Genomic DNA, 113,088 nt, shown 5'->3' on the forward strand with positions numbered 1-113,088 from the left:
GATCTTCTACGGCAAATTCGTGGGGGTCGACGTGGCGTTCTTCTACAATCACAGTGTCCAGCCGAACGAGATGTACCTCGACTACGAGTTCACCTCCGAGAACGCGATCAGCAACTTGCTCGAGCAGGTACCGGCGGACTTCACGAGCACCGTGAGCGCGCTGAATGTCCAGGTGGCGTCATACCTCCTTGTGAAGAGGCCCGAGGACGCCAAGCGGTTGGTCGAGTACATCGCCACCCACGATAGCCGGGACGTCCAGGCGTTTCTCAATGCGTTCCTTAACACCCCCGACGTCCCGGGGGATCTTCTCATCCGGCAACTGACGTTGCATCCCTGGCGTGACGTGTTCGAGTACGTCGCAGGTCATCCCGGAATCCCGGATGAAGAGACGCGGGTGAGGCTGTTGGACGCAGTTCTCCTGAACGCGCTTGAGGTCGACGCCTATGACTTCGGCAGGTCTTCGCGGGCGCTGATTGAGTCTACCTATCCGCGGCTCACCGCCGTCCGTAAGAACCTGACGGCGTCTCAGACTGAGCGGGTCTTTGCGATACTCGAGGACCTTGGACTGTGCTTCGCTGACCTCGGCGATTTGAGTGACTTGCTCCGGGACCGCGTGGTGGCCGCGCACATGTACCGGATCACCGTGCCGAATCTGCAGTTGGCTCTTGGGATCGACGTCGCTCCGACGCTTGACGAGGTACGAAAGAAGCCGAGTGTGTGGGAGTTCTGCAGTAACCACATCGAGGACTACATCGTCGCGATGCAGGTTGGCGAGTCGCCGCAGCGGATCGTGCTCACGGAGTCCGCACTGGTCGAGGTCATCAACGAGCAGCACGAAGCATGGACGGCTGACCAGCTGCGCGACGTCATCTTCGGTAGCGCCGCTTCCGCCGCGATCGAGGATATCGAGGACGTCCCCCCGTCGACCTGGCCCAGGATCGTCGAAGCGGGTCTCATGAGTCCAACGGTCTCCAACGTGTGGGTTTACGTGCAGGCTCATGGGGTGGACGAACATCTGTCCGGTCTTCTGACCGCGGACGGGGCAGGTGCGGTCGAGCTGCGCGAGGTTGAGAAGGTCGCGGATGAGGACAGGGACGTCCTCGCGGTCCGCCTGCTGAACGCTTCGACGCATCTCACGGCGCAGGCCCGGGTCCAGCTCGTCAAGCAGTTGGATCTCGTGTCTGAGATCGAGCTGGCCAAGGTGACGCCGAGCCCCGACCAGCTCTTCGCCCGAGCGCTGGAGGAGAAAATCCTGCCAGATGACTACGAGACGTTCGCCCATTTCGCGAAGGGCGGTTGGAAAGCCGTCTCGGAGGCTTTCGCGGTGTCCGAGAAGGTCTTGGAGTTCATGGCACCAGCTCTCGTGGCGGGTTTCGTCGGCGAGTTCGTGGAGAGTCAGCGGACTCCCGATGCGCTGCGTCGGATCGTGGTCGAGTGCATCGGAGACTACGTGCCCGCTGACGACGCGAGAGCCCTTCGTGCTGCAGGACGTTACGCGAGCGCCAACCGGATCTGGTTACCCCTCGAGGAGGTCCGGCGCATCGCTCGTGTCACGCGGGCCCCGGAGGCAGTCTTGCCCCAACTGGTGCAGGCGAGAGACACCAGTCCAAGGGACCTGGCAGAGATCCTCGCATCGCTCGGCCAGCCATACGACATGCTTGTGGCAGGTCCCGGGACAGAGTTCGACCTGCCCAGAGGATCGTCGAACGAGACGCTGTTCGGGCGGCTTGAAGCCGGCGGGAGGATCGAGATCGTGCAAAAGATGATCGGGCGCGGACGAAAGGTCCGGAACCTTGTGTGACACCTCGCCGAAGAGAACCGCCGCGGGCCGTTCTCTTCGGCGAGACCTCTCTCGGACAGAGATATATGAATTTGAAAGTAGAAAGAGTGAGCTGTGGCGCTGAAGAAATCTGATCTGTATTCCTCACTGTGGAGCAGCGCCGACGAACTGCGCGGGTCAATGGATGCCAGCCAGTACAAGGATTACGTGCTCACCCTGCTGTTCGTGAAGTACGTTTCGGACAAGGCAAAGGCCGACAAGTCGGCCCTCATCTACGTCCCCGACGACGGCTCCTTCGACTACCTGATCTCGCTCAAAGGCAAGCCCGACGTCGGGGAAAAGGTCAACATCGCGATCAGGCGTCTCGCCGAGGAGAACGACCTGCTGGGTGTCATCAACAACGCAAACTTCGACGACCCTGCCAAGCTGGGCTCCGGCAAAGAGTTGCAGGACAAGGTCTCGAACCTGATCGGCATCTTCCAGGACATGGACTTCACCGGCTCCAAAGCCGAGGGCGACGACCTCCTGGGTGACGCCTACGAGTACCTTATGCGGCACTTCGCCACCCAGTCAGGTAAGAGCAAGGGCCAGTTCTATACCCCAGCCGAAGTCTCCCGCGTGATGGCACAGTTGCTCGAGATCCCGGCAGATACTCCGAAGTCCACTACCGTGTACGACCCGACCTGCGGCTCCGGATCACTGCTGATCAAGGTCGCCGACGCCGCACCGAACGGGCTGACCATCTACGGCCAGGAGAACGACAACGCCACTTGGGCGCTCGCGCGGATGAACATGATCCTGCACGGCAACGAGACCCACGACCTGCGCCAGGGCAACACGCTGGCCAGCCCGAAGTTTACTTACAACGGCAACCTCCAGACGTTTGACTATCTCGTGGCCAACCCGCCATTTTCGGTCAAAACCTGGCGCAATGGATTCGACTTCTCCTTTGGTCGTTTCGATGGCTTCGACACGCCACCTGACAAGAATGGCGACTACGCGTTCCTCCTGCACATGGTCAAGTCGTTGCGGCCACGAGGCAAGGGCGCCGTCGTCCTCCCGCACGGTGTGCTGTTCCGTGGGAACTCAGAGGCGAGGATCCGCACCGAGCTCATCAAGCGTGGCTACATCAAGGCGATCATCGGTCTGCCCGCGAACCTCTTCTACGGCACCGGCATCCCTGCCTGCCTGATCGTGCTCGACAAGGAAGACGCCCAGGCACGCACCGGCATCTTCATGATCGATGCGAGCAAGGGCTTCGCCAAGGACGGCCCGAAGAACCGACTGCGTCCGCGTGACATGCACAAGATTGTCGACGCCTACACCAGCGGCAAAGAAATCTCCCGCTACTCCCGAATGGTGCCGATCAGCGAGATCGCGGATCCGAAGAACGACTACAACCTCAACATCCCGCGCTACATCGACTCCGCCGAACCTGAAGACATCCAGGACCTCCGTGCCCACATGCACGGCGGCATCCCGAACCGTGACCTCGACGCACTCCAGCCCTACTGGGATGCGTTTCCGAGCCTCCGCAGCGAACTCTTCGGGCCGCTGCGTGACAGCTACTCGGAGTTGAATGTCGAGCCGGGCGAGATCGGGCCGCTAGTCACCTGCTCCGTTGAGTACAAAGCTTTCGATCACGACACCGCGAATACGGCGAGGCAGTGGTGGGTGAACAAGCGCGATCTGCTCGAAAAGATCGAACCGGACACCAAACCCGCTGACCTTATCCACGACATCTCCGAGGCACTTTTGGATGCGTTTCGGTCACGACCGCTGATCGACGAGTATGGCGTCTACGAGCAGTTGATGAGCTACTGGAACCACGTCATGCACGACGACTTGTCGCTGATCGTCAGTGAAGGGTGGACCCAGGCCGTGCAGCCGCGTGCCGCACGTACTTGGAAGGACAAGAACAACAAGCCCAAGTACGAAGACGCCCAAATCATCTTCGGCACCGGTGCGAAGGCGCAGCGCTGGGTCATGGACCTCCTGCCGCCAGAGCATGTGATTGCCCGCTACTTCGCTGCCGAGCAGGCCGAACTGGACCGCCTCACCGAGGCACGCGACGCCGCCACCCTTGCGGTTGCTGACTACATCGAGGAGAACACCGTCGAAGGCGGGCTGTTGTTCGATGCCGCAGACGACGAAGGTAAGCTCCCGAAGAAGGCTGCGGCCGACTATCTCAAGGAACTCAAGGGTTTAGGCGGAGACCCTGACGAGATCGAGGCGCTCACGAAAATCGGGGCACTGTATCGAGTCGAAGACAAGGCCAAGAACGCCGCCAAAGAGGCGTCAGTTGCGCTCAACGAGAAGGCCCTCGCCAAGTACAGGCTGCTCACCGACGCTGAGGTGCAAGACCTCGTCATCGAGGCCAAATGGGGCACGACCCTCCAGCAGCAGATCAATGGCGAGGTGACCGCACTCGGACAGATTCTGATCGCACGTCTTGAGGTGCTCGCTAACCGATACGAGAAGACGATCGATGCGCTGGATGCCTCCGTCGAACGCCTGAGTGCGAACGTCGTTTCGCACCTTGCGTCCATGGGGATCGAGGCATGACCGTGGTGCCCGGTGGCTGGACTACCCGGCGTCTTCTCGATCTGGTGGCAATACGTAGTGGCCAAGTTGATCCAAAGCAGCCGCAGTACCGTGACATGCCACTCATCGCGCCGGATCACATTGAAGTCGGGACCGGACGTCTCCTTGCGGTCCGTTCTGCGCATGAGCAGGGAGCAATCAGTGGGAAGTACGTCGTTGACCCTGGAGACGTGATTTACAGCAAGATTCGTCCGTATCTGATGAAGGCGCATCGCGCCCAATTTCCAGCGCTGTGCAGTGCGGACATGTACCCACTGAAGCCTCGCGATGGGGTTGACGGACGGTACGTCGTCAACGTGTTGCTTGATCGACGCTTCACCAACTTTGCAGTCGGTGAGTCGATGCGCAGCGGGATCCCCAAGGTCAACCGCGAAGCATTGGCTGGATATGAACTGCCCGTGCCGGCTCACTCTGAACAACGCGCGATTGGTGAAGTACTCAGCGATGCGGATGGCCTCATCATGGCGTTGGAAAAACTGATCGCGAAGAAGCGTGATGTAAAGCAGGGCATGACGCAGGAGCTCCTCACCGGCCGCACCCGCCTTCCCGGCTTCACTGGCGATTGGGATCCGGTCCGATTGCGAGATGTTGGGTCCACATATGGGGGTCTAATTGGCAAAGGCAAGGCTGACTTTGGGACCGGTTCAGCGCTGTTCGTGACCTTCGTGGAAGTCATATCGGGGCCGCGTCTTCGAGGCACTCACCTTGAAAGAGTTCGAGTGAGGAAGGGCGAGCGTCAAAATCGCATCGAACGCGGGGATATTATCTTCAATGGATCCTCCGAAACTCCTGACGAAGTAGCCTTGGCTGCGGCTGTTGACTTCGAAACTTCTGGCGATGTTTTTCTGAATAGCTTTTGCTTCGGGTTTCGGTTGAACCATCGACAACGAATCGACCCTATGTATCTGGCGCACTACTTCCGCTCGAGCGAGGGTCGCGCGGCGGTGTCTGCACTGGCGCAAGGTGCGACACGCTACAACATCGCGAAGTCGAAGCTCGTCGACCTTGCACCCGAACTTCCGCCGCTGGCTGAGCAGCATGCTATTGCTGATGTCTTGCAGCATGCAGATGCTGAGATTGAAGCTCTGGAGCGTCGGCTTGAGTCTGCGCGTGCTGTAAAGGTCGGGATGATGCAGGAGCTGTTGACGGGTCGGACCCGCCTGCCAGTGACGGAGGAAGCATGAGCGCGGTCGGTCAGAAAGAACGCGAGACACAACGGCGGGTCGTCGAGCTCTTCCAGGACAAGCTCGAGTACGCCTACGGCGGGAACCTTAAGGATCAGGACAACCGCAACGTCGATGAAGCCAAGCTCCGCGCTTACCTGCTCGGTCGTGGGTACGACGATGCTCTGGTCTCTCGAGCGATACATCAGCTCCTGACCGCTGCAGCGTTCGGCGGAGGCTCTTCGTTGTACGACCAGAACCGCAAGGTCTATGAGCTGCTCCGATACGGCGCGAAGGTCAAGACCGACGTCGACCAGACCACCCAGTCAGTACACCTGATCGACTGGACCAATCCGGCGATGAACGATTTCGTCGTGGCCGAAGAAGTCACGGTCAAGGGGGAGCACACGAAGCGACCCGACCTCGTGCTCTACGTCAACGGCATCGCGCTGGGTGTGATCGAGCTGAAGCGCTCAACGGTAAGCGTCGCCAGCGGCATCCGTCAGAACATCGGCAACCAGCGCCACGATTTCGTCCGCTCGTTCTTCACGACCATCCAGATGCTGTTCGCGGGCAACGATGTCGAGGGGCTGCATTACGGGGTGATCGAGACCCCGGAGAAGTACTGGCTGCGGTGGAAGGAGGAAGGCGAGAACGCCGACCTCGACCTCGCGATCACCCAGATGTGCTCCAAGGAGCGCTTCCTGGAGATCATCCACGACTTCATCGTCTACGATACGGGCGTCAAGAAGTCTCCGCGCCACAACCAGTATTTCGGCGTCCGGGCCGTGCAGGACCGGATCGCGAAGCGCGAAGGCGGCATCGTCTGGCACACCCAAGGGTCGGGCAAGAGCCTGACGATGGTGTGGCTGGCGAAATGGATCCTGGAGACCCAGCATGATGCCCGCGTCCTGGTGATCACCGACCGCACTGAGCTGGACGAGCAGATCGAGGGCGGCTTCTCCGGGGTCGGGGAGAAGATCGTCCGCACCCAGTCAGGCGCGGACTTGCTCGCGATGCTCAACACGTCCAACCCACGGCTCATGTGCTCCCTTGTGCACAAGTTCCGCGGCACCGATGACGGAGCTCGAGACAATGACGCCGAGGACTTCGCGAAGGAACTCAAGACCAAGGTCCCGGCCGGGTTCAGCGCCAAGGGCAACGTCTTTGTATTCGTCGACGAGGCTCACCGCACCCAGAGCGGCAAGATGCACCGCGTCATGAAGGACCTGCTGCCCGGGGCGATGTTCATCGGCTTCACTGGGACGCCGTTGCTGAAGAGTGACAAGAAGACCAGCATCGAGACCTTCGGGTCGTTCATCCACACCTACAAGTTCGACGAGGCCGTTCGCGACGGCGTCGTGCTCGACTTGAAGTACGAGGCCCGCAAGGTCGAGCAGGAGCTTCAGGGGGCTGCGGCGGTCGACAAGTGGTTTAACGCCAAGACCCGAAATCTTACCGACTTGTCGAAGGCGCGGTTGAAGAAGAAGTGGGGCACGATGCAGAAGGTCTTCTCCTCTGCACCCCGCTCGGCGCAGATCGTCCAAGACATCCTCATGGACATGGAGACCCAGCCGCGGTTGCTCAGCGGGCGGGGCAACGCCATGTTGGTGAGCGATTCGGTCTACCAGGCGTGCACGTTCTACGAGGCCTTCGTGAAGAGCGGCTTCAAGGGCAAGGTCGCGATCGTCACCAGCTACAAGCCCAACCCGACCGCGATCTCCAAGGAAGACGCGGGCGAGGGGGACACGGAGGAGCTCCGCAAGTACGAGATTTACCGGCAGATGCTTGCCGACCATTTCGGCGAGCACCCCGACAAGGCCATCGGCCGAGTTGAAGAGTTCGAGACTGACGTCAAGGAGAAGTTCATCAAGGAGCCCGGCCAGATGCGGCTCCTCATTGTGGTCGACAAACTCCTGACCGGCTTCGATGCGCCGAGCGCGACGTACCTGTACATCGACAAGAAGATGCGAGACCATGGCCTCTTCCAAGCGATCTGCCGCGTCAATCGTCTCGACGGCGATGACAAGACCTACGGGTACATCGTTGACTATCGTGACCTCTTCAAGTCACTCGACAAGACCGTCACCGACTACACCTCCGAGGCCTTCGGCGAGTACGAGACCGATGATGTCGACGGGCTGATCAGCGACCGCAATGAGCAAGACCGAAAGGATCTCGAGGAGGCTCTCGACGCCGTCCGTGCTTTGTGCGAGCCGGTCGTACCGCCCAAGGGCACGCTCGAGTACCAGCACTACTTTGTAGCGTCCACGCCCGGTGATGCCGGCCAGATCAAGGACAACGAACCCAAACGCGTCCTGCTCTACAAGTCTGTTGCTACCCTCGTGCGCGCCTTCGGAGCCGTCGCCAGCGACATGGAAGCCGTCGGCTACATGGCGGATGAGATCGCGTCGATCAAGGACGAGGTCGCTCACTACGCCGCCGTCAAGAGCGAGGTCGAGGCAGGAGCCGGTGAGAACATCGACATGAAGCAGTACGAGGCCGGGATGCGCCAACTGCTCGACACCTACATCAACGCCAAACCCGTTGAACAGGTCGCCGACTTGGAGAAGACCTTGGTCGAACTGATTGTTGAGCGCGGGCCGGACGCGGTCGACACGCTGCCAGCTGGAATCAAGGGCAGCAGCGCGGCCACCGCGGAGACGATCATCAACAACGTCCGCAAGACCATCGTGGACGAGCACGCGATGAATCCGCGCTACTACGACCATATGTCCGAACTCCTCGACGCACTCATCGAGAAGCAGAAGGAAGACGCCGAGGACTATGCGGACTACCTTCGCAAACTCATCGAGCTGACGAAGAAGGTCGGTACCCGAGAAGCAGCAGACGGCAAGACCTACCCGGGATGGGCGAGCACACCCGCGCGTCGGGCGATCGTGGACTTCACGTGGCGACCGGTCGATCTGGTCTTCGACTACGAGGCGTTGCATCATCGGATCCAGTCGAGCAAGGAACACGGATGGGCCGACGCCGGTGCCGGCAAGATGAAGGAACGCGCGCTCGCTCGTGAGCTGCGCCAGGAACTCCCCGGCATCGAAGAGGACTGCCTGGCGGAGTTCATCGAACTGTTGAAGAACAACGATGAGTACCGCTAGCGGCTACCTGACCGTCGCGGGACTTGGTGTCGATGTCGTCTACAAGGACATCAAGAACATGCACATCTCGGTCTACCCACCGGTGGGTCGTGTGCGGGTCGCTGCACCGCAGCGGACGACTGAGGATGCGATCCGGCTTGCGGTCGTGCAGCGGCTGTCGTGGATCAAGCGTCAGCAGGAGCAGCTTCGGAACGCTGATAGGCAGACAGAACGCAAGATGCTTTCGGGGGAGACCCACTACGTGTGGGGGCAGCGGTATCTCCTCGACGTCTCCAAGTCGAGCGGTGCGTACGGTGTCGAGACCAAGGGCAATACGCTCTGGGTCATCACCCCACCAGGAACCAACGCCGCCGGGCGGCTCGGGGCACTCGATCGTTGGTACCGGCGTGAGCTGAAGGCCGCCGTGCCCGCGCTGCTGGAGAAGTGGCAGCCGATCCTCGGGGTCGAGGCCGACAGGTTCGTTGTGCGCCGGATGAAGACCAAGTGGGGCACCTGCGTCACCACGTCACGGGCGATCTGGCTCAACCCCGAGTTGGCGAAGAAGGACCCGCGATGCCTGGAGTACATCGTCGTCCATGAACTCGCACACCTGCTCGAACGCGGACACGGTGAGAAGTTCGTGGCCTTGATGGACCAGGTCCTTCCCGACTGGCTAGCACGTCGAGACGAGCTGAACGAAGCGCCGCTCGGGCACGAGGAGTGGGGCGAAGACGAGCGGGCGTAAGGTGGCGAGGCAGCGGCACGGTCAGTGGCCCCCTGTCCTCCACGACGCAGCGCGCCTGCCGGCGCCGGCCCTTCGGGGGTCAGGACGGCGTTGCCATGGCATGCCGGGCGTACCTAACGCCCGTGGTCAAAACATCTAGACGGGTCCCCATTGGCCCTCTCGACGGTCAATTTGGCTCTGAGGACTAGATGAGGCCAGTTCCCTAGAAGGGAAATTCGGGAGGCGTGGTATGTACTCGGGCACCGCCGGCCTCTCCGGATGCACTTGTCAGGTCGAGAGGTTCCTCATCTTTCTGCCATTCCGTCCGCACCGCGATGATCAGTTCGCGATCCTTTGATCGCAGAACCTTCTTGAATGCCTTGGATCGTGCACCCGCGGTGCCGACAAATCCCCTGGAGACTAGCTGCGTGAATGCCGTTCGCCCGATGTACTTGGCATTGTTGTACGTGACACGAAATCCCTTCTTTGGACCAGATTTGAATGTGTCTTCTTCCATCGCAAGCCGCAACCAGTCAGCGGGGACGTGCATCCCTTTGAGGGTCTTGCCGTCGAGCACGCTTCCAGCATCGCCGCGAACAAACTTAAACCAGAACGGTGTTCCGAAAGCGCGCCAATCAGCAGCCGCCGCTGGTGAACCTTTTCCAATCGGCATCAGTTTGAGCTGCTTTTCGATCTCTCGTTTCCTCAGGTAGGCCCATTCCGGGCCGCCGGACGATTTCTGCGAGGTGACCTTCTCAAGCCGCTTGTACTGAATGAAGGTGAATGAATCGTGGATTTGGTCCCAGTAGAGAAGGTCGACCCCGAGCTCCAGCTCAATCGGCTTCTTGTTGACGGACATGATGATCAGCTTTTTCTGATCCCACTTATCCGTGAACACGGTGACGCTCGCGGCGCGCTGCTCGCCAACCAGCTTCCCATCGAAGCGCTGAAGGTCGAGCGGGAGGAGCTCCTCTTCGAGGTCCGATTCGTACCCCGCGTTTAGCAGCGTTTGGAGCAGTGTCTCGTTCTCGGTCTCTGCCGGCGGCACCACGAAGGCATCTGCTGGAAGTTCGATCTTCGCGAGCTGAGCAGCGAGTTGCACGGCGTCCTTCGCCTCCACCCGGGACTGTTCGACCTTCGACGGGAACGTACGCGGTTCGCCGAACACCTGCTCCAGCCAGATTGCGACAGAGGGATCGAGGCTATTGAGGTGGGCGATCAGAGCTGAGGCAATTCTGGGTTCGAGTTTTCGCGAATGGAAGTCGGCCGGAACGTCACCGAGTTCGACGGACTCATCTTGCGAAGGGTGGAGCGGGACAGGAGCAAGCAGGCGGTGAATAGGAGTGAGTGTCGCTCGCACCGTACCGCTTGCCACTCCCGCGATCCCGCGGACAGCCGCGAGGGCAATGATGGAGTCGCCCTCAACCAGACCCTCATCATCTAGATCATCGAAGGAGCCGTGGCCAGCCTGTACGGCTACGCAGATAGCTCCCACGGTCGGAGCGGCGTTCTTATCGAACGCCTCTGAGATGCGAGACGCGTACGTATGGCTGATCCGGTTCGCCCCCTTGGCGCGAAAGAGGTAGAGCGGCGCGGGCGGAGTCGCGTCGGTTGTATCGGGCATGGCTACATTCAAGCAGAGCACCAGGTATGTGCGTGGAATAGTTGCCCGGTGGAGTTTGTCTTGGTCGAACTGAAGCCCGGTCAGTCAGCGGACGTCCGTAAAGACGATCTCTCAGCGGCCATTTTGAGCCAGTTCAGCGCTGAAGTGGGGAGCGCCCTTGTCTCGAAAAACATCAGTACAGTCTTCTGGCATGCGCAAGAGCGAGCAGCTCAAGATGAGAGCCACGAAGCGTTCTTGAGTCCTTGAGCTCGGAATCCTTCGACGTGAGCTTCGCGCCGCTGAGGCACGGCGACGCCCCGGAGGTCCTTGCCGCGTTCGTGTCCAGTCCGGACATGGAGCGTCAGGGGAGTGTCGCGACGCCGGGCGACGCCGAGCGCTACGTGGCACACCTGCTCTCACGTGATCAGTCGCATCGGCCGTGGGTGGTCGTGGACCGGGGCAGCCTCGTTGGACTCGTGTGCGAGAGTCTTGACGCGGGCCATCGCAGCGGCTGGTTCTGGTACTGGATGCACGCCGGCGTCGGGAGCAGTTGCCCGGGCTGCCGGGTTCGTCAAGGAAGGGACTGAGCGGGGCAAGTTCCTCGTGCGCGGACCGGGGTCAGCGCTGGTGAACGTCAGCCGGGCCGTGGCCGAACGCCGGCGGGCGCGCGTCAGTCCAGTCCCGGCCTCCTGCGGTTGCGCTTGACCTCCGAGCGCCGGCGTTGCTGTTCCGCGCGCCGGCGCAGCGATCCGAGGGTCGGCTTGGTCGGGCGCCGGATGGCCGGCGGGGCGATCGCTTCCCGGAGGACGACGGCGAGGCGCTGCCGGGCCGCGCTCCTGTTCCGGCGCTGCGAGCGGTGCTCGGAGGCGCTGATCGTCAGCACGGTGCCGGTCAGGCGCGCGGCCAGCCTTTCGAGGGCGCGTCGGCGCTGGGTCTCGTTCAGGGCGGTCGTCGTGGCGAGGTCGAGGCTCAGCTGGACCCGCGAGTCGGTGGTGTTCACGCCCTGGCCGCCGGGTCCGGAGGCATGGGAGAACTGCTCGATGAGCTCTCCAGCCGGGATCCTGAGACCGCCGGGCGCTCCGGGGCCCGCGGGTACGTTGACGTCTTCCACCCCACGAGTCTGCCGTACGCGGCGGCGGCTTGCGAGGCCGGGCGGGTCTCAGCCCTCCGTGGTCTCCTCGCGCAGCCGGGGTTCCACGCGGTGCTCCGGGCGGAAGCCCGCCTTGTCGCCGTAGAAGGCGCGGACGCGGTCCATGTCGTGGGCGACGTCGCCGGTCAGCTCGAGCGTGGGTCCGAGCCCCGTGGTCATCGTCGTGCGGTCGACGTAGCCGAGCGTGACCGGCATTCCCGTCTCGCGGGCGATCCGGTAGAAGCCCGACTTCCAGTGGGTGTGCCCCTTGCGCGTGCCGTCGGGGGTGACGACGAGCCCGAAGACCTCGCCCGCCCGCACCCGCTCGACGACCTCCGCGACCACGTCGCCCGGGTTGGAACGGTCGACGGCGATGCCTCCGAGCGCGCGCATGACCGGTCCCCGCCAGCCGTGGAAGAGGCTCTTCTTGCCGAGCCAGCGCACGTCGAGGCCGAGGCTCCAGGCGATGGCGAGCATGAGGACGAAGTCCCAGTTGGAGGTGTGCGGCGCGCCGATGAGGACGGTGGGGCGCGTGGGCCCCGGGCTGGATTCGAGCCGCCACGGGCTCAGTGACCAGAATGCGCGGGCTGCGAGGCGACGGAACATGCTCCCCACCGTAGGGCACCGGGGGAGTCGGGGGCGCAGCCCCGCCCGCTGCCTCCGCGGCGACACGCCGGGAGCGACACGCCGAGTCATGTGGGGCAATTTGAATGGACCGCTGTCAACCGCTCGTTGAACTCCGGGTGGCCGGTTGGGTTTTCCCAATGTGAAAGAAACCCTTGAGTTTCTTGGGATCCGCGCGAGGGCGGGGAATCCGTGCGGGAAATGTGACCTATGCCGCACAAAGTTGCGACTCGGTAACAACGCATTCTGAAGCGAGATTTTTATATCCAAGACCCCTGTCAACGGTCTAAGGTTTTGCCATGTGAGACACGCCACGCAGAGGGCGGCGTCCGGGTCAAGTGCAGAGCTTGGCTTGCTACACACCAATCATCAAGGAGGCGGAATGCGTTTCACGCGTATTTCCCAGGCTGTCGCCGTAGGCGCCGCTGCAGCACTCGCGCTCAGCGCTTGCGCCGCCGGCACAGGAACCGAAAACACCGGAAGTGCCGACGGTACCGAGGCTCCCTCGGGTGGCGAGGTGCGCGTGGTCGAGGTGAACGCATTCAGCTCGTTCAACTCGAACACCGCCAAGGGCAATGTGGATATCAACTCCAAGATCGCCTACACCACGAACGCGAACTTCAACTACATCAGCAACGAGCTCGAGATCGTCAAGAACGAGCAGTTCGGCTCCTACGAGCTGCTCAGCGAGGATCCGCTGACGGTCAAGTACACCATCAACGAAGGTGTCACCTGGTCCGACGGCGAGCAGATCGACGCCGACGACATGCTGTTCGCGTGGGCCATCACGTCCGGTCGTTTCGATGACGCGAAGACCGACGACGAGGGCAACGTCACCGGCGGCACGCGCTACTTCGACTACGCGGGCACCACCGAGGGCCTCGCGCTCACGGACACCCCGGAGGTCGGCGACGACAACCGCTCGATCACCCTGACCTACTCGAAGCCGTTCGCCGACTGGGAGATCTCCTTCGGCGTCCTGACCCCGGCGCACGTCGCCGCGGAGAAGGCCGGCATCGACCAGGAGGCGCTCTCGAAGCTCATCCTCGAGACGGAGAAGGGCGATCCCGAAAACCCCAAGGCCGAGCCCGTTGCCGAGCTCAAGGCCGTGGCCGACTTCTGGAACACGGGCTACGACACGAAGTCCATGCCGAGCGACGAGTCCCTGTACCTGTCCTCCGGCCCGTTCATCGTGGACAGCATCGTTCCGGACCAGTCCATGACCCTCGTGCGCAACGAGGCCTACAACTGGGGCCCGATCCCGAACGTCGACTCGATCGTCGTCCGCTACATCGGCGAGGCCCCGGCCCAGGTCGCGGCGCTGAAGAACGGCGAGGTCGACATCATCGCCCCGCAGGCTTCCGCCGACACGCTGGAGCAGCTCGAGGCCCTCGGTGACCAGGTCGTCGTCGAGAAGGGCGAGCAGCTCTCCTACGACCACCTTGACCTGAACTTCACCGGCGTCTTCGCCGAGGAGAACGTGCGCAAGGCGTTTATGAAGTCCGTCCCGCGCAAGCAGATCGTGGAGACGATCCTGTCCAAGATGGATCCCGAGGCGACCCCGCTGGATTCGCAGCTGTTCGTCCCGGCGAACGCGGCCTACGCCGAGTCCGTGGCCAACAACGGCTCCTCCGAGTACCAGGACGTCGACATCGATGCGGCCAAGGAGCTCCTCGACGGAGCCACGCCGGAAGTCCGCATCATGTACAACAAGGACAACCCCAACCGCGTCGACGCCTACACGCTGATCGCGGAGTCCGCCACCCAGGCCGGCTTCAAGATCGTCGACGGCGGCCTCGGTGGCTCCGAGTGGGGCGCATCGCTCGGCTCGGGCAACTACGACGCCTCGATCTTCGGCTGGATCTCCTCCGGCGTCGGCGTGACCGGCGTGCCGCAGATCTTCGGCAGCGGAAGCTCCTCCAACTTCAACGGATTCTCCAGCCCGGAGGCCGATGAACTGATGGGCGAGCTCCTCGTCACCCCGGATGCGGACGAGCAGGACCGGCTGCAGATCCAGATCGACAAGCTGATCTGGGACTCCGGCTACGGCCTGCCCCTCTTCCAGCCGGTCGGCCTGGACGCCTACGCCTCGCACGTTGACGGAGTGAAGTACATGCCCAACCAGACGGGCGTGTGGTGGAACTTCTGGGAGTGGTCGGTCGACAACTAACCCCTCCTGAGCACCTGGGGTAACCCACGAAGGAAGCGCCGGGACCGGAACCTGGGTCCCGGCGCTTCCTAGTGCCCCCGTTACAGCTGCTCGAAACGACTTAACCCATTGGGGAACCCGGTCAAGGCGTCATCTGTTCCTTGACTTCGCGGGCGGAAGTGATTGGGATATCTCAGCTTCCGGCGTGTGGTGAGGTGAACTACACTTCTGCCAAAGCAAGCCCGGGCGATCCCCGGAACTCCTAACCTGAGGCTATTCACATGGTGACCTACATCGTCCGGCGGCTTGTGACCGCCGTACTCATCTTGTTTGGGGCATCCTTCCTCGTCTACCAGCTCACGGCCCTCTCGGGCGACCCGCTGGCCGACCTGAGGGAGAGCAACCTCCCCAACAAGGATGCCCTGATGCAGCAGCGGATCGAGAACCTCGATCTGACGACCCCAGCACCGATCCGCTTCTTCAAGTGGCTCGGCGGCGCCGCGCAGTGCATCGTGCCGTTCGTCGGCCGCTGCGACCTGGGGCTCATGCTCAACGGCGAGCCCGTGACCCAGGCGCTGGCCCGCGCGGCCGGGCAGACGATCCTGCTGATCACCGCGGCCACCGTGCTCGCGATCATCATCGGCATCTCGCTTGGCATCATCACGGCGCTGAAGCAGTACAGCACCCTGGACTACTCGGTCACCTTCATGGCCTTCCTCTTCTTCTCGCTCCCGATCTTCTGGATCGCGGTGCTCCTGAAGGAGTTCGGCGCGATCGGCTTCAACAACTTCCTGCGGGACCCGCAGTTCTCGCCGACCTCGATCGTCATCGGCTCCGCGTTCGTCGGCGTCATGGTGGTCCTGTTCATGAGCGGCACTTGGCTCAAGCGCATCATCGGCTTCGCCATCGGCGCGGCCGTCACCGCTGGCCTCATGGTCCTGCTGTCCGTGACCGGCTGGTTCACCAACCCGGGCCTCGGACCGATCCTGATCGCCCTGACCGGCGCCGGCGCCGCGTACCTCGTGACGCAGCTGACCGCTGGCGTGCAGAACCGCAAGGCCCTCTACTCGGCGCTCATCATGGTGCCGATCGGGCTCGTCGGCTACTACGTGCTCAACCCGATGTTCGGCGGCATCACGACCCTCGGGATCGTCCTGCTGGCCGTCGGGGCCATCCTCGTCGGCTGCGCCGTCGGCTGGCTCATGGGCGGGTTCGACCGAGGGCAGTCGATGCGCGCCGCCGCCCTCGCCGGCTTCCTGATCGCCGGCATCGTGGTGCTCGACCGCTTTATGGTCGAGTGGCCGAACTACTTCAACAACGGGCGCATCCGCGGCCGGCCGATCGCCACGATCGGCGCCTCGACGCCGAACCTCGAGGGCAACTGGTGGATCCAGAGCCTGGACACGTTCACGCACCTGCTGCTGCCGACGATCGCCCTGGTCCTGCTCTCGCTGGCGTCCTACTCCCGCTACTCGCGGGCGTCGATGCTGGAGATCATGCAGATGGACTACATCCGCACGGCCCGGGCCAAGGGCCTGCCCGAGCGGACGGTCGTCATGCGCCACGCGTTCCGCAACGCGCTCATCCCGCTCGCCACGCTCGTGGCCTTCGACATCGGCGGACTCATCGGCGGCGCGGTGATCACCGAGCGGGTGTTCGCCTTCACGGGCATGGGCAACCTCTTCGTCGCCTCGCTCGCGCCGATTCCCGATCCGAACCCCGTGATGGGCGTCTTCCTGATCGTCGGCATCGTGGCCCTGGTCTTCAACCTGATCGCCGACCTCGTCTACTCCGTCCTCGATCCACGCGTAAGGGTGAAAGCATGACAACCGCGAATCCCGTGACCCCCTCCGGCCAGGCGCCGGAAGAGCCCTCGGCCGTGGTCCTGAAGGAAGAGACCAAGGGCCTGTCCCAGGGCGCCATCATCCGCAAGCGCTTCTTCGGGAACACCCCCGCGATCGTGTCCATGGTGGTGTTCGTCGGCATCGTGCTCCTCGCGTTCACCTCGATCGGCTTCGCCGGCATCCCCGGCTGGTGGAAGTACAACCACACCGGCTTCACGGGCCAGGTCAACGGCGGCGCACCGACGTTCGTGCACCTGTTCAACTGGGGCGACCACCCCTTCGGCCAGGACCGGATCGGCCGCGACTACTTCGCCATGACGATGCGCGGCACGCAGCAGTCGATCATGATCATGTTCGTGATCGGCGCCGTCGGCGGCTTCATCGGCGTCGTCGTGGGCGCGGTCTCCGGCTACTTCCGCGGCTGGATCGAGGCCGTGCTGATGCGCCTCGTCGACGTCATCATCATCATCCCGCTGCTGCTCCTGGCCGCCGTCCTGGGCCGCATCGCCGGCCAGCAGGTCCAGGGCAACGCGGCGACGATCGCGCTCGGCGTGTTCGTCGGCCTCATCATCTGGACGGGCCTGTCCCGTCTGGTCCGCGGCGAGTTCCTGACCCTGCGCGAGCGCGAGTTCGTGGACGCAGCCCGGATCGCGGGCGCCTCCAACACGCGGATCATCTTCAAGCACATCCTGCCCAACGCGGTCGGCGTGATCATCGTCAACGTGACGCTGCTGATGGCCTCGGCCATCCTGCTCGAGACGGGCCTGTCCTACCTGGGCCTCGGAGTGAAGGCGCCGGACGTCTCGCTGGGCTCGCTGATCTCCAACAACCAGGAGGCGTTCACGACGCGTCCGTGGCTGTTCTGGTTCCCGGGCCTGTTCATCGTGGCCATCTGCCTCAGCATCAACTTCATCGGCGACGGCCTGCGCGACGCGTTCGACCCGCGGCAGAAGAAGTTCAACGCCAAGAAGGCCAAGGACCGCGGCGTCCACGGCTCCGCGACGGCGGCCAACGACAAGCCCTCGGGTACGACGCCGGTGCAGGGCTCCGGCGGGACCGCCCAGCCGGGTACGGGGCAGCCGTAGGCGGCGCCGGGGGCGCGGGGGCCGCGCCCCCGGACCGCCCCCGAGGCCGCTAGAGGACCGAAGGCAGCAGGAAGCTCGCGACGAGAAGGACCAGGAGGACCGCCAGATGCAGCACATGAACCCGCCGTACGGGCCGTGCCTGGTCCGTCTTGTCGACGTCGAGCAGGCCGGCCTCTGCGAGCCGGTCGAGGCGGCGGCGGACCGCTGCGGCCGCCACGCCCGAGTCGCTGGTCGGCAGGTCGCCGGGGCGCACGCTGGAGTAACGCGCGCCGGAGCCGTCCCGCTCCTCGGCCTTCGCCGAGCGGCGCATTTGGCGGAAGCTGGACGTCGCACCGGGGGCCGGTGCCGCCCAGGCGGTGTAGCGGGCGCGTGGCGTGACGAGCGTCAGGGCGTACTTCGTGTCCACCGCGATGATCGCGTCCCACGGGACGGTGAGCGATTGCAGGGGATTGACGAGCGTCACGCCCGGTCCGCCCACCACGACCTTGGGGAACCAGAACAGCAGCCACACCACGTAGGCCACCACGACGAGCGGCAGCGCGGCCGGCCAGGACCGCAGCCCGCCGCCGATGAGGACCGCCACGGCGCCGACGGCGCAACCGGCCATCAGGACCACGGACAGGATCCTGGACAGGTGGGGGCGGAACTCGGCGTCTGGGGCATCCAGCGGGGCATTCATAACACCTATAGTTTCAGCATTCCCGACGCGGTAGTAATCGGCGCCACAAGCGCCGGGCGGCGGGGACGAACCGGACCACGGCCGGAAGGAAATGAGTAACACATGAGCGAGAACACCCTGGGCACCACGGGAGCCGGCCACGGCACCGCGTCGTCACGCCAGCCGGTGCTGGAGGTCAAGGACCTCTGCGTCGACTTCGGCGTCGACAAGGAGTGGGTGCCGGCCGCGATCGACCTGAACTACCACGTCAACGCGGGCGAGGTCCTGGCGATCGTGGGCGAGTCCGGTTCGGGCAAGTCGGCGAGCTCCATGGCCCTGCTGGGACTGCTGCCGAGCAACAGCCGCGTCCGCGGCGAGGTCAAGCTCAACGGCAAGTCGCTGCTGGGCATGAACACGGCCAACCTGCGCTCGGTGCGGGGCAACGACGTCGCAGTGATCTTCCAGGAGCCGATGACGGCGCTGAACCCCGTGTACACCGTGGGCTTCCAGATCATGGAGACCCTGCGGCTGCACAACCCGATCTCGCCCTCGCAGGCGGAGAAGCGCGCCCTGGAAATGCTCGAGCTCGTCGAGCTCCCGGACCCCGCCAAGGCGTTCCGCTCCTACCCGCACCAGCTCTCCGGCGGCCAGCGCCAGCGCGCGATGATCGCCCAGTCACTGTCCTGCGACCCCAAGCTGCTCATCGCGGACGAGCCGACCACGGCCCTCGACGTCACCGTCCAGGCGGAGATCCTGGACCTGATGCGCAACCTGCGCACCAAGCTCAACTCGGCGATCGTGCTCATCACGCACGACATGGGCGTGGTCGCCGACCTGTCCGACCGCATCGCCGTCATGCGCCATGGGCGCATCGTCGAGACGGGCTCGTCGCGGGACATCTTCAACGCGCCGCAGCACCCCTACACGCAGCAGCTCCTGGCCGCCGTGCCGAAGCTCGGCGCGGGCAGCGACCAGGACGAGGCGGTGGACATCAGCGCCTCCGTCGCGGCGGCGACGCACATCGAGCTCGACGTCGTGGACCACGAGAAGCTGGAGATCCGCGAGCGAGAGGTCCTCGCCGGCCTCGAGATCGCCGAGCAGCAGGCCGCGGAGGCGGACGCCCGTCCCGTCGTGCTGGAGCTGAAGAACGTCGCCATCGAGTACCCGAAGCAGGGCCGCGTTCCGGCGTTCCGCGCCGTCGAGGGGGCCGACCTGACGGTCCACCAGGGCCAGGTCGTCGGGCTCGTGGGCGAGTCCGGTTCGGGCAAGACGACGATCGGCCGTGCCGCCGTCGGGCTCCTGCCCGTCGCGGAGGGCCAGCTGATCGTCAACGGCCGCGACATCTCCAACCTCAAGCCGACCTCCAAGGAGCTGTACGAGGTCCGCCGCCAGATCGGCATGGTCTTCCAGGACCCGTCGAGCTCGCTCAACCCCCGCCTGCCGATCGGCGAGTCGATCGGCGAGCCCATGTACCTCGCGGGCGTGGCCAAGGGCGCGGCCCTGCAGAAGCGCATCGAGGTCCTGCTCGACCAGGTGGAGCTGCCGCGCAACTACCGCAACCGCTACCCGCACGAGCTCTCCGGCGGCCAGAAGCAGCGCGTCGGCATCGCCCGCGCCCTGTCGTTGGAGCCCAAGCTCATGGTCGCCGACGAGCCGACCTCGGCGCTCGACGTGTCCGTGCAGGCCAAGGTGCTCGAGCTCTTCCAGCAGCTGCAGCGCGAGATGGGCTTTGCGAGCCTGTTCGTCACGCACGACCTCGCCGTGATCGACGTGCTCGCGGACCACATCGTCGTGATGCGCCACGGCGCGATCGTGGAGCAGGGGCCGCGCGACGAGGTCCTGCGCCGCCCGAAGGACCTCTACACTCAGCGCCTCATGGCCGCCGTCCCGGTCCCGGACCCGGACGAGCAGCGGGAGCGCCGCGAGCTGCGGGCCAAGCTCCTGGCGGACGCCGAGGCGTCCTAGCTGGCCGGGGCCTCCGCGCCGCCGGCCAGGAGCCGCTCGCTGCGCATCAGGCCCCGCAGGCGCAGCTCCTCCAGGAAGCGCTCCGCGGCGATCCGGTGCCCGGCCTCGTCGAGGTGCGCCCGGTCGAGCAGGTGCCCGCCGAGGTCCTCGGTGGTGATCCAGTCGCCGGCGGAGATGAAGGCCAGTCCGGCGTCGCGCGCGGCGGTGCCCACGGCGGCGTCGACCGCGTGGCGCCGGCCTCCGCCGTCCTCGAGCGAGCGTGCGAGCGTGCCGACCACCAGGATCGTGCTGGTGGGGTAGCTGCGCCGCACCTCCTCGACGAGCCCGGTCACGCCCGCGTGGACCTCGGCGTCCGATGCCCCGGCGCGGGCGTCGTTGCCGCCGCCCTGCAGGACCACGAGCCCCACGTCGCCGTGGGGGAGGAGCCACTGCTGGGCGCGCAGGGCGTCGGCGTAGTCGAGGTACGGGGGACGCGCCGCCGTGAAGCCCGTGCCGCCGCGGCCGCGGAAGACGACGTCGTACCCGGCCGCCGTGAGCGCGAGCCGGGGCCACGTGGCCTCGCCGGGCACGCCCGCCGCTCCGTCCGACTGCGAATCGCCGATCAGGACGGCGAGCCGGCGCGGCTCCGGGTATTCGAGCTCCTGGCGTCCGCTCGCGGCGTTGAAGACCGTGCCCGTGCTCCCGGCGTCCGACCAGCCGAGGGCGGCCGGTTGCACGGCTCCCCGCGCCACGGCCGGTCCCTGCTCGGCACCCTGCGCCAGGACCCCGGCGCCTGCCGCGACGGCCAGCAGCGCGCCCGCGGCCACGGCCGCCCAGACCACGCGCGGCCGACGGTGTGCACTCCCCATGTGGGCACCCTTTCCCCCTCTACGGCCGCGACGCGGCAGTGAGAACAGTCTGCGGCCCGACGACCCCGCCGCGGTAGGGGCACACGGGCCTGTTTGGGTCAATTTTTGGCAACGGTTTAGAATGGTGGATTGGGTCAGCCGTGGCCCCGACACACTGACCCTTTCCCCCATTCAGAAGCGAGCGCAAGAACGCATGTCAGATTTCACCTCGGCGGCCAACACCGCACGTCGCGAAGACCTCCGGAACGTCGCCATCGTCGCGCACGTCGACCATGGCAAGACCACGCTCGTGGACGCCATGCTGGGCCAGACCGGCGCCTTCTCCTCCCACGGGGAGACCGAAGAGCGCGTCATGGACTCGGGTGAGCTCGAGCGCGAGAAGGGCATCACGATCCTGGCGAAGAACACCACCGTGTTCTACTCCGGCCCCTCCGCCCAGGGCAAGAACGTCCTCATCAACGTCATCGACACCCCCGGCCACGCCGACTTCGGCGGTGAGGTCGAGCGCGGGCTGTCCATGGTGGACGGCGTCGTGCTCCTCGTCGACGCCTCCGAGGGCCCGCTGCCGCAGACCCGGTTCGTGCTCCGCAAGGCGCTGACCGCCAAGCTGCCCGTGGTCCTCGTCGTCAACAAGACCGACCGCCCCGACGCCCGCATCGACGGCGTCGTCTCCGACTCCATGGACCTGCTGCTGGGCCTGGCCTCCGACCTCGCCGACGAGGTCCCGGACCTCGACCTGGACTCCGTGCTGAACGTCCCCGTCGTGTACGCCTCCGGCAAGGCCGGCCGCGCCTCGCTGACGCAGCCCGCCGACGGCACGCTCCCGGACTCCGAGGACCTCGAGCCGCTGTTCGCGACCATCATGGAGCACGTCCCCGCCCCGTCCTACAATCCGGACGAGGTCCTGCAGGCGCACGTGACCAACCTGGACGCCTCCCCGTTCCTGGGCCGCCTTGCGCTGCTGCGCATCTTCAACGGCACCCTGCGCAAGGGCCAGCAGGTCGCCTGGGCCCGCCAGGACGGCCAGCTCAAGACCGTCAAGATCACCGAGCTGCTCGCCACCAAGGGCCTCGCCCGCGTCCCGGCCGAGGAGGCCGGGCCCGGTGAGATCGTCGCCGTCGCCGGCATCGAGGACATCATGATCGGCGAGACCCTCACCGACCTCGAGAACCCCAAGCCGCTGCCGCTGATCACCGTCGACGATCCCGCGATCTCCATGACGATCGGCATCAACACCTCGCCGCTGGCCGGCAAGGTCAAGGGCGCCAAGGTCACGGCCCGCCAGGTCAAGGACCGCCTCGACAAGGAGCTCATCGGCAACGTCTCGCTCAAGGTCCTCCCGACCGAGCGCCCGGACGCCTGGGAGGTCCAGGGCCGCGGCGAGCTCGCCCTGGCGATCCTCGTCGAGCAGATGCGCCGCGAGGGCTTCGAGCTCACCGTCGGCAAGCCGCAGGTCGTCACCCGGATCGTCGACGGCAAGGTCCACGAGCCCATGGAACACATGACGATCGACGTGCCGGAGGAGTACCTCGGCAACGTCACGCAGCTGCTCGCCGCCCGCAAGGGCCGCATGACCAACATGTCCAACCACGGCACCGGCTGGGTCCGGATGGAGTTCAGCGTCCCCGCCCGCGGCCTGATCGGCTTCCGCACCCAGTTCCTCACGGACACGCGCGGCGCCGGCATCGCGGCGTCGATCGCCGAGGGCTACGAGCCCTGGGCCGGCGAGATCGAGTACCGCACCAACGGCTCCATGGTCGCGGACCGCGCCGGCGTCGTGACGCCGTTTGCGATGATCAACCTCCAGGAACGCGGCAGCTTCTTCGTCCAGCCGACCTCGGAGGTCTACGAGGGCATGATCGTGGGCGAGAACTCGCGCGCCGACGACATGGACGTGAACATCACCAAGGAGAAGAAGCTCACCAACATGCGTGCGGCCTCCTCCGACTCGTTCGAGAACCTGACCCCGCCGCGCACCCTCACGCTCGAGGAGTCCCTCGAGTTCGCCCGCGAGGACGAGTGCGTCGAGGTGACCCCGGAGTCCATCCGCATCCGCAAGGTCATCCTCAACGCGAGCGAGCGGGCCAAGGCCGCCCGGGCCCGTGCCCGCGCCTAGCAGGTCCCTGCTTCCGGCGGCCACCGCGGTCATCGCCGCGCTGGTCGCCGGAGGCCTGTCCTCCGTCGTGGGAACCATGCTGCACGCGCAGCTCTCCTACGCGGGGGACGTCCCCGTGCCCTGGGGCGCCGTCCTGGCGCTCGTCTTCACGGGAAGCATGCTGGTCCTGGCCGCCGCCTACTCCGAGCGGCTCTGGGCCGCCGCGCTCGGCGGCGTCACGGCCTACGTCCTGACGGCCTGGACGGCGCTGGACACCCGCAACCGGCTCATCGTCTCGTGGGCCAACGCCGAGCAGCTGCCCGGGCCCGCGCTGGCCGGGGCCCTGTGGATGTACGGGATCGTGGCGGCGACCGTCGTCGCGCTCTTCATCGCCGCACGCGTGCTGCGCCGACGCTAGGAGCCCGGCCGGCGCGCCGAGGCGTCGTGGCCGCCCATGCTGCGCCGGGGCCCGCCCCGTTGCGCGCCCGGCAGGCGCGGTCCAGCTCAGTTGGCCGTCTGGTCCAGGTGGTGGGCCACGAAGAGGGACGTCGCCACGCCGTTCTCGTCCGAGGGGCGCAGGGCGTAGTCGGAGAGCACGCCCTTGATCCGCTCCAGCAGCTCCCGCTGGTCGTCCTCGGTGAGCTTGAGCCCCACGCGCAGGACCTGGATCTCGTTCGGCGCGAGCCCATCGATCTCCTGCAGGAACGTCTCGACGAGCACGGGTGCCGCGTCCGGAAGCTTGGTGCCCCACGACATGCGCGTGCTCCGGTAGGGGACCTCCTTGGCGCCGCGGTTGCCGCGGCGGGCCGGCTCGGCCTCGAGGTAGCCCGTCGACAACAGGGTGCGTACGTGGTGCAGCGACGTGGCCGGATTGATGTCCAGGAGGTCGGCGATCTCCTTGTTGGTGCGGGCCTTGTGCAGGCACAGCCGGAGGATGCGCAGCCGGATCGGCGAGCTCAGGGCCCGTGCGCGTGCTTGCAGCTCCTCGTCTGTTGCCATATGTTCAGCATACGGTAAAAAACATCACTGATTGACATCATCAAATCGCATAGCTAGGTTTTTATGACCTCCTCAGGGCTTCAGTCTCAACCGGCCCCGGATGGAAACGGAGGCTCCGAGATGGGCGGGGACTCCAGTGGCTACGACGAGGTGGCCGACACCGGACGTCCCCTGCACCGGGACGCTAATTTCATGGTCTTCTGGGCGGGGCAGGCGCTCAGTCAGTTCGGCGCGCAGCTCGGTCTGCTCGCCATGCCCGTACTCGCCGTGGCGCTGCTGCACGCGAGCGAGTGGGAGGTCGGCGTCCTGAACGCGGCCAACACCGCGGCCTTCCTGGCCGTAGGGCTCCCCGTCGGCGCGTGGGTCGACCGGTGGTGCAAGCGACCCGTGATGATCCGGGCCGACCTGGCCCGGGCACTGCTCCTGGCCGTCATCCCGCTGGCCTGGTACCTCGGCGTTCTCGAGGTCTGGCACTTGTGGGTGGTGGCGCTGCTGCTGGGCGTGGCGACCGTGTTCTTCGACGTGTCCTACCAGTCCTACATCCCGTGGATCGTGCACCGGGGGCGGATCTCGGAGGCCAACGCCCGCCTCGAGACCACGGGTCAGGTCTCGCGGCTCGCGGGGCCCGCCGCGGCGGGCACCCTGCTCGGGATCGTCGCCGCGCCCGTGTTGTTCATCGGCCAGGCGGTCGGCTACGTCCTCTCGGCGCTGTGCCTGTGGCGCGTGCGGGACCGGGAGGAGCCGGCCGATGCGCGTCCGCCGGACCTGCGGGCGGAGATCGCGGAGGGACTCGGCTACGTGCTCCGCCACCCGCTCATCGGGCGCATCGCGGCGGCGACCGCCATCACCAACTTCTTCAGCACGATCCTCTTCACGCTCGCCCCGATCCTGGTCCTGCGCACGCTCGGCCTGGACCCGGTGCAGCTCGGGCTCGTCTACTCGATCGGTGCGGCGGGCGGCCTCCTGGCGGCGGCCATCACCCCGTGGGTCGCGGCCCGGCTGGGGGAGGGGACCTCGCTGCCGGTGGCCACGCTCGTCACCTCGGTGGGGATGGCCGGCTTCCCCCTGTCCGTGCTCGTGCCCGGGGCGTGGGCCTTCCCGTTGCTCGCGGCCTCGATGTTCGTCCTGACCATGGGCGTGCTCGTCTACAACATCATCCAGGTCAGCATGCGGCAGAAGATCTGCCCGCCGCGCCTCCTGGGCCGCATGAACGCCTCGATCCGCTTCCTCGTCTGGGGCGTCCTTCCCGTCGCCGCGCTCCTGGCCGGCGTCCTCGGCGAGGCGTGGGGGCCCGTCGCGGCGATGTGGGTCGGCGTCGCCGGCAGCGCGCTCGCGGCCGTTCCCCTGCTCTTGTCGCCGATCGCCCGCATGCGCACCCTCCCGGACGCGCCGGAGGACGACGCCGCGTAGGGCGTGGGCCGCGGATCGCCCGTTCAGGTCCGGGACAGGACGACGCCGGGGCCGCGCCGGCCGCGGTCCGGGTGCGGCGGGCGCGGGCTCACGGGGCGCGGCACCCGGCGGGCGTGTACCTCAGGCGCGGCGGGCGCGGCGCACGGGGGCGGGCGGCACCCGCTTGGCATGCGTCACGAGCCGCCGCTCGATCCGCACCTCGCCGTGGCGCGAGTCGACCGCGACGGTCGCCCCGTCGTCGTACAGCCCCGCGAAGCCGCCCAGCACGTCGGTCAGTCCCGGGCCTGGGCCGCCGGCGGGGGCGACACGGTACCGGACGACGATCCGCTCGCCGGGCCGCAGCGACTCAAAGAAGTCATATGACATGGAAAGCATCGTAATGTGCGGCAAGGCACGCCTCATCAGCGCGCCGGCCACGCGGGGACTAAGCTGGATGCAGGCGCCAGACGGATCCGTCCGGCGCGGCAACAGGTTCCAGCGAAGGAAGGCCCCGGGTCCCGTGACGTACATCATCGCCCAGCCGTGCGTAGACGTGAAAGACAAGGCCTGCGTCGACGAATGCCCCGTCGACTGCATCTACGAGGGCGAGCGCTCGCTGTACATCCACCCGGACGAATGCGTGGACTGCGGCGCCTGCGAGCCCGTGTGCCCCGTCGAGGCCATCTACTACGAGGACGACGTCCCCGACGAGTGGGCGGACTACTACAAGGCCAACGTCGAGTTCTTCGACGAGCTCGGCTCGCCCGGCGGCGCCGCGAAGCTCGGCAACACGGGTACCGACCACCCGTTCGTCGCCGCGCTGCCCCCGCAGAACGCCTAGCCGATGCTCACGCTCCCGGACTACCCGTGGGACACCCTGCTCCCGTACCGTGACCGCGCCGCGGCGCACCCCGGCGGGACCGTGGACCTCTCGATCGGCACGCCCGTCGATCCGACGCCGGAGCCCATCCGCGAGGCGCTGCGCGCCGCCGCCGACGCCCCCGGCTACCCGACGACCCACGGCACGCCGGCCCTCCGCGATGCGATCGCCGCCTGGTACGGCCGCCGCCGCCGCACCCCGGGGCTCGATCCCGCGCACGTCATGCCGACGGTCGGTTCCAAGGAGCTCGTGGCGTGGCTGCCGCTCCTGCTCGGGCTGGGTCCGGGCGACGTCGTCGTCCGACCCGAGACCGCCTACCCGACCTACGACATCGGCGCCCGGCTCGCCGGGGCCGAGGCCGTCGCCGCCGACCGGCTCGAGGAGCTGCCCGAGGACGTCCGCCGGCGCGTGCGGCTCGTCTGGACCAATTCTCCGGGCAACCCCACCGGGATCGTCCGCACGGCCGCCGAGCTGCGCGCGACCGTGGAGCAGGCACGGGCCCTCGGCGCCGTCGTCGCCTCCGACGAGTGCTACGCCGAGCTCGGTTGGGACGCATGGGAGGACGGCGTCCCGGGGCTGCTCGAGCCCGAGGTCTCCGGCGGCGACCTGACCTCGCTGCTCTCGGTGTACTCGCTGTCCAAGCAGTCCAACCTCGCGGGATACCGCGCCGCGTTCGTCGCCGGCGCTCCCGATCTGATGCCCGCGCTCGTGAACAACCGCAAGCACGCCGGCATGATCGTGCCGCGCCCCGTGCAGGAGGCCATGCGGGCCGCGCTCGGCGACGACGCCCACGTGCAGGCCCAGAAGGACCTCTACCGCGCCCGCCGCGCGCGGCTGCTGCCCGCCCTGCGCGGCTTCGGCCTGGACATCCGGCACTCGGAGGCCGGGCTCTACCTGTGGGCGAGCGCCGGAGAGGACACCTGGGCCACCGTCGGCCGCTTCGCGGACCTCGGGATCGTCGTCGGCCCCGGCAGCTTCTACGGGGCCGCGGGCGAAGGGCACGTGCGCGTCGCCCTGACCGCGACGGACGAGAGGATCGACGCCGCCGTCGAGCGGCTCACGGCCGCCGCCGGGGGCCTGTGAGGCCGTCCGGAGGCGCTCAACAGGGCGCCACGGATTAGTGAACCACGGCACTTCGACGGTACCGTGGCACCTGATTACTGCATTGTAGGAACTATCTGTACTCCGGTGAGGAGATGCCATGACGGACCAGAACCCTGCCCGGCTAGCGTTTGACGGAAGCGAGATCGACCTCCCGGTGGTCCCGGCGGTCGAGGGCAACAACGGCTTCGACGTCGCCACGCTGCTCAAGTCCACGGGAAACGTCACCTACGACCCCGGCTTCATGAACACCGCGGCCACGAAGTCCGCGATCACCTACATCGACGGCGATGCGGGCATCCTGCGCTACCGCGGCTACCCGATCGAGCAGCTGGCCGAGCACTCGAGCTTCCTCGAGACGTCCTACCTGCTCATCTACGGCGAGCTGCCCTCGCCGAGCGAGCTCGAGGCCTTCGACCAGAAGATCCGCCGCCACACCCTGCTCCACGAGGAGCTCAAGGGCTTCTTCGGCGGCTTCCCGCGCGACGCCCACCCGATGCCGGTGCTGTCCTCGGCCGTGTCCGCGTTGTCGACCTGGTATCAGGACTCGCTGGACCCGTTCGATCCCGAGCAGGTCGAGCTCTCCACGATCCGCCTCCTGGCCAAGGTCCCGGTCATCGCGGCCTACGCCCACAAGAAGTCGATCGGCCAGGCCCTGCTCTACCCGGACAACTCCATGAACCTCGTGGAGAACTTCATGCGCCTGAGCTTCGGCCTTGCCGCCGAGCCCTACGAGCTGGACCCGGAGCTGGTCAAGGCCCTGGATCTGCTGCTGGTGCTGCACGCCGACCACGAGCAGAACTGCTCCACCTCCACCGTGCGCCTCGTGGGCTCCTCCAACGCCAACATGTTCGCCTCGGTCTCCGCCGGCGTGAACGCGCTCTTCGGCCCCGCCCACGGCGGCGCCAACGAGGCCGTGCTGAAGATGCTGCGCAACATCCAGGCCGAGGGCATCAAGCCCGAGGACTACATGGAGAAGGTCAAGAACAAGGAGGACGGCGTCCGGCTCATGGGCTTCGGGCACCGCGTCTACAAGAACTACGACCCGCGCGCGAAGATCATCAAGAAGACGGCCCACGACATCCTCTCCAAGCTCGGCGGCAACGACGAGCTCCTGGACATCGCGATGCGCCTCGAGGAGAAGGCCCTCGCGGACGACTACTTCATCCAGCGCAAGCTGTACCCGAACGTCGATTTCTACACCGGCCTGATCTACAAGGCCATGGGCTTCCCGGAGAAGATGTTCACGGTGCTCTTCGCGATCGGCCGACTGCCCGGATGGATCGCCCAGTGGCGCGAGATGATCCAGGACCCGGCCCTGAAGATCGGCCGCCCTCGCCAGCTCTACGTGGGCGAGGGCGAGCGCAACTACCCGGTCCGCTAGGACCAGCGGGATCCCACGGGGTCCGCGCGGCGACGGCCGGCACCGGACGGTGCCGGCCGTTTCCGTACCCGATTCCGGCCGGGCGGGGCTAACCTTGGAACCGGGGGCCGACGGGCGAAGGAAGGTAGCCGATGTACGAACGCTCGGGGAACGGCTGGCGGGTGTCCGCCGGCACGCACGGGCAGATGCTCGTCGCCCTGTACCTGCGCGACCTGGCCGGCATCGACCACCCGGGGCTCCCGGTCCTCTCCCGGCTGGCACCCGTCGTCAAGCCCAGCGCCGCGGCGGAGCTCGCGCCGCACGCGGCCGGGGAGCTCAAGCAGGAGTGGCAGGGCTGGTGGCTGCGGATCCTGCAGGACGACGCCGGGACGGAGCAGCTCGTCGCCCCGCCCCATTTCCCGGCCTTCGCCGATTCCCCGACGCTGCAGCGGCTCCTGCGCGCCCACTACGGAACCGCCCTGACGTGGGCCCGGGCCAGGATGGACGAATACCGGGGCCTCAGCCGCGAGCACACGGTCTCGGGCCGCCGCCGCGTCATCGAGCAGCTCGTGGAGGAACGCTCACTCGAGCTGGACGGGGCGGAACAGGTCGTGGAGCTGCGCCTCGTGGAGCTCCCGCTCGCCGAGCGGCGCGCGTGGTTCGTGGAGCCCGGGACCGTGCTCATGAGCCAGGAGCTCCCGCTCGACGAGACCCTCTTCCGCAGCTACCTCGAGCCCATCGTCGAGCTCCTGCCGTAGCGCGGCCGCGCGTTGCCGCGAGACGAGCGGCACACCGGGTGCGCCGCGGCGCGTCGGCCGGGCCCCGGCGTCGTGCTCAGCCCTCGTCGGCGCCCTCGGCGACCGTGATGAGCACCTTGCCGTCCGTCGTCGGGGCGGGCACCCAGCGGTCCTCCGCGCGGTTCCACACCAGACCCGAGTGGGCGACCGAGACGCCCTGCTGCGCCGAGGCGTGGGCGACAGCCCATTGCGCCACGGCCCAGCCGAGGGGCTGGCCCGCGGTGACCTCGATGGTGCGGCCCGACGCCTCCACCTGGAGCCCGTCGCCGAAGTGCGCGAGCAGCTCCTCGCGCACGGCGGAGGCGTCCCCGGCCGCCGTCGTCCGCCGCAGGACGCAGTTCAGGGCGGCGGGGGAGTGCCCCGTCAGGGCCGAGGCGTACGCGCGGCCCTCCGGCTCGTGGTCGGCGTAGGCGAGCGGGTAGGCGCTGCGCTGGACCTTCTGCGCGGCGTCGGTGACCTCCATGGAGGCGAAGTCGAACGTCTCGAGCTCCTGGTAGAAGCGGTTCGCCGCGTAGACGGGGTCCATGACCTGGGCCTGCGTCCCCCAGCCCTGGGAGGGCCGCTGCTGGAACAGGCCGCGCGAATCGGGGCCGGCCGTGTCGCCGTAGTCGATGTTGCGCAGCTTCGATTCCTGCACGGCCGTCGCGATGCCGATCGTCGCGGCGCGCGCGGGCAGCCCCCGGTCGATCGACACCGCCGTGATGAGGGCCGCGTTCGCGGCCTGGTCCGGGGCGAGCTCGTGTTCGGAGGAGCCGACGACGGCGGTGCACCGCTCGCGCACGAGCGTCTGGCTCGCGTCGAAGTACCGTTCGGCGAAGTACACGCCGCCCGCGACGACCCCCGCGCCGAGGAGGAGCGCCGTGAAGGCGCGCAGCCTCCGGACGCGGCGGTGCCGCGCCCGGTGGTGGCCGTCGCGTCCCGCGCCGAGCCCGAAGACCGTGGCGTGTGGGTCAGTTGGCATGCAGGGCGGAGTTCAGCTCCACCGTCTGCCCCTGCCGGGGGAGGGCCTCGACGGCACCCGTCGTGGAGTTGCGGCGGAAGAGCAGGTTCGCCACGCCGGAGAGCTCGGCGGCCTTGACGGTGCGCTCCTGCAGCTGCACGCGCGTCCCGGCCGTGACGTAGAGCCCGGCCTCGACGACGCAGTCGTCTCCGACGGAGATTCCGACGCCCGAGTTCGCGCCGAGGAGCACACGCTCGCCGATCGTGATCCGCTCCTTGCCGCCGCCGGAGAGGGTGCCCATGATGGACGCGCCGCCGCCGACGTCGGATCCGTCGCCGACCACGACGGAGGCCGAGATCCGGCCTTCGACCATCGACGTGCCGAGCGTGCCCGCGTTGAAGTTCACGAAGCCCTCGTGCATGACCGTGGTGCCGGGGGCCAGGTGCGCCCCGAGCCGCACGCGGTCCGCGTCGGCGATCCGCACGCCGGAGGGCAGGACGTAGTCGACCATGCGCGGGAACTTGTCCACCCCGTAGACGCTGACCGCGCCGCGGCGGCGCAGCCTGAGCCGGGTGGCCTCGAAGCCGTCGACGGCGCACGGACCGAAGTTGGTCCAGACGACGTTGGTCAGCAGGCCGAAGACCCCGTCGAGGTTCAGGGAGTTCGGCGCGGCGAGGCGGTGGGAGAGCAGGTGCAGGCGCAGCCAGGCGTCGGCCGCGTCGGCCGGGGCCACATCGAGGTCGATCTCGAGGGAGACGACGCCCTGCGTGGTGCCGCGGTCGGCGTCGTCGGCGCGGACGGCCTCGAGCTCGCCGGCGATCTGCGCCGCTTCCGTCAGCGGTCCTGCGGAGGGGGCCGGGAACCAGACGTCGAGGACGGTGCCGTCGGCGGCGTAGGTCGCGAGACCGTGGCCGGAGGCGACGCGGACGGCGTCGCCGGAGTCGTTCTGGGCATGGCTGGGCTGGGCGGCTGCGGAAGTCATGCACCCATCGTAGCCGGGCGCCACCCCGTTAGGCTGGTGGCGTGAACTCCATGAACCCCTCCGCGGCCCCCGTACCTCCGGCGACCGGGGCGGACCACCCGCCGCTGGACCTCGCGGGCGATGTCGCGCTGCTCACCGCGGCGCTGCTCGACGTCGAATCGGTCTCCGGGAACGAGCGCGCCGTCGCCGACCTCGTCGAGGACGCGCTGCGCGGGCTCGGCCACCTGAGCGTGCACCGCGACGGAGACGCGGTCGTGGCCCGCACCCTGCTGGGCCGTCCCGAGCGGGTCGTGCTCGCCGGGCATCTGGACACCGTCCCGCTGCCGAGCGTTCCGGGGTCCCGCGGCACCGTGCCGTCGGCGTGGGACGGCGATGTCCTCTACGGGCGCGGCGCGACGGACATGAAGGGCGGCGTGGCCGTGCAGCTCGCGCTCGCGGCCGCCGTCCGCGAGCCCGTGCGGGACGTGACGTACGTCTTCTACGACCACGAGGAGGTCGAAGGCGCCAAGTCGGGCCTCGGCCGCCTGTTCCGCAACAGCCCGGAGCTGCTCGCCGGGGACTTCGCGATCCTTCTCGAGCCGACCGACGGAACGGTCGAGGGCGGCTGCAACGGGACCTCCCGCTTCCGGGTGTCCACGCGCGGACGTGCCGCGCACTCGGCCCGTGCCTGGATGGGCTCCAACGCCGTGCACGCGATGGGGGAGGCCCTCGCGCGCCTCGCGGCCTACGAGCCCGCGACCGTCGACGTCGACGGGCTCGCCTACCGCGAGTCCCTCAACGCCGTGTGGATCTCGGGGGGCATCGCCGGCAACGTCATTCCGGACGCGTGCGAGCTCGACGTCAACTACCGCTTCGCCCCGGACAAGACGGTGGACGAGGCGGAGGCGCACGTGCGGGAGGTCCTCGAGGGCTTCGAGCTCGTCCGGACCGACGGCGCACCCGGAGCCCGGCCCGGGCTCAACCATCCCGCGGCCGCCTCCTTCGTGGCGGCCGTCGGCGCCGAGCCGAAGCCCAAGTACGGCTGGACGGACGTGGCGCGGTTCTCCGAGCTGGGGATCCCGGCCGTGAACTTCGGTCCGGGGGACGCCCTTCTGGCCCATTCCGACGACGAGCACGTCACCGCGCAGGCGGTGCGCGACTGCTTCGACGCCTTGCGCCGCTGGCTCGAGCCGACGGCCTCGGTGTAGCTTTCGGGCGCCGCGGGCCGCCCGGGACGTCGGGGACGGCCGGCGACGCGGACAGGGCCCGGTTCCCACCCTTCGGGGTGGGAACCGGGCCCTGTCCGCGTAGTGGCTCCGCCGGAGCGGGGCCTACTTCTTCTCGGGCGGGGCCTCCGGTCCCTGGCCCGCCTGCGCGGGCAGCCCGGCCGGGAGTCCGACGGCGGGCTCGGCGTTGGCGACGTCGGCCTTGGTCCGGCGCGGACCGCGCGCGCTGAGCCGGCGGGAGACGAACTCCGCGAGCTTGGACAGCGAGTAGTTGATGACGATGAAGATCGCGGCGACCACGAGCAGCGCCTGCAGCACGTTGGCGTTCGGCGAGGAGTAGGTCCGGCCGTAGAACAGCAACTCGTTGAAGCTGATGATGTAGCCGAGGGCCGAGTCCTTCAGGATCACCACGAACTGGCCGATGAGGGCCGGCAGCATGGCGATCAGGGCCTGCGGGACCTCGACGAGGCGCAGCGACTGCTGCCGCGTCAGGCCGATCGCGATGCCGGCCTCCCGCTGTCCCTTGGGCAGGTTGTGGACGCCGGAGCGGATGAGCTCGGCGACGACGGAGCCGTTGTAGAACACGAGCGCCGCGACGACGGCCCACATCGCCGAGTTCTGGCTGATCTGCAGCGTACGGGCGATGAACACGTTGAAGAACACGATCATCAGCAGGACGGGAACGGCGCGGAAGAACTCGACGATGATCGAGCTGATCCAGTTGAAGACCTTGTTCTCGGAGAGCCGCCCGAGGCCGAAGACCAGGCCGAAGACGAGGGAGCCGACGATGGCGAGCCCCGCGGCCGTGAGCGTGTTGGCCAGGCCGGGAAGCAGGTAGTTGGTCCAGGTGGACCCCTCGAGGAAGCCGGTCCACTTGGCGGCCGTCATCTGGCCCTTGCCGGCGAGCCCGGCGATGATCCACCACAGCAACGCGGCGCTGCCGGCGATGCCGATGATGTTGATGATCATCGTGTTGCGCCGGGACTTGGGGCCCGGGGCGTCGAAGAGTACTGATGCGCTCATCGGGACACCGCCAGTTTCTTGGAGAGCCAGGTGGTCAACAGGCCGACCGGGATGACCAGGATCACGAACCCGATGGCGAAGGTGAGGAAGATCGGCAGGACGATGTCGCCGCGCGCCTCGATCATGCCGCGCATGACGGAGGACGTCTCGGTCGCCACGGAGCCGGCCGCGGCGACCGTGGAGTTCTTGATCAGGGCGATCAGGACGTTGCCGAGGGGGACGATCGCCCCACGGAAGGCCTGCGGCAGGATCACGAGCCGCGCGGCCGGGAGGAACGCGAGCCCGATCGCACGGGCGGCCTCGGCCTGTCCGAGCGGGACCGTGTTCACGCCGGAGCGGATGGCCTCGCAGACGAACGCCGCGTGGTAGATCGCCAGGCCCATGACGGCCAGGCGGAAGAAGTTCTCCTGGAATCCGCCGCCCAGGTTCAGCCCGAGCTGGCCGTTGAGGGCCAGGACGCCGAACAGGATGATGATGGTCAGCGGCGTGTTCCGGATGAGGTTCACGTACGCCGTGCCGATCGCCTCGAAGCTGGGCACGGGGGAGATGCGCATGAGCGCGAGGAGGGTTCCGAGGACGAGGGCCCCGATGGCGGCCCAGAAGGTCAGCTGGATGTTGACCCAGAAGGCGCCCGGGATGTCGTAGTCGGTGAAGATGGAAAGGTAGTTCTCCACGGTCTTCCTCTGTCTAAGGGGCCGTCGGCGACGGGCCAGAACGGGAAGCGGGGGCCGGCGCCCCTGCCGCCCCGGGCGGCTGCCCGGGGCGGCAGGGACGGGGCCCGTGGTCCGCGGCGCCCGTCGTGGACGGGGCGCCGCGGACCGGCGGAATCAGGAGCAGGCGGCCGGGGTCGGCGGGTTGGTGTCCGCGTTCGGCTCGTAGCCGGTGCCTTCGGTGTTGGCCTGGAGGGCAGTCTCCCACGCACCGTCCTCGATCATCTTGGTGATGGCCTCGTTGATCGCCTCGCAGCGGTCCGAGCCCTTGGGCAGGCCCACGCCGTAGTTCTCCTCGGAGAACGGGGCGCCGACGACCTTGAACTGGCCCTGGTAGGCCGGCTGCGCGGCCAGGCCGGCCAGGATGATGTCGTCGGTGGTGACGGCGTCGATCGTGCCGCCGGACATCTGGGTCACGCACTCGGCGTAGCCCGGGAGCTCCTGCAGGTTGGTGCCCTCGGCGTAGGTGTCCTTGACCTTCTGGGCCGACGTCGAACCGGTCACGGAGCAGAGGTTGCGCTCGTTGAGGTCCTCGGGTCCGGTGATGTCGCTGTCGTTGGCCACCAGGAGGTCCTGGCCGGCGACGAAGTACGGTCCCGCGAAGTCGACGACCTCCTTGCGGGAATCGGTGATGGAGTAGGTCGCGAAGATCATGTCGACCTGGTTGTTCTGCAGCATGGTCTCGCGGTTGGCGGACGGGGCGGAGACCCATTCGATCTGGTTCTCCGAGTAGCCCAGCTCCTGGGCCACGAACTTGGCGACGTCGACGTCGAAGCCCGTGTAGTTCTCGCCGTCCTTGAAGCCGAGGCCCGGCTGGTCGAACTTGATGCCGATCCGGATGGTGTCGCCGTCGCCGTCCCCACCGCCGGTTCCGCCGCCTCCACAGGCGGACAGGGTGAGTGCGGTGGCTGCCGCGGCGGCAGCGAGCGCGATGCGGGTCTTGCGCATGGTGTTCTCCTTGTTGTCTGGCCGGCGTGCTTGTGGGGCCGGCCGCGAGTGGAAGTGGTGTCCTAGTGGGTGATCAGCTTGCCGAGGAAGTCCTTCGCCCGGTCGCTCTGCGGGTTGGTGAAGAACTCGTGCGGCGCGGCCTGCTCGACGATCTGGCCGTCGGCCATGAAGACGACGCGGTCCGCCGCCTTGCGGGCGAAGCCCATCTCGTGGGTCACGACGATCATGGTCATGCCCTCCTTGGCGAGCTGCACCATGGTGTCGAGGACCTCCTGGATCATCTCGGGGTCCAGTGCCGAGGTGGGCTCGTCGAAGAGCATCACCTTGGGCTTCATGGCGAGGGCCCGGGCGATCGCGACGCGCTGCTGCTGGCCGCCCGAGAGCTGCGCCGGCAGCTTGTCCTTCTGGTTGGCGACGCCGACGCGCTCCAGGAGCGACAGGGCGAGCTTGTCGGCCTCGGCCTTCTTCATGCCCTTGACCTTGAGGGGGCCGAGCGTGACGTTCTCGAGGATCGACTTGTGCGCGAAGAGGTTGAAGGACTGGAAGACCATTCCGACGTCGGCACGCAGCTTGGCGAGGGCCTTGCCCTCCTCGGGCAGCTTCTCGCCGTCGATGTAGATGGCGCCGTCGTCGATCGTCTCCAACCGGTTGATGGCGCGGCACAGAGTCGACTTGCCCGAGCCCGAGGGGCCGAGGACGACGACGACCTCGCCCTTGGTGACCTCCAGGTTGATGTCCTGGAGGACGTGCAGGGGTCCGTAGTGCTTGTTGACCTTGTCCAGCCGGACGATCGGGGATCCGGCGCTTGCGGCGGAGGCCGCCTGGGGATCAGTGCTCATGGAAAGACCCTAGCGGACGTTGCCCACGTCACAAGGCCATGGGGGAGTGATCTTTCAGGAATCTTTATGATGTTGAAACCGCGCGCCCGCGCGGGCGGGTTCCGGCCACACCCGCGGACGCTAGGCTGGGGGGATGCCGAGCAGCGACGCCCCGGGGCGCCCCTTCGAACAGTTGCCAGATCCCGCCCGCAGGAAGGGATCCGTCGTCCTGCGGCGGAAACAGGCGCTGATTCCGCAGGCCGACCAGTACCTGCTGGACTCCAACGAGGGCATCGACTTCACGCACACCGACCCGTGGCGCGTCCTGCGCATCCAGAGCGAGTTCGTCGAGGGCTTCGGGACGCTGTCCGAGCTCGGCCGGGCCGTGAGCGTCTTCGGTTCCGCCCGCACGCCGCGCGGCTCGGACCGGTACACGCAGGCCGAGCTGATCGGCCGGCGCCTCGCCGAGGCCGGCTACGCCGTCATCACCGGGGGAGGCCCGGGGGCCATGGAGGCCGCGAACAAGGGCGCCGTCGAGGCCGAGGGCACCTCGGTCGGGCTCGGAATCGAGCTGCCGTTCGAGACGGGCCTGAACGAGTGGGTCGACCTCGGGATCAACTTCCGCTACTTCTTCGCCCGCAAGACGATGTTCGTCAAGTACTCCCAGGGGTTCATCGTGCTCCCCGGCGGATTCGGGACCATGGACGAGCTCTTCGAGGCCCTCACGCTCGTGCAGACCGAGAAGGTCACGAGCTTCCCGATCGTCCTCGTGGGCACCGCCTACTGGGGTCCGCTCATCGACTGGCTCCGCGGCACCGTCGCGGCCGAGGGCGCCATCTCGCCCGGCGACCTGGACCTGATCCAGCTCACCGACGACCCGGAGGAGGCCGTGCGGATCGCGGTCTCCCACGTCGGCCGGAAGCCGCGCTAGGGGCGGGGATGGTCTACGCGCTCCTGCTCTTCATCGCGATCGCGCTCCTCGGCACGGCCGCCCTCTTCGCCTCGGGCCGCTTCCGCCGCTCCGTCGAGGGCACGCACGCGGCCGCGTCGAACGACGACGGCCTACTGGGCCTCGTCGAACCGGTGGCCACGCTGCCGCCCGTCCTGCTGCCCGCCCGGCCCGGACCGGACGAGGTCGAGCGCCTGCGCCTCGCCGTCGGGCTGCGCGGCTACCGCTGCGACCAGGTGGACGAGGTCCTGGGGGAGCTCGGGGCGGAGATCGGGCGCCTGAACGACGAGCTCGACGCGCTCCGGAAGGGCCTGTGATTAGCGCCACGCGCCAAACTGGAGAATAATATGAAATGCAGGTTGAAAAGACATGCCCCGTCCGGGGGCCGTCGGTTCGACGTTCGATCCGCGGGGCCAGGGGGGTTCCGCGACATCTAGGAAGGAAGACAGCGCCAATGGCTGCGATGAAACCGCGTACCGGGGATGGACCCATGGAGGTCACCAAGGAGGGCCGTAGCCTCATCATGCGTGTTCCGATCGACGGCGGCGGACGCCTGGTCGTCGAGCTCAATGCCGACGAGGCCGCCGAGCTGAAGGAATGCCTGGTCGGCGTGACCAACTAGACCCCTGGGGGACGCGACGTCCCGCAGGCACCGATGCCACGGGCCCGGCGGCAGCAGCCGCCGGGCCCTTTCGCGTCCTCTGCTCAGCGGTCCTTGACCGCGATCAGCAGGCCCGTCCCCGTCGGGACCGTCGCGGTGGAGAGGTCCTCGCGCTCGCGCAGCAGGCGGGCGGCCTGGCGGGCCGCGACCGTGCCGGCCTGGCGGACGGCCGGCTGCGGGACGCGGTCCTCGTCGAGGGCGTCATTGACGAGCAGCATCCCGCCGCGGCGCAGGAGCCGCACGCCGTGCTCCACGTAGTCGACGAGGTGCGTCTTGTCCGCGTCGATGAACACCAGGTCGTAGGCGCCGTCCGTCAGGCGCGGGAGGACGTCGCGGGCCCGTCCGCAGATCGTGCGCGTCCGGTTGGCGGCGATGCCGGCCTCCTGGAACGCCTCCCGTGCGGCGTTGAGGTGGTCCACGTCGATGTCGATCGTGGTGAAGACGGACTGGGTGGACAGGCCGCGCAACAGGCTCACGCCGGAGACTCCGACTCCCGAGCCGATCTCGACGGCCGTCCGGGCGCCCGAGGCCGCCGCGAGGACGCGCAGGAGCGCGGCGGTGCCGGAGCCGACGGGGGAGACGCCCAGCTCGTGGCCCCGGTCGCGGGCGCGCATGAGGACCTCGTCCTCCACGGACAGGGCCTCCGTGTAGGACCAGCTGCTCTGCTTGTCGGCGCTCATGCTGTGGTGTTCCTTTGCTCTGTCGGGGGTGCCCGGTCCGTCCTTCACGACCGGTACACCATCCTAGCCGGGGCGCCGGAACACCGGCCCGGGTCCGGTCGGTTCCCGGGCGGTCCGGCAGCCCGGTGGGGACCGCCGTGAACAGCCGACAGCGGACGCCCCGCGTGCGCCCAGCTTGCTCACAGGCTCGTCCTGAACAATGACTACGTGACCATTCAAGCTTCAGCTGCCGCCCACGATTCCGCCCCGGAGGCCCCCGCGGAGGGGGTGCCCGGCTGGGAGGAGATCGTCCAGGAGCACTCCGCCAAGGTCTACCGGCTCGCCTACCGCCTGACCGGGAACATGCACGACGCCGAGGACCTCACCCAGGAGACGTTCGTGAGGGTCTTCCGCTCCCTGCACAATTTCACGCCGGGGACCGTCGGCGGCTGGCTGCACCGGATCACCACCAACCTCTTCCTGGACCAGGCGCGGCGGCGCAGCCGCATCCGCTTCGATGCCCTCGGCGAGGACGCCGAGACCCGGCTGCCGGGCCGCGACCCGGGACCGGAGCGCAGCTTCGAGTTCAACAACCTCGACCTCGACGTCCAGGCGGCGCTCGACGCCCTGCCCGCGGATTTCCGCGCCGCCGTCGTCCTCTGTGACCTCGAGGGGCTCTCCTACGAGGAGGTGGCCTCCGTGCTCGGCGTGAAGCTGGGCACCGTGCGTTCGCGGATCCACCGCGGCCGCTCGCAGTTGCGGGAGAAGCTGGCCCACCGCGATCCGGCGCGCGGCGGTGCCCCCGGCCTGCAGCTTCCGACGATGGGGCGGGCCGTTTCGGAGGCACGCTGACCATGCATCGGCACGAACGCTGGATCGACTCCTACGTCGACGGTGAACTCGCCGGACGCCGGCTGGAGGACTTCGAGGCCCACGTGCGCGGCTGCGCAGACTGCCGGGTGCTCGTGGATGACCGGCGCCGCCTCAAGCGCCGGCTCGGCCTGCTCGCCGCGTCCGGGAGGGCCGCACCCGCGCCGGACCCGGCCCTCATGGCCCGCCTCATGGCCGGGCCCACGGAGTCCGCGCCCACGGGTTCCGCGCCGGCCTGGCCGCTCGAGGCGGCCCCCCGGAGCGGTCCCCGGCGGATCGCCCTGCCCGCTCTCGCGTCCGTCGCGGCGCTGGCCCTCCTCGCGGGCGTCCTCGGTGCGGCGTGGCTCATCGGCGCACCCGGGGCCGCAAGCACCGCATCGGCAGCCGGTTCCCTCGCCTGGAGCTGGGACGGCGAGGAGGAAGTCCTGGACCGCGAGGAGATCGGCGCGCTGCGGGCCGCGGGATGGAACTGCCCGCACCTGGGCGGCACCACGTGGTCCCTGGCGCGGGCGAGCGGCTCGCGGAGCGCGGGAACGCCCCACATCACGCTCGAGTACGCGGGCCCCGGCGGGACGCTCACGGTGACGGAGCGCCGCAAGGCCGTCGCGCCGAGCGGAGCGGACGCCCTGCGCTTCGGCGCCGGGGTCGCCGCCCATGCCGGCAGCGCCGTCCCCGGGCCCGCCGACCCGTTCGGCTTCGCGGTGGAGGACACGACGGCACCCGCTGCCCCGACCGCGGCAGCGCAGGACCCCTCCGAAGCGCCCGCGGGCGGCGGGGACTCCGCGACCGCGACGGCGTGGACCGTCGTCGACTCCGGGGACGGATACGTCGTCTACCGAAGGGCCCCGGGGGAGACGGTGGTCGACATGGAGTCGGCCGTCTACTCCGTCCGGACGGAGGCCGCGGAGGGCGCCCGGGTCGGGGAGGTCGTGGACCGGATCGTGGTCACCGAGCATTCGCGCGTCGCCGCCCAGGCGGCCGCCGTGTCCGGGATGTGGGAGCGGATCGGCCGGGGCCTGGCGCGGCTCGTCGTGCTGGAGCCGCGCCAGTGACCGGACCCGCGCGACGCCGTGCGGCCCACGCCCGGGTGGCGAATACCGTGGCCGCCCCGGGAACGGGTAACCTCTAAGCGTGTTTGGAATCAATGGCGGCGAGTTCCTGGTGCTCGCGATCCTGGCCGTACTGGTCCTGGGTCCCGACAAGCTGCCGGTCTACGCCCAGCAGCTGGCGCGCCTCGTCAAGGAAGTCCGGCGCATGGCCACCGGCGCCAAGGAGCAGCTGCGCGAGGAAGTCGGCGACGACATCGCGGACATCGACTGGCGCAAGCTGGACCCCCGCCAATACGATCCGCGCAAGATCATCAAGGAAGCCCTGCTCGACGACTTCGACGACGCCCTGAGCGCCGCGAAGGACGAACCGGCCAAGGCGATCGAGGCGGCGCCCGCCCGTCCGGCCGCGCCGCAGCGCCCCGCGCAGATCCCGCTCGCCGCCGGCGAGGCCGCCCCGTTCGATTCCGAGGCGACCTAGCTCCGGGCGGCCTCCTCCGGCGCGTCCCCGCCGCGACCCTGCCCCGGTTCCGCGGTTCCGTGGCGCCGTGTGGCGCCCGGTCAGCGCGGCGTGACGCCGAGCGGCCGGCCGGCCAGGCCGCGGGGGCTCCGGGCCAGGGAGCGCGCGATCCGCCGCAGCTCCACCGCCGCCTCCGACTCCGGCTCGCCGAGCACGACGGGCAGGCCCGCGTCCCCGCCCTCGCGCAGCCGGGGATCGAGGGGCACCGAACCCAGCAATCCGACGTCGGTCCCCAGCCGCTCCGCGAGGCGCGCCGCCACGGCCGCCCCGCCGCCGCTGCCGAAGGGCTCCATCCGCGTGCCGTCGGGCAGGGTCAGCCAGGACATGTTCTCGACGACGCCGAGGACCTTCTGGCCCGTGGTCTCCGCGACGGCCCCCGCCCGCTCGGCGACCTCCGCGGCGGCCGATTGCGGCGTGGTCACCACGACGATCCCCGAGCCCGGCAGGAGCTGGGAGACGGAGATCGCGACGTCGCCCGTCCCCGGCGGCAGGTCCAGCAGCAGGACGTCGAGGTCGCCGAAGTGGACGTCCGTCAGGAACTGTTCGAGGGCCCGGTGCAGCATCGGACCCCGCCACACGACGGGCCGGTTGCCGTCCACGAACATGCCGATCGAGATGACCTTCACGGCGTGGGCGACGGGCGGCAGGATCAGCTCGTCGACGCGCGTGGGCTGGGTGTCGATCCCCATGAGGCCGGGGACGGAGAAGCCGTGCACGTCGGCGTCGACGACGCCCACGCGCAGCCCGTCGGCCGCCAGGGCGCAGGCCAGGTTCACGGTCACGCTCGACTTGCCGACCCCGCCCTTGCCGCTCGCGACGGCGATGATCCTCGTCAACGAGTCCGGGGCCGTGAACGGGATGGTGCGGGCCGCGAGGGAGGACTTCAGCTCGGCCCGCTGCTCCGGGGTCATCACCCCGAGCTCGATCTCGACCGAGGAGACACCGGGGACAGCGGAGGCCGCAGCCGTGACGTCCTGCTCGATCGTGCCGCGCAGGGGACAGCCGGCGATCGTCAGCAGCACGGCCACGCGCGCCGTTCCGTCGGAGCCGACCGTGGCCGAGGGGACCATGCCGAGCTCCGTGATGGGGCGGCGCAGCTCCGGGTCCTGGACGGCACCGAGCGCCTTCCACAGGGCCTCGTCGGCGGCGGGCGTCCCCTCGCGCGTCACGGCTCCTGGCCGCCCTCGGTGCGCTGCACCTTGGGCAGCTGCGTCGTCGCGTCGGAGACCTTCTTCTTCTTGGGCGCCTTGCCGCGCAGGCGGATGTCCTCGCCGTCGTTCGCCTCGAGGAGGTCCTCCAACGCCGAGCGGAGCTCGCTGCGGACGTAGTCGCGCGTGGCGACGTCGCGCAGGGCGATCCGCAGGGCGGCCAGCTCGCGCGTCAGGTACTCCGTGTCGTGCAGGTTGCGCTCGGAGCGGTTGCGGTCCTCCGAGAGCGAGACCTTGTCGCGGTCGTCCTGGCGGTTCTGGGCCAGGAGCAGGAGCGGGGCGGCGTAGGAGGCCTGCAGGGAGAGCATGAGCGTCAGCGCGGTGAAACCCAACGCGGCGGAGTCGAAGCGCCAGTCCTGGGGCGCCCACGTGTTCCAGACGAGCCAGAACACGCAGAAGATCGTCATGTAGAGCAGGAACTGCGGCGTTCCCATAAAGCGGGCGAAGCCCTCCGTGGCCTTGCCGAACGCGTCGGGGTTCGGCGAGAGCCGCGGGAAGAAGCGGGCGCGCGCCGCCAGCGGGGTGTCCAGCCCGGTGCCCGGGGGCGTGTTCTTCTCAGCCATGCGTCGCGGCTCCCTTCACGTCGGTGGAATCGTCGTCCCGGGTGCGCCAGTCCTCCGGCAGCAGGTGGTCCAGCACGTCGTCGACCGTCGCCGCGCCGACGAGCCGGCCGTCCGCGTTGACGACGGGCATCGAGGTCAGGTTGTAGGTGGCCAGGGTCCGGGCGACCTCGGAGACGTCGGCGAGGTCCAGGACCGGCTCGAGGTCCGTGTCGACGATGCTGCCGAGCTGCTCCGGCGGCGGGCAGCGCAGGAGGGCCTGGATGTGCACGACGCCGAGGTAGCGCCCCGTGGGTGTCTCGAGCGGCGGGCGGCACACGTAGACCGCCGAGGCGAGCGAGGGGCTGAGCTCCTCGCGGCGCACGTACGCGAGCGCCTCCGCGACCGTCGCCTCGGGCGGGAGGATCACGGGCACGGGCGTCATGAGCGAACCCGCCGTGTTCTCCTCGTACTCCAGGAGGCGGCGCACGTCCTTGGCCTCCTCGGGCTCCATGAGCTGCAGGAGGGCCTCCTTCTGCTCCTCGGCGAGCTCGTTGAGCAGGTCGGCCGCGTCGTCCGGGTCCATCTCCTCGAGGACGTCGGCGGCGCGCTCCATGTCGAGGGCCGAGAGGATCTGCACCTGTTCGTCGTCGGGGAGCTCCTGCAGGACGTCGGCCAGGCGGTCGTCCTGCAGCTCCGAGGCGACCTCGAGGCGGCGCTTGTCGCTCATCTCGTGCAGCGCCTCGGCGAAGTCGGCGGGCTTGAGCTCGTCGTGCGCGGCCACGAACTGGGTCGCGGCCTGCGGCTCCTCGAGGTCGCCATGGACGACCTCCGCGCACGGCACCAGGAGGCGCTCGCCCCGGGAGAGCCGGCGCAGCGCCCGGAAGCCCGTGCCGGCATCGCCGCGGCGGACATAGTAGTCGGAGACGAGCCAGTCGCCGTTGCGCTGGCGCTCCAGACCGATGTCCTCGACCACCGCGTTGCCGCTGCCGTCCTTGAAGACGACCTTGCGGTCGAACAGCTCCGCGGCGGCGAGCCGCTCGGCGCCGCGCTGCTGGAAGCGGCGCAGGTTCACGAGCCCCGAGCAGATGATCTGGCTCGATTCAATGGCCTGGACACGCGTCATCGGCACGAAGACCCGGCGTTTGCCGGGCACCTCGATGACGAGGCCCACGCATTGGGCGGGCTTGGCGGCGCCGCGGTCGAACACGACGACGTCCCGCAGCCGGCCCAGGCGGTCGCCGAGGGGGTCGAAGACGTCGAGGCCGAGCAGGCGGGCGATGAAGACCTTGTTCATGGAGCTGCTCACCCTCCAAGGCTACTGCCTGCCCGACGGGGCGGCGTTCCGCGTCGCCGGGCGGTTCACCCGCAGCGATATGGCGGGCGCGCGGGGCCCGGGCAGGGCAGAATGGGGACATGCCTTCCGCTTTTGGTGCCACAGGATCCGACCCCGCCGGACTCGGCCTGCCCCGGGGCGAGGTCCTGGGCCGCTACGAGTCCTACCTCGACGCGCAGAAGGTGGTGGACTACCTCGCCGACAACGACTTCCCCGTCGCGAACGTCAGCATCGTCGGCAACGACCTGAAGATGGTCGAGCGTGTCACGGGCAAGCTCAGCTACCCCCGCGTGGCGCTCGCCGGGGCGGCGCAGGGCGCCATGTTCGGCATGTTCGTCGGCCTGCTCCTGAGCCTCTTCACCCCGGCGGGCGGGATCGTGCAGATCCTTTCCTCCGTGGGCCTCGGCATGGCGATCTGGATGGTCGTCGGCGTGCTCAGCTACTCCTTCCGCCGCGGCAAGCGGGACTTCGCCTCGAGCAACCAGGTGCTCGCCGGCTACTACGACGTCGTCGTCGCGTTCGAGCACGCCGCCGCCGCGCGCCGGCTGGCCGAGAAGCTTCCCATGAGCCGCGGCAGCGTCCCGCGCTCCGCCCCGGCGTGGGCGCCTGCGCAGCAGCCCGCTCCGCCGGCCCCTGCCGCGCCCGGCGCCGAACCGGCCCCGGGAGCCCCCCAGCCGGCACCGGCCCCGCGCAGCGGCTACGCCGACCTGCCCGACGGCCGCCCGCAGTTCGGTGTCCGGATCGACCCGGCCGCGGGCCCGGTCGATGCCGGCCGCTCGGATGCGGGCGGGTCCGCCGAGGACGGCAACGGGCCCGACGCCGGACCCGCCGCGGACAACGCCCCGGCCGGGTCCGGGCACGAGCCCGGGAGCCGGTCCCGCGGCGACGGCTGACCTGGACCATGGCGGACGACGCCGGTGCCTCCCGAAGGAGGCACCGGCGTCGTCCTGCGTGGAACGGGAGGCTAGATCCCGCGGGCCGCGTAGATCCCGGCCATCCAGGACTCGACCTCCTCGGGCGTGCGCGGCAACGCGGCGCTGAGGTTCTCGCAGCCGTCGGCCGTGACGAGGACGTCGTCCTCGAGCCGCACGCCGATGCCCCGGTACTCCTCGGGCACGGAGAGGTCCTCGGCCTTGAAGTACAGGCCCGGCTCGATCGTGAAGACCATGCCCTCCTCGAGGATGCCGTTGAGGTAGAGCTCGCGCTTGGCCTGCGCGCAGTCGTGCACATCCAGGCCCAGGTGGTGGCTCGTCCCGTGCGGCATCCAGCGGCGGTGGTGCTGGCCCTCGGGGGAGAGCGCGACCTCGAGCGGCACGGGCAGCAGCCCCCACGCGTCGAGGCGCTCCGCCAGGACCGCGACGGCGGCCTCGTGGAGCTCGCGGAAGCGGCGCCCCGGGCGGGCGACGGCGAAGGCGGCGTCCGCGGCGTCGACGACCGCCTGGTAGACCTTCCGCTGCACGTCCGAGTAGCGGCCGTTGACCGGCAGGGTGCGCGTGATGTCGGCGGTGTAGAGGGAATCGGCCTCCACGCCGGCGTCGAGCAGCAGGAGCTCGCCCGTGTTGACCTGGCCGTTGTTGCGGATCCAGTGCAGCACGGTGGCGTTGTTCCCGGACGCCGCGATCGTGTCGTAGCCGAGGTCGTTGCCCTCCTCGCGGGCCCGGGCGAAGAACGCGCCCTCGACGACGCGCTCGCCGCGCTTGTGCTCGATGGCGCGCGGGAGCGCCTCCACGACGTCGTGGAAGCCGTTGATGGTCGCCTCGACGGCGGCCCGCATCTGCTCCACCTCCCACTCGTCCTTGACGAGGCGCAGCTCGGAGAGGGCCTCGCTCAGCCCGGCGTCGAGCGCGTCGGAGGCCTCGAGGTCGATCCCCGTGTTGATGCGGGAGGTGTCCACGAGCGCGTCGACCGTCTGGTCGACTTCGCGGAGCAGGCGGATCCGGATGCCGTTGAGCTCGACGGGGCCCGCGTCCACCGTGATGGCGTCCTCGAGCTCGGCGTCCATGTGGGCCGTGGGCAGGGCGAGACGGGCGGAGAGCTCCTCGAGCGTCGGCCGCGGGCCGATCCAGAACTCCCCGGAACGGGCGTTGGAGTAGAACTCCTCGGAGTCGCGTCCGGCCATGGGACGGAAGTACAGGGTGGCGCGGTGGTTCCCGCCGTCGTCGCCCGTGCCCTCGGCGACGGGTTCGAACACGAGCACGGCGTCGGGCTCGTGGTCCAGGCCCAGGCCGGTCAGGTGCGCGAAGCCCGAGTGCGGGCGGAAACGGTAGTCGGTGTCGTTCGAGCGCACCTTGAGCGGCCCTGCGGGCACCACGAGGCGCTCGCCGGGAAAGCGCAGGGAGAGCGCGTGGCGGCGGCACGCCGCGTAGGGGGCGACGGCATCGGGGCCCGTGGGAGCGGGCGCGGCGGGCGCCCACTGCCCGGCCATGAACTTCTTGAACGCTTCGGAGCTCGGGCGCTGGGAACGGTTGTTCACGCGGTCCTCGAGGGGCTGGTCGCTGCCGGGGGTGTCGTTGGCTTCAGTCATCACCGGACCATCGTCTCAAAGGCCCGCCCATCCACCAAGGCGGCAGAGAGGGGCCGCGGGCGCCGCGGTGCGGGGAGGACGACGCCGGGGCCGCGCCGGCCCGCCCCGGCCCGCCGGGGACGGGACTAGGCTTGATCCATGCTCATCGACCTGCACGCCCACTCGACGGTCTCCGACGGGACCGAGCGGCCCGCCGACGTCGTCGCGGCCGCGGCGGCGGCCGGTCTCGGGGCCGTGGCGCTCACGGACCACGACCAGACGAGCGGCTGGGCGGAGGCCGCCGAGGCGGCCCGGCGGCACGGAATCGGCCTGGTTCCCGGCATGGAGGTCTCCTGCAAGACGAGGCGGGGGATCAGCGTGCACCTGCTCAGCTACCTCCACGACCCCGCGCACCCGGGCCTGCTCGAGGAGATCAACAAGGCCCGCGAGGCGCGCGTGCACCGCGCCCGGAGGATGGTCGAGCTGCTCAGCGAGGACTTCCCGATCGACTGGGACATGGTCAACAGCCACTCGGCCCCGGGGGCGACGATCGGCCGGCCGCACATCGCCGACGCCCTTGTCGCGGCGGGGGTGGCCGGGGACCGCAGCGAGGCGTTCTCGACCGTGCTGACCTCGCACTCCCGCTACTACGTGGGCCACTACGCCGTCGACCCCGTCGACGCCGTGCGGCTCGTCCGCGAGGCCGGGGGAGTGCCCGTCTTCGCCCACCCCGTGGCCTCCGGCCGGGGCCGCGTCGTGGGGGAGGACGTCTTCGCCGCGATGATCGACGCCGGGCTGCTCGGCCTCGAGGTCGAGCACCGGGACAATCCCGCCGAGGGGCGCGCCTTCCTGCGGGCCCTCGCCGCCGAACACGGGCTCATCACGACCGGATCGAGCGACTACCACGGCACCGGCAAGCCGAACCGCCTCGGCGAGAACACGACCGATCCGGCCATGCTGGAACGGATCATGGCCGCGGGAACCGGCACGTCCGCCGTCGGGCTGGGGTAGGACACCGGACGAAAGGTGCTACCATCAAGGAATCCGGTGGTTGCCTGACGCAATGATTCGTCGAGCGGATCGCTCCGAACCGCGGCAGGCCGCACCGGCGTCCACAGCGGGCTGCCAGCAGCCCCTGCCCGACGCGGAGAAGCCCCACCGCCAGTGGGTGCGCCGCGGTGTGCCGCGCCCTGCGCGGCCCGGATGGCCCGGCACCCGTGCCGGGTGGACGGCGCGCCAGGTAATCGTCCCGCACCGGACAGTGCCGCCCCGACGGGCGGCGAGCCAATGGAGCCGAATCCCGGCCGGCGCGCGCCGAGGGGAGCCGCGTCCGGTGGCCGTTCCCCGGACAAGGAGGAACATGGCTCCGGACGGAACCGGGCAGGCGGCGCTGATGCCCGCCTGGATCATCATCGCGCTCATGGTGGCTTTCTACGGCGGCACCTTCGCGATGTCGCTGTTCATCGGCAAGAAGAAGGAGAACGCCGACGGCTACATGACCGCCGGCAACAAGATCGGCTTCGGGATCTCCGCGGCATCGATGACGGCCACGTGGATCTGGGCCGCGTCGATGTACGCCTCGGCGACCTCGGGCTACACCTACGGCATCTCCGGCCCCATCCACTACGGGCTCTGGGGCGCCCTGATGATCCTGTTCATCTACCCCTTCGGCAAGCGCATCCGCCAGGTCGCGCCGAAGGCCCACACCCTCGCCGAGGTGATGTACGCCCGGCACGGCCGCTCCTCGCAGCTGATGCTCGCCGGGTCCAACATCCTCGGCAGCGTCATCAGCCTGACGTCCAACCTCATCGCCGGCGGCGCGCTCGTGGCGATGCTCTCCCCGTTCACCTTCCAGCAGGGCATCCTCGCGATCGCCGCCGGCGTGCTGCTCTACACGCTCTGGTCCGGCTTCCGCGCGTCCGTGCTGACGGACTTCGCGCAGGTCATGGCCATGCTCGGCGCCGTCGTCGTCATCATCCCCACGGTGTTCTTCGCCGCCGGGGGCACCGGGATGTTCACCCGGGGCGCCGCGAACCTGACCCCCGAGCAGGGTGACTTCTTCTCCTCCGAGGCGTTCATGAACCAGGGTGCCCCCTACATCGCGGCCGTACTGGCCTACGCGATCGGCAACCAGACCATCGCCCAGCGGCTCTTCGCCGTCCGCGAGGACCTCATCCGTCCCACGTTCGTCACCGCGACCGTCGGCTACGGGGCCACGATCATCGGGATCGGCATGCTCGGCGTCATGGCCCTGTACCTGGGGATCGAGCCGATGGGCGGGGACACCAACAACCTCATTCCGCAGATGGCCGCCACCTACCTCGGCCCCGTCATGCTGTGCCTCTTCTTCGTCATGGTCATCGGCGCGCTGTCCTCGACCGCCGACTCCGACCTCGCGGCGCTGTCCTCGATCGCCATGGCCGACTTCTACGGCCAGTCCAAGGGCAAGGGCAAGGCCGATCCGAAGACCATGCTGCTCGTGGGCCGGGCCACCATGGTCCTCGCCACGGGCGCTGCGCTGTACTTCGCGTCAGGGCAGCTGAACATCCTCGACCTGCTCGTCTTCGTGGGCGCGCTGTGGGGATGCCTCGTGTTCCCGGTCATCGCGAGCTTCTACTGGAAGAAGGTCACCAACGCGGCGTTCACCGTGGCCGTTCTCGCCGCGCTTGCCGCGTTCCTGCCCGTGCGCTTCTCCTGGCTGCCGCTCGACGGCGTGGCCGGCCTCGTCGTCGACGTCCTGGCGGTCATCGGCATCGGCGTGGTCATCGGCCTCATGTCCTTCGGCTTCTTCGGAGCCCGCGTGGCCCGCATCGCGGGGACGGCCGCCGCGCTGGCGGCCGCACCGTTCGCCGTCGGCGTCCTGCACGAGTACGCCGTGCTCAGCGCCTCCCTGCTCGCCTACGCCGTGTCCACGCTCGTCTGCTGGCTCATGTCCCGGCGGTCCTCGATGGAGTTCGACTTCGCCTCGATCCGCCGCACCGTCGGCGACTTCGACCCGGGGCCCCACGAGGCCGTCCCGTCCGCCACCGGCACCGCGAAGTAGGAAGGAGACCCCATGGAAGCGTTCTGGCTCACCGTCTACGTCCTGGTCTGGCCCGTCGTCGTGGCCGGCACCCTCGCCGTGATCGCGCGCGCGTTCTTCCGCGAATGGGCCGAGGCCCGGCGCAACGGCCGGGACCTCATCTAGGTCCGGCCCGCCCGCCGCGACGGCCGCCCGCGTCCCCGACGCGGGCGGCCGTCGTCGTCTGCCCCGTGGGGCCGGCCGTGCCTGGGCGGTGGAACGTCCGGTGCCACGGAGCGCCGGGCTACTGCGAGAACACTGTTCCGGCGGGCAGCCTGCGGCGCATGACCTCGAGGGCCTCCGCGTTGGCGTCCACGCACACGAACCGCCGGCCGAGCGCGTGGGCCGCGGCCGCCGTCGTCCCGGAACCCGCGAAGAAGTCCAGCACCCAGTCGCCCTCGCGGCTGCTCGCGGAGATGATCCGGCGCAGGATGCCCTCGGGCTTCTGCGTGGGGTAGCCCGTCTTCTCCCGGCCCGTTGGCGAGACGATCGTGTGCCACCAGACGTCGGTCGGCAGCTTGCCGCGGGCCGCCTTCTCGGCCGTGACGAGCCCGGGCGCCATGTAGGGCTCGCGGTCCACCGCCGCCGCGTCGAAGTGGTAGCGGTCCGGGTCCTTGACGTAGACGAGGATGTTGTCGTGCTTGGCCGGCCAGCGGCTCTTGGCGCGCGCTCCGTAGTCGTACGCCCAGATGATCTCGTTCAGGAAGCACTCGCGGCCGAAGACCGCGTCCAGCATGACCTTGGCGTAGTGCACCTCGCGGTAGTCCAGGTGCACGTAGAGCGTTCCGTCGTCGGCGAGGAGCCGCCAGGCCTCGCGCAACCGGGGCTCGAGGAACGCCCAGTAGTCATCAAACGCGTCGTCGTAGCTGCGCAGCTCGCCGCGCACGGTCGTGTAGCTGGCTCCCTTGAAGCCCACGCGGTCCCCGGCGCCGTCGGCCGCGCGGACCATCGTGGTGCGCTGGCGCGCCTGGCGGCGGCCCGTGTTGAACGGCGGGTCGACGTAGACCAGCGTGAACGCGCCGTCCGGCAGGGCCGGCAGGACCCCGGCGTTGTCGCCGTGGACCACGAGGTCCGGACCGTCGGGGCGCCATGCGCCGGCCCCGGCGACCCGCGGGCGGGACGCGGCCTCCGCGGGGAGCGGCGCCAGCGAGGCGTCAGCCGTCGTCGCCTCCCCTTCCCCCACGGGGGCGGCCCCGGTCCCCTCGAGGGAACCGGGGCCGCCGGCCGGGCGTGGTGCGCCCACGCGCTACTGTCCGTCCGTGCGCTCGACGACCTCGCCGTTGCGGCGGCGGGTCCGGGAGCGGCGCCGGCGCGGGGCCGTCGACGCGGCCTCGGTGCCCGCGTCCTCGGCGCGTTGGCCCCGGCCCTCGCCGGTGGATTCCTTGTTGGGGCGGTCGGCCCGGCCGTGCGAATGGCCGTGGCGGCCCTCGCCGTCGGCGCCACCGCGCCCGCCGCGTCCGCGGCCCCGGGCACCGTCGCGCCCTCCGTCGCGGCCGGACTCCCGTCCGCCCCGTCCGCCGTCGCGTCCACCGCGGCCCGCGGGCTTCTTTCCGGTCTCGCCGAGGTCCTCGAGCCTCTCGCCCGACAGGCCCTCGAGCACGCGCTTGTTCCGCGGCAGGCGGCCCTTGGTCCCGGCCGGGATGTCCAGGTCGGTGAACAGGTGCGGCGAGGAGGAGTAGGTCTCCACGGGCTCGGCCTGGTCCAGTCCCAGGGCCTTGTTGATCAGGCCCCAGCGCGGGACGTCCTCCCAGTCCACGAACGTGATCGCGGTGCCCTTGTTGCCCGCGCGGCCCGTGCGGCCCACGCGGTGCAGGTACGTCTTCTCGTCCTCGGGGCACTGCAGGTTGATGACGTGCGTGACGTCGTCGACGTCGATGCCGCGGGCGGCGACGTCCGTGGCGACGAGGACGTCGACCTTGTTGTTGCGGAAGGCGCGCAGCGCCTGCTCGCGGGCCCCCTGGCCGAGGTCGCCGTGGATGGAGCCGGCGGCGAAGCCGCGGTCGACGAGCTCCTCGCTCAGCTTCGCGGCGGAGCGCTTGGTCTTGGTGAAGATGATCGTGCGTCCGCGGCCCTCGGCCTGCAGGACGCGGGCGACGATCTCGTCCTTGTCCAGCTGGTGGGCGCGGTAGATGACCTGGCGGATGTCCTTCTTGGTGATGCCCTCGTCCTCCGGATCCGCGGCGCGGATGTGCGTGGGCTGGGACATGTAGCGGCGGGCCATCGAGATGACGGGGCCGGGCATCGTCGCCGAGAAGAGCATGGTCTGGCGGATCGCCGGGGTGGCGCCCAGGAGGGTCTCGACATCCGGGAGGAAGCCCAGGTCGAGCATCTCGTCGGCCTCGTCGAGGACCACGATCCGCACGTTCTTGAGGTTCAGGTGCTTCTGCCGGTACAGGTCGATGAGTCGGCCCGGCGTCCCGACGACGATTTCGACGCCGGCGGCGAGCTGCTCGATCTGCGGCTCGTAGGCGCGGCCGCCGTAGATCACGGCGATCCGCGCGTCACGCTGCGTCGACGCCTTCTCGAGGTCCGCGGCGACCTGCACGGCGAGCTCGCGGGTCGGGGCGACGATCAGGGCCTGCGGGGCGCCCGGCACGGGAAGCTGCGCGTAGCCGTCGTCCGTGGGGCCGACGACGCGCTGCAGGGCCGGGATGCCGAAGCCGAACGTCTTGCCCGTTCCCGTCTTGGCCTGCCCGATGATGTCGTGGCCGCCGAGGGCCACCGGCAGCGTCATCGCCTGGATGGGGAAGGGATGCAGGATCCCCGCGGAGGCCAGCGAGTCGACGATGTCCTGGCGGACGCCGAAGTCGGCGAAGGTCTGCTCGGGCAGCTCGTGCGGGGTCTCGTCGGTGGCGAGGCTGGTTTCGACGGTGATTTCCTCGGTGCCGGAATCGGCCGTCAGGTGCTGTTCAGGTGTCAATGACTTCTCATTCTTCTCGGCGCCGGTCCGGGCGTGCTCGACGCTCCTGCCTTGTCAGGCGGAACGGAGACCACCGCGTGCGCGGCGCATCCAGCGGAGCCGATCGCGGGCTATCAGGCGCGCATGTGGCGTGCCATGGTGCAGGTTCGCCGGGAAACACTGCTGAAATTCGTGCGGTTCAAAAACGACCGGGCATCCTTGTCTACCCGGCCAGTCTAACGTGCGACGCCCACCGTGACGCGCATAGACTGTCCGGGAACCACGGGAGCCCGCCAACGGGCTGAGAGGGCAGGCCGGCGTCGACGCCGGACGGGATGCCGACCGTTGAACCTGATCCGGGTCATGCCGGCGGAGGGAAGGACACCTGTCGATGCGCTGCGTCGTCGTCGGGGCCGGGATCGTCGGCCTCTCGATCGCCTGGGATCTCGTGCGCGCCGGCGCACATGTCGCCGTCGTCGATCCCTCGCCCGCCGCGGGGGCGACCCGCGCGGCCGCGGGCATGCTCGCCGCCGTCACCGAGTTCCATTACCAGGAGGGGGCGCTGACCGCGCTGTCCGTCCCGGCGCTGCGGGGGTGGCCCGCGTGGGCCCGCGAGCTCGAGGCTGCGTCGGGCCGCGCGTGCGGCTTCCGGTCCGAGGGCACGCTCGTCGTGGCGGCCGATGCCGCCGACCGCGAGGCGCTGGCCCGGCTGAGGGCCGCGCAGGAGGGTGCGGGCCTGTCCGTCGAGGAGGTCGGCGTGCGCGCCGCGCGGCGCCTCCAGCCGCTCCTGTCGCCGCGGCTCGCCGGGGCCTTCCTCGCCGCCGACGACGCGCAGGCCGACCCCCGGTGCATCGCGGCCGCGCTGCGCGCCGCGCTCGACGCCTCCGGGCGGGTCGAGTGGGTGGCCGGCCGGGTCCTGCGCGTCGCGGCGGGCGCGCCCGCCCGGGTGGAGTACGACGGCGGGTCCCTCGCCGCGGACGAGGTGGTCCTGGCCGGCGGAACGGGGCCCGCCGACGGGCCGGCTGGCCGCACCCGGGACGGATTTCCGGCAGGGGTCGATCCCGTGGCAGGGCGGACCGCCACGACGCGGCCGACCGGCGGGATCGTCGTCGACGGGCTGGGCGCGGCGCCCGCCCTGACCGTCCGGCCCGTGTACGGCGAGGTCCTGCGCCTGCGCGCCGCCCCGGGAGGGCCCGGGCTGGAAGGCACCGTGGTCCGCGGGCTCGTCGAGGGCCGCGGGGTGTACATCGTCCCGCGCGCCGACGGCGAGGTCGTGCTCGGTGCCACGGAGCGCGAGGACGACCGCACCGGGGTCAGCGCGGGAGGCGTCTACCGCCTGCTGCGCGACGGGATCCGCCTGCTGCCCGCCCTCGCCGAACTCGACCTGGTCGAGGCGACGGCCCGCGCCCGTCCCGCCACGCCCGACAACCTCCCGCTGCTCGGCCGGCTCGGCCCCGGGCTGATCACCGCCAACGGCTTCTACCGCCACGGGGTCCTGCTCAGCGTCGCAGCGGCCGGCGCCGTCCGGTCCCTCGTCGACGGCCGGGCCCCGTCCGGCCTCGAGGCCTTCGACCCCTGGCGCTTCACGCCGGACGCCCGGCGGGACCACGACGCCCCCATCCTCCCCGCCGTCACCACGACGGCGCCGCACACTACCCAGGAGACACCGTGACACCTCGAGACGCCACCGCCCACGCCGCAACCTCCGTCGCCGCCCCGGGGGCGGCGCTGCTCGTCAACGGGGAACCCCTCGCTCCCGTGCCGGCCACCGTCCTCGACCTCGTCGCCCGCCGCACCGGGCGCAGGCTGCGCCCCGACGGCCGTCCCGTCGACGGGGCCCCGCTTGGCGTCGCGGTCGCCGTCAACCAGGAGGTCGTGGCCCGGTCCCGCTGGGCGGAGGCCGCGCTGGCCCCGGGCGACACGGTCGAGCTGCTCACCGCGGTCCAGGGAGGCTGAGCCCGTGGCACAGGAGGACTCCTGGACCGTCGACGGCGTGGAGCTGGGGTCCCGGCTCATCACCGGGACCGGCGGCGCGCCGAGCCAGCACGTGCTCGAGCAGGCGCTCGAGGCCTCGGGAACCGAACTGACCACGGTCGCGATGCGCCGCCACCGCCCGGGAGGCGGCGAATCCATCTACGAGATGCTCGTGCGCCGCGGCATCCGCGTCCTGCCGAACACGGCCGGCTGCCACACCGCGCGGGAAGCCGTGCTGACGGCCGAGCTGGCGCGGGAGGCCCTCGAGACCCACTGGATCAAGCTCGAGGTCGTCGCCGACGAGCACACCCTGCTGCCCGACGCCGTGGAGCTGCTCGACGCGGCCGAGCAGCTCGCGGGGCGGGGCTTCGCCGTCTTCGCGTACACGAACGACGACCCCGTCACCGCCTTGCGCCTCGAGGACGCCGGGTGCGCCGCCGTCATGCCGCTCGGGGCCCCGATCGGGACCGGGCTCGGCATCCTGAACCCGCACAACATCGGGCTCATCGCCGCCCGCGCGTCCGTCCCCGTGGTCCTCGACGCCGGCATCGGCACGCCGTCCGACGCCGCGCTGGCCATGGAGCTCGGCTGCGACGCCGTGCTGCTGGCCACCGCCGTGACGCGGGCCGAGGACCCGGCGCGGATGGCCACGGCCTTCCGGCACGCCGTCGTCGCGGGCCGGCTCGGGCACACGGCCGGCAGGATCCCGCGGCGGAACCTCGCGCTCGCCTCCTCGCCCCTCGGCGGCCGCGGGGACTTCGACTAGGAGGCCCGGCCGTCCGCGGCGGCGATCCGGAAGAGGACCTCGCGCCGCGCGATGTCGGCCGTGACGAGCTCCACCTCGACCTCCGTGCCGAGCTCGGCACGGCCCTCGTAGCGGGCCGTGATCGGCGGGTCGAGTAGCTGGATCGTCCCCGTCGGCAGCCGTCCGTCCTCCGCGGCCTTCGCCGCCTGCGCCTCGCTCGGCCCGTCGATGGTGGTCCCCGTGAAGCGCTCGCCGACGCGCCCGTGCAGCAGGGCGGCCTCGACGGCGTCGATCGACGCGCGCTCGACCGTCCCGGCCACCCGGTTCGAGGACTGCATGAGGTCCGGCAGCAGCGGCAGCGCTGCACGGACCTCCTCGGGGACCCCGCTCTCCTGGGACAGGGAGAGGCACACCATCAGGACGAATCGGTCCACGAGGCGGCGCAGCGGAGCCGTCGCATGCGCGTACGGCGCGGCGATCGCGGACTGGACGGCGTCCGCCTCCGGCGGGGCCCCGCCGTCGAACGCCGTGTAGGACGCGCCCCGGAACAGGGACGTCGCCGCGTGCATGAGCGCGAGGTGCTTGGGCTGCTCCAGCTCGAGCGAGCGCAGGAAATCGCCGTACGCCGTCTCCCGCGGCCACGGGCAGCCCAGCGCCGCTGCCTGGCGACGGAACTGGGCCACGCTGCGCTCGTCCGGCGCCGGCATGGTGCGCAGGATGCCGACCCGGCCCTCGAGCATGATCCGGGCGGCCTCCATGCCCGTCATGAGGGAGATCTGCGCGTTCCAGTCCTCGACCGGCAGCGGCGCCCGGGCGGTGAGCCGGTAGTGGCCGGCGTCGTCGAGCTCGACCTCCTGCTCCGGCAGGCGCAGGCTCGCCCCGCCGCGCTCGTGCTCGAGCCGGATGCGCTTGAGCCCGACCTCGCGCAGCAGCTGCAGGCACTCGTCGGCCGTCCCGGCGTCGAGCTCCGCCTGCACCCCCTCGTAACTGAGCTTCGCCCGGCTGCGGATCCCCGCCCGCTCCAGCGCAGAGGAAAGCACCGAGCCGTCGGGGCCGAGGCGGAACGTCCAGAGGTACGCGCTGCGGACCTGCTCCGGCAGCAGGCTCCCGGCCTGCTCGCCGATGACGTCCGGGTGCAACGGGATGCGGCCCTGCGGCAGGTACAGCGTCTGGCCGCGCAGCCGCGTCTCCGCGTCCAACGCCCCGCCGACGGCGACGAACGAGGGGACGTCGGCGATCGCGTAGCGCACGGTATAGCCGTCGCCCGCGCGCTCCAGGTGCACGGCCTGGTCGAGATCGGTCGACGTGGGCGGGTCGATCGTCACGAACGCGACGTCCGTCGCGTCGGCGACGGGAAGCTCCTGCGCCGCCACGGCCGCCTCGGCCTCCGCGAGGACGGCGGGTGGGAAGGACTCCGGCAGCTCGAGCTCGACCGCGAGGGAACCGAGCGCCTCGGCCAGGAGGGTCTGCCGCGTGCTGCCGGAAAGTCCAATCTGCTTCATCGCCATGGGGACAGGCTACAGAACGGCCCAAGGAGTAGGGTGGCAGGCATGACCGAGCAGAACGTCCCCGCCCTCGACGAGGCCACCCGCTCGCACTACGAGGCCGCCCTCTACGGGCTCATGGCCTACCGGGAGCTCACCGCGTTCGAACGGCTCTCCTCCGATGCCCGCTTCTCTCCGGCGCTCGCCGACCGGGAGGCCCTCGCCCGTCTCGCCGTGGCGGAGTTCGCGCACTTCGAGCTCGTGAGGGCCCGCATCGAGGAGGACGGCGGCGACGTCCAGGAGGCCATGCGCCCCTTCGCCGCCGAGATCGACGCCCTCCACGAGCGCACGCGGCCGGGGGACTGGTACGAGTCGCTCATGAAGGCCTATGTCATCGACTCCGTCGCCGGGGACTTCTACCAGGCCGTGGCCCTGGCGCTGGACCCGCGGGCCCGGCAGCTCGTGGCCGAGGTGCAGTCCATGGACGCCCAGACCGGCTGGCTCCGCGACCGGCTGCGCGGCGCCCTCGCCGACGATCCACGGCTGGCCTCGCGCCTCGCCCTCTGGGGCCGGCGGCTCCTCGGCGAGGCCCTCACGGGTGCCCGGCGGATCGGGGACCGCCACGACTTCTGGAACGGCCTCGTGGAGCTGGCCGACGCCGAGGCCCGGGCGGAACACGTCGCGCGGCTCTTCGCGACGCTCGTGGAGAACCACTCGCGGCGCATGAGCGAGCTCGGCCTGACGGCCTGAGGCGGCCGCCCGAGGTCGGGGCCGGAAGGGCACGGGGCCCGGCAGCCGTCAGGCCGCCGGGCCCCGTGGTCCGCTAGTGTGCGAAGCCCACCCGGCGCGGCTCCTCGGCGCCGATCTCGACGAAGCCGATGGTCGCCGTCGGGATGATCACGGTGCGCCCCTTGGCGTCGGTCAGCTGCAGCTCCTGGCCGGAGTGCAGGGCCTTCGTCACGATCTCGGCGACGCGGTCCGCCGATTCGCTCGATTCGATGACCACTTCGCGGGCAACGTTCTGGATTCCGATGCGTACGTCCAAGCTGGGCTCCTTCGTCGGTTGGACTACTGGGTACGGGCACCGGCCGCGCTGACCGGCCGCACGGTGTCCCGCAGTGAATCTATGTCAGGACTCCTTGGGGAATCGACCGATTCCGCGCCAAGCTAAACGGGAGACGAGCTCGCTCGCCGCGTCGAGGTCGACCTCGTCCTGCGCCTCGAGCCACGCCCGCGCGGCGACCTGCGCCATGCCGGCCAGTCCGCGGCCGAGCAGGACGGCCTGCGCGCGCGGCAGCTTGGTGTCGTCCGCGATGACGTCGGCGACGGAACCGGCGAAGCGTCCGTTGAACTCCTCGAGCCGCGAGGCCACGTCGGGATCGTTGATGAGGTCGGATTCGAAGACGAGCCGGTAGGCCTGGCTGTCCTCGGCGATGAACTCGAAATACGCGCGGATGGTGGCCTGGACCCGCAGCTTGTTGTCCGACGTGGAGGCGATCGCCGCGAGCAGCAGCTCGGACAGCGAGGCCAGATGGGCGTCGAGCAACGCCAGGTACAGCTCGCGCTTGCCCGGGAAGTGCTGGTAGAGCACGGGCTTGCTCACCATCGCGACCTCGGCGATCTCGTCCATCGCGGCCCCGTGGTAGCCGTTGGCCACGAACACGCTGTGGGCGGCACGCAGCAACTGGGCCCGTCGCTCCTCGCGGGGCATCCGTTGGGTGCGCTGGTGGCGCTGCTGCCGCTCTGGGGTCGTGTGCACGAACTGCCTTTCCTCCATCCGCCGGGTCGTGGTGGGCCCCGGCGCCTGCCGTCATTCTACGGCGCGGTAGGCGTTTGGGACCCCTCGGCGCGCCCCGCGACGGGACTACAGTGGGGGCATGGATACCGCGACACCCCAGCACCCCGGACCGCTCGTGGAACCGGGCCCCGAGCTGACGGCCGAGGAGCTGCGGAGGTATTCGAGGCACCTGATCATCCCGGAGGTCGGCCTCGCCGGACAGCGCCGGCTCAAGAACGCCCGGGTCCTCGTGATCGGCGCGGGCGGCCTGGGCTCGCCGGCCCTGCTGTACCTCGCCGCGGCGGGCGTGGGCACGCTGGGCATCATCGACGACGACGTCGTGGACGAGTCGAACCTGCAGCGCCAAGTCGTCCACGGGGTCTCCGACGTCGGGCGGCCCAAGGCGGCTTCCGCGCGCGATTCCGTCCTCGAGCTGAACCCCCTCGTCGACGTCGTGCTGCACGAGGAGCGGCTCGACTCCTCCAACGCGCTGGAGGTCTTCTCCGGCTACGACCTGATCCTGGACGGGACGGACAACTTCGCCACCCGCTACCTCGTCAACGACGCCGCGGCGATCCTGGCCAAGCCCTACGTCTGGGGTTCCATCCTGCGCTTCGACGGCCAGGTCTCCGTGTTCTGGAACGGCCACGGCCCCACCTACCGCGACCTCTACCCGGAGGCCCCGCCCGCGGGCACGGTGCCGTCGTGCGCGGAGGGCGGCGTGTTCGGCGTGCTGTGCGCGCAGATCGGCTCGGTCATGGTGGCCGAGGCGGTCAAGCTCATCACGGGCATCGGCGATCCGCTGCTGGGCCGGGTCCTGATCCTTGACTCGCTCGCCATGTCCTGGCGCGAGATCCGGCTCCGCCCGGATCCGGAGACGGTGCAGCCGGAGCGGCTGCTCGAGGACTACCCGGCCTTCTGCGGCCTTCCGGCGGACGACGCCGGTCGCGTCCTCCCGTCCGTGGGTCCCCGCGAGCTCGAGGTGCTGCTGCGGGAGCGGTCGGCCGGGGTGGGGGACTTCCACCTCGTGGACGTCCGCGAGCCGGGGGAGGCGGAGATCGTCTCGATCGACGGCGCCGAGCTCGTGCCGCGCGGGCGGGTGCTCGGCGGCGACGTCGAGCTGCCCCGGGACAAGCCGATCATCCTGCATTGCAAATCGGGCGGGCGTTCCTCAGAGGTGCTGGCCCACCTGCTCGAGCGCGGTTACGCGGACGCGAGGCATCTGGAGGGCGGGATCCTGGCCTGGATCGACGAGGTGGAGCCGCACAAGAACGGCTACTGACGCACCGACCCCGTGGCGGCCTGACCGGAGGCCGGGCAGGCGGCGGGCGGGACCGTTCCGTCGGCGGCCGGAAGGGCCTGCGGCGCCTGCGGGGTGCCGGGCTGCGGCGTGCCGTGCCGCGGGGCGGCGGTGCGTCCCGTGGCGGGGGCCTGCTGCGTGAGCGTGATGCCGAACAGGGTCGCGAGGGCGGCTTCGACTTCCTCCTGGCGGCCCTCGGCGGCGAGCTCGCGCGCGCGGACGGTCGGGGTGTGGATGAGCTGGCGCATCATGCGCCGCATCGCGAACTCGACCTCTTCCGAGGCGGCGGTGCAGCCGTGCTGCGCGCGGACGCGCTCCAGTTCCGTCTCCAGGACCGTCTGGGTGTGCCGCCGCAGCGCCACGATCGCGGCGTCGGCGGTGCGCTGGCGCTGCTCGTGGGCGAACTCCGCGGCCGCGCCCTCCACGATGCCGCGGGCCTGGTGCAGGGCCTCGGCCTGCTCCGCCGGGGCGGCCATGCGGACGGATTCCAGGGTGATGAGGTCCACGCCCTCCACGTCCTCGAGCGAGGGGTCGAAGTCGCGGGTCAGGGCCAGGTCGATCGCGACGAGCGGGCGGGCCCCGCGGCCGGACTCGGCCAGTTCCTCCGGGCCGAGCCGCCGGTCGCCGCCGCTGCAGCCGATGAGGACGTCGGCGTCGGCGAGGGCGGCAGCGAGCGAGTCGTCGTCGAGGGCGTGGCCGCCGCGGCTCGCGACGAAGCCCTCGGCGCGGCCCGAGGCGGAGAAGACGGACACGCGGCCCGCACCCCGTTCCCTGAGCAGGGACATCGTCGCGCCCGCGTAGGCGCCCGTGCCGAAGACGACGACGTGGCGTCCCGACCAGTCGTCGTCGCTCAGGTCCTCGGCGAGGTCGAGCGCGACGGAGACGATCGAGAGCCCGCGGCCGCCCAAGCGGGTGCGCGAGCCGACGTCCTTGGCGGTGCGGGAGGCCGATTGGAAGAGGCGCACGAGCGGGCCGGAGGCGGTGCCGTCCTGCTGGGCCTCGATGAGGGCCCGGCGGACCTGTCCGGCGATCTCCCGTTCCCCGATGACGGCCGAGTCCAAGCCGGCCCCGACGGCGAAGAGGTGCTGGACGGCGTCGTCGCCCGTCTTGGTGGCAAGGGCCCCGGAGACGCGGTGCTCCTCGATCCCCGACGCCGCGCTGATCCGGGAGATGACCGCGGAACGGGCGGCCTCGACGTCGTCCTCCGAGGGGGCCTCGCAGTAGACCTCGTAGCGGTTGCACGTGGCCAGGACCACGGCGCCGGTGACCGGGGCCGTCCCGTCGAGCACGTCGACAGCGACCCCGGAGGCGCCGGCACTGAGCCGTGCGACGGTTTCGAGGTCCAGATCCGAGTGCGAGGCGACGAGCGATAGGTAAACCACAGTGTCTCCATGGTAGCCCGGCGTCCCCTCCCGACGCATCGAAGGCGAGCCTTCGCGACGTGGGATTGGCCACGATGCGCCGCCTCGCGGGCGCCGCAATTCGCGGTTCCGCAGCGGCATTGGCAGAATCAAGGCATGACGTTGAGCGCAAGCCACCCGCTGATGGATGGCCGTACATCCGGTTCCCCCCTGATCACCGCCTACCGCGGGGGGACGCCGGAGCGGCGCCCCGTCTGGTTCATGCGCCAGGCCGGCCGCTCGCTGCCGGAGTACCGGGAGCTGCGCGAGGGCATCGCGATGCTCGATTCGTGCCTGCGCCCCGAGCTCGCCTCCGAGATCACGCTCCAGCCGGTGCGCCGCCACGACGTCGACGCCGGGATCTTCTTCTCCGACATCGTCATCCCGCTCAAGCTCGCCGGCATCGACGTCGACATCGTCCCCGGCGTCGGTCCCGTCCTCGGCACCCCGGTCCGCAGCGCCGCCGACGTCGCGGCCCTGCCGCGGCTCGAGCCCGGAGCCCTCGACCCGATCCGCGAGGCCGTCGCGCTCACGGTCGAGCAGCTCGGATCCACCCCGCTCATCGGCTTCGCCGGCGCGCCGTTCACCCTCGCCGCCTACATGGTCGAGGGCCGCCCCTCCCGCGACCACCTGGGTCCGCGGACCATGATGCACGCCGACCCGGAGGCCTGGGAGGCCCTGGCGGCGTGGGCGGCCGACGCCTCCGGGCAGTTCCTCCGCGCGCAGCTCGAGGCCGGCGCGAGCGCCGGACAGCTCTTCGACTCCTGGGCCGGCAGCCTGGGCCTGGCGGACTACGAGCGCCACGTCGCCCCGGCCTCCGCGCGCGCCCTGGACCACGTCCGTGACCTCGGCGCCCCGCTCGTGCACTTCGGCACCGGCACGTCCGAGCTGCTGGCCGCGATGCACGGCGTCGGGGTCGACGTCATGGGCGTGGACTACCGGCTCCCGCTCGCCGAGGCCAACCGCCGCCTCGGCGGCACCGTGCCGCTGCAGGGCAACATCGACCCGGCCCTGCTCTCCGCCCCGTGGGAGGTGCTCGAGCGCCACGTCCGCGAGGTCCTCGCGTCCGGCGACGAGGCGCCCGCCCACGTCGTCAACCTCGGCCACGGCGTCCCGCCGGAGACCGATCCCGAGGTGCTCACGCGCGTCGTCGAACTCATCCACTCCGTGGCCCCCTGACGCGCCGCGGGCCCGCCGGCCCGCGCCCGAGACCTGAAGCCACCGACGAAAGGACCGCGATGCCGCACCGGCACCACGCCGCCCACGGCCGCCACGGCGAAGCCGCCCCGGACGGCACGGAACGGGCCGCGCCCCGCCGTGCGGCCGTCGTCGTCGGCGGCGGGATCGCGGGGCTCGTCGCCGCGCGCGAGCTCGCGATCGCCGGCTACGCCGTGGAGCTCTTCGAGGCCACGGAGGCGTTCGGCGGCTGCGTCGCCTCCCACACCGTCGACGGGCTCGTGCTGGACGCGGGCGCGGAGTCGTTCGCGACCCGGAACACGGCCGTCGCCGAGCTGCTGGACGAGCTCGGGCTGGGCGGGGACGTCGTCGCCCCGCGCCCCGGCGGGGCCTGGCTCTACTCGAAGGGCCACGGGGGCCGGGCCGCCGCCCACCCCCTGCCGCAGACCGGGATCCTGGGCATTCCCGGGGACCCGCGCGCCGAGGACGTCAAGGCCGTCATCGGTTCCGCCGCCTCCCTGCGGGCGGCCGCCGACCTCGCGATGCCGGTCCCGCGCCACTTCGAGGAGGGCTCCCTGAGCCTGGGCGAGCTCGTGCGGGCCCGCATGGGCTCCGCCGTCCTCGAGGGGCTCGTGGCCCCCGTCGTCTCGGGCGTGCACTCGGCGGACCCGGACACGCTCGACGCCGACGCCGTCGCGCCCGGGCTGCGCTCCGGCGTCGTCCGCCACGGATCCCTGGCCCGCGCCGTCGCCGCCGTGCGGCAGGCGGCGCCCGCCGGTTCCGCCGTCGCCGGGCTCGCCGGCGGCATGCACCGGCTGAGCACCGCCCTCGTGGCCGAGCTGACCGAGCGCGGGGCCGCGCTCCACACCGGCCTGCGGGCGGTCGCGATCGAGCCCGCGGGACCGGCCGACGGCCCCGCGCCAGACGCCGACCGGGCGCCCGCGGACCCGGAGGCCGACTCCGCCGCACAGCCGGTGCAGGACGACGCCGGGGCCGCGCCGGGCCAGGCGCCGTCCTGGAACGTCGTACTCGCCGGGGCCGACGGGGCCCCGCGCACGGCCGCCGCCCACCGCGTCGTCATCGCGACGACCGGTCCGGCCGCCGTCGACCTGCTGACGCCCCTGGACCAGGAGCTCGCGGCCCACCGCCCGGGGGACGGCGCCGGGGTCGCCCTCGTGACCCTCGTCGTCGACCGCCCCGAGCTCGACGACGCCCCGCGCGGCACGGGACTGCTCGTGGCCGCCGACGCCCCGGGCGTGCGGGCCAAGGCGCTCACGCACGCGAGCGCCAAGTGGGACTGGCTCCACGACGAGGCCGGCCCCGGCACCCACGTGCTGCGCCTGTCCTACGGCCGGGTCTCCGACGGCCCCGGCCCGGCCGGCAGCGACGAGGAGCTGTTCCACGCCGCCGTGTCCGACGCGTCCGCACTGCTCGGTACTGAGCTGGCCGAGGCCGACGTGCTCGGCTGGGACGTCATCCGCTGGGACGCGGCCCTGCCGTTCGCCACGACGGGCCACCGGTCCCGCGTCGACGCGTTCCGTGCGGCCGTCGAGGCGCTCGAGGACATCGACGTCGTCGGCGCCTGGCTCTCCGGGACCGGGCTCGCCGCCGTCGTGGCCGACACCCGCTCCCGGCTCGCCATCAGCGCGAGTTGACCCCTGAACCGACCCCCTGCCCCGAACCACCAGAAAGAGGCCCCGCGATGAGCGAGAATCCTTCCAACAGCCCCGTGCTCGCCGACCGTGAGCGCGAGGGCGACACCCTGTACTTCACGCTCTGGACGGTGTTCAAGCGCGAGTCCGACCTGGACCGCTCCGAGGGCGTGGCCGCGTTCGAGGCGCTCGTGGAGGAGCTCGCCGCCGACGGGATCACCCTGCGCGGGATCTACGACGTCTCCGCGATGCGCGAGGACGCCGACGTCATGACCTGGCTCCACGGCCCCTCCGCCGAGAAGCTCCAGGAGGCCGTGCGCAAGATCCGCCGCAGCTACCTCTTCGCCGAGACCTCGATCGCCTGGTCCGCCATGGGCGTGCACCGCGAGGCCGAGTTCGCCAAGGACCACTCGCCGGCGTTCGCGCGCGGCAAGGAGCCGAGCGAATGGATGACCGTGTACCCGTTCGTCCGCTCCTACGACTGGTACCTCCTGGATCCGGCCGAGCGCGGGAAGATGCTGCGCGAGCACGGCATCCTGGGCCGCGACTTCCCCCAGGTCCTGGCCAACACGGTGGCCTCCTTCGCCCTGAACGACTTCGAGTGGATGATCTGCCTCGAGGCCCCCGAGCTGATCGACCTCGTGGACATGATGCGCCACTTGCGCTACACCGACGCCCGCAACCACGTGCGCGAGGAGATCCCGTTCTACACCGGCCGCCGGATCGGCGCGGCCGAGGCGGCGGAGGTCCTGCGTTGAGCGCGCACGGCTTCGACGCCGTCCTGCTGGCCTCCTTCGGCGGCCCCGAGGGCCAGGACGACGTGATCCCCTTCCTGCGCAACGTCACGGCCGGCCGCGGGATCCCCGACGAACGGCTCGAGGAGGTCGCGACCCACTACCGGGCCAACGGCGGGGTGAGCCCCATCAACGAGCAGAACCGGGAGCTGCTGGCCGCGCTCGAGGGCGAGATCGCCCGGCGCCGCTGGGGCTTGCCGCTGTATTGGGGCAACCGCAACTGGGACCCCTACATCCCGGCCGCGCTGCAGGAGATGTACGACGACGGGCACCGCCGCGTGCTCATGCTCGTCACGAGTGCCTACGCCGGCTACTCGAGCTGCCGCCAGTACCGCGAGGACATCGCGGCCGGCCTCGAGTCCACCGGCCTGGAGGGCAGGCTCGAGGTCGTCAAGGTCCGCCAGTTCTTCCAGGACAAGGCGTTCATCGACCCCTTCGCCGAGGGGCTCGCCGCCGGCATCGCCGACGTGCGTGCGCAGCTGGCCGACCGCGGCGAGCAGGACGCGGCCCCGCGGATCGTGTTCGTCACGCACTCCATCCCCACCGCGACGGCCGAGGCCCAGGGGCCGGCGTCGATCGCCGGGGAGTTCGGCACCGACGTCTACTCGGCGCAGCACCTGGCCGTGGCCCGGACCCTCATGGAGACGGTCCCGGAGGCCGCGGGCCTCGAGTGGTCCCTCGTCTTCCAGTCCCGTTCCGGCGCGCCGCACGTGCCGTGGCTCGAACCGGACGTCAATGACGCGCTCGAAGAGTACGCCGCCGGAGGGACGCGCGGCGTCGTCGTGGTCCCGATCGGCTTCGTCTCGGACCACATGGAGGTCCTGTGGGACCTCGACACCGAGGCCAAGGACACGTGCGCGGAGCTCGGCCTGGCCTTCCACCGCGTCCCGACCCCCGGCACGCACGCCGCGTTCGTCTCCGGCCTCGTGGACGTCCTCGCCGAGTCCCTCGTGGACGACGGCGGGGCCCCTCTCCCCGCGCACGGCGAGCAGCGCGTGCCCGGCGACTGGGACGCGATCTGCTCCACCGGGTGCTGCGTCGAGCTCGTCGGGACGCCGGCCGGGCCGCGGCCGTGATGCGGGAGGCGAACGACGCCGGGGCCGCGCCCTCGTCGCGGGAGCCCGCCGCCGCGGGGGCCGGGTTCCGGATCGGCACGCGCGGATCCGCGCTCGCGACGACCCAGACGGGGCATGTCGCCGAGGCGCTCGAGCGCCTGAGCGGGATGCGCGCGGAGACCATCCACGTCAAGACCGAGGGCGACGTGACGAGCGGGCCGCTGTCCCAGCTCGGCGGCACCGGCGTCTTCGCCGCTGCGCTGCGCGTGTCCCTGCTCGAGGGCGGCTGCGACATCGCCGTGCACTCTCTCAAGGACCTGCCGACGGCGCAGCCCGAGGGGCTCGTCGTCGCGGCGACGCCGCCGCGCGTCGACGTGCGCGACGCCCTGTGCGCCCGCGACGGACTGACGCTCGCCGGGCTGCCGGCCGGAGCCACCGTCGGCACGGGTTCGCCGCGCCGCGCAGCGCAGCTGAAGGCCGCGCGCCCCGATCTGGAGATCGTGGACATCCGCGGCAACGTCGGCACCCGGCTGGGCCGCGTCAAGGGCGCCGCGAAGCCCGCCGACGACGGCGGGGTGGGCCGGACCGCCCACGGCGACCTCGACGCCGTCGTCCTCGCCGCCGCGGGCCTGGAGCGGCTCGGCCTGGGCCGGCACGTGACCGAGCTCCTCGATCCCTCGGTCATGCTGCCCGCGCCGGGCCAGGGGGCGCTCGCCGTGGAGTGCCGCCCCGAGACGGCCGCCTCCGGGCCCCTCGCGAAGGCCCTCGAGCAGCTCGACGACGTGCCCACGCGGCTCGCCGTGACCGCCGAGCGCGCGCTGCTGAACCGGCTCGAGGCCGGGTGTGCCGCGCCCATCGGCGCGCTGGCGAGGATCGAGGGCGACTCGTTGGTCCTCGAGGCCGTCGCCTGCGCGCCCGACGGGTCGGATACCCTGCGCCGCACGGCCCGCGGGCGCGAGCTCACGGTCGAGGGCGCCGCCGCCCTCGGCGCCGAGCTCGCCGTCGCCCTGCTGCGTGAGGGCGCCGCGGACCTGGCGGGACTCTAGGCGTGCGGCAGGAGCGGGGCGGCGAGCCGCGCGCGGAGGCGGGCGGCGGCCGGGGAACGGGCCCGGACGGTGGCCGCGACGCCGGAGCGCTGGCCGGCCGCGCCGCGCTGCTGCTGCGCAGCCCCGACCGGGCCGCCGCGACCGTGGCCGAGCTGCGCGCCCGCGGCGCCTCCACCGTCCTGTGCCCGCTCATCGACTTCGAGCTCCCCGCGGACACCGGGGCGCTCGACGCGGCGCTGACCCGCTTCCTCGACGGCGGCTACGACTGGATGGTGCTGACCTCGATCACCACGGTCCGGGCGCTCAAGCAGCGCGCCGCCGCCCTCGGGCTGACGCTCGCCGTGCCGCCCGGAACGCGCGTCTGCGCCGTCGGCTCCGCGACCGCGCGGGCCGCCGCGGCCGAGGGGATCGGGATCGACTTCCAGCCCCACGAGCAGTCCGCCGAGGGGATCCTCGCCGAATGGAACCAGCTCGCCCTCGTCGACGGGGCCGGCACGGGGCGCCGTGCCAGCCGCGGCCACGTCGCCGGCGTGGCCGGTGCCGGTGCGGCTCGCGGGCAGGACCCGCTCGCGGAGCACGAGGCGGACGCGGCCGACGCCGCTTGGTCCCCGCGGCGTTCGGTCCGCGCGTTCCTGCCCCAGGCGGACCTCGCCGCGGGCACCCTCGAGCAGGGGCTGACGACGGCCGGGTGGGCAGCCGAGGCCGTGATCGCCTACCACACCGTGGAAGCGCCGGCCGCGCCCGGACGGCGCCTCACCGCCTCGCTCGCCATCGCGGGCGCCACGGAGACCACGGGCACCGGGTCTGCCAGCTCCGCGGGGCCCGCCGGGCCCGGCGTCGTCGAGATCGACGCCGAGGCGCTGGCCGCCGCCCACGGAGCCCCCGCGGGCGTGGGAGCCGTGTTCTTCACCTCGCCGAGCATCGTGCGCCGCTACCTCGAGGTGGCCGGTGGATTCCCGGCCGGCCTCGCGGCCGTCGCGATCGGCCACAGCACGGCGGCCGAGCTGCGTTCCCACGGCGTCGAGCCCGCGGGCACCGCCGCCGAACCCACCCCGGCCGGCCTGGCCGACGCCTGGGCCGTTGCGATCGCGGGCCCCTGACCCCGCCCGGCCACCCCACTACGCTTGAGACCGACCCGAAGGAGCACCCCATGGCCTTTCCCCACCACCGGCCCCGCCGGCTGCGCACCACGCCCGCGATGCGCCGGCTCGCCGCCGAGACGCTGATCGCCCCGCAGCAGCTGATCCTGCCGGCCTTCATCCGCGAGGGCCTGGACGCGCCGAACCCCATCACCTCCATGCCCGGCGTCGTCCAGCACACCACCGACACGCTCAAGCGGGCCGCCGCCGAGGCCGCGGAGCTGGGTCTGGGCGGCATCATGCTCTTCGGGATCCCCGCCGTGCGCGATGCCGTCGGCAGCGCGGGCATCGACCCGGACGGCGTGCTCAACCGCGCCCTGCGGGTCGTCCGCGCCGAGGTCGGCGACTCGCTCGTGGTCATGAGCGACGTGTGCCTCGACGAGTTCACCGACCACGGCCACTGCGGCGTGCTGGACGAGGCCGGCCGCGTGGACAACGACGCGACCCTCGAGGTCTACGCGGAAATGGCCGTGGCGCAGGCGGAGGCGGGCGCCCACGTGCTCGGCCCCTCCGGCATGATGGACGGCCAGGTCGCCGTCATCCGGCAGGCGCTCGACACCTCCGGCTTCCAGGACACCGCCGTGCTGGCCTACGCCGCCAAGTACGCCTCCGCGTTCTACGGGCCGTTCCGCGAGGCCGTGGACTCCCAGCTCACCGGGGACCGCCGGACGTACCAGATGGACGCCGCCAACCGCCGCGAGGCCGTCCTCGAGGTCGAGCTGGACCTCGAGGAGGGCGCTGACATGGTCATGGTCAAACCGGCCATGAGCTACCTGGACATCGTCGCGGACATCGCCGCGATGTCCCCGGTGCCCGTCTCCGCCTACCAGATCTCCGGCGAGTACGCGATGATCGAGGCCGCCGCCGCCAACGGCTGGATCGACCGCCGCGCCGCCATCACCGAATCCGTGCTCGGCATCCGCCGCGCCGGCGCCGACACCGTATTGACGTACTGGGCCGCCGAGCTTGCCGGCTGGCTGAAGGAAGGACGCTAGGCCATGACCACCTCCGAGGAACTCTTCGAACGCGCCCGCACGCTCATGCCGGGCGGGGTGAACTCGCCCGTGCGAGCCTTCGGCTCCGTGGGCGGAACCCCGCGCTTCATGGTCGACGCCGAGGGCCCGTACCTCACCGACGCCGACGGCCGGACGTACGTGGACCTGGTCTGCTCGTGGGGCCCGGCCCTGCTCGGGCACAAGCACCCGGCCGTGCAGGCCGCGGTGCATGAGGCCGTGGACCACGGGCTGTCCTTCGGCGCCTCCACGCCGGCCGAGGGCCGCCTGGCCGAGCTCGTCATGGAACGCGTTCCCGGCGTCGAGCGCCTGCGCATGGTCTCCACGGGCACCGAGGCCACCATGACCGCGGTGCGGCTGGCCCGCGGCTTCACCGGACGCGAGCTGATCGTGAAGTTCGCCGGCTGCTACCACGGCCACCTGGACTCGCTCCTCGCCGCGGCCGGATCCGGCCTGGCGACGCTCGCCCTGCCCGGATCGGCCGGCGTGACCGCCGCGACGGCAGCGGAGACCCTCGTGCTCCCGTACAACGATCCCGCCGCGGTCGAGGCCGCGTTCGCGGAGCACGGCGACCGCATCGCCGCCGTGATCACGGAGGCCGCACCCGCCAACATGGGCGTCGTCACCCCGGCCGAGGGCTTCAACGCCTTCCTGTCCCGGACCACCGCGGCCCACGGCGCGCTGCTGATCCTGGACGAGGTGCTCACGGGCTTCCGGACCGGCTACTCCGGCTACTGGGGCCTCACCGGCGCGGGGGAGGGCTGGACCCCGGACCTGTTCACCTTCGGCAAGGTGATCGGCGGCGGGCTGCCCACGGCCGCGCTCGGCGGCCGGGCCGAGGTCATGGACCACCTCGCGCCGACCGGCCCCGTCTACCAGGCCGGGACGCTCTCGGGGAACCCCGTCGCCATGGCCGCCGGCGTCGCCACGCTGACGCACGCGACCCGCGACGTCTACGCGTTCGTCGACGCCCGCAGCCTCGAGCTCTCCGCCGCCGTCGGCGCGGCCCTCGACGCCGCCGGCGTGGACCACTCCATCCAGCGCGCCGGGAACCTGTTCTCGATCGCGTTCGGCACCTCCGCGCGCGGCGTGTCCGACTACGCCGACGCGCAGGCGCAGGAGGCCTTCCGCTACGCGCCGTTCTTCCACTCCATGCTGGAGGCGGGCGTCTACCTGCCGCCGAGCGTGTTCGAGGCGTGGTTCCTCTCCGCGGCGCACGACGACGCGGCCATGGAACGGATCCACGCCGCCCTCCCGGCCGCCGCCGAGGCGGCCGCCGCGGCGGTTCCGGGAGCCTAGCCAGGACGGCCCGGGCCACGCCTGGGACCTTCCGGCGGCGCCGGGACTGTCAGCGCGTGTCGCGGACGAAGTCGTAGCGGATCCCCGGCTCGTCGGAGGGCAGGACCACGATCACGCCGTAGCGCCGCGTCCAGCCGTCGGAGACCAGGAAGTAGCGGCCCCCGGTGTGCTCGAGCAACCGCAGCCCCGTGTAGCGGTAGCGGTAGCCCGCGCCCTCCGGCAGCTCCTCGACCGCGGCGCCCGGGGCGTCGATGCCCAGCGGATCGGCGCTGTGCACGACGACGCGGGGCAGCTGGGCGATCCGTTCGCCGAAGCCCCGGGCCAGCTCCGTGCCCTCGACGGTCGCGTAGTTCGCCGCGGCCGAGAACAGGGCGACGCCGACCAGGGCGGCCGCGCACGCGCGGAGCAGGTTCCCCGCCGCATGGGACAGGGGCGGGGCGCCGGAGCGCGCCCGGTAGAGCCGGAAGGCGTAGAGCAGCAGGAGCAGGCCGGTGGCCAGCAGCAGCGGGAAGGCGACGTAGGCCGTGGCCGGCCACACGGGGCGCAGGATCCATGCGGAGGCCGGCAGGACGACGGCGAGGGCCGGGACCGCGTACACGGCCACGCGCTTGGCCCGGCGGTCGCCGAGCTCGAGCCGCCGGGACAGCCAGTGGTCCAGCCCCACCCACATCAGCCCCGCCGCGCCGGCGACGATGAGCAGCACCAGGACGGGACGGACGCTGCGCAGCAGGTACTCGCGCGTCGTCATGCCCAGGACGCTCTCGTCGAAGCCCAGTTCCGCCGCCTGCACCTCGGAGCGGACCCAGCCGAAGTAGACGAGCAACGCGGTGACCACGCCGACGTTGCCGACGACCGCGGCGATCTTGCGGAGCAGCTCCCCGCGGTCCTGGTCCGCGCTCACGGCCCGGATCCGGCGCCGTCCGTACCGCCTTCGCCTTCCTCGCCGCCGCCGGAATCCGTGCCGTTGCCGTCGGTGCCGTCCCCGGCGCCGTCGTCCGCGCCCTCGTCCCCGGTGCCGTCTTCGCCTCCAGTGCCTTCCTCGCCGTTCGTCCCGTCGCCGTTGCCCTCGCCGCCACCGTCCGGCAGGACGCTCTCGTCGACATCGAAGGTGAGGGGATCGTCCGCGCCGCCGTCCCCGAAGCGGCCCTGCGGGTCGGGGCCGCCGACGCACGGGAAGTCCTCGCGGGGACGCTGCTCGACGACGCTCGCGACCGACTTGTAGAGCTCGCACTCGGGACGGCCGTCGTTGAGGCCCTCGATGCCGTATTCCGTCACCGCGTTGCGGTAGTACCGGGCCCCCTCGCCCGTGTCGCCGCGGCACAAGTGGATGCCGGCCGCGAACAGCACGACGTTCCGCGGGCTGCGGAAGCCGTAGTAGGGAGGGTCGGACAGCCCGTCGAGGTAGGCCTGCGCCTCGTCGCACGAGCGCATCAGGACGCCGTAGGCCGGCCCGTCGTTGCCCGAGACGCTCGTGTCGCTCGGCGGGAGGCCCCACGTGTAGACCACGCGGCCCGGCGTGTCCCCGGCCTGGCCCGCGCCGTTTCCGCCGCCTTGGCCCTGCCCGCCTCCAGTGCCGCCCGTACCGCCGTTGCCGCCGTCGCCCCGGCCGCCGGGAGTCCCGGGGCTCGCGTTCGCCGGCGCGCCGCCGTCGGACTCTGACGCCGGAGGGGGCACGCACCCGGCCAGCAGGAGGGCGGCCGCCGCCGCGAGCACGGCCAGCGGGCCCACGGCGCGGGGCGGAACCAGCACCCGTCGCCCGGCCGGGCCGCGTCGGTTCCGCCGCCCGCTGTCTCGTCTGTCCTGGTCCACGGTCCCCAGCTCCTCGCCGATTCCGCGGCCGCCGCCCGGGTGCGGCGGCCACGCGCTGCGGCCCGTCCGCCTGGGCGTGGTCCCGGCGCGCTGGGGCCAGTGTCCGCCCCGGGCGTCACCGGTTCGTCACGACGCCGGCCGGGACCTGCCGCGATCTCCGTCCCCGTCTCCCGGCCCGAACCCTGTCGGCCCGACCCCTGCCGACCGGGAGCCATGGCCCCGGGCCGGACCCGGTGCCGGACCCAGGGCCGGGGCCCGGGCAGTGAACCCGGGCCCCGGCGTCGTCCTAGTCGCCCTTCACGTTGACGATCTGCCGCAGGCGGTGCCGGACCCGGACCAGGGACGAGGCGTCGTCCATGACCGTGTCGATCGGCTTGTAGGCCGCCGGGATCTCGTCGATGAAGGCGTCCGTGTCGCGGAACTCGATCCCCGCCATGGCCTCGCGCAGTTGATCGAGCGTGAACGCCTTCCGCGCCGCCGTGCGCGAGTACTCGCGGCCCGCGCCGTGCGGCGAGGACTCGAGCGAGAGCGCGTCGCCGAGACCCTCCACCACGTACGAGGCCGTGCCCATCGAACCGGGGATCAGGCCCGCGTCACCGGTCCGGGCGCGGATCGCGCCCTTCCGCGAGACCCAGACGGACTTGCCGAAGTGGGTCTCCCGCTCGGTGAAGTTGTGGTGGCAGTTGATCCGCTCCTCCTCCTCGACCGGACCGTCGACCCACTCCGAGAACTGGCGGATCACCCGGTCCATCATCTCCTCCCGGTTCAGCAGGGCGAAGCGCTGGGCCCAGCGCAGCTCGCGGATGTAGGCGTCGAACTCGTCCGTGCCCTCCACGAGGTAGGCCAGGTCCGGATCCGGCAGCTGGATCCAGTAGCGCCTCGCCACGCCCTGCGCCACCTTGATGTGGTGCTGGGCGATCCGGTTGCCGATTCCGCGCGAGCCCGAGTGCAGGAAGAGCCAGACGGCGCCCTCCTCGTCGGCGCAGACCTCGATGAAGTGGTTGCCCGAGCCGAGCGATCCCAGCTGCAGTTCCCAGTTGCCCGCGTAGGAGGCCGGGTCGAACCCCGCCTCAGCGGCGGCGTCCGCCAGCTCGGAGATGCGCGGCGCGGCCGTGGCCACGACCTTCTTGTTGTAGTGGCCCGCCGAGAGCGGGACGGCGCGCTCGATCTGCTCGCGCAGCGCGCGCCGGTCCCCGGGCAGCTGTCCCAGCCGGTACTGCGTGCGCACCGCGATCATGCCGCAGCCGATGTCCACGCCCACGGCGGCCGGGATGATGGCCCCGAGGGTCGGGATCACGGAGCCGACCGTGGCGCCCTTGCCCAGGTGGGCGTCGGGCATGAGGGCCAGGTGCGGGTAGATGAACGGCAGTGTCGAGGTGGTCTCGGCCTGCGCGCGGGTCTGGGCATCGAGGATGGAGGCCCAGTTGAAGAGCCGGCGGTTGATCCTTTCCATGGTTTCTCTCTCTGTCGGGGTGCGGGGCACGGATTCCGTCGAGTGGTCCATGGAAAAAGCCCCGCACCATGTGTGGTTGCGGGGCCGGAACGCCGGGGGCGTCAGGACTCGGGCAACCTGGTGAACGCGCTGAACACGTGCTTGAAGGCACGCTGCTGCCCGTCGGGCAGGCCGGCGGCAGGGCGGAAGGAAGCGTAGAGGCCGGTGACGGACATGGTTCCTCCCTGGTCCAGTGCGGGGTGTCGTCGGCGGATGCCGACAAGGGTCAAAGCTACAGCGTCCGGCCCCCTCGCGCCAGAGACGCCGCACGGCGGGGCCCCTGGAACGGGACCCCGCCGTGCGGCGCGTCGTGACGCGGGTGGGACTAGAAGGCCGGGATGACGTCGCCGTCCGGCCAGGTCTCCTCGATGAAGGCCGCGACCTCGTCGCTGTGCAGCAACTCGTCGAGGGTGGCGATGGCGTCGCTCTGCTCGCCGGCGCGCCATGCCAGGAAGTTGGCGTACGGGTTGCCTTCCGTCTCCTCCACCGCGAGGGCGTCGGAGCTCTTCAGGCCCGCCTGCAGGATGAAGTTGCCGTTGATCATGCCGATGTCGAAGGACGAATCCTGCTTGAACACCTGGACCGCCTGCTCCGGCGGAACCTCGGAGAAGGCGAGCTTCTTGGGGTTCTGCTCGTCGCTCAGGGTGAGGACGGAGGAATCGTCGGAGATGTCGGAGAGCAGGCCCGCCTGCTCCAGGACCCGGAGGGCGCGCAGCTGGTTGGCCGGGTCGTTGGTGACGACGACCTTCGCCCCGTCCGGGATCTCGCCGGCCGACGAGTACTTGTCGGAGAACGCGGCGAACGGCTCGATGTGCACGCCTTCGCCGTGCTCGAAGTCGTAGCCCTTGGTGGCGACCTGGTCTTCGAACCACGGCAGGTGCTGGTAGAAGTTCGCGTCGAGGGTTCCCTCGCTCAGCGCCGTGTTGGGCGTCTGGTAGTCGTCGATCTCGGTGATGTCCAGATCGATGCCGGCATCGGCGGCCAGGTTCTCGTCGATGAACTCGAGGATCCGGGCGTGGGGGACCGGGCTGGCGCCGACCTTGACGATGGCGAGGCCGGCGGAGTTCGTGTCGGCCGAGGTGTCGGCGGCGCCGGTGTCACCACCGCCGCAAGCGGTCAGGGCGAAGAGGGCTGCGGCGCCGGTGACGGCGAGTGCGATTTTCTGACGCATCGGAGGAGTTCCTTTTCTTGGGTGCCGTGCCGTCCCGTTGAAGGGGAAGACGGGCGGTTTAAGGCAGCTAGCGGCTACTGGCTGCCGTCCGTCGCCGAGGTGACGGGAGTCTTGGGGAGTGGGGATCAGCGGTGGTCGACGCGGCGGGCGAGCGCGTCGCCCACCACCTGGATCAGCTGGACGAGGAGGACCATGATCACGAGGATGACGATCATCACGGAGGTCTCGAAGCGCTGGAAGCCGTAGTTGTAGGCCAGTCGGCCCAGGCCGTCGCCGCCGACCAGTCCGGCCATGGCCGAGTAGCCGACCAGCGTGACGAGCGTCGTCGTGAGGGCGGCCACGAGGCCGGGCATGGCCTCGGGAACCAGGACCTTGCGGACGACCTGGAAGCGCGTCGATCCCATGACGAGGGCGGCATCGATCTTGCCCGTGTGGACATCGCGCAGGGCCGTTTCGACCAGGCGGGCGAAGAAGGGGATCGTGCCGATCGTCAGGGAAACGGATGCGGCGATCGGTCCCAGCGACGTTCCGACGATCAGGACGGAGAGCGGGATCAGGGACAGCATGAGGATCGCGAACGGGATGGACCGCGTGATGTTCACGACCACGCTGGAGAGGATGAAGCTCAGCCAGCGGACCGGCGTCAGCCCGCCGGGCGCCGTGGAGTGGAGCACGATGCCCAGGGGAAGGCCGATGAGGACGGTGAAGAGGCCCGAGATGCCCACCATCTGCAGGGTCTGGAGCGTTGCGGTGGGGATCGCGTTCGTGATGGCGGGGTTCGACGCGAGGTCGTTGAAGAAGTCCATCCTCAGGCCTCCTTGGTGGATACGGCGATGCCGGCGGCGTTCAGGTGCGCGGTGATGGCCGCGATGTCGCTGCCGTCCGGCAGCTGGATGCGCAGGTGCGCGAACCGGGCTCCACCGAGGGACTCGACGGATCCGGCCAGGACGTTGACGTCGGTCTCGAACGTCCGCGCCACGGCCGAGATGACGGGCTCGACGGCACGGCTTCCCGAGTAGAGCAGTTCCAGGACCGTTCCGCCCGGGAGGTCCTCGATGGCGTCGGCCGGCAGCGGGAGGAGGGCCTCCGAGAGCCGGCCGTTGGGGCGGGCCACGACCTCGGCCAGGTCGCCGTGCTCCACGATGCGGCCGGCCTCGAGCAGGGAGACCGAGTCGCAGGCCTCCTTCACGACGTGCATCTCGTGCGTGATGATGAGCACGGTCAGCTGGAGGCGGTCGCGCAGCTTCTTGATCAGCGCCAGGATCTCATCGGTCGTCTTCGGGTCCAGGGCGGACGTCGGCTCGTCGCACAGGAGGATGTCCGGATCCGTGGCGAGGGCGCGGGCGATGCCGACGCGCTGCTTCTGACCGCCGGAGAGCTGCGAGGGGTAGGCGTCGGCGAACGCGCCGAGCCCCACGAGGTCCAGGAGCTCGGCGACCTGCTTCCTCGCCTGGGCCTTGGGCGTTCCCGTGAGTTCCAGCGGGTAGGAGACGTTCTGCGCCGTGGTCCGGGAATCGAACAGATTGGCGTGCTGGAAGACCATGCCGATGCGTCGGCGGGCCGTCAGGAGCTCCTTGTCCGAGACGCCGGTGAGGACCTTGCCGTCGATGTCGACGGTTCCGGCCGTCGGACGGTCGAGCAGCGTCAGGCAGCGCACCAGCGTCGACTTGCCGGCGCCGGAGTGCCCGATGATTCCGTGGACCTTGCCCTTGGCGACGCTGAGCGTGACGCCGTCCAGCGCGACGACTTCGCGGCCGCCCTGCCGGTAGACCTTGCGCAGATCGGTGACTGTGATCAAGTGAGCCTCAATGGAAGTGGGGAACTTTACCCCATATTGAAGCACCGTCGAACAAAAGCGACCGAATGGGCGTCACAAACGGTCATCTGCCCGACGACTCTGCCAAGAAGCCGTTTCGGGTTGACGAAAATTTCACAAGTGGCCCGGTTCGCCGAAGCATTGCGATCCGGCGGAAGCGTCTCCACCGGCTTGTGTGTCCACCGGCGGCTGTGTGTTTCGGCACAGTCTCCGCCGGCGGACGACGGGCGGGGGACGGCGCGTCGGCTCAGGGGCGGCGCCGGACGGGCCACTGCCCGTCGACGACGGCGGAGGGGTCCTTGCGGCGCAGGTACGCCTGGAAGCTCGCGGCCTGCTCGGCGGCCCACCGGACCTGGGATCCGTGGAGCTGCAGGGGATCCATCCGCAGCTGCTTGTACTTGGCCACCTGCGCATCGGCCACGCCGACCGTCGCTGCGGCGTCGGCGACGGAGGTGTGGGCATCGACGAGCGGTACGCGGTAGAACTCGCTCATGACCGTGAGGGTGCGCTTGCCGCGGCGGTACTTGTCCACGTGCTTGTCGATGATGTACGGGTCGATGACCGCTGCGGGTTCGAGGGCCTCGACGCCGTGGCGCAGGCACTCGCGGTCCAGCACCGTGAAGTCGTAGCTCGCGTTGAAGGCGAGCACCGGCATCGTGGCGAAGAGCTCCCTGAGGTGGGCGGTGATCTCCGCGACCGCCGTCGCGGCGTCGGCGCCCTCGGCCCGCGCCCGCTCGGTGCTCACGCCGTGGATGGCGGCGGCCTCCTCGGGGATCGGAACCCCGGGATCCACGAGCCACTCGCGGTGGTTCAGGATCTCCTGGCGGCCGTTGACCACGAGGACCGACGCCGTGACGATGCGGGCCAGTTCCGGGTCCCTGCCGGTCGTCTCGAGGTCGAACGAGGCCCGGGGAAGTTCATGCCAATTGCTCATGGTTCCACGCTACCGTGCCGCCGCGTGCGCCCGCCCCGCGCGGGGCCCGACGTGGACAAGGACCGCCGGAAGGGGCCTGTGGAGGAGGAGGGGGCACCGGCGTCGTCCGGGATCGGCCGCCACGCCGCGGCCGCTCGGGATCCCCGACGCCCCGCCCGCGCCCTAGGCTGGTGGTCATGTCCCTGAGCTACCCCGAGGCCGTGCACGCCGTCGCGTGGCTCATCGCCCCCGGACGCGCCGTGAGCTACGGCGACATCGCCGAGCTCCTCGGGGCCGGCGGCCCGCGGCAGGTCGGTGCGGCGATGGCCGGCAGCGGCGCGGCATCCGGGGTCCCCTGGTGGCGGGTCGTGCGCGCGGACGGCTCCCTGCCGGAGCCGCTCAGCGGGGAAGCGCGGCTCCGCTGGGACGACGAGGGAACACCCGTCCGCGGCGGCCGGATCCGTCTCGCCCTCGCGCGCTGGCAGCCGTCCGACGACGACTTCCGGACCCTCGACGACCTCGCCGCGCAGCTCGGCGGGGGTCCACACGCGGCGCCGGACCCAAAGCGTCGGGGCGGCGTGCTGGGATGAGCTCCATGGATACCGCGACGCGTCTTCTCGAGCTCGGGCCCGGACACGGCCCCACCGTGGTCCTCGGCGCGCCGGGAACCGGTAAGACGACGCTGCTGCTGCGGGCGGTCTCCGCGCGGCTCGCCGCCGGACTGGACCCGTCCTCGCTCCTGGTCATCGCCCCCTCGCGCGCCGCGGCGGCACGCCTGCGCGACGAGCTTTCGGCCGGCAGCGGATCCACTTTCTCGGAACCGGCCGTGCGCACGTGGGCGGCCTACGCGTTCGACCTGATCCGCCGCGCCCGCCTGGATGGCTACCTTCCCCACGTCGAACGCCCGCCGCGGCTCCTCTCCGGCCCGGAGCAGGACACGTTGATCGGCCAGCTCCTCGCGGGCCATGCCGCGGGGATCACGCCCGGCCCCGCGTGGCCGGGTTCGCTCGGAGAGGCGGTCGGCACCCGCGGGTTCCGCCAAGAGGTCCGCGAGCTCTTCGACCGCCTCGCCGAGCACGGCGTCGAGGCCGGCCGGCTCCACGAGCTCGGGAGCGAGTGCTCGGTGCCCGAGTGGACGGCGGCGGCAGAGCTGTACCAGGAGTACCGCGACCTGCTGGACCTCGGGAGTGCGGAGGCCTTCGACCCGGCCGGGCTGATCACCGCGGCCGCCGAGCTGCTCGAGCACCACCCGCGCCTCCTCGGCGAGGAACGGGAGAGGCTCCGCCTCGTCGTCGTCGACGACCTGCAGGAGGCCAATCCGGCCCAGCACCGGCTCCTGTCCCTCCTGGCCCGAGACGCCGACCTGCTCGCCTTCGCCGCCCCCGACAACGTGGTCCAGGGCTTCCGCGGCGCCCGCCCGGACCTCCTCGCCCGCGTCGACACGTTCTACGGCACCGAGGCCCGACCCGTCGCCGTGGCGACCCTCGAGCACTCGCATCGGATGCCCCTCGACGTCGCCGAGGCGTGGGGGCGAGTCGCCCGGCGCATCCCGCTCGCCGCGGGAGCCGCCGGCCGCCTCCTGTCCCATCCGGCGGGGACCGCGACGGGGATCGCGGCGCGCCCGCCGGAGGGCGCCGCCGACCGGGACACCGATCACGGCGCCGGTACCGGGGCCGCGGGGTCCGTGGAAGCACACGTCGTTGAGTCCCCGGTGCACGAACTGCGCCTGCTGACCCACCGGATCCTCGAGGAACACCTCATGGGCGGCCGGCCGCTCGACGACATCGCCGTGATCGTCCGCAACGGGGCGCTCGTCCGGACCGTCGCGCGGCACCTGGGCCAACAGGGGATCTCCGTCAGCGTCCCCCCGGCCGAGCTGCCGCTGCGCGATGAACCGGCCGTCCGCCCGCTCCTGGACCTGCTCCGGCTGGGCCTGTCCGGCGGCGACGCCACCGGTCTGCACGCCGTCGAATCGCTCCTGACCTCCCGCTACGGGCAGTCGACGGCCCTGGACGTGCGGCGACTGCGGCAGGGCCTGCGCCGCGAGGAGCACGCCCGCGGCGGCACGCGCGGCAGCTCCGAGCTCCTCGCGGGCCTCTTCGGATCCGTCGGGATCCCCGAAGGGTCGGGCCGCGAGGCCGCCGGCGCCCGGCGGATCCGGCGGATGCTCGACGCCCTCGCCGAGGAGGCGGACCGCGGGGGAGCCACGGCGGAGACCGCACTCTGGGCGCTGTGGGACGCCTCCGGGATGTCGGGGGCCTGGAGCACCGCGGCGCTCGCCGGCGGGGGAGCGGGTTCCCGGGCGGACCAGGACCTCGACGCCGTCCTGGCGCTCTTCCAGGCCGCCGAGCGCTTCGTCGACCAGCTTCCGGGCGCCACGATCGCCCAGTTCGTAGACCACGTCCTGGCCCAGGACCTGCCGATGGACTCCCTTGCCGGGCGGGGCGGGAGCGGTCCGTCCGTCGAGGTCCTGACGCCGGCCGCGGCGGCGGGCCGGGAGTGGGGGCTCGTCCTGATTCCGGGCCTCCAGGAAGGCATCTGGCCCAACACGCGCCTGCGCGGCGAGCTCCTGCACAGCGGGGCCCTCGCCGACGTCGTCGAACACGGCCCCGTGGCCTTGCGGCAGCGCGATCCGGCGTCGCGGCTGCGGGCCACCCGCGCCGACGAGCTGCGCAGCTTCGCGGCGGCCGTCTCGCGCTGCCGCGGGAGCCTCGTCTGCGTCGCCGTGGACTCCGAGGACCACCAGCCCTCCGGATTCCTGGACCTCGTGAGCCCGTGGAGCCCTCCGGTGGAGACCGGCGGGCCGGCGACCCGGCCGGTGACCCGGGTGCCGCGCGCCCGCACGCTCGGCTCGCTCGTGGCGCTGCTCCGGCAGGCCGCCGAGGCCGGAGCCCGGACGGCCCCCGCCGCCGCCCCGACCGGTCCGGCGGACGACAGCGGGGCCGCGCCGGCGTCGTCCGCCTCCCCGGGCGCTGGGCAACCCGGACCGGGGAGCGGCGGGCTGGACCCGACGGCCCGGGACGCGGCAGCGGTCCTGGCCCGCCTCGCCACCGCTCCCGTGCCCGTGCGCGGGGCCGACCCGGACGAGTGGTGGGGGCTGGCGCCCGCCACGAGCACGGGCCCCGTCACCGCGGACGGGCACCCCGTCAAGGTCTCCCCGTCCAAGGTCCAGGCGGCCCTCGAGTCCCCGCTGAACTGGTTCGTCCAGGCGGCCGGCGGGGAACCGGCCACGGACTTCGCGCGCAGCCTCGGCACGCTGGTCCACGCGATCGCCGAGGACCTGCCCGACGCCTCGGGGGAGCAGTACCTGACGGAGCTGGACCGGCGCTGGCCCGAGCTCGACCTGCCGACGAACTGGGAGACCCACCGCGACCACGACCGGGCCGGATCCATGCTGCGCAAGCTCGCGCAGTACACCCTGCTCATGCGCCAGGCCGGGCGCGAGCTGCGCGGCCGCGAGACCGACTTCGAGGTGGAGATCGGCGACGGCTCCGCCACCGTGCGGCTGCGCGGGGTGATCGACCGCGTCGAGGCCGGCCCCGACGGGCGCCCCTTCGTCGTGGACCTGAAGACCGGCAAGAGCCAGCCGTCAGGCAAGGACGTCGACCGCAACCCGCAGCTGGCCAGCTACCAGGCCGCCGTGCGGGCCGGGGCGCTCGACGGGGTCGCAGGCCTGTCCCGCGACCCGGCGGGGGCCGCCCTGGTCCAGCTCGGCACCTCCACCAAGACGCCCCGCGAGCAGGTCCAGCCCGCCGTCGAGGGCGAGGACTGGGCGACGCCCCTCGTGCTCGAGGCGGCACGGGCCATGGGGGCCGCCGACTTCCTGGCCCGGCACGACCCCACCCGCGGCGGGGCGGCTGGCAGCTCATGTCGCCTCCCGTCCGTCTGCCCGCTGTGTACCGAAGGAAGGCAGGTGACCGAACCGTGAGGCACTCGCCCGAGGAACTGGCCGAGCTGCTGGGCCAGCACCAACCCACCGCCGAGCAGTCCCGCATCATCTCCTCCCCGCTCGAACCCCTCCTCGTGGTCGCCGGCGCGGGCTCCGGGAAGACGGCGACGATGGCCGACCGCGTCGTATGGCTCGTGGCCAACGGCCTCGTCCGGCCCGAGCAGATCCTGGGCGTCACGTTCACGCGCAAGGCCGCCGGCGAGCTCGCCCAGCGGATCCGCGGGCAGCTCGCGACCCTCGCGGCGTCCGGGGCCTGGGAGCCGGACCCCGAGGACGGGGGCCTGCTCGAGCCCTCCGTGTCGACGTACCATTCGTATGCCAACACCCTCGTCCAGGACCACGGGCTGCGGATCGGGGTCGAGAGCGATACCGCCCTGATCGGTGGGGCCCAGGCGTGGCAGCTCGCCGCCGACGTCGTTGAATCCTACGACGGCGACCACGAGCACCTGGCGTCGTCCAAGTCGACCCTCATCGACGCCGTCGTCTCCTTCGCCGGGGAATGCGCCGAGCACCTGCGCACGCCCGCGGAGGGAGCCGCCTACCTCGACGGCCTCGTGGAGCGGTTGGCCGCGCTGCCGTACCGGGAAGGCAAGACGACACCGCCCGCGCAGAAGGCCCGCGAGCTCCTCGACAGGCTCCGGACGCGCTCCACGGTCGCCGGGCTCGCCGACGGCTACGCCCGCCTCAAGCGCGAGCGCGGCGTCATGGACTACGGCGACCTCGTCGCGCTCGCGGCCCGGATCGCCGAGACCGTCCCCGCCGCGGCCGAGGCGGAACGTGCCCGCTTCAGGGTCGTGCTGCTCGACGAGTTCCAGGACACCTCCCACGCACAGATGATCCTGTTCTCCCGGCTCTTCGGCGACGGGCACGCAGTGACGGCCGTCGGTGACCCCAACCAGTCCATCTACGGCTTCCGCGGCGCCTCCGCCGGGCAGCTCTTCCGCTTTCCGGAGGAGTTCCCCGCCGTGGCCGCGGACGGGGACCGCCGCCCGGCCGCCACGGCCTTCCTGACCACGGCCTGGCGCAACTCCGTCAACGTCCTTGAGGCCGCCAACGCGGTCTCCGCGCCGCTGAACGCCGCGGACCCGAACCGGGGCGGGCGCCGGATCGAGGTCCCGCCGCTCGCGGCGAGCCCCTTCGCCGGCCCCGGGCGCGTCGAGCTCGTCCGCCACGCGACGAGCGCGGACGAGGCCGCGTGGATCGCCGACCGCCTGCTCGAAGAGCACCACGCCTTCCGGCGCCTGAACGGCCGGGCGCCCACCCTGGCGGTGCTGTGCCGCACGCGCGGCCAGCTCGCCCTGCTCGCCACCTCGCTCGAGGAGCGCGGGATTCCCTACGAGATCGTCGGGCTCGGCGGGCTCCTGGGGATGCCCGAGATCGTGGACCTCGTCGCGACCCTGCGCGTCCTCGTGGACCCCGACCGCTCCGACGCCCTCCTGAGGCTGCTCTCCGGTGCGCGGTGGAGGATCGGTCCCGCCGACCTCATGGCGTTCGCCGACTGGTCCCGCTTCCTGGCCCGCCGGCGCGAGGCGGCCGTGCGCCGCGGCGCCGAGGCCGACGTCGACACCCGGGAGGACGCCGCCGACGCCGCCCGTGCCGAGGCCCGGAGCGAGGTCTCCGACGCCGCGAGCCTCGTGGAGGCCCTTGACTGGCTGCCGAAGCCGGGCTGGACGAGCGCCGACGGGCGGACGCTCAGCGACGCGGCCCTCCAACGCCTCACGGCCCTTCAACGAGAGGTCCGGCACTTGCGCACCCTCGTGGATGGCGAGCTGCCGGCACTGCTGCACGAGGTCGAGAGGACCCTGAGGCTCGACATCGAGGTCGCCGCCCGGCCCGGAACCGGGATCCACGCGGCCCGACGGCACCTCGACGCTTTCGCGGACGTCGCGGCCGGCTACACGGACGCCGCCCTGCGCAGCGACCTGGCCGGCTTCCTGGCCTGGCTCGACGCCGCGGCCGCCAAGGAGGGCGGGCTCGAGGTCGTGCAGCAGGAGGCGAGCGCGGAAGCGGTTCAGCTCTTGACCATCCACGCCTCCAAGGGCCTCGAATGGGACGTCGTCGCCGTCACCGGGCTGAACGACGGCGTCTTCCCCTCGGCCCGCGACTCGCGGTGGACCACGGGGGACAGCGCCCTGCCCTGGCCGCTGCGCGGCGACCGCAACGACCTGCCGCACTGGGACACCGAGCAGCCGAGCCTCTTCGCCGCCGTCGAGTCCGAGGCCGAGTTCCGCCAGCGCGTGATCGCGCATGGGGAACAGGAGGAACGGCGCCTCGCCTATGTGGCGCTGACCCGGGCCAAGGACCTGTTGCTCTGCTCCGCCACCGCGTGGACGGGCACACGGACCAAGACCACCGCCCCCTCGCCGTTCCTCGAGGCGCTGCTGCCGTTGGCGGAGGGGCCGGCCCCGTCCGCCGTGCTCCCGCTCTGGTGCGCGGACGAGGAAGCGCCCGGGGAGAACCCCTACCGGGAGGACCCCGTCGAGGCGCGCTGGCCGTACGACCCCCTCGAGGGCCCCGTCCGGCTGCGGGCCGGTGTACCCGAGGCCCGGCCTCCCGGGCGGCGGGCGCGGGCCGAGGCCGCCGCGGCCGCCGTGCGCGGCTGGACGGGACAGGAGCCGCCGGCCCCGGAGACGGACTCCGGACGGGACTGGGACCACGAGGCACGCCTGCTCGTCGCCCGCCAGCTCGAGGCCACCCGGCCGCGCAGGCCCGAACCGCCCCGGCACGTGCGGGCCTCGCTGTTCGTTGACCTCGCCACGGACGCCGGGCAGGTCCTCGCCCAGCTGCGCCGCCCCGTTCCGCGGCGCCCCGGGATCGCCGCCCGCAAGGGCACGGCGTTCCACGCGTGGGTCGAGGAGCACTACGGCAGCACCGGCATGCTCGACCTCGGCGAATTCCCCGGGGCGGCGGACGCCTACGTCGACGACCAGTACGGCCTCGAGGAGATGAAGGCCGCCTTCCTCGACTCCGAGTGGGCCGAACGCCAACCGACCCACGTCGAGGTCCCCCTCGAGACCCCCGTGGGACCGGTGACCGTGCGCGGGCGCGTCGACGCCGTGTTCCGTGAGCGCGGCGAGGACGGGACGGAGCGCTGGGTCCTCGTCGACTGGAAGACCGGCCGGGTTCCCACCGGGCGGGAGCTCGCCCACAAGTCCCTGCAACTGGCCGTGTACCGGCTGGGGTGGGCGAGGCTCCACGGGATCGACGTGGAACAGGTCGGCGCCGCGTTCTACTACGTCGGCGACGGGACGACGATCCGCCCCCACGACCTGGCGGGGGAGGAGGAACTGGAACGGCTCATCACCACGGCGCTCGATGCCGTGCCGGCCGCCGGACCCGCCGAGGCATAGGGCAGGCCCGGGCGCGGAGGCTAGCGGAGGGTGCGGCCGTCCGGGTCGATGGCGGGCAGGGCCGACGTCGGGGCCTCGGTCGGCGCGACGGCCTGGTCCGCGACCTCCTCGTCGTCCGCGGGCTGACCGCCCGCCGCCTCGTCCTCCGCCGGGACGTCGACCTGGTCGTGCTCCGCGGGTTCGTGTTCCGGCCCGCCGTCCGGGCCGGCCGCGCCGCCCGTCGCGCCGGGCCGGGAGATGATGACGGCCGCGTCCTCGTCGCCGTCGCCGAGGACCACGTCCGCGCTGGATCCGGCGTCGCCGTCCGTGTCCTCGTGGGGGCCGGCGGCAGGACCGCCAGCGCGGTCCTCTTCCGCGTCGTCCGCGCCGGCGTCAGCGGCAACGTCCGGGGCCGGCGCGTTCCCGTCGGCGTCTGGCGCACCGGCGCGGCCCGCGGAGACGGCGCCGGCCCCGGCGTCGTCTCCTCCGATGGGTGCAGCGCCGGCCTCGGCACCGGCCAGGGCACCGTCCGCCGAGGCGTCCGCCCCGACGTCGTAGCGCGGGGGCTCGACAATGCTGATGGGCTGGCCGCCGAATTCCGCGATGTCCTCGTCCAGCTCGCGGAGCATGTCCTCGGCCTCCTGGATCCGCTCCGCGTCCTCGAGGGCGAGGCCCTTGGCCAGCCACTGGGCCAGGGCGAACTCGGCGGCCAGTGCCGCCCGGCGCATGAGGTGCGGATCGGCCTTGTCCCCGCGCTGCGCGGTGTAGGACTCGAGCACGGCGTCGGCGAAGGACTGCTCGTGCGCGGCCGCGAGCCAGGCAAAGTCGTCGGCGGGGTCCCCGATGTGCAGATCCGTCCAGCCGGTCACGGCGCTGACCCGGCCCTCGACGAGCAGGAGGTTCTCCTCGTGCAGGTCCCCGTGGACCACGGTCGGATTGAAGCGCCACAGGGCCACGTCCTCCAGGGCGTGTTCCCAGCGGCGCAGGAGGCGCGCCGGGATCCTGCCCGTCGTCGCGGCCTGGTCGAGCTCGTTCAGGCGCCGCTGGCGGAACTCGTTCGCCGAGTAGACCGGCAGGTCCGCCCGGTCCACGACGTCCTGGGGCAGCGAATGGATCGCCGCGAGGGTGCGGCCGACGTCCGCTGCGGTCCGCCCGCCGCTGGAGACGAGGTCCTCCAGCTCCAGCGCGGCGCCGTCGACATGGTTGTAGACGAACGTGCGCAAGCGCCCCTGGCTCACGGTCCCGGCCACCGAAGGCAGGCGGAAGGGCAGGGCCGCGCGCACGCCGGGCGTGAAGGAACGCAGGGCGGCGAGCTCGGTCTCGAGCCGCATGCTCGCCTCGTCGTGGCGCGGGGAACGCACGCGCCAGCGGTTCTGCTGCCCGTCGACGATGACCGCCGAATCGAAGTCGTCGGCGTCGTCGGCGAGGCCCGCGACGCCGACCGGCGCCAGTCCGGGCACCGCGGCCGTGGCGATGGCGGCGAGTTCCATGGGAGAGCGTTTCACGTCTTCCACCGTATGCGGTGCGGGGCGCCGCCGCCGTGGTGCCGTGCGGCGAGTCGCGGGAACAGCGGTTTCACCACCGGCCGCGGTCCACACCCGCACCTCCGCGTGTGCGGGCGGCGGTGCCGGTCAGTACGGTAGGAGGTATGACTTTCCCCGCGGCCGGACCGAACGCCCCCGTCCCAGCCCCCGCGCCGTCCGCGGCGCCGTCCGACGCGCCCGCGGGAGCCGCCGGCGCGCACGCCGCCGTGCCATTGGGGGAGCTGCCGCTGGCGCGCACCACGGTGGACCGCGGGTGCGAGCGGCGGGCCGATCCCGGCTGGCTGCCCGCCGTCCTGTCCGGATCGGACACGGCGGTCCTCGTCCTGGTCAACGGCCGCGCCGCCGTGGCGGACGGGCGCCTGGTCCTCTCCGGCACCGGGGCCGCCGAGGGGGCGCGGCACCTCGTCTACCTCGGACGCAGGGCGGGGCAGGAGCTCGTCCTCGCGGACCATGCCGGGGTCCCTTCCGGGCTGCACGACGCCGAATGGCTCGGCCTGCGCGACGTCGCGGCGGGTCTCGGGGCCGGGGACGCCGGGCTCTTCGTCGAGGCCGTGGCGATCGCCAACTGGCACGCCTCCCACACCCACTGCCCGCGCTGCGGTGCACCGACGGAGGTCGTGCAGAGCGGCTGGGTGCGGCAATGCCCGGCCGACGGATCGGAGCACTTCCCGCGCACCGACCCGGCCGTCATCGTGTCCATCACCGACGACGCCGACCGCCTCCTCCTCGGCGCCAACGCCCAATGGGGCGGGCAGCGGTTCTCGACCCTGGCAGGATTCGTGGAACCGGGCGAGTCGCTCGAGGCGGCCGTGGTCCGCGAGGTCCGCGAGGAGGCCGGGATCACCGTTCGAGAGCCGCGCTACCTGGGCTCGCAGCCGTGGCCCTTCCCCGCCTCGCTCATGCTCGGCTTCACGGCCCGCGCCGACTCCACGCACACGGTCCCGGACGGCGAGGAGATCATCGAGCTGCGCTGGTTCACGCGCCGGGAGCTGGCGGCCGCCGTGCTCGACGGGGCGGTCTCCGTGCCCGCGGGGGCCTCGATCGCCCGCGCCCTCGTCGAGCACTGGTACGGCGGCCCGCTGCCCGAGCCGCGGCGACTGGAGAACTGAAGCCCATGACGAGCCTCGAAGAGACCATCCTGGACGGACTGGACGACGAACAGCGCCAGGTCGCCACGACGCTGAACGGCCCGCTGTGCGTCCTCGCCGGCGCGGGGACGGGCAAGACCCGGGCCATCACCCACCGGATCGCCTACGGCGTCCACACGCAGGCCTACCGGCCCAACCAGGTCCTCGCCGTGACGTTCACCGCGCGCGCCGCGAGCGAGATGCGGACCCGCCTGCGCGACCTCGGCGCCGGCGGCGTCCAGGCGCGCACCTTCCACGCCGCGGCGCTGCGCCAGCTGCAGTTCTTCTGGCCGCAGGCCATCGGCGGGCAGCTGCCGGCCATCGTGGACCACAAGGCCCAGCTGCTCGCCGAGGCCGCCCGCCGCCTGCGCATCTCCACCGACCGGGCGGCGCTGCGCGACCTCGCCGCCGAGGTCGAGTGGGCCAAGGTCTCGATGCACACGCCGGAGAGCTACCTCGCCGCGGCAGCCGGCCGCGGCCAGCCGGCGGGGCTCGACCTGACGACGGTCTCCCGCCTCTTCCAGTCCTACGAGGACGTCAAGACGGACCGGAACCTGATCGACTTCGAGGACGTCCTGCTGCTCACCGTGGGGATCCTCGACGAGGACGAGAAGGTCGCCGCGGCGGTCCGCGGACAGTACCGGCACTTCGTCGTCGACGAGTACCAGGACGTCTCTCCCCTGCAGCAGCGCCTCCTGGACCTGTGGCTCGGCGGTCGCGGCGAGCTGTGCGTGGTCGGCGACGCAAGCCAGACGATCTACTCGTTCACCGGGGCCACGCCGTCGCACCTCCTGAAATTCACCGAACGCCACCCGGGCGCCCCCGTGGTCAAGCTCGTCCGCGACTACCGCTCCACCCCGCAGGTCGTGCACCTGGCCAACCGCCTCCTCGCGTCACGACGCCCCGAACCGGGGATCCCCGGGCAGGGCGTGGCCTGGCCGCAGCCGCTCGAGCTCATCGCCCAGCGCCCGGCCGGCCCCGAGCCGGCGTTCACCGAGTGCACCGACGACGAGGCGGAGGCGGCCCACGTCGCCGGCCGGATCCGCGCGCTCATCGACGACGGCGTGCGGCCGGCCGAGATCGCCGTCCTGTTCCGCACGAACGGCCAGTCCGAGTCCTACGAGCAGGCGCTCTCCGCCGCCGGGATCGGCTACCAGCTGCGCGGCGGCGAGCGGTTCTTCCAGCGCCGCGAGGTCCGCGACGCGGTCCTGCAGCTGCGCGCCGCGGCGCGGGTCGAGTCGGACGACCCGGTCCCGCAGCAGTGCCGCGACATCCTGGCCTCGCTCGGCTACACCGCCGAGCCGCCGTCGGGTTCGGGCGCCGTGCGCGAGCGCTGGGAGTCGCTCTCGGCCCTCGTGGCGCTCGCTGGGGAGCTCGAGCGCTCCCGCGCGGGCCGCGAGACGCCGTTCACCCTGGCGGAGTTCGTGGCCGAGCTCGACGAGCGCGCCTCGACGCAGCACGCCCCGACGGTCCAGGGCGTCACCCTCGCCTCGCTCCACTCCGCCAAGGGCCTGGAATGGGACGCCGTGTTCCTCGTGGGCCTGAGCGAGGGGCTCATGCCGATCTCCTTCGCCGAGGACCAGGCGGGCTTCGACGAGGAGCGCCGCCTGCTCTACGTGGGCATCACGCGTGCCCGCGAGCACCTGCAGCTGAGCTGGTCGCTGTCCCGGACCCCGGGCGGCCGCGCCAACCGGCGCCCCTCGCGCTTCCTGGACGGGCTGCGCCCCGCGTCCTCGAGCCGCACGGGGGACGCGCCGGCCCGCCGTTCCGGCCGCAAGCGCCCGTCCGGGCCGGCGACGTGCCGGATCTGCGGCACCATGCTCATGTCGGCGGCGGAGCGCAAGCTCGGCCGCTGCAACGGCTGCCCGCCCGGGTACGACGAGGCCGTGTTCGAGGAGCTGCGGGCCTGGCGGCTGAAGGTCTCGCAGGAGGCGGCCGTCCCGGCGTTCGTCGTCTTCACCGACGCCACGCTGATGGCCATCGCCGAGGCCATGCCGAGCGATCCCGCCGGCCTGGTCAAGGTCCCCGGCGTCGGGGCGGGCAAGCTCGAGCGCTACGGACGCGATGTCCTGGACATCCTCTCGGCGGGGGCGCCCGGCGCCTGAGGCGCGGAGCCTACGCGGCCCTCAGCAGGCACAGGCAGCCGGGCCGGGCGGCCACGGCCCGCGTTCCGACGCCGCCCGTCGCCAGGTCCAGCTCCAGGACGGCACCGGCCGCGGCGGGAACCTGGACGCCGTCGACGAGCATCAGGATCTGCTGGACGGCCAGGCCCGCGGCGGCCGCCGCGAGCGAGACCTCGGTAGGACCGGCGCACGTGGCCGTCCGCGGCACCGCGGCGGGCAAGCCGGCGTCCGCCGCGCAGTCCAGGCACGGCGTGGCCCCGGGGACGACGAGCGGCCCGACGCCGGATCCCGCCTCGCCGCACGCGACGCGCAAGTGGGGCACGTCGGTGGCGGCGAGGTACGCGGCGAGGTCCTCGTCGAGCCACGGCGATCCGACGGCGACGACGGCGTCCGCCTCCTGGGTGGTCCCTCCCGTTCCCGGTTCCCACGTCGACAGGGAGGCATGCGGCCAGTGCCGGCCCAGGTGCCGGGCCAGGGCGCGGGGCCGCTCCAGGCCGAGGTCGGCGAGGCGCAGCGGTCCGGCGCCGAGGTCGCCTGCCTCGACGGGCCGGGGGTCGCAGAGCTGGAGGGATCCGATCCCGGCCGCCGCGAGGAGCACGGCCACGGTCTGGCCGCAGCGGTCGAGCCCGTGGATGCGGACCACGGCGCGCATCCGCCGTTCGACGAGCGGGCCCGCGTGCAGCCCGTAGGCCGCGGACCATTGCGCGATGTCGGGGGCGAGCCGGGACGCGCGGACCCCGGGGATCCGGTACGCGGCGTCCGCGACGAGGACCGGTTCGAGGATCGCCAGGAGCTCGCCCCGCCGCTCGGCGTCCGGGAGGGCGTCCGCGCCGGATCCGCCGGACGAGGAACCCCTCGGGGCGGTGCCGGGTCCGTCCGCCGGGGCGCCCGCGGGCGACGCGAGGGCGTCGATGAACGCCTTGTCGCGGGCGTCGAGCCCGTCTATCCACAGCCCGCCGGCCGTGGCCCCGATGCAGACGGAACCGTCGGCTAGGCTGATCACCCGTAATCCGGGATTGATGCGCATGATGGCCTCCTGGTGTCTCGCCGGCGATGCCCGCCGGGACTAGCCATCGTGGCACGCGCCAAGGCCCCGGAACGGGCTATCCACAGCCTTTCGCGGGAGAGTGGGACCGCGACGACAGATCAGGAGACCCCATGCCCTTGCAACCCGGTGAGCGCGTGCTCGTGCTCGACGACGGGCTCCGCGTCCGCGTCGTCCGCTCGGCCCGGCGCCGCAAGACCGTGTCTGCGGCGTGGAAGGGCGCCGAGGCCGTCGTCTCCGTTCCCGCGCACCTGAGCCGCGCGCAGGAGGAACACTGGATCGAGGAGATGGTGGGGCGGCTGAAGGCCGGGCGCGACCGCCGCCGGGGCCGGGCCTCGGGCCGCAACGACGAGGAGCTGATGCGCCGCGCCGCCCGGCTGAGCGCCGAGCTGCTCGAGGGGCGGGCGCGCCCCCTCTCCGTCCGCTGGGTCACGAACCAGAACTCCCGCTGGGGCTCGGCCACGCCGGCGGACGGCACGATCCGGATCTCCCACCGTTTGCAGGAGATTCCGGACTGGGTGCTCGACTACGTGCTCCACCACGAGCTCGCCCACCTCGTGGCTCCGGGCGGGCACGGACCCGCGTTCCGGACCCTGGAGAAGCGCTACCCGCGCCTGGCCGAGGCGAAGGCGTTCCTCGCGGGCGTCGGTTTCGGCACGCGGCTCGCCGCGGGCGGTGGGCCGGCGGACAGCGGAGCGGACCCGCTGGACGGCGGGGACCCGGACGACGGCGGGGCCGGGCCCCTCGCGTAGCCCCGCACCTCCGCTGCGCCTCGCCTCGCGGCGGGGAGCCGCCGGGCCCGGGACCGAGGCACCGGGCCCGCCGCCGACCGGCGCCGGGCAACGGCTTGGGCGGGTCTAGCGGCCTTCGGTGTCCTCGCCCGCTCCGGACGGGTCGTCGTCCTGACCGTCCTCGTCCGGTTCCCCGGGACCGGACGCGGCCCCGGCGTCGTCCGCGGCGGGCGTGTCGTAGCCGCCGGACAGGAGCCGGTTCAGGGCCTCGTCGAGCTCCGCGTCGCCCGCGTCCACGAGGGCGCGGCGGCCGCCGAAGCCGGCGGGGTCGTCGAGGTCCTCGGCCGTGGGCATGAGGTCGGGGTGCTCCCACACGGCGTCCCGGCCCTCGATGCCGCGGTCGGCGAGAACCTGGGCCCAGAACGCCGCGGCGTCGCGCAGCCGGCGGGGCCGCAGCTCGAGCCCCACGAGCGAGGCGAAGGCCTGCTCGGCGGGGCCGCCCGTGGCCCGGCGCCTGCGGACGGTCTCCCTCAGTGCCGCGGCGGAGGGAAGGTTGGAGGAGGCGGCCGCGACGACCTCGTCGACCCAGCCCTCGATGAGGGCCAGCGCCGTCTCCAGCTTCGCCAGCGCGGCGTCCTGCGCTCCCGTGCGCTGCGGCGTGAAGAGCCCCTCGGTCACCGCGCCCTGCAGCGACTCGGGGTTGGACGGATCGATGTCGCGCACGGCCTCCTCGATCTTCGACAGGTCGATGTGGATGCCGCGGGCGTAGTCCCCGATCGCGCCGAGGACGTGCGCGCGCAGCCACGGCACGCGGGCGAAGAGGCGCGTATGCGCGGCCTCGCGCAGCGCCGCGAACAGGAGGACCTCCTGTTCGGGGACGTCGAGCCCCTCGCCGAACGCGGCGACATTGACGGGCACGAGCGCGGGTGCGGGGCCCGCCAGCGGCAGGCCGATGTCGCTCGAGCCGAGGACGTCCTTGGCCAGTCCGCCGACGGCCGTTCCCAGCTGCAGGCCGAACATGGCCCCGCCGAGGTTCTGGAACATGCCCTGCGCCCCGCCGAGCATCGGCTTGAGCTCCTCGGGCATCTGCTCCCGCATCGCCTGGCTGATGGCGCCGGCGACGCTGACGGCCACCGGCTCGGTCAGGGTCTTCCACGTGTCCATCGTCTTCTCGACCCACTCGGCCCGGGACAGCGCGGTGAAGCCGGAGGCGGGCGAGGTGAACGACGTGGCCTGGTCCAGCCACAGCTCGGCCAGCCGCCCGGCGTCTCCGACGGCGCCGGCGCGGGCCGGGCTGACGGCCGGGTCGGAGCCCGCGGCCGCCTGGCGCGCGGAATCCCGGGCCAGCTTCCAGTTCACCGGGCCGCCGTCGCCCGTGGCCATGGCGCCCATCATGGCCTGCACCTGGCGGAACATCGCCTGCATCGCCTCGGGGTCGTTGGGCATCCCCATCGCGGCGCCGAGGCCCTCGGGGAGGTCCTTCGGGTCGAAGCCGGCGGGCAGCTGGCCCCCGAAGAGGCCCGAGAGCATCTCGGCGAACGGATCCTGGCGTCCCGGCTCCTCGGGGTCGTCGGAGCCGTCGGGACGGGGGTTCGGGGGGTTCTCAGCCATGCGACCACGGTACCCCCGGCCACCCCGGTAGACCCATGGAAATCGCCGTCGGTTCGCTGTGGGCAAAGCCGATCCCGCTCGGCAGCGAGTAGCCTAGGGGAGGCCGAACGGCCGCGCCGGAGGGGCCACGGGGCCCGAGGCAGAAGGGACACCTGAACGTGACGCAGCATCAGCTCGGCGGGCCCGCCGATCCCGCGGACGCGGGAGGCCCCGCGGGAGCCGGGGGATCCCACCGGCCGGCGGCCGACGCCGCCCGCAGGACGCGCATCCAGCGGGCCCTCATCGGGTCGACGGCCGTCGCCCTCGTGACGGGCTTCGGCGCCATGGCGCTGCCGAGCCCGTTCGTCGTCGAGTCGCCCGGACCGGCGATCAACACGGTCGGGATCGTCGACGGCGAGCCCGTCATCCGCGTCAGCGGCCGCGAGTCGTTCCAGCCGGAGGGGCCCCTGGACCTGACCACGGTCTACGTCCGGGGCGGGGCCGACCGCCGCATCCCGTTCTTCCAGGTGCTCCAGGGCTGGGTCGACCCGGCGCAGGACGTCTACCCGGAGGAGACCGTCTACCCGCGGGGCACGACCGACGAGCAGATCACCGAGCAGAACACCGCGCAGATGGACTCCTCCCAGCAGACCTCGGTCGCCGCCGCCCTCGGCAGCCTCGGGATCGAGTACGGGCAGACCATCTCGGTCGCGGAGCTCGCCACCGCCACCAATGCCGGGATCCTGCAGCAGGGCGACGTCCTGCGCACGGTCAACGGGGAGCGGATCGCCGACGCGACCATGCTGCGCGAGCGGCTTCAGGACGCCGGCGACGCCCCCAGCATGCTCGGGCTCGAGCGGGACGGCGAGGAGCTCGAGGTCGAGGTCGTCACCGCGGCCTCGCCCGAGGGCCAGCGCCTCCTCGGCGTCTTCCTCGACACCGCCTACGACTTCCCGTTCGACGTCGACTTCACGCTGACCAACGTCGGCGGGCCGAGCGCGGGCCTCATGTTCTCCCTCGGGCTCATCGACACGCTCACCCCCGGCGAGCTCGCCGGCGGGAGGCACGTGGCCGGCACCGGGACCATCGACGCCGCGGGCGCCGTCGGCCCCATTGGAGGGATCGCGCAGAAGCTCGTCGGGGCCCGCGACAACGGGGCCGAGCTGTTCCTCGCCCCGGCGGGGAACTGCGAAGAGGTCCTCGGCCGCATCCCGGACGGGCTTTCCGTCGTCAAGGTCGAGACGCTCGACGACGCGCGCGCCGCGCTCGAGCACGTCGCCGCGGGGGAGGACCCGGCCTCGCTGCCCGCCTGCGGCTGACCGTCAGGTCACGATCGGCTTTCGATCCCGGAACCCGGGAACCCGCGGTTCGCCCCCGTCGTCGTACACAAGGCAGAATGGTACGCAAACCGCCCTCAAGCCGTCGGCGGTGCAGAACCATACCCCGAGGATGAGGTTCATACAGTGAGTTTTGGCGCTGACAGTCCATTCGGCGGACGCCCGCAAGGGCCCGGCGAGCCAGCCGGCGGGGGAGCCCCGCCCCAGCAAGGGCCCCCGCGCAGGCCTTCCGCGCTCATGCCCACGGTGGTGATCATCGGCCTCCTCGTGGCGGCGTTCGTCTTCTTCGCGAACATCTACGCCGACGTCCTCTGGTACAACCAGCTCGGGTTCTCGGAAGTGTTCTGGAAGCAGAACCTCACCAAGGCGGCCATCTTCGCGATCGCCTTCGTGCTGATGGCGGCCGCGATCTGGACGAGCCTGACCCTGGCGTTCCGTTCCCGTCCGGTCTACGCACCGGACACGCAGATCCAGGACAGCCTGCACCGCTACCAGTCGCAGCTCGAGCCCATCCGCCGCCTGCTGATGATCGGCATCCCCGTGGTGATCGGCGCCTTCGCCGCAACGGCCGTGACCGGCCAGTGGCAGCAGGTCCTGCTCTTCTTCAACCAGGTGCCCTACGGCGAGGCCGATCCGCGGTTCGGACTGGACCTGTCCTTCTACATGAACACCCTGCCGTTCCTCGGCCTCCTCCTGGGATACCTCGTCTCCGTGGTGCTCATCGCCGGCATCGCCGGCGTCCTGATGCACTACCTCTACGGGGGCATCCGGATCGAGGAGCGCGGCGGCGTCGTCGTCTCCAAGGCCGCCCGCATCCACATCTGCGTCGCCGCCGCCGTGTTCCTGCTGCTGCAGGCCGGCAACTACTTCCTGGACCGGTACTCGACCCTGCTGAACCAGGACGGCCGCGTCGCCGGCGCCCTGTACACGGACGTCAACGCGGTCATCCCGACCAAGACGATCCTCGCCGTGGCCGCCGTGCTCGTGGCCGTGCTGTTCGTCCTCGGCGCCATCCTGGGCCGCTGGAAGCTCCCGATCGTCGGCACCGCGATGCTGATCGTCACGGCCCTCGTCGCCGGCGGCATCTACCCGTTCATCGTCCAGCAGTACCAGGTCGTGCCCTCGGAGAAGTCGCTCGAGCAGCAGTACATCCGCGACAACATCGAGATGACGCGCAAGGCCTACGGCCTCGACGCCGTGGAGTCGACCAACTACAACGCCACGACGGACACGGCGCAGAACGCCCTCGCGCAGGACAGCGCCACGACGACGAACATCCGTCTGCTGGACCCGAACCTCGTCTCCGACGCCTTCGCGCAGCTGCAGCAGTTCCGCACCTACTACCGGTTCGCGCCCACCCTGAACGTCGACCGCTACGAGATCGACGGCAAGGTCGAGGACACCGTGATCGCGGTCCGCGAGGTCAACGTCGATCCCACCGACTCGTGGGTCAACCAGCACATCACCTACACCCACGGCTACGGCCTGGTCGCCGCCTACGGTGCCAAGGTGGCCTCCGGCGGGCGTCCCGCGTTCATGCTCGAGGACATCCCGACCCGCGGCGACCTGGCGAGCGACGACGACTACGAGCCGCGCATCTACTTCGGCGAGTACTCCCCGGAGTACTCGATCGTCGGCGGCCCGGAGGACTGGCAGCCCCGCGAGCTCGACCGGCCGCAGGGCGAGGAAGAGGGCCAGGACACGCGCTACACCTTCACGGGCGGCGGCGGCCCGAACGTCGGCAATTTCTTCAACAAGCTCGTCTACGCGCTCAAGTTCGGCTCGACCGACCTCCTGCTCTCCGACGCGATCAACGCCGAGTCGGAGATCCTCTACGACCGCAATCCGAAGGAGCGCGTCGAGAAGGTCGCCCCGTACCTGACGGTCGACTCCAACGCCTACCCGGCCATCATCGACGGGCGCGTGAAGTGGATCGTGGACGCCTACACGACGAACGCCAACTACCCGTACTCCACGCAGCAGCAGCTCGAGTCCGCGGTCACCGACTCGCTCACGGGCGCCAACCGCGCCACGAGCCTCACGGGCCAGGTGAACTACATCCGCAACTCGGTCAAGGCCACGGTCGACGCCTACGACGGCTCGGTGGACCTCTACGCGTGGGAGCCGGACGAGCCGCTCCTGCAGGCGTGGACCAAGGTCTTCCCGACCACGATCAAGCCCTTCACCGAGATGAGCGCCGAGCTCATGAGCCACGTGCGCTACCCGGAGGACCTGTTCAAGGTCCAGCGCCAGCTCCTGGGCCGATACCACGTCACGGACGCGGACAACTTCTACGAGGCCAACGACGCCTGGATCGTCCCGAACGATCCGACGCGCTCCGAGGGCAACGTGAAGCAGCCCCCGTACTACCTGTCCCTGAAGATGCCGGACCAGGAGGCCGAGACGTTCTCCCTGACGTCCACCTTCATCCCGCAGACCGGCACGGGCGGCCAGCAGCGCAACGTGCTCTACGGCTTCCTCTCCGCCGAGGCGGATGCCGGGACCGGCGAGGCCGGCGTCAAGGCCGAGGGCTACGGCACGCTGCGGCTCCTCGAGCTTCCGCGCTCCACGGTGGTCCCCGGGCCGGGCCAGGCACAGCAGAACTTCGACTCGAACACCAACGTGTCGACCCAGCTGAACCTGCTCCGCCAGGGCGCCTCGACCGTCATCAACGGCAACCTGCTCTCGCTGCCGGTCGGCGGCGGCATCCTGCACGTCCAGCCGGTGTACGTCCAGTCGACGGGCCAGACGGCCTACCCGACGCTGCGCAAGGTGCTGGTCTCCTTCGGTGACAAGGTCGGCTTCGCCGACACGCTCTCCGAGGCGCTGGACCAGCTCTTCGAGGGATCCTCGGGCGCCGTGACCGGCGAGGGCGACGCCCCGGGCACGGGCGAGGAGCCGGGTGAGGGCGGTGAGACGCCGAGCACGACGGCGGAGCAGCGCCTCAAGGCCGCCCTCGCGGCCGCAAGCAACGCCATCCAGGCCGGACAGACCGCGCTCGCGGAGGGCGACTTCGCCGCCTACGGCGCGGAGCAGGCCAAGCTCCAGGCAGCCCTGCGCGCCGCGATCGACGCCGAGGCCGAGATCACGGGCGAGCCCGCCGTGGCCCCCGAGGAGGCCGAGGGCGCGGAGGGCCAGGACGGCGGGGAGCCGGCCGAGGACGCCCCGGCCGAGGGCGAGGGCTAGCCGATTTGATCTCCGCCCCGCGACGTGACAGAGTAGGGACTTCACGCCGCGGGGTGGAGCAGTTCGGTAGCTCGCCGGGCTCATAACCCGGAGGTCACAGGTTCAAATCCTGTCCCCGCAACGAGAAGGAAGGCCCCCGGTCTGGGACACCAGACCGGGGGCCTTCCGCATGTGCCCGTCCTACAGGGGCTCGGGGGGACTCGGGGGATCCGCGAAGTCGCCGGAGCGGCGACGGAAGCCGGCGAGGATGCGCACGAGCTGGCCGAGCTCGCCGCTGGGGATCCCCGGATCGCCGAAGACGTGCTCGTTGAGCCGCTGGGTGGCCTGCGTGACGACGTCCCGCCCGCGCTCGGTCACGACCACGAGGGTCGCGCGGCCGTCCGTGGGGTGCGCGTCGCGGCGCGCGAGGCCGTCCCGCTCGAGCCGGTCCACGGTGTTCGTCGTGCTCGTGGGGTGGACCTGCAGGCGCGCGCTCGCGCTCGCCATCGGCAGCGCGCCGTCGCGTGTGAAGCTGAGCAGGCGCAGCAGCTCGTAGCGGGCGAACGAGAGGCCGAACTCCTTCAGGGCCGCCTCCACCCGGGCGAGCATGAGCTGTTGGGTGCGCATGATCGAGGCGATCGCGACCATGCCGTCGGCCGCGTCCTCCCAGCCGTGCTCGATCCACTGCCGCTTCGCCTCGGCGATGGGATCCATGGGGAGCGGTTCCCTGCGGGCCATGGCGGTGTCCTTCCGCTCGTACGCTGCCCGGGTGCGGCCGGGCGCCGGACCCGGGCGGCAGAGCCGTCCCGGGATTTACTCTGAAGTCCTACTAGATGCTAGCAATGCCTAGTATCGTGGTGCCCGTACCCAGCATCAAGAGAGGGAGCCTCCGTGAAGTCCACCGCCTCCAAGGACGCCCGCGCGGGAGCGCGCGGCTGGCTCCGCTTCGCCTGGCTCGCCGGAGGAGGGCTCGTGCTGCTGGGCCTCGGCGTCCTCGCGGCGCGCTGGCTCGTCGGCCTCGAGGGCGTCCAGGAGTTCCTCGCCCGCTACCCGGGGCACACCGAGCTTCCGGCCGCGGCACCGACCGGGATCCCCGTCTGGATGTCCTGGCAGCACTTCCTCAACGCCTTCTTCATCCTGTTGATCATCCGCAGCGGCTGGCAGGTGCGTACCCAGCAGCGGCCGCCGGCCCACTGGACGCGCAACAACAAGGGCCTGGTGAAGACCAGGAACCCGCCCAAGCGGATCAGCATCAACCTGTGGTTCCACCTGACCCTCGACGCCCTCTGGGTGCTCAACGGCTTCGTGTTCATCGTGCTGCTGTTCGCCACCGGGCACTGGATGCGGATCGTCCCCACGAGCTGGGAGGTCTTTCCGAACGCCGTCTCGGCCGGGCTGCAGTACCTCTCCCTCGACTGGCCCGTCGAGGACGGCTGGGTGAACTACAACAGCCTCCAGCTGCTCACCTACTTCCTCACGGTCTTCGTCGCGGCCCCCCTGGCCATCATCACGGGACTGCGGATGTCCGAGGCCTGGCCCAAGAAGGCCGCCGTGAACAAGGCCTACCCGGTGGAGCTGGCCCGCGCCGTGCACTTCCCCGTCATGTTGTACTTCGTCTTCTTCGTCATCACCCACGTGGCGCTCGTGCTCTCCACCGGCGCCGTGCGGAACCTGAACCACATGTACGGGGCGCGTGACGACGGCACATGGATCGGCTTCTGGTTCTTCGCGGGCTCCGTCGTGGCGATGGCCGCCGCGTGGTTCCTGTCCCGGCCGGTCCTGCTGGCCCCGATCGCCTCGCTCATGGGCAAGGTCAGCCGCTAGCGACCAGGAGGGTCCCGTGTTCCAGCTCGACGACGAGCAGCAGGCCATCCTCGAGATGGTCCGGGACTTCGCGCGGGAGCGCATCGCCCCGCACGCCGCGGCCTGGGACCGCGGGCACCACTTCCCGATCGACGTCCTCGAGGCCGCCGGCGGGCTGGGCATGGGGGCGATCTACGTCCCCGAGGAGCACGGCGGAGCGGGGCTGGGGCGGCTGGACGCCGTCCGGGTCTTCGAGGAGCTCTCCAAGGCCTGCCCCACGATCGCCGCCTACATCTCCATCCACAACATGGTCGTGTGGATGATCGACGCCTTCGGCGACGACGCGCAGCGGGAGGACTGGCTGCCCCGGCTCGCGGGGATGGGCGAGCTGGCCAGCTACTGCCTGACGGAGCCCGGGGCGGGGTCCGACGCCGGATCCCTCACCACCCGGGCCCGGCCCACCGGGGACGGGGGCTACGAGATCACGGGCACCAAGCAGTTCATCTCCGGGGCAGGCGCCGCCTCCTGCTACCTCGTCATGGCCCGCACCGCCGACACGGGCAGCCACGGGATCAGCGCGTTCCTCGTCGACGGGGCGAGCGAGGGGCTCTCGTTCGGCCCGCCCGAGCGCAAGATGGGCTGGAACGCGCAGCCGACCCGGCAAGTCGTGCTCAACGGCGTCCGCGTGGCGGCCCGGGACCGGCTCGGCTCCGAGGGACAGGGCTTCCCGATCGCCATGAAGGGACTCAACGGCGGCCGGCTCAACATCGGTGCGTGCTCGCTCGGCGGGGGACAGGCCGCCCTTGACGCCGCCATAGCCCACGTACGGGACCGCGAGGCGTTCGGGCGGCCGCTCATCGAGCAGCAGTCGGTGCTGTTCCGACTGGCCGACCTGGAGACGCAGCTGGAGGCGGCGCGCACGCTGCTATGGCGGGCGGCCGGAGCGCTCGACGACGGCGACCCCGACGCCGTGCGCTGGTGCGCCATGGCCAAGCGCGTCGCGACCGACGCGGGTTTCGACGTGGCCAACGGCGCCCTGCAGCTGCTCGGCGGCTACGGCTACCTGGCGGAATACGGGATCGAGAAGATCGTGCGCGACCTGCGCGTGCACCAGATCCTGGAGGGAAGCAACGAGATCATGCGGCTCATCGTGGGGCGGATGATCGCCGAGCGCCGCCACTGACGAGGCCGCTGCCGCTTGCCCCGGGCACCCGATTTGGCGTCCCGGACGGGAGCGCGTAGAGTTGTATCTCGCGCCGCGGGGTGGAGCAGTTCGGTAGCTCGCCGGGCTCATAACCCGGAGGTCACAGGTTCAAATCCTGTCCCCGCAACCACGCGAAGGGCCCCGATCCACTGGATCGGGGCCCTTCTTCATGCCCGGAACGGCCGCGGCGGGGTCCGGACCGGTACGACGCCGGTGCCGGACCCCGCGCGGATCAGGCGCCGTGGTAGGAGGTGCCGGAGGCCTCGTCGGCGGCGCCCTCGAGGGTGGCGGGGGAGGCCCCGGCCTTCAGAGCGGCAAGCCGGGCCTCGACCTCGCTCTGCTCGCCGAGGTCCTCGAGGGACTCGAACTGGGCGTCGAGGCTCGAGGCGGCCAGCTCGTTCTGGCCGATGACGCGGGCTTCCTCACGGCGGATCTTCTCCTCGAAGCGGGAGACCTCCGACGTGGGGTCCAGGATGTCGATGCTCTTGATGGCGTCGTGGACCTGGGTCTGCGCCTGGGCGGACTTGGCGCGCGCCACGAGTTCGTCCCGCTTGGAGACCAGTTCCTGGCGCTTGCCCTTCATGCCGTCGAGCCCCGACTTGAGCTTGGCGACGATCTCCTCCTGGGAGGCGATCGTCGGCTCGGCGCCCCTGGCCTCGCGCTCGGACTGCATCTGGCGCTGGATGGCGACCTTGGCGAGGTTGTCGAACTTCGCGGCGTTGGCGTCGTCGCCGGCGCCGCGGAACTCGTCGGCCTTGCGGGAGGCGGCCAGGGCCTTGTTGCCCCAGTCGCGCGCATTCTCCTGGTCCTCGCGGTAGTCCTGCTGGAGCATGCGCAGGTTGCCGATGGTCTGCGCGACGGCGGTCTCCGCCTCCGCGATGTTGTTCGTGTAGTCACGGACCATCTGGTCCAGCATCTTCTGCGGGTCCTCCGCCGAGTCCAGCATGGCGTTGATGTTGGCCTTGGCCAGCTGGGCGATGCGTCCAAAAATCGACTGCTTTACCACGGTGTCACCTTCCACTTGTCCTGCTTGATCTTGATGGGTCCTGCTGGTCTGTCGTGTTGTGCCCGTCGCCGGGGACGACGAGCGCCGGGGCTCAGAAGTTACCGCCTCCGCCGGAGTGGCCGCCTCCGAAGCCGCCGCCTCCGCCGAAGCCGCCGCCGAAGCCTCCGCCCCCGCCGCCCCCGCCGAAACCGCCGAAGCCCCCACCGCCGAAGACGCCGCCGGAGTGGCCGCCTCCGCCGCTGGAGCCCCCGCGGAGGATCGAATCGATGAGGATGCCGCCGAGGATCGCCCCGCTCATGCCTCCGCCGAAACCGCCCTGCCCGCCGCCGAACCCGCCGCCGAACCCGCCGCCGGAGCCGAAGCCGTTGACGTCGTTCTCCGCCTCACGGGCGGCCTGGTCGGCGAGGTAGCCGGCCTGGTTCGCGTACTGCAGCGCGGAGACCGGGTCCTGGGAGCCGATCCGCAGCGCCTCGTCGAGATTGCGCTGGGCCTCGGCGAGGCGTGTGCGCGCCGTGGAGCGCACACCGCCGCGGCGCGCGCGGATGTAGTCGTTGGTGCCCTGGATCTTGAACTGGGCATTGCGCACGGCCGCCTGCAGCTGCTCGGCCGCACGCCGTGCCTGTTCCGCCTGATCGCGGATGGTACCCAGCGGGGCGTCCAGTTGCGCGTGCGCCGCCTCGACGGCCAGCAGCAGCTCGACGGGATCGGTGCGGCCGGCCTCGCGCGCGGCCTTGACCCGGGCCAGGGATTGCTCGACCGCGGCCACGGGCCCGGCCAGCTCGGGGCTGCGCCCCGACGCGACCATGGCCCGGGCCTGCGCGAGGTCTTGGGCGGTCCGTGCGACCGCCGACTCGAGCTCCGTGGCCGCCTGGGCGAGCTCCTCGGCCGTGGAGCCGATCGCGTCGAGCAGGACCGTGGCCTGGTGCAGCCCCTCCTCGCCGGCCCGCACGGCGACCGCGGCCTCGCTCGCGGCCTGGTCGCCGAGCTTCTCCTCGGCCGTCGCCACGGCAGTGTCGACGAAGTCGAGCCGCTCCGTGGCCTGCTCGATGTTGTCGCGCACCTGGGCCAGCGCGGAGTCCGCGTAGCGGGCGGAGAGTCGTTCGAGCTCATCGCGGGCGCCGGCGAGGCGGCCGCGCAGCCGGGGTGCCTCTTCCTGGAGGGAGGCCACGGCCTCGGGGGCCTTGCGTTCCAGCTCACGGAGGGAGTCGAAGTCCGCCCGGTGCTCCTCGAGGGTCTCGTTGACGGCCTCGCAGCGCCGGATGATGTCCCCGAGCCAGGTGCGCTGCTGTTCCTCGGTGTCCGGAATGTGGTCGTCGAGCTGCTGCTGGAGCTTGAAGGACTCGTTCAGGTGCCCCTTCGCGGCCGCGATGTCCTCGACGAAGGGCTTCACGGACTCCTCGCCGTACTGGGCCAGGGCGAAGCCGACCTCCTGTTCGCTCGAGCGGATCGCGTCGTCCGCCGCGATCAGGAGGCCGCCGGCGCGCTGGCGGAGCTCGGGGATGGAGAGGCCCGCGAGCGGGTCGACGACGCGCCCGTCCGGTCCCGCCTGGGGCCCCTGGGCGGGGCCGGTCGCGGGCAGCTTCCTCCGGCGGGACAGGGCCCAGGCGGTGGCGCCGCCGGCCACGACCACGCCGCCGATGATCCAGGGCGCGGCCGAGGAGCCGGAGCCGTCGGCCGGAGCGCTGGAGCCGTTGCCCGTGGCGGATCCGGACAGCGTGCCCGCGTCCGCCGCGGCGATGCCCTCGGCGGCGCCGACCGCGGCGTTCGCCCAGTCGTCGGATGCGAGGGTCGAGCCGCCGAGCTCGGGGGCCACGAAGTCCCGGAAGACCTCGTCGTCGTAGGCGGCGATGTCCCCGGAGGCGTGGGAGAAGAGGATGCCCTGGCGCGCCTCCGTGGCCAGCACGAGGATCGAGTCGTTGGTGCCGAGGCCCTTCGCCTCGGCCACTTCGACGGCCCACTCCGAGGCGTCGGCGGGATCCTCGAACTCGTCGATGTAGACCACGAAGAGCCCGCGTCCGGTGTCCGAGCGGAGCTGGGAGACGGCGTCGTCGACGCGGTCCGCCTCGCTCCCGAGGGCGTCGACGGCGTCGACGACGAACTGGCCCGGGGGGATGGTGACCGGCGGTTCGGCGGCCGCGGGGGCGGCGAGGAGGAACAGGGACAGCAGTCCGGCGGCAGCCGCCGCCGCGATCCGCCTGGCTGGAAAACGCATGGATCACCCTTCAGCATCGAGGACGGCCCTGCGTCGTTCCGGACCGTGATCCGTCGGGCCCGCGGGCCGGCCGGGGCCGTCGACCTTGATTCTATGGTTGGAGCAACGGGGCGTCCAACAGCCGGGATGCGCCGACAGCGAAAGCCCGCGGCGCGTCCGGCGGGCTCACAGGGAGCGCTCAGGCAAAGCTTTCGGGGAACACAGTCCCGCTTGCCATAGTTGTTCCCAAGGACGTGAGAAAGGACCCCACGATGAGCGATCCCAGCCAGGCAGGACACGAGCACCAGAACCCCCAGGAGGCCCCCGGTGCACGGAGCGTCCCTCCGCGGCCCGCCGTGCCCCCGCAGGCGCCGTCGGTCCCGAACGCGGTACGCGGCGAGGCGGGGACCGACGCCGACGGATCGGCCGATGCCTCCTCGAGCTGGAACGCCACGCGGCCCCTGCCCTCGACGTCCGGCTACGGAAGCCCCTACGGCGCCCCGGCGGCCGGTGCGGGCTACGGCAGCTCGCAGTACGCTCCGTCCCAGGGCGGGTACCAGGCGGCGGGCTACGAGGGCTACGCCGCCCCGGCGGAGACCGGCTCGGGAACGCCGCGCCGCAAGGAGCCCAAGCGCTTCGGGGCGCCCGTGCTGATCGCCGGGATGCTGGCCGCGGCCCTCGTCGGGGGCGGCTCCGCGGTCGGCGCCAACTACCTCCTCGCCGGCGGCCAGGTCCAGGCCGCCGCGACGGCCGCCGCCAACGGCGAGGCCGTGGTCATCAACAACCCCGAGAACGTCACGGCCGTCACCGCCGCGGCGGCCAAGGCCACGCCGAGCGTCGTGACGATCGAGGTCTCCGACGGCAGCCAGGGCGGCTCCGGTTCGGGGATCATCCTGGACGACGACGGGCACATCCTGACCAACACGCACGTCGTGACGCTCGGAGGGGCCACGGCCTCGCCGGATGTCGCCGTCCGCACGGCCGACGGCAAGGTCCACAGCGCGAGCATCGTCGGCACCGATCCGCTCTCCGACCTCGCCGTCATCAAGATCGACGCCGAGGGCCTCACGCCCGCGAGCCTGGGCTCGTCCTCCGCGCTCAACGTCGGCGACACGGCCATCGCGATCGGCGCTCCGCTGGGCCTGAGTGGGACCGTCACCGACGGGATCGTCTCCAAGCTGAACCGCACCATCTCCGTCGCCTCCTCGGCCGTTCCCGAGAGCACCGGCGCCGAAGAGGGCGGGGACGGCGGCGACCAGTTCAACTTCCAGTTCCCCGGCGAGGGCCAACAGCAGAGCAGCGGCACCGGCTCGATCTACATCAACGTGATCCAGACCGACGCGGCCATCAACCACGGCAACTCCGGCGGCGCGCTCGTCGATGTCGAGGGCAACATCATCGGCGTCAATGTGGCGATCGCCTCCTCCGGTTCCTCGTCCTCCGGTTCCGACAGCGGAAGCATCGGCGTGGGCTTCGCCATCCCGATCGACTACGCCCAGCGGATCGCCCAGGACCTCATCAACGAGGGCAAGGCGACCCACGGGCTCCTCGGCGTCACCGTCAGCGCCCAGCCGGCGGACACGGGGAACTCCCAGACCTCCTTCAGCGTCGGCGCCGCCGTGCGCGAGGTCACCGAGGGCTCGCCGGCCGCGGATGCCGGCCTGCGCCCGGGCGACGTGATCACCGGAGTGGGGGACCGGGTCGTGGAGGACAGCAACTCGCTGACGGCCGTCGTGCGCGAGTACGCGGCCGGCGACACGGCGACCGTGCGCTTCACCCGCGGCGGGCAGGAGCAGGAGGCCGACGTCGTCGTCGGGCAGACGCCCGCCGGCTGAGCGGCCAGCGGCGCGCCGTACGCGCGCGGACGGCGGGGCCGGGGCACGCAGCCCCGGCCCCGCCGTCGTCCACCCCTTCGGCCCCGCACCCGCCGTCCCAGGCGGCGGCCGCCCGTGCCGCGTCACACGCCGCCGCGGACGCGTCATACGAGGCCCCGGACCCGTCACGTGACGCGCACTTCGGTTAATGACCGCTCACTGAACGCGGTGCGGATAGCATGGTGTCGGCCGCCACCGGCCCATCCGTTGAAGAGGAAAGGCAGCAATGAGCGAGGCAAACGCGCCGCTGAAGGTCCTGGTCCTGGTCAAGTACGTCCCCGACGCCCAGTTCGAGCGTCGCCTGGACGGTCCGGGAAACACCACGGACAGGTCGGACAGCATCCTGTCCGAACTCGATGAGTACGCGGTGGAAGCCGCACTCCAGCTGACCGAGGCCCGCGGAGGGGCGAAGGCCGGCAACACCGTCACGGCCCTGACCATGGGCCCCGAGGCGGCCGCCAACGCCGTCAAGAAGTGCCTGCAGATGGGGGCCAGCGACGGCGTGCACGTCACCGACCCCGCGCTCGCCGGTTCCGACGCCGCCGCGACCTCGCTCGCGCTGGCCGCCGCCGTGCGCCACCTCGGCGGCTTCGACCTGATCGTCACGGGCATGTCCTCCACCGACGGCGAGACCTCGCTCGTGCCCTCCCAGCTCGCCGAGCGCCTCGGCCTGCCGCAGCTCACCCTGCTCTCCTCGGTGGAGCTCGATGGCGCCGCGGTCACCGGCCGCCGCGACGGCGACACCGCCTCGCAGACGCTCAGCGCCCCGCTGCCGGCGCTCGTCTCGGTCACGGACCAGTACGACGAGCCCCGCTACCCGAACTTCAAGGGCATCATCGGCGCCAAGAAGAAGAAGACCGCTGTGCTGTCCCTGGCCGACCTCGGGCTGACGGCCGGGCAGGTCGGCTCCGCCGGATCCTGGACGCAGGTCTCCACGGCCGACGCGCGCCCCGCCCGCCAGGCCGGCACCATCATCACCGACCAGGGCGACGCCGGCGTGAAGCTGGTCGACTTCCTCGCCGAGCAGAAGCTTCTCTAGGAAAGAGGGACCACCATGAGCACCATCCTCGTCTACATCGACGCTCCCTCCGCCGAGCCCGGCAAGGCCCAGCGCGAGCTGCTCACGCTCGCCGCGCGGCTCGGGACCCCCGCGGCCGCCGTCGCGGGCCCCGCCGACGCCGACGCCCTCGCGGCCCTCGGCGCGCACGGCGCCGCGCAGGTCTACACGGCCCCGGCCGGCCTCGACGACGTCCTCGTCGCGGGCAAGGCCGCGTTCCTCGCCGAGGCCGTCACCGCCTCCGGCGCCGCCGCCGTGCTGCTGCCCAACACGGGCGAGGGCAAGGAGATCGCCGCCCGGCTCGGCATCAAGATCTCCTCGGGCGTCATCACCGACGCCGTGGACGTCGCCGCCGACCTCACCGTCACCAAGTCCGTCCTCGCCGGCTCCTACACCGTGCAGGCGCGCGTGACCACCGGCATCCCCGTCGTCACGGTCAAGCCCAACAGCGTCGAGCCCGCCGCCCCGGAGGGGGGCGCGGCGTCCGCCGTCGAGCTGCCGGCCGCCGACGCGGGGCCGGCAGCCCGGGTCGACTCCACCCAGGCCAAGCCCTCCTCGGGCCGCCCCTCGCTCGGCGAGGCGCGGATCGTCGTCTCCGGCGGGCGTGGCCTCGACGGCGACTTCTCCGCCGTCGAGGCCCTCGCCGACGCGCTCGGCGCGGCCGTCGGCGCGTCCCGTGCCGCGACGGACGCCGGATGGATCTCCCACGACCTCCAGGTCGGCCAGACCGGGACCACGGTCGCCCCGCAGCTCTACATCTGCGCGGGCATCTCGGGCGCCGTGCAGCACAAGGCCGGCATGCAGACGGCGCAGACGATCGTCGCGATCAACAACGACCCGGACGCGCCGATCTTCGAGATCGCCGACCTCGGGATCGTCGGGGACCTCAACGAAGTCCTGCCGCAGGCGACCGCCGAGATCCTCCGGCGCAAGGGCTGAGCGTGGACGCCGCCGGCCCGGCGCGGGACCAGCCGCGCCGGGTCCTCTGCTTCGCCGCGCACCCCGACGACCTCGACTTCGGGGCCTCGGGGACCGTCGCCGCCTGGACCGATGCCGGGGTCGAGGTCCAGTACTGCATCATGACCGACGGCGACGCCGGCGGCTTCGACCCCGGCCACCGGGACTCGATCGTCGAGATGCGCCACCGGGAGCAGCGCGAGGCCGCGGCCGACGTCGGCGTCGCCCGGGTGCACTTCCTCGGCGAGCGGGACGGCTACCTCGAGCCGTCGCACGAGGTCCAGCGCAAGGTCGTGGCGCTGATGCGCGAGGTGCGCCCCGACGTCGTCCTCGCCATGCACCCCGAGCGCGACTGGGAGCGGCTGCAGCGCTCCCACCCGGACCACCTGGCCTGCGGCGAGGCCGTGGTCCGCGCCGCCTACCCCGCCGTCGAGAACCCCTACGCCTACCCGGAGCTCGCCGGCCAGGGCCTCGAGGCGTTCAAGCTGCGCAGCCTGTGGCTCTATGGGGCGCCTGCCGCGCGGGAGAACCACTGGGTCGACATCCAGGACACCTTCGAGCGCAAGCTCGGCGCCCTGCGCCGGCACTTGTCCCAGCACCCGGATCCGGGGCGGATGGAGGACTACGTCCGGCGCCAGGCCGCGCAGAAGGCCGCCCTCGCGGGGATGAACGCGGGAAGCCTCGCCGAGGCCTTCCACGTCGTCGAGGTCAACGCCGAGGACACGATCGCGGGCTTCTGAGCGCGGCGTCAGCCCGCCGGGGGGACGTCGATCGAGACCACCGGATCGGAGCCCGGGACCTCGGCGCCGCTCGCCGGTTCCACGGTCACGGTGACGGTCGAGATGTCCGCGAGACCGCGGATCCCGACGCTGCCCGCGACCTCGCCGGTCTCGAGGGCCTCGACGGAGGAGGGGGCGCCGTTGGAGGCGGCCAGGACCCAGACGTGGTAGACCTGCCCCGCCTCCGGCTCGGGCAGGCCCTCGAGGGTCAGGGAGCCGGCGTCGCGCTCCCGGGAGACGGCCAGCACGGCCGAGCCGCCGCCGTCGACCTCGACGCTCGACTCGACGCGGTCGGGCGCGGAGGCGACCTCGCCCACGAGGTCGCGCGGGGTCAGGGCCAGCACGAGGGCCGTCACGCCGATGACGACGACGGCGGCCGCGACGGCGAGCAGCAGCCACTTGCGCACGGGGGCCGAGGGGCCCCGGCGCTCGTGCTGGGCGACCTCGTCCACGAGGTCGAGGCCCAGGTTCTCCTCCGGCTCGGCGTCGTTGCTGAAGTCGCGGGCATCCCTCTGGCTCATGTTCCTCAATCCATCGATGGCGCCGCGTCCGCGGCAGGTCGCGTGTCCCAGCTTAGGGCAGGCGCTCCCGGAGGCGGCGGAGCCATGCCGGGCCCACCGGGTCCCCGGGCGCTTCCCGGCCGGGCCCCGGACCCGGCGCCGAGGCGTCCCGGTCCCGGGACGGGGACGGGATGCTTCTCCGGCGGAGGATCAGGCCGCCGGCGGCTTCGGCACCGAGCCGGCGAAGCCGTGCTGGCGCCAGGCCTCGAAGACGGCGATCGAGGCGGAGTTGGCCAGGTTCAGGGAGCGCCGGGAGGGCTGCATCGGCAGGCGCACACGCGCCGTGACGCGCGGGTGGCGCTTGGCCTGGTGGGGCAGGCCCACGGACTCCGGGCCGAACATCAGCACGTCGCCCGGCCGGTAGCCGATGTCGGTGTAGAGCTCCTCGCCGTCGGACGTGAAGGCGAAGACGCGCGCGTCGCCGATCGCCTCGAGCGCCGCGTCGAGGCCCGGGTGCACGGTGACGTGGGCCAGGTCGTGGTAATCGAGACCGGCCCGGCGCAGCTTGGAGTCCTCGAAGTCGAAGCCGAGGGGCTCCACGAGGTGCAGCTGCGCCCCCGTCACGGCCGCGAGGCGGATGGCGTTGCCGGTGTTGCCGGGGATCTCCGGCGTGTGGAAGAGGATGCGGAACACGGTCCCCATCCTATGCGCGAGGCGTCAGTACATCCCGCCGAGCAGCCGGGCCAGGCCGGGCACGTCGACCACGTTCGGGCTCGGCCCCGTGCCGAGGAACATCTTCAGCTCGCGGACCAGGTTGGCGGCGTTGACGACGTGGACGCCGGCGGCGGAGGACGGGTCGGCGCCGCGGCCGTAGTCGATGACGGGCTCGTGCAGGTTCCCGTCGGGGGAGTGGATCACGGTCCAGCCCGTCACGTTCAGCTCGGGGAAGAGCTCCTGCATGCGGCGCACGGCGGGCGCGAGCCGCGGCGGGGCGATCGCCTTGCCGTCGCGCAGCAGCGTCTGGCCGTCCCAGCGGTACACGCCCCGCGGCAGGAGCATCGAGTCGACGAGGGCCAGGCGGTATCCGGCCAGGACGGCGTGGTCCAGGTGTCCGTTGTCCGCGGGGGAGTGCAGGCCGTTGACGAGGCGGGCCGCCGGGAGGACCTCGAGGACCTGGCCGGCGATGAGCTGCACGGTCCTCGCCTCGCGGGCGAGGCGCGCCTGCGCGCCGAAGATCCCGCGCTTGCGCGGGGCGCCGTGGATCCGGCGTTCCGCGGTGGCCTTCTCCAGCACCGGGACCCGGCCGTCCTCGAACGCCGGGACGAAGCGCGTGGGGTCGGTGGCGCTCGGCCTCCGGCGCTCCGCCGGTTCCGCCGTGCTGCGATAGGAGGCACCGGCGTCGGACGAGGGGCGGGCGTAGGCGGACGTGCCGCCGTAGCTGCGGTCGTAGCGCGCGCGGGCGCCGGCGTCGGAGAGGGTCTGGTAGGCGAGGGAGACGAGGCGGAACTCGGCCGGGTCGCCGCCGTGGTCCGGGTGGGTGGCCCGGGCCGCGCGGCGGTAGGCGGACTTGATGTCCGCGGGCGTGGCCGTGCGCGAGATGCCCAGCACCTCGTAGTGGGTCCGCTCCTGCGCCACGTGCCGCCTTCCGTTGGATTTCGCGCCAAGCGCATCCTACCGGCCCGCGGGGCCCCGCTACGCCTTCCGGTGCTCCCGCCGGTACTCGAGGAAGAGCGCGCCGTCCTCCTCGAGGGCCAGGACCAGGTCCATGCGGCGCAGCGGCTGCTCGTCGGAGCCGTCGGCGATCCGGCGGGCGGAACCGCCGGCCAGCAGGGGGCTGAGCGAGAGGCACAGGCTGTCGACGCGGCCCGCGGCCTGGAAGGACGCGAAGACCCCCGGGCCGCCCTCGGAATGCACGACGCGGTGCCCGCGCTCGGCGAGCACCGCGACCGCCTCGGCCGGGTCCACCGCGGCCGCCCCGCAGTCGACGACGTCGGCGACCGCCTCGAGGGCGGCGCGCCGGCGCGCGGGCGCCGCCCGTGAGGTCAGCAGGACGGGTCGTACGGGCGCCTCGGTGAAGAACGCGGAGTCCGGGTCCAGGTCCAGGGAGCCGGAGACGACGGCGACGCCCGGGTGCGGCTCGAGGTGGTGCCGGCGGCGCCACGCGAGTCCCGCCTCGTCGAGGAGCGGCCCCTCGTAGCCCTCCGCGCGGATCGTCCCGGCCCCGACCAGGATCACGTCGGCATGCCGGCGCAGGAGCGCGAAGATCCGGTGGTCGGCGTCGGTGCCGAGCTCGGCCGAGACGCCGCCGTGGGTCGCCGCGCCGTCGAGGGTGCTGACGAAGTTGAAGCGGACGAACGGGCCGCCGTGGGCGGGCGGGGCGTAGGCGCGCAGCAGCGCGGCGTCGGTGAGCTGCGCGGCGTCGGTGCCCGGGTGGATCCTGCGGACCATGTCAGGCCGTCCTTTCGCCGGCCGGCACGGGGTGCGCCGGCTCGTTCACGTCCCCCATGTTGTGCTTGAGGTAGGCTGGCTCGCGCCAGCCCATCGCGGCCTCGAGGAGCCGGACGGTGGAGAAGGCCTCCGGGATGTTGTGCATGCGGATGATCCGCGCCCCGTTCATGATGCACATCGCCGCCGCGGCGAGCGAACCGGCGGTGCGCTCCCGCTTGGGCAGGTCGAGCGCCTCGCCGATGAAGTCCTTGTTGGACACGGCCGCGAGCGCCGGGTATCCGAGCGCCGCGATCTCGTCGAAGCGCCGGGTGATCTCCAGGGTGTGCAGGGTGTTCTTGTTGAGGTCGTGGCCGGGGTCGATGATGATCTTCCCGGGCGCGACGCCGAGCGAGAGCGCGAGCTCCACGCGTTCGCGCAGGTAGTCCGCGACCTCCGTGACGACGTCTGAATAGCTCGGGCGCGGGTAGACGGTCCGGGGGGCGGCGAGGGAATGCGTGAGGACGAGGTGCGCGCCGTGCTCGGCGACGACGCGCCCCAGCTCGGGGTTCCGCAGCCCGGTGGTGTCGTTGACGACGTCGGCCCCCGCCTCGAGCGCGGCCCGCGCGACCTCGGGCAGGAACGTGTCGGCGGAGACCACGGCGTCGGTGCGGGCGCGGACGGCCTCGATCACGGGCACGATCCGCTCGGCCTCCTCCTCCCAGGGCAGCGCGGGCCCGGGGGAGAACGGGACGCCGCCGACGTCGACCCAGTCCGCGCCGTCCTCCACGGCGGCCAGGGCGGCGTCGACGGCGGCGTTGAGCGCGAACGTCGCCCCGCCGTCGTAGAAGCTGTCCGGCGTGCGGTTGACGATCGCCATGAGCGCGACCCGGCGCGAGAAGTCGATGGTCCGGTGGGCGAAGCGGTGGACCGGATGACGCAGTGCAGGCTCGTACATGCCCATGGGTGCTCCTTCGACGGCTACCCCCATTCATACCAGCATGACCCCCGGCTTGTACTCTGGCCACATGTCCTTGACCTTCGCCGGCCCCGCTCCCGGCCGCTGGCTCGCCGATGCCCTCGCCCCCGCCTTTGCCGTGCCCGGCGGGGCCGAGACCGTCGCGGGCCAGGTGCCGCGCGGCTACGAGGCCTACGCCCGCGTCTTCCACCCCGCCCGCGACGATGACGGGGCCCCCGTCCGCTGGGCGGACATCGCCGCCCTGCGCGGCACCGTGCTGCACGGCGGGGCGCAGTTCGCGGCCCTTGCCGGGCTCGACGAGTACGGCTACGCACTCGTCGAGGACGCCTGGGACGGCGACGCGCCGGAGCAGTACGGTCTGCCGCAGCCCGACCTCGGGCACCTCGCCGCCGTCCTGGCCGCCCACACCACGACCCCCGGCGCCCTGTACCTGGGGCTGTGGCCCGGCTACGGCTGGGTCCGCGGCGGGGACGCCGTCTCCTTGCTGGGCACCGGTCCGTCTCAGGACGACGCCGGGGCCCCCGCCGGCGCCCCGGCCGGCGGG

The 113,088-nt window shown here is 71.4% G+C and carries 98 protein-coding genes and 2 tRNA genes (2 of these 100 cut by a window edge); 58 read left to right on the forward strand and 42 right to left on the reverse strand.

Going from position 1 to position 113,088, the window contains the following annotated elements:
- The 5 genes from ACQ3I4_RS07015 to ACQ3I4_RS07035 form a co-directional block, all read left to right on the forward strand.
- Window positions 1-1,801: the end of a hypothetical protein gene (locus ACQ3I4_RS07015; protein ID WP_329860403.1), read on the forward strand. 1,895 nt of this gene lie to the left of the window's left edge; the window shows 1,801 of its 3,696 coding nt (coding positions 1,896-3,696); its start codon lies beyond the left edge, outside the window; its stop codon occupies window positions 1,799-1,801.
- A 93-nt stretch (window positions 1,802-1,894) separates the two neighbouring features.
- Window positions 1,895-4,345 carry a type I restriction-modification system subunit M gene (locus ACQ3I4_RS07020; protein WP_329860402.1) on the forward strand — a complete coding sequence of 817 codons (2,451 nt, stop codon included), beginning with the start codon at window positions 1,895-1,897 and terminating at the stop codon, window positions 4,343-4,345.
- Window positions 4,342-5,568: a restriction endonuclease subunit S gene (locus ACQ3I4_RS07025; protein ID WP_329860400.1), complete on the forward strand. Its 1,227-nt coding sequence runs from the start codon at window positions 4,342-4,344 to the stop codon at window positions 5,566-5,568. Before ACQ3I4_RS07020 ends, ACQ3I4_RS07025 begins: the two co-directional genes overlap by 4 nt.
- Window positions 5,565-8,666, forward strand: a complete 3,102-nt coding sequence (locus ACQ3I4_RS07030) for a type I restriction endonuclease subunit R (RefSeq protein WP_329860399.1) — start codon at window positions 5,565-5,567, stop codon at window positions 8,664-8,666. The genes ACQ3I4_RS07025 and ACQ3I4_RS07030 overlap by 4 nt, the downstream gene beginning before the upstream one ends.
- A complete protein-coding gene (locus ACQ3I4_RS07035; RefSeq protein WP_329860398.1) occupies window positions 8,653-9,390 on the forward strand; it encodes a M48 family metallopeptidase in 738 nt (245 codons plus the stop codon). Before ACQ3I4_RS07030 ends, ACQ3I4_RS07035 begins: the two co-directional genes overlap by 14 nt.
- A 202-nt stretch (window positions 9,391-9,592) precedes the next feature.
- Here ACQ3I4_RS07035 and ACQ3I4_RS07040 read toward each other — a convergent pair whose 3' ends face one another.
- Window positions 9,593-10,993 carry a hypothetical protein gene (locus ACQ3I4_RS07040; protein WP_329860397.1) on the reverse strand — a complete coding sequence of 467 codons (1,401 nt, stop codon included), beginning with the start codon at window positions 10,991-10,993 and terminating at the stop codon, window positions 9,593-9,595.
- 48 nt (window positions 10,994-11,041) lie between these two features.
- Here ACQ3I4_RS07040 and ACQ3I4_RS07045 point away from each other — a divergent pair, with 48 nt between their 5' ends.
- Complete coding sequence (locus ACQ3I4_RS07045; RefSeq protein ID WP_430633200.1) at window positions 11,042-11,239, forward strand: hypothetical protein; 198 nt, start codon at window positions 11,042-11,044, stop codon at window positions 11,237-11,239.
- Between the two features lie 403 nt (window positions 11,240-11,642).
- On the opposite strand, the gene arfB is transcribed toward ACQ3I4_RS07045, so the two are convergent.
- Both arfB and ACQ3I4_RS07055 read right to left on the reverse strand, forming a co-directional pair.
- A complete protein-coding gene (gene arfB, locus ACQ3I4_RS07050) occupies window positions 11,643-12,083 on the reverse strand; it encodes an alternative ribosome rescue aminoacyl-tRNA hydrolase ArfB (protein ID WP_430633201.1) in 441 nt (146 codons plus the stop codon).
- 48 nt (window positions 12,084-12,131) lie between these two features.
- Window positions 12,132-12,707 carry a 1-acyl-sn-glycerol-3-phosphate acyltransferase gene (locus tag ACQ3I4_RS07055; RefSeq protein ID WP_329860392.1) on the reverse strand — a complete coding sequence of 192 codons (576 nt, stop codon included), beginning with the start codon at window positions 12,705-12,707 and terminating at the stop codon, window positions 12,132-12,134.
- Window positions 12,708-13,257: 550 nt separating this feature from the next.
- On the opposite strand from ACQ3I4_RS07055, the gene ACQ3I4_RS07060 reads away from it, so the two are divergent.
- The 3 genes from ACQ3I4_RS07060 to ACQ3I4_RS07070 all read left to right on the forward strand — a co-directional run bounded on the left by ACQ3I4_RS07060 (window position 13,258) and on the right by ACQ3I4_RS07070 (window position 17,803).
- Window positions 13,258-14,895 (forward strand): ABC transporter family substrate-binding protein, encoded by a 1,638-nt coding sequence (locus ACQ3I4_RS07060; protein WP_430633202.1) that lies wholly within the window; start codon window positions 13,258-13,260, stop codon window positions 14,893-14,895.
- Between the two features lie 260 nt (window positions 14,896-15,155).
- Entirely contained in the window at window positions 15,156-16,700 is a 1,545-nt protein-coding gene (locus ACQ3I4_RS07065; RefSeq protein ID WP_430633203.1) for an ABC transporter permease, read from the forward strand.
- A complete protein-coding gene (locus ACQ3I4_RS07070) occupies window positions 16,697-17,803 on the forward strand; it encodes an ABC transporter permease (protein WP_430633204.1) in 1,107 nt (368 codons plus the stop codon). Before ACQ3I4_RS07065 ends, ACQ3I4_RS07070 begins: the two co-directional genes overlap by 4 nt.
- 49 nt (window positions 17,804-17,852) lie before the next feature.
- On the opposite strand, the gene ACQ3I4_RS07075 is transcribed toward ACQ3I4_RS07070, so the two are convergent.
- Window positions 17,853-18,482, reverse strand: coding sequence for a PH domain-containing protein (locus ACQ3I4_RS07075; protein ID WP_329860385.1), 630 nt, complete (start codon window positions 18,480-18,482; stop codon window positions 17,853-17,855).
- 102 nt (window positions 18,483-18,584) lie between these two features.
- Between ACQ3I4_RS07075 and ACQ3I4_RS07080 the strand changes: the two genes are divergently transcribed.
- A complete protein-coding gene (locus ACQ3I4_RS07080; RefSeq protein ID WP_430633205.1) occupies window positions 18,585-20,426 on the forward strand; it encodes an ABC transporter ATP-binding protein in 1,842 nt (613 codons plus the stop codon).
- Here ACQ3I4_RS07080 and ACQ3I4_RS07085 read toward each other — a convergent pair.
- Complete coding sequence (locus ACQ3I4_RS07085) at window positions 20,423-21,274, reverse strand: SGNH/GDSL hydrolase family protein (RefSeq protein WP_430633206.1); 852 nt, start codon at window positions 21,272-21,274, stop codon at window positions 20,423-20,425. The genes ACQ3I4_RS07080 and ACQ3I4_RS07085 overlap by 4 nt on opposite strands.
- A gap of 193 nt (window positions 21,275-21,467) precedes the next feature.
- Here ACQ3I4_RS07085 and typA point away from each other — a divergent pair, with 193 nt between their 5' ends.
- A complete protein-coding gene (typA, locus tag ACQ3I4_RS07090; RefSeq protein WP_329860379.1) occupies window positions 21,468-23,390 on the forward strand; it encodes a translational GTPase TypA in 1,923 nt (640 codons plus the stop codon).
- A complete protein-coding gene (locus tag ACQ3I4_RS07095) occupies window positions 23,377-23,787 on the forward strand; it encodes a hypothetical protein (RefSeq protein ID WP_329860378.1) in 411 nt (136 codons plus the stop codon). Before typA ends, ACQ3I4_RS07095 begins: the two co-directional genes overlap by 14 nt.
- Window positions 23,788-23,873: 86 nt before the next feature.
- On the opposite strand, the gene ACQ3I4_RS07100 is transcribed toward ACQ3I4_RS07095, so the two are convergent.
- The gene (locus ACQ3I4_RS07100) at window positions 23,874-24,368 is read right to left on the reverse strand and encodes an ArsR/SmtB family transcription factor (protein WP_329860376.1); all 495 of its coding nucleotides are present in this window, start codon (window positions 24,366-24,368) and stop codon (window positions 23,874-23,876) included.
- Between the two features lie 120 nt (window positions 24,369-24,488).
- Between ACQ3I4_RS07100 and ACQ3I4_RS07105 the strand changes: the two genes are divergently transcribed.
- Window positions 24,489-25,778, forward strand: a complete 1,290-nt coding sequence (locus tag ACQ3I4_RS07105; RefSeq protein WP_329860375.1) for an MFS transporter — start codon at window positions 24,489-24,491, stop codon at window positions 25,776-25,778.
- Window positions 25,779-25,898: 120 nt separating this feature from the next.
- Here the strand turns inward: ACQ3I4_RS07105 and ACQ3I4_RS07110 are convergent, their stop codons facing one another.
- Complete coding sequence (locus ACQ3I4_RS07110) at window positions 25,899-26,144, reverse strand: hypothetical protein (RefSeq protein ID WP_329860374.1); 246 nt, start codon at window positions 26,142-26,144, stop codon at window positions 25,899-25,901.
- Window positions 26,145-26,277: 133 nt separating this feature from the next.
- Between ACQ3I4_RS07110 and fdxA the strand changes: the two genes are divergently transcribed.
- The 4 genes from fdxA to ACQ3I4_RS07130 all read left to right on the forward strand — a co-directional run bounded on the left by fdxA (window position 26,278) and on the right by ACQ3I4_RS07130 (window position 29,859).
- Window positions 26,278-26,598 (forward strand): ferredoxin, encoded by a 321-nt coding sequence (gene fdxA / locus ACQ3I4_RS07115; RefSeq protein ID WP_329860373.1) that lies wholly within the window; start codon window positions 26,278-26,280, stop codon window positions 26,596-26,598.
- 3 nt (window positions 26,599-26,601) lie between these two features.
- The gene (dapC, locus tag ACQ3I4_RS07120; protein ID WP_329860372.1) at window positions 26,602-27,720 is read left to right on the forward strand and encodes a succinyldiaminopimelate transaminase; all 1,119 of its coding nucleotides are present in this window, start codon (window positions 26,602-26,604) and stop codon (window positions 27,718-27,720) included.
- Window positions 27,721-27,838: 118 nt separating this feature from the next.
- A complete protein-coding gene (locus tag ACQ3I4_RS07125) occupies window positions 27,839-29,122 on the forward strand; it encodes a citrate synthase (protein WP_329860371.1) in 1,284 nt (427 codons plus the stop codon).
- 131 nt (window positions 29,123-29,253) lie between these two features.
- Entirely contained in the window at window positions 29,254-29,859 is a 606-nt protein-coding gene (locus ACQ3I4_RS07130) for a hypothetical protein (protein ID WP_430633207.1), read from the forward strand.
- Between the two features lie 76 nt (window positions 29,860-29,935).
- Here ACQ3I4_RS07130 and ACQ3I4_RS07135 read toward each other — a convergent pair whose 3' ends face one another.
- Together ACQ3I4_RS07135 and dapD are read right to left on the reverse strand one after the other, a co-directional pair.
- Window positions 29,936-30,859, reverse strand: a complete 924-nt coding sequence (locus tag ACQ3I4_RS07135; RefSeq protein ID WP_329860368.1) for a hypothetical protein — start codon at window positions 30,857-30,859, stop codon at window positions 29,936-29,938.
- Window positions 30,849-31,820, reverse strand: coding sequence for a 2,3,4,5-tetrahydropyridine-2,6-dicarboxylate N-succinyltransferase (gene dapD / locus ACQ3I4_RS07140; protein WP_430633208.1), 972 nt, complete (start codon window positions 31,818-31,820; stop codon window positions 30,849-30,851). Before dapD ends, ACQ3I4_RS07135 begins: the two co-directional genes overlap by 11 nt.
- Window positions 31,821-31,870: 50 nt before the next feature.
- Here dapD and dapE point away from each other — a divergent pair, with 50 nt between their 5' ends.
- Entirely contained in the window at window positions 31,871-33,007 is a 1,137-nt protein-coding gene (dapE, locus tag ACQ3I4_RS07145) for a succinyl-diaminopimelate desuccinylase (protein WP_329860683.1), read from the forward strand.
- Between the two features lie 123 nt (window positions 33,008-33,130).
- Here dapE and ACQ3I4_RS07150 read toward each other — a convergent pair whose 3' ends face one another.
- The 4 genes from ACQ3I4_RS07150 to ACQ3I4_RS07165 form a co-directional block, all read right to left on the reverse strand.
- Window positions 33,131-34,048: an amino acid ABC transporter permease gene (locus ACQ3I4_RS07150; protein ID WP_329860358.1), complete on the reverse strand. Its 918-nt coding sequence runs from the start codon at window positions 34,046-34,048 to the stop codon at window positions 33,131-33,133.
- The gene (locus tag ACQ3I4_RS07155) at window positions 34,045-34,722 is read right to left on the reverse strand and encodes an amino acid ABC transporter permease (RefSeq protein ID WP_329860356.1); all 678 of its coding nucleotides are present in this window, start codon (window positions 34,720-34,722) and stop codon (window positions 34,045-34,047) included. The genes ACQ3I4_RS07150 and ACQ3I4_RS07155 overlap by 4 nt, the downstream gene beginning before the upstream one ends.
- Before the next feature lie 153 nt (window positions 34,723-34,875).
- A complete protein-coding gene (locus ACQ3I4_RS07160; protein WP_430633209.1) occupies window positions 34,876-35,706 on the reverse strand; it encodes a glutamate ABC transporter substrate-binding protein in 831 nt (276 codons plus the stop codon).
- Between the two features lie 62 nt (window positions 35,707-35,768).
- The gene (locus ACQ3I4_RS07165; protein ID WP_430633210.1) at window positions 35,769-36,545 is read right to left on the reverse strand and encodes an amino acid ABC transporter ATP-binding protein; all 777 of its coding nucleotides are present in this window, start codon (window positions 36,543-36,545) and stop codon (window positions 35,769-35,771) included.
- A gap of 133 nt (window positions 36,546-36,678) precedes the next feature.
- Between ACQ3I4_RS07165 and ACQ3I4_RS07170 the strand changes: the two genes are divergently transcribed.
- The 3 genes from ACQ3I4_RS07170 to ACQ3I4_RS07180 all read left to right on the forward strand — a co-directional run bounded on the left by ACQ3I4_RS07170 (window position 36,679) and on the right by ACQ3I4_RS07180 (window position 38,095).
- Window positions 36,679-37,455, forward strand: a complete 777-nt coding sequence (locus ACQ3I4_RS07170; RefSeq protein WP_329860354.1) for a TIGR00730 family Rossman fold protein — start codon at window positions 36,679-36,681, stop codon at window positions 37,453-37,455.
- 8 nt (window positions 37,456-37,463) lie between these two features.
- A complete protein-coding gene (locus ACQ3I4_RS07175; RefSeq protein ID WP_430633211.1) occupies window positions 37,464-37,790 on the forward strand; it encodes a DivIVA domain-containing protein in 327 nt (108 codons plus the stop codon).
- Between the two features lie 137 nt (window positions 37,791-37,927).
- The gene (locus tag ACQ3I4_RS07180) at window positions 37,928-38,095 is read left to right on the forward strand and encodes a DUF3117 domain-containing protein (protein ID WP_329860351.1); all 168 of its coding nucleotides are present in this window, start codon (window positions 37,928-37,930) and stop codon (window positions 38,093-38,095) included.
- Window positions 38,096-38,178: 83 nt separating this feature from the next.
- Here the strand turns inward: ACQ3I4_RS07180 and ACQ3I4_RS07185 are convergent, their stop codons facing one another.
- Window positions 38,179-38,814, reverse strand: coding sequence for an O-methyltransferase (locus ACQ3I4_RS07185; RefSeq protein ID WP_329860349.1), 636 nt, complete (start codon window positions 38,812-38,814; stop codon window positions 38,179-38,181).
- Between the two features lie 213 nt (window positions 38,815-39,027).
- Between ACQ3I4_RS07185 and sigE the strand changes: the two genes are divergently transcribed.
- From sigE to ACQ3I4_RS07200, 3 genes are all read left to right on the forward strand, one after another.
- Window positions 39,028-39,645 (forward strand): RNA polymerase sigma factor SigE, encoded by a 618-nt coding sequence (gene sigE / locus ACQ3I4_RS07190; protein ID WP_329860364.1) that lies wholly within the window; start codon window positions 39,028-39,030, stop codon window positions 39,643-39,645.
- A 2-nt stretch (window positions 39,646-39,647) separates the two neighbouring features.
- Window positions 39,648-40,715 carry a zf-HC2 domain-containing protein gene (locus ACQ3I4_RS07195; protein ID WP_430633212.1) on the forward strand — a complete coding sequence of 356 codons (1,068 nt, stop codon included), beginning with the start codon at window positions 39,648-39,650 and terminating at the stop codon, window positions 40,713-40,715.
- Between the two features lie 79 nt (window positions 40,716-40,794).
- Window positions 40,795-41,190, forward strand: a complete 396-nt coding sequence (locus ACQ3I4_RS07200) for a sec-independent translocase (RefSeq protein WP_329860346.1) — start codon at window positions 40,795-40,797, stop codon at window positions 41,188-41,190.
- Window positions 41,191-41,270: 80 nt separating this feature from the next.
- On the opposite strand, the gene ACQ3I4_RS07205 is transcribed toward ACQ3I4_RS07200, so the two are convergent.
- The 3 genes from ACQ3I4_RS07205 to ACQ3I4_RS07215 are packed head-to-tail and all read right to left on the reverse strand — an operon-like array spanning window position 41,271 to window position 44,273.
- Window positions 41,271-42,398, reverse strand: a complete 1,128-nt coding sequence (locus ACQ3I4_RS07205) for an Mrp/NBP35 family ATP-binding protein (RefSeq protein WP_329860345.1) — start codon at window positions 42,396-42,398, stop codon at window positions 41,271-41,273.
- The gene (locus tag ACQ3I4_RS07210; RefSeq protein WP_329860344.1) at window positions 42,395-43,000 is read right to left on the reverse strand and encodes a DUF1003 domain-containing protein; all 606 of its coding nucleotides are present in this window, start codon (window positions 42,998-43,000) and stop codon (window positions 42,395-42,397) included. Before ACQ3I4_RS07210 ends, ACQ3I4_RS07205 begins: the two co-directional genes overlap by 4 nt.
- Window positions 42,993-44,273: a magnesium transporter MgtE N-terminal domain-containing protein gene (locus ACQ3I4_RS07215; protein WP_430633246.1), complete on the reverse strand. Its 1,281-nt coding sequence runs from the start codon at window positions 44,271-44,273 to the stop codon at window positions 42,993-42,995. The genes ACQ3I4_RS07210 and ACQ3I4_RS07215 overlap by 8 nt, the downstream gene beginning before the upstream one ends.
- A 119-nt stretch (window positions 44,274-44,392) precedes the next feature.
- Between ACQ3I4_RS07215 and ACQ3I4_RS07220 the strand changes: the two genes are divergently transcribed.
- Window positions 44,393-45,205 carry a general stress protein gene (locus tag ACQ3I4_RS07220; protein WP_430633213.1) on the forward strand — a complete coding sequence of 271 codons (813 nt, stop codon included), beginning with the start codon at window positions 44,393-44,395 and terminating at the stop codon, window positions 45,203-45,205.
- A gap of 71 nt (window positions 45,206-45,276) precedes the next feature.
- Here the strand turns inward: ACQ3I4_RS07220 and ACQ3I4_RS07225 are convergent, their stop codons facing one another.
- On the reverse strand, window positions 45,277-46,836 hold the full coding sequence (locus ACQ3I4_RS07225; RefSeq protein WP_430633214.1) for an aminopeptidase P family protein: 1,560 nt from the start codon (window positions 46,834-46,836) through the stop codon (window positions 45,277-45,279).
- A gap of 138 nt (window positions 46,837-46,974) precedes the next feature.
- Here ACQ3I4_RS07225 and ACQ3I4_RS07230 point away from each other — a divergent pair, with 138 nt between their 5' ends.
- The 3 genes from ACQ3I4_RS07230 to ACQ3I4_RS07240 all read left to right on the forward strand — a co-directional run bounded on the left by ACQ3I4_RS07230 (window position 46,975) and on the right by ACQ3I4_RS07240 (window position 50,002).
- Complete coding sequence (locus ACQ3I4_RS07230; RefSeq protein WP_430633215.1) at window positions 46,975-47,826, forward strand: PHP domain-containing protein; 852 nt, start codon at window positions 46,975-46,977, stop codon at window positions 47,824-47,826.
- Between the two features lie 349 nt (window positions 47,827-48,175).
- Window positions 48,176-49,858, forward strand: coding sequence for a sodium:solute symporter family protein (locus tag ACQ3I4_RS07235; protein WP_430633216.1), 1,683 nt, complete (start codon window positions 48,176-48,178; stop codon window positions 49,856-49,858).
- A 12-nt stretch (window positions 49,859-49,870) separates the two neighbouring features.
- Window positions 49,871-50,002 (forward strand): putative transporter small subunit, encoded by a 132-nt coding sequence (locus ACQ3I4_RS07240; RefSeq protein ID WP_329860338.1) that lies wholly within the window; start codon window positions 49,871-49,873, stop codon window positions 50,000-50,002.
- A 118-nt stretch (window positions 50,003-50,120) separates the two neighbouring features.
- Here the strand turns inward: ACQ3I4_RS07240 and ACQ3I4_RS07245 are convergent, their stop codons facing one another.
- Both ACQ3I4_RS07245 and ACQ3I4_RS07250 read right to left on the reverse strand, forming a co-directional pair.
- Window positions 50,121-51,023: a DNA-methyltransferase gene (locus tag ACQ3I4_RS07245; protein WP_329860363.1), complete on the reverse strand. Its 903-nt coding sequence runs from the start codon at window positions 51,021-51,023 to the stop codon at window positions 50,121-50,123.
- A 99-nt stretch (window positions 51,024-51,122) separates the two neighbouring features.
- On the reverse strand, window positions 51,123-52,796 hold the full coding sequence (locus ACQ3I4_RS07250) for a DEAD/DEAH box helicase (RefSeq protein ID WP_329860337.1): 1,674 nt from the start codon (window positions 52,794-52,796) through the stop codon (window positions 51,123-51,125).
- Window positions 52,797-53,166: 370 nt separating this feature from the next.
- Between ACQ3I4_RS07250 and ACQ3I4_RS07255 the strand changes: the two genes are divergently transcribed.
- The 3 genes from ACQ3I4_RS07255 to ACQ3I4_RS07265 are packed head-to-tail and all read left to right on the forward strand — an operon-like array spanning window position 53,167 to window position 55,515.
- Complete coding sequence (locus ACQ3I4_RS07255; RefSeq protein WP_430633217.1) at window positions 53,167-54,447, forward strand: FAD-dependent oxidoreductase; 1,281 nt, start codon at window positions 53,167-53,169, stop codon at window positions 54,445-54,447.
- Window positions 54,444-54,731 carry a sulfur carrier protein ThiS gene (thiS, locus tag ACQ3I4_RS07260; RefSeq protein ID WP_329860334.1) on the forward strand — a complete coding sequence of 96 codons (288 nt, stop codon included), beginning with the start codon at window positions 54,444-54,446 and terminating at the stop codon, window positions 54,729-54,731. The genes ACQ3I4_RS07255 and thiS overlap by 4 nt, the downstream gene beginning before the upstream one ends.
- Before the next feature lie 4 nt (window positions 54,732-54,735).
- On the forward strand, window positions 54,736-55,515 hold the full coding sequence (locus ACQ3I4_RS07265; RefSeq protein ID WP_329860333.1) for a thiazole synthase: 780 nt from the start codon (window positions 54,736-54,738) through the stop codon (window positions 55,513-55,515).
- Here ACQ3I4_RS07265 and ACQ3I4_RS07270 read toward each other — a convergent pair.
- On the reverse strand, window positions 55,512-57,002 hold the full coding sequence (locus tag ACQ3I4_RS07270; protein WP_430633218.1) for an RNB domain-containing ribonuclease: 1,491 nt from the start codon (window positions 57,000-57,002) through the stop codon (window positions 55,512-55,514). The genes ACQ3I4_RS07265 and ACQ3I4_RS07270 overlap by 4 nt on opposite strands.
- 42 nt (window positions 57,003-57,044) lie before the next feature.
- Between ACQ3I4_RS07270 and ACQ3I4_RS07275 the strand changes: the two genes are divergently transcribed.
- On the forward strand, window positions 57,045-57,728 hold the full coding sequence (locus ACQ3I4_RS07275) for a ferritin-like fold-containing protein (protein WP_329860331.1): 684 nt from the start codon (window positions 57,045-57,047) through the stop codon (window positions 57,726-57,728).
- 73 nt (window positions 57,729-57,801) lie between these two features.
- On the opposite strand, the gene ACQ3I4_RS07280 is transcribed toward ACQ3I4_RS07275, so the two are convergent.
- Window positions 57,802-58,023 carry a DUF3107 domain-containing protein gene (locus ACQ3I4_RS07280; protein WP_329860330.1) on the reverse strand — a complete coding sequence of 74 codons (222 nt, stop codon included), beginning with the start codon at window positions 58,021-58,023 and terminating at the stop codon, window positions 57,802-57,804.
- An 84-nt stretch (window positions 58,024-58,107) separates the two neighbouring features.
- On the reverse strand, window positions 58,108-58,689 hold the full coding sequence (locus ACQ3I4_RS07285) for a TetR/AcrR family transcriptional regulator (RefSeq protein WP_329860362.1): 582 nt from the start codon (window positions 58,687-58,689) through the stop codon (window positions 58,108-58,110).
- A 166-nt stretch (window positions 58,690-58,855) separates the two neighbouring features.
- Between ACQ3I4_RS07285 and moeB the strand changes: the two genes are divergently transcribed.
- Window positions 58,856-60,037: a molybdopterin-synthase adenylyltransferase MoeB gene (moeB, locus tag ACQ3I4_RS07290; protein ID WP_430633219.1), complete on the forward strand. Its 1,182-nt coding sequence runs from the start codon at window positions 58,856-58,858 to the stop codon at window positions 60,035-60,037.
- Here the strand turns inward: moeB and ACQ3I4_RS07295 are convergent.
- A complete protein-coding gene (locus ACQ3I4_RS07295; protein WP_430633220.1) occupies window positions 60,031-61,437 on the reverse strand; it encodes a glutamyl-tRNA reductase in 1,407 nt (468 codons plus the stop codon). The genes moeB and ACQ3I4_RS07295 overlap by 7 nt on opposite strands.
- A gap of 135 nt (window positions 61,438-61,572) precedes the next feature.
- On the opposite strand from ACQ3I4_RS07295, the gene hemE reads away from it, so the two are divergent.
- The 8 genes from hemE to hemL are packed head-to-tail and all read left to right on the forward strand — an operon-like array spanning window position 61,573 to window position 70,629.
- Window positions 61,573-62,634, forward strand: coding sequence for a uroporphyrinogen decarboxylase (hemE, locus tag ACQ3I4_RS07300; protein ID WP_329860326.1), 1,062 nt, complete (start codon window positions 61,573-61,575; stop codon window positions 62,632-62,634).
- Window positions 62,635-62,693: 59 nt separating this feature from the next.
- Window positions 62,694-64,286 carry a protoporphyrinogen/coproporphyrinogen oxidase gene (locus tag ACQ3I4_RS07305; RefSeq protein ID WP_329860325.1) on the forward strand — a complete coding sequence of 531 codons (1,593 nt, stop codon included), beginning with the start codon at window positions 62,694-62,696 and terminating at the stop codon, window positions 64,284-64,286.
- A 47-nt stretch (window positions 64,287-64,333) separates the two neighbouring features.
- Window positions 64,334-65,041 (forward strand): hydrogen peroxide-dependent heme synthase, encoded by a 708-nt coding sequence (gene hemQ / locus ACQ3I4_RS07310; protein ID WP_329860323.1) that lies wholly within the window; start codon window positions 64,334-64,336, stop codon window positions 65,039-65,041.
- The gene (locus tag ACQ3I4_RS07315) at window positions 65,038-66,153 is read left to right on the forward strand and encodes a ferrochelatase (protein ID WP_329860321.1); all 1,116 of its coding nucleotides are present in this window, start codon (window positions 65,038-65,040) and stop codon (window positions 66,151-66,153) included. The genes hemQ and ACQ3I4_RS07315 overlap by 4 nt, the downstream gene beginning before the upstream one ends.
- Window positions 66,153-67,178 (forward strand): hydroxymethylbilane synthase, encoded by a 1,026-nt coding sequence (hemC, locus tag ACQ3I4_RS07320; protein WP_329860361.1) that lies wholly within the window; start codon window positions 66,153-66,155, stop codon window positions 67,176-67,178. The genes ACQ3I4_RS07315 and hemC overlap by 1 nt, the downstream gene beginning before the upstream one ends.
- Window positions 67,179-67,180: 2 nt before the next feature.
- Window positions 67,181-68,278, forward strand: coding sequence for a uroporphyrinogen-III synthase (locus tag ACQ3I4_RS07325; protein ID WP_329860319.1), 1,098 nt, complete (start codon window positions 67,181-67,183; stop codon window positions 68,276-68,278).
- 50 nt (window positions 68,279-68,328) lie between these two features.
- A complete protein-coding gene (hemB, locus tag ACQ3I4_RS07330; protein ID WP_329860317.1) occupies window positions 68,329-69,312 on the forward strand; it encodes a porphobilinogen synthase in 984 nt (327 codons plus the stop codon).
- A gap of 3 nt (window positions 69,313-69,315) precedes the next feature.
- A complete protein-coding gene (gene hemL / locus ACQ3I4_RS07335) occupies window positions 69,316-70,629 on the forward strand; it encodes a glutamate-1-semialdehyde 2,1-aminomutase (RefSeq protein WP_329860316.1) in 1,314 nt (437 codons plus the stop codon).
- Window positions 70,630-70,678: 49 nt separating this feature from the next.
- Here hemL and ACQ3I4_RS07340 read toward each other — a convergent pair whose 3' ends face one another.
- The 7 genes from ACQ3I4_RS07340 to ACQ3I4_RS07370 form a co-directional block, all read right to left on the reverse strand.
- Entirely contained in the window at window positions 70,679-71,530 is an 852-nt protein-coding gene (locus tag ACQ3I4_RS07340; RefSeq protein WP_329860315.1) for a hypothetical protein, read from the reverse strand.
- On the reverse strand, window positions 71,527-72,438 hold the full coding sequence (locus ACQ3I4_RS07345) for a hypothetical protein (protein WP_329860314.1): 912 nt from the start codon (window positions 72,436-72,438) through the stop codon (window positions 71,527-71,529). The genes ACQ3I4_RS07340 and ACQ3I4_RS07345 overlap by 4 nt, the downstream gene beginning before the upstream one ends.
- 286 nt (window positions 72,439-72,724) lie before the next feature.
- Window positions 72,725-73,891, reverse strand: coding sequence for an RtcB family protein (locus ACQ3I4_RS07350; protein WP_329860313.1), 1,167 nt, complete (start codon window positions 73,889-73,891; stop codon window positions 72,725-72,727).
- 364 nt (window positions 73,892-74,255) lie between these two features.
- Complete coding sequence (locus tag ACQ3I4_RS07355; protein ID WP_329860311.1) at window positions 74,256-75,101, reverse strand: MetQ/NlpA family ABC transporter substrate-binding protein; 846 nt, start codon at window positions 75,099-75,101, stop codon at window positions 74,256-74,258.
- A gap of 125 nt (window positions 75,102-75,226) precedes the next feature.
- The gene (locus ACQ3I4_RS07360) at window positions 75,227-75,907 is read right to left on the reverse strand and encodes a methionine ABC transporter permease (protein WP_329860310.1); all 681 of its coding nucleotides are present in this window, start codon (window positions 75,905-75,907) and stop codon (window positions 75,227-75,229) included.
- A 2-nt stretch (window positions 75,908-75,909) separates the two neighbouring features.
- Entirely contained in the window at window positions 75,910-76,899 is a 990-nt protein-coding gene (locus ACQ3I4_RS07365; protein ID WP_430633221.1) for a methionine ABC transporter ATP-binding protein, read from the reverse strand.
- A 265-nt stretch (window positions 76,900-77,164) separates the two neighbouring features.
- The gene (locus ACQ3I4_RS07370; RefSeq protein WP_329860307.1) at window positions 77,165-77,851 is read right to left on the reverse strand and encodes a 3'-5' exonuclease; all 687 of its coding nucleotides are present in this window, start codon (window positions 77,849-77,851) and stop codon (window positions 77,165-77,167) included.
- A 176-nt stretch (window positions 77,852-78,027) separates the two neighbouring features.
- Here ACQ3I4_RS07370 and ACQ3I4_RS07375 point away from each other — a divergent pair, with 176 nt between their 5' ends.
- The 3 genes from ACQ3I4_RS07375 to ACQ3I4_RS07385 are packed head-to-tail and all read left to right on the forward strand — an operon-like array spanning window position 78,028 to window position 85,129.
- Entirely contained in the window at window positions 78,028-78,420 is a 393-nt protein-coding gene (locus ACQ3I4_RS07375) for an MGMT family protein (protein WP_329860306.1), read from the forward strand.
- A gap of 5 nt (window positions 78,421-78,425) precedes the next feature.
- Window positions 78,426-81,758, forward strand: a complete 3,333-nt coding sequence (locus tag ACQ3I4_RS07380; protein WP_329860305.1) for an ATP-dependent helicase — start codon at window positions 78,426-78,428, stop codon at window positions 81,756-81,758.
- On the forward strand, window positions 81,698-85,129 hold the full coding sequence (locus ACQ3I4_RS07385; protein ID WP_430633222.1) for an ATP-dependent helicase: 3,432 nt from the start codon (window positions 81,698-81,700) through the stop codon (window positions 85,127-85,129). Before ACQ3I4_RS07380 ends, ACQ3I4_RS07385 begins: the two co-directional genes overlap by 61 nt.
- 20 nt (window positions 85,130-85,149) lie before the next feature.
- On the opposite strand, the gene ACQ3I4_RS07390 is transcribed toward ACQ3I4_RS07385, so the two are convergent.
- Window positions 85,150-86,613: a phosphotransferase gene (locus ACQ3I4_RS07390; RefSeq protein WP_329860302.1), complete on the reverse strand. Its 1,464-nt coding sequence runs from the start codon at window positions 86,611-86,613 to the stop codon at window positions 85,150-85,152.
- A 143-nt stretch (window positions 86,614-86,756) separates the two neighbouring features.
- Here ACQ3I4_RS07390 and nudC point away from each other — a divergent pair, with 143 nt between their 5' ends.
- On the forward strand, window positions 86,757-87,761 hold the full coding sequence (gene nudC / locus ACQ3I4_RS07395; RefSeq protein WP_329860301.1) for an NAD(+) diphosphatase: 1,005 nt from the start codon (window positions 86,757-86,759) through the stop codon (window positions 87,759-87,761).
- 5 nt (window positions 87,762-87,766) lie between these two features.
- A complete protein-coding gene (locus tag ACQ3I4_RS07400) occupies window positions 87,767-89,884 on the forward strand; it encodes an ATP-dependent DNA helicase UvrD2 (RefSeq protein ID WP_329860299.1) in 2,118 nt (705 codons plus the stop codon).
- A gap of 10 nt (window positions 89,885-89,894) precedes the next feature.
- Here the strand turns inward: ACQ3I4_RS07400 and ACQ3I4_RS07405 are convergent, their stop codons facing one another.
- A complete protein-coding gene (locus tag ACQ3I4_RS07405) occupies window positions 89,895-90,929 on the reverse strand; it encodes a ThiF family adenylyltransferase (protein WP_329860298.1) in 1,035 nt (344 codons plus the stop codon).
- A 131-nt stretch (window positions 90,930-91,060) separates the two neighbouring features.
- On the opposite strand from ACQ3I4_RS07405, the gene ACQ3I4_RS07410 reads away from it, so the two are divergent.
- Window positions 91,061-91,699, forward strand: coding sequence for a M48 metallopeptidase family protein (locus ACQ3I4_RS07410; protein WP_329860297.1), 639 nt, complete (start codon window positions 91,061-91,063; stop codon window positions 91,697-91,699).
- A 105-nt stretch (window positions 91,700-91,804) separates the two neighbouring features.
- On the opposite strand, the gene ACQ3I4_RS07415 is transcribed toward ACQ3I4_RS07410, so the two are convergent.
- On the reverse strand, window positions 91,805-93,289 hold the full coding sequence (locus tag ACQ3I4_RS07415) for a zinc-dependent metalloprotease (RefSeq protein WP_430633223.1): 1,485 nt from the start codon (window positions 93,287-93,289) through the stop codon (window positions 91,805-91,807).
- Between the two features lie 158 nt (window positions 93,290-93,447).
- On the opposite strand from ACQ3I4_RS07415, the gene ACQ3I4_RS07420 reads away from it, so the two are divergent.
- The 3 genes from ACQ3I4_RS07420 to ACQ3I4_RS07430 all read left to right on the forward strand — a co-directional run bounded on the left by ACQ3I4_RS07420 (window position 93,448) and on the right by ACQ3I4_RS07430 (window position 97,912).
- Window positions 93,448-94,587, forward strand: coding sequence for a YlbL family protein (locus ACQ3I4_RS07420; protein WP_430633224.1), 1,140 nt, complete (start codon window positions 93,448-93,450; stop codon window positions 94,585-94,587).
- A gap of 255 nt (window positions 94,588-94,842) precedes the next feature.
- On the forward strand, window positions 94,843-97,791 hold the full coding sequence (locus ACQ3I4_RS07425) for a UPF0182 family membrane protein (protein WP_329860292.1): 2,949 nt from the start codon (window positions 94,843-94,845) through the stop codon (window positions 97,789-97,791).
- Between the two features lie 47 nt (window positions 97,792-97,838).
- Window positions 97,839-97,912 (forward strand) — tRNA-Met (locus tag ACQ3I4_RS07430).
- Between the two features lie 59 nt (window positions 97,913-97,971).
- On the opposite strand, the gene ACQ3I4_RS07435 is transcribed toward ACQ3I4_RS07430, so the two are convergent.
- Window positions 97,972-98,508, reverse strand: a complete 537-nt coding sequence (locus ACQ3I4_RS07435) for a MarR family winged helix-turn-helix transcriptional regulator (protein WP_329860291.1) — start codon at window positions 98,506-98,508, stop codon at window positions 97,972-97,974.
- Between the two features lie 153 nt (window positions 98,509-98,661).
- Between ACQ3I4_RS07435 and ACQ3I4_RS07440 the strand changes: the two genes are divergently transcribed.
- From ACQ3I4_RS07440 to ACQ3I4_RS07450, 3 genes are all read left to right on the forward strand, one after another.
- Window positions 98,662-99,594, forward strand: a complete 933-nt coding sequence (locus tag ACQ3I4_RS07440; protein WP_329860289.1) for a cytochrome b/b6 domain-containing protein — start codon at window positions 98,662-98,664, stop codon at window positions 99,592-99,594.
- A 16-nt stretch (window positions 99,595-99,610) separates the two neighbouring features.
- Complete coding sequence (locus tag ACQ3I4_RS07445; protein WP_329860287.1) at window positions 99,611-100,756, forward strand: acyl-CoA dehydrogenase family protein; 1,146 nt, start codon at window positions 99,611-99,613, stop codon at window positions 100,754-100,756.
- 74 nt (window positions 100,757-100,830) lie between these two features.
- A tRNA-Met gene (locus tag ACQ3I4_RS07450) sits at window positions 100,831-100,907 on the forward strand.
- Between the two features lie 102 nt (window positions 100,908-101,009).
- Here the strand turns inward: ACQ3I4_RS07450 and ACQ3I4_RS07455 are convergent.
- Entirely contained in the window at window positions 101,010-101,783 is a 774-nt protein-coding gene (locus ACQ3I4_RS07455; protein WP_329860285.1) for a PspA/IM30 family protein, read from the reverse strand.
- A gap of 91 nt (window positions 101,784-101,874) precedes the next feature.
- Window positions 101,875-103,995: a TPM domain-containing protein gene (locus tag ACQ3I4_RS07460; protein ID WP_329860284.1), complete on the reverse strand. Its 2,121-nt coding sequence runs from the start codon at window positions 103,993-103,995 to the stop codon at window positions 101,875-101,877.
- Between the two features lie 251 nt (window positions 103,996-104,246).
- Here ACQ3I4_RS07460 and ACQ3I4_RS07465 point away from each other — a divergent pair, with 251 nt between their 5' ends.
- From ACQ3I4_RS07465 to ACQ3I4_RS07480, 4 genes are all read left to right on the forward strand, one after another.
- Window positions 104,247-105,809 (forward strand): S1C family serine protease, encoded by a 1,563-nt coding sequence (locus ACQ3I4_RS07465; protein ID WP_329860283.1) that lies wholly within the window; start codon window positions 104,247-104,249, stop codon window positions 105,807-105,809.
- A gap of 265 nt (window positions 105,810-106,074) precedes the next feature.
- A complete protein-coding gene (locus ACQ3I4_RS07470) occupies window positions 106,075-106,887 on the forward strand; it encodes an electron transfer flavoprotein subunit beta/FixA family protein (RefSeq protein WP_329860282.1) in 813 nt (270 codons plus the stop codon).
- A 15-nt stretch (window positions 106,888-106,902) separates the two neighbouring features.
- The gene (locus ACQ3I4_RS07475; RefSeq protein ID WP_329860281.1) at window positions 106,903-107,844 is read left to right on the forward strand and encodes an electron transfer flavoprotein subunit alpha/FixB family protein; all 942 of its coding nucleotides are present in this window, start codon (window positions 106,903-106,905) and stop codon (window positions 107,842-107,844) included.
- A 2-nt stretch (window positions 107,845-107,846) separates the two neighbouring features.
- The gene (locus tag ACQ3I4_RS07480) at window positions 107,847-108,602 is read left to right on the forward strand and encodes a PIG-L deacetylase family protein (protein ID WP_329860278.1); all 756 of its coding nucleotides are present in this window, start codon (window positions 107,847-107,849) and stop codon (window positions 108,600-108,602) included.
- 8 nt (window positions 108,603-108,610) lie between these two features.
- Here the strand turns inward: ACQ3I4_RS07480 and ACQ3I4_RS07485 are convergent, their stop codons facing one another.
- From ACQ3I4_RS07485 to folP, 5 genes are all read right to left on the reverse strand, one after another.
- Window positions 108,611-109,162 (reverse strand): anti-sigma factor, encoded by a 552-nt coding sequence (locus tag ACQ3I4_RS07485; protein ID WP_329860277.1) that lies wholly within the window; start codon window positions 109,160-109,162, stop codon window positions 108,611-108,613.
- A 189-nt stretch (window positions 109,163-109,351) separates the two neighbouring features.
- Window positions 109,352-109,834 carry a tRNA (cytidine(34)-2'-O)-methyltransferase gene (locus ACQ3I4_RS07490; protein ID WP_329860275.1) on the reverse strand — a complete coding sequence of 161 codons (483 nt, stop codon included), beginning with the start codon at window positions 109,832-109,834 and terminating at the stop codon, window positions 109,352-109,354.
- 24 nt (window positions 109,835-109,858) lie between these two features.
- Window positions 109,859-110,776 (reverse strand): J domain-containing protein, encoded by a 918-nt coding sequence (locus ACQ3I4_RS07495; protein ID WP_430633225.1) that lies wholly within the window; start codon window positions 110,774-110,776, stop codon window positions 109,859-109,861.
- A gap of 57 nt (window positions 110,777-110,833) precedes the next feature.
- A complete protein-coding gene (locus ACQ3I4_RS07500; protein WP_430633226.1) occupies window positions 110,834-111,589 on the reverse strand; it encodes a dihydrofolate reductase family protein in 756 nt (251 codons plus the stop codon).
- Window position 111,590: 1 nt separating this feature from the next.
- The gene (gene folP / locus ACQ3I4_RS07505) at window positions 111,591-112,523 is read right to left on the reverse strand and encodes a dihydropteroate synthase (RefSeq protein WP_329860270.1); all 933 of its coding nucleotides are present in this window, start codon (window positions 112,521-112,523) and stop codon (window positions 111,591-111,593) included.
- A gap of 70 nt (window positions 112,524-112,593) precedes the next feature.
- Here folP and ACQ3I4_RS07510 point away from each other — a divergent pair, with 70 nt between their 5' ends.
- On the forward strand, window positions 112,594-113,088 hold the 5' portion of the coding sequence (locus tag ACQ3I4_RS07510; RefSeq protein ID WP_430633227.1) for a hypothetical protein. It continues 408 nt past the right edge of the window; only the first 495 of its 903 coding nucleotides appear in the window; its start codon is at window positions 112,594-112,596; its stop codon lies beyond the right edge, outside the window.

Origin of the sequence: Zafaria sp. Z1313 (assembly GCF_050563205.1) — a bacterium.
Classification (GTDB): Bacteria; Actinomycetota; Actinomycetes; order Actinomycetales; family Micrococcaceae; genus JAZDCJ01.

What these genes read in the sequence shown, in the direction of transcription:
- ACQ3I4_RS07100 (WP_329860376.1), bottom strand. Translation starts at nt 24,368, where the DNA reads ATGGCAACAGACGAGGAGCTGCAAGCACGCGCACGGGCCCTGAGCTCG.
- ACQ3I4_RS07235 (WP_430633216.1), top strand. Translation starts at nt 48,176, where the DNA reads ATGGCTCCGGACGGAACCGGGCAGGCGGCGCTGATGCCCGCCTGGATC.
- ACQ3I4_RS07175 (WP_430633211.1), top strand. Translation starts at nt 37,464, where the DNA reads ATGGTCTACGCGCTCCTGCTCTTCATCGCGATCGCGCTCCTCGGCACG.
- dapD (WP_430633208.1), bottom strand. Translation starts at nt 31,820, where the DNA reads ATGACTTCCGCAGCCGCCCAGCCCAGCCATGCCCAGAACGACTCCGGC.
- ACQ3I4_RS07285 (WP_329860362.1), bottom strand. Translation starts at nt 58,689, where the DNA reads ATGCCCCGCGAGGAGCGACGGGCCCAGTTGCTGCGTGCCGCCCACAGC.
- ACQ3I4_RS07400 (WP_329860299.1), top strand. Translation starts at nt 87,767, where the DNA reads ATGACGAGCCTCGAAGAGACCATCCTGGACGGACTGGACGACGAACAG.
- ACQ3I4_RS07220 (WP_430633213.1), top strand. Translation starts at nt 44,393, where the DNA reads ATGCCTTCCGCTTTTGGTGCCACAGGATCCGACCCCGCCGGACTCGGC.
- hemE (WP_329860326.1), top strand. Translation starts at nt 61,573, where the DNA reads ATGACGTTGAGCGCAAGCCACCCGCTGATGGATGGCCGTACATCCGGT.
- typA (WP_329860379.1), top strand. Translation starts at nt 21,468, where the DNA reads ATGTCAGATTTCACCTCGGCGGCCAACACCGCACGTCGCGAAGACCTC.
- ACQ3I4_RS07165 (WP_430633210.1), bottom strand. Translation starts at nt 36,545, where the DNA reads ATGAGCACTGATCCCCAGGCGGCCTCCGCCGCAAGCGCCGGATCCCCG.
- ACQ3I4_RS07415 (WP_430633223.1), bottom strand. Translation starts at nt 93,289, where the DNA reads ATGGCTGAGAACCCCCCGAACCCCCGTCCCGACGGCTCCGACGACCCC.
- ACQ3I4_RS07065 (WP_430633203.1), top strand. Translation starts at nt 15,156, where the DNA reads ATGGTGACCTACATCGTCCGGCGGCTTGTGACCGCCGTACTCATCTTG.
- dapE (WP_329860683.1), top strand. Translation starts at nt 31,871, where the DNA reads ATGAACCCCTCCGCGGCCCCCGTACCTCCGGCGACCGGGGCGGACCAC.
- ACQ3I4_RS07465 (WP_329860283.1), top strand. Translation starts at nt 104,247, where the DNA reads ATGAGCGATCCCAGCCAGGCAGGACACGAGCACCAGAACCCCCAGGAG.
- ACQ3I4_RS07035 (WP_329860398.1), top strand. Translation starts at nt 8,653, where the DNA reads ATGAGTACCGCTAGCGGCTACCTGACCGTCGCGGGACTTGGTGTCGAT.
- ACQ3I4_RS07170 (WP_329860354.1), top strand. Translation starts at nt 36,679, where the DNA reads ATGCCGAGCAGCGACGCCCCGGGGCGCCCCTTCGAACAGTTGCCAGAT.
- ACQ3I4_RS07130 (WP_430633207.1), top strand. Translation starts at nt 29,254, where the DNA reads ATGTACGAACGCTCGGGGAACGGCTGGCGGGTGTCCGCCGGCACGCAC.
- ACQ3I4_RS07435 (WP_329860291.1), bottom strand. Translation starts at nt 98,508, where the DNA reads ATGGCCCGCAGGGAACCGCTCCCCATGGATCCCATCGCCGAGGCGAAG.
- dapC (WP_329860372.1), top strand. Translation starts at nt 26,602, where the DNA reads ATGCTCACGCTCCCGGACTACCCGTGGGACACCCTGCTCCCGTACCGT.
- ACQ3I4_RS07370 (WP_329860307.1), bottom strand. Translation starts at nt 77,851, where the DNA reads ATGAGCAATTGGCATGAACTTCCCCGGGCCTCGTTCGACCTCGAGACG.
- ACQ3I4_RS07355 (WP_329860311.1), bottom strand. Translation starts at nt 75,101, where the DNA reads ATGCGTCAGAAAATCGCACTCGCCGTCACCGGCGCCGCAGCCCTCTTC.
- ACQ3I4_RS07225 (WP_430633214.1), bottom strand. Translation starts at nt 46,836, where the DNA reads ATGACTGAAGCCAACGACACCCCCGGCAGCGACCAGCCCCTCGAGGAC.
- ACQ3I4_RS07500 (WP_430633226.1), bottom strand. Translation starts at nt 111,589, where the DNA reads ATGGTCCGCAGGATCCACCCGGGCACCGACGCCGCGCAGCTCACCGAC.
- ACQ3I4_RS07150 (WP_329860358.1), bottom strand. Translation starts at nt 34,048, where the DNA reads ATGAGCGCATCAGTACTCTTCGACGCCCCGGGCCCCAAGTCCCGGCGC.
- ACQ3I4_RS07025 (WP_329860400.1), top strand. Translation starts at nt 4,342, where the DNA reads ATGACCGTGGTGCCCGGTGGCTGGACTACCCGGCGTCTTCTCGATCTG.
- hemL (WP_329860316.1), top strand. Translation starts at nt 69,316, where the DNA reads ATGACCACCTCCGAGGAACTCTTCGAACGCGCCCGCACGCTCATGCCG.
- ACQ3I4_RS07385 (WP_430633222.1), top strand. Translation starts at nt 81,698, where the DNA reads ATGTCGCCTCCCGTCCGTCTGCCCGCTGTGTACCGAAGGAAGGCAGGT.
- ACQ3I4_RS07230 (WP_430633215.1), top strand. Translation starts at nt 46,975, where the DNA reads ATGCTCATCGACCTGCACGCCCACTCGACGGTCTCCGACGGGACCGAG.
- ACQ3I4_RS07135 (WP_329860368.1), bottom strand. Translation starts at nt 30,859, where the DNA reads ATGCCAACTGACCCACACGCCACGGTCTTCGGGCTCGGCGCGGGACGC.
- ACQ3I4_RS07185 (WP_329860349.1), bottom strand. Translation starts at nt 38,814, where the DNA reads ATGAGCGCCGACAAGCAGAGCAGCTGGTCCTACACGGAGGCCCTGTCC.
- ACQ3I4_RS07270 (WP_430633218.1), bottom strand. Translation starts at nt 57,002, where the DNA reads ATGGCGATGAAGCAGATTGGACTTTCCGGCAGCACGCGGCAGACCCTC.
- ACQ3I4_RS07210 (WP_329860344.1), bottom strand. Translation starts at nt 43,000, where the DNA reads ATGGCTGAGAAGAACACGCCCCCGGGCACCGGGCTGGACACCCCGCTG.
- ACQ3I4_RS07180 (WP_329860351.1), top strand. Translation starts at nt 37,928, where the DNA reads ATGGCTGCGATGAAACCGCGTACCGGGGATGGACCCATGGAGGTCACC.
- ACQ3I4_RS07460 (WP_329860284.1), bottom strand. Translation starts at nt 103,995, where the DNA reads ATGCGTTTTCCAGCCAGGCGGATCGCGGCGGCGGCTGCCGCCGGACTG.
- ACQ3I4_RS07040 (WP_329860397.1), bottom strand. Translation starts at nt 10,993, where the DNA reads ATGCCCGATACAACCGACGCGACTCCGCCCGCGCCGCTCTACCTCTTT.
- ACQ3I4_RS07475 (WP_329860281.1), top strand. Translation starts at nt 106,903, where the DNA reads ATGAGCACCATCCTCGTCTACATCGACGCTCCCTCCGCCGAGCCCGGC.
- hemC (WP_329860361.1), top strand. Translation starts at nt 66,153, where the DNA reads ATGCGGGAGGCGAACGACGCCGGGGCCGCGCCCTCGTCGCGGGAGCCC.
- ACQ3I4_RS07080 (WP_430633205.1), top strand. Translation starts at nt 18,585, where the DNA reads ATGAGCGAGAACACCCTGGGCACCACGGGAGCCGGCCACGGCACCGCG.
- ACQ3I4_RS07240 (WP_329860338.1), top strand. Translation starts at nt 49,871, where the DNA reads ATGGAAGCGTTCTGGCTCACCGTCTACGTCCTGGTCTGGCCCGTCGTC.
- ACQ3I4_RS07410 (WP_329860297.1), top strand. Translation starts at nt 91,061, where the DNA reads ATGCCCTTGCAACCCGGTGAGCGCGTGCTCGTGCTCGACGACGGGCTC.
- ACQ3I4_RS07085 (WP_430633206.1), bottom strand. Translation starts at nt 21,274, where the DNA reads ATGGGGAGTGCACACCGTCGGCCGCGCGTGGTCTGGGCGGCCGTGGCC.
- ACQ3I4_RS07375 (WP_329860306.1), top strand. Translation starts at nt 78,028, where the DNA reads ATGTCCCTGAGCTACCCCGAGGCCGTGCACGCCGTCGCGTGGCTCATC.
- hemB (WP_329860317.1), top strand. Translation starts at nt 68,329, where the DNA reads ATGGCCTTTCCCCACCACCGGCCCCGCCGGCTGCGCACCACGCCCGCG.
- ACQ3I4_RS07485 (WP_329860277.1), bottom strand. Translation starts at nt 109,162, where the DNA reads ATGAGCCAGAGGGATGCCCGCGACTTCAGCAACGACGCCGAGCCGGAG.
- ACQ3I4_RS07405 (WP_329860298.1), bottom strand. Translation starts at nt 90,929, where the DNA reads ATGCGCATCAATCCCGGATTACGGGTGATCAGCCTAGCCGACGGTTCC.
- ACQ3I4_RS07305 (WP_329860325.1), top strand. Translation starts at nt 62,694, where the DNA reads ATGCCGCACCGGCACCACGCCGCCCACGGCCGCCACGGCGAAGCCGCC.
- ACQ3I4_RS07110 (WP_329860374.1), bottom strand. Translation starts at nt 26,144, where the DNA reads ATGTCATATGACTTCTTTGAGTCGCTGCGGCCCGGCGAGCGGATCGTC.
- ACQ3I4_RS07275 (WP_329860331.1), top strand. Translation starts at nt 57,045, where the DNA reads ATGACCGAGCAGAACGTCCCCGCCCTCGACGAGGCCACCCGCTCGCAC.
- ACQ3I4_RS07350 (WP_329860313.1), bottom strand. Translation starts at nt 73,891, where the DNA reads ATGGAAAGGATCAACCGCCGGCTCTTCAACTGGGCCTCCATCCTCGAT.
- ACQ3I4_RS07425 (WP_329860292.1), top strand. Translation starts at nt 94,843, where the DNA reads ATGCCCACGGTGGTGATCATCGGCCTCCTCGTGGCGGCGTTCGTCTTC.
- nudC (WP_329860301.1), top strand. Translation starts at nt 86,757, where the DNA reads ATGACTTTCCCCGCGGCCGGACCGAACGCCCCCGTCCCAGCCCCCGCG.
- ACQ3I4_RS07075 (WP_329860385.1), bottom strand. Translation starts at nt 18,482, where the DNA reads ATGAATGCCCCGCTGGATGCCCCAGACGCCGAGTTCCGCCCCCACCTG.
- folP (WP_329860270.1), bottom strand. Translation starts at nt 112,523, where the DNA reads ATGTACGAGCCTGCACTGCGTCATCCGGTCCACCGCTTCGCCCACCGG.
- ACQ3I4_RS07195 (WP_430633212.1), top strand. Translation starts at nt 39,648, where the DNA reads ATGCATCGGCACGAACGCTGGATCGACTCCTACGTCGACGGTGAACTC.
- moeB (WP_430633219.1), top strand. Translation starts at nt 58,856, where the DNA reads ATGGATACCGCGACACCCCAGCACCCCGGACCGCTCGTGGAACCGGGC.
- ACQ3I4_RS07105 (WP_329860375.1), top strand. Translation starts at nt 24,489, where the DNA reads ATGGGCGGGGACTCCAGTGGCTACGACGAGGTGGCCGACACCGGACGT.
- ACQ3I4_RS07125 (WP_329860371.1), top strand. Translation starts at nt 27,839, where the DNA reads ATGACGGACCAGAACCCTGCCCGGCTAGCGTTTGACGGAAGCGAGATC.
- ACQ3I4_RS07360 (WP_329860310.1), bottom strand. Translation starts at nt 75,907, where the DNA reads ATGGACTTCTTCAACGACCTCGCGTCGAACCCCGCCATCACGAACGCG.
- ACQ3I4_RS07470 (WP_329860282.1), top strand. Translation starts at nt 106,075, where the DNA reads ATGAGCGAGGCAAACGCGCCGCTGAAGGTCCTGGTCCTGGTCAAGTAC.
- ACQ3I4_RS07255 (WP_430633217.1), top strand. Translation starts at nt 53,167, where the DNA reads ATGCGCTGCGTCGTCGTCGGGGCCGGGATCGTCGGCCTCTCGATCGCC.
- ACQ3I4_RS07380 (WP_329860305.1), top strand. Translation starts at nt 78,426, where the DNA reads ATGGATACCGCGACGCGTCTTCTCGAGCTCGGGCCCGGACACGGCCCC.
- hemQ (WP_329860323.1), top strand. Translation starts at nt 64,334, where the DNA reads ATGAGCGAGAATCCTTCCAACAGCCCCGTGCTCGCCGACCGTGAGCGC.
- ACQ3I4_RS07070 (WP_430633204.1), top strand. Translation starts at nt 16,697, where the DNA reads ATGACAACCGCGAATCCCGTGACCCCCTCCGGCCAGGCGCCGGAAGAG.
- ACQ3I4_RS07160 (WP_430633209.1), bottom strand. Translation starts at nt 35,706, where the DNA reads ATGCGCAAGACCCGCATCGCGCTCGCTGCCGCCGCGGCAGCCACCGCA.
- ACQ3I4_RS07055 (WP_329860392.1), bottom strand. Translation starts at nt 12,707, where the DNA reads ATGTTCCGTCGCCTCGCAGCCCGCGCATTCTGGTCACTGAGCCCGTGG.
- ACQ3I4_RS07215 (WP_430633246.1), bottom strand. Translation starts at nt 44,273, where the DNA reads ATGAACAAGGTCTTCATCGCCCGCCTGCTCGGCCTCGACGTCTTCGAC.
- ACQ3I4_RS07030 (WP_329860399.1), top strand. Translation starts at nt 5,565, where the DNA reads ATGAGCGCGGTCGGTCAGAAAGAACGCGAGACACAACGGCGGGTCGTC.